Origin of the sequence: Phyllobacterium bourgognense, assembly GCF_003337575.1 — a bacterium.
GTDB classification, from domain to species: Bacteria; Pseudomonadota; Alphaproteobacteria; order Rhizobiales; family Rhizobiaceae; genus Phyllobacterium; species Phyllobacterium bourgognense.
In genome coordinates, this window is the sequence record NZ_QPJM01000007.1 from 1 (window position 1) to 115,343 (window position 115,343).

Annotated in this window: 106 protein-coding genes and 1 pseudogene (1 of these 107 running past the window's edge); 42 read left to right on the forward strand and 65 right to left on the reverse strand. The window is 57.1% G+C overall.

Features of this window, described 5'->3' with window-relative positions; all coding sequences use genetic code 11:
- From C7476_RS13695 to C7476_RS13710, 4 genes are all read right to left on the reverse strand, one after another.
- Positions 1-308: DUF3300 domain-containing protein (locus tag C7476_RS13695; RefSeq protein WP_245426330.1), on the reverse strand; the 308-nt coding region annotated here is incomplete at its 3' end.
- A 77-nt stretch (positions 309-385) separates the two neighbouring features.
- On the reverse strand, positions 386-745 hold the full coding sequence (locus tag C7476_RS13700; protein WP_245426332.1) for a hypothetical protein: 360 nt from the start codon (positions 743-745) through the stop codon (positions 386-388).
- The gene (locus tag C7476_RS13705; RefSeq protein WP_114430656.1) at positions 742-1,431 is read right to left on the reverse strand and encodes a L,D-transpeptidase; all 690 of its coding nucleotides are present in this window, start codon (positions 1,429-1,431) and stop codon (positions 742-744) included. Before C7476_RS13705 ends, C7476_RS13700 begins: the two co-directional genes overlap by 4 nt.
- Positions 1,428-2,399, reverse strand: a complete 972-nt coding sequence (locus C7476_RS13710; protein ID WP_245426334.1) for an ABC transporter substrate-binding protein — start codon at positions 2,397-2,399, stop codon at positions 1,428-1,430. Before C7476_RS13710 ends, C7476_RS13705 begins: the two co-directional genes overlap by 4 nt.
- A gap of 135 nt (positions 2,400-2,534) precedes the next feature.
- Here C7476_RS13710 and C7476_RS13715 point away from each other — a divergent pair, with 135 nt between their 5' ends.
- The 3 genes from C7476_RS13715 (at position 2,535) to C7476_RS13725 (ending at position 5,121) form a co-directional block, all read left to right on the forward strand.
- The gene (locus C7476_RS13715; RefSeq protein WP_114430479.1) at positions 2,535-3,167 is read left to right on the forward strand and encodes a response regulator; all 633 of its coding nucleotides are present in this window, start codon (positions 2,535-2,537) and stop codon (positions 3,165-3,167) included.
- Positions 3,168-3,169: 2 nt separating this feature from the next.
- A complete protein-coding gene (locus C7476_RS13720) occupies positions 3,170-4,528 on the forward strand; it encodes an alpha/beta hydrolase (protein WP_245426336.1) in 1,359 nt (452 codons plus the stop codon).
- 308 nt (positions 4,529-4,836) lie between these two features.
- The gene (locus C7476_RS13725) at positions 4,837-5,121 is read left to right on the forward strand and encodes a hypothetical protein (RefSeq protein WP_147274651.1); all 285 of its coding nucleotides are present in this window, start codon (positions 4,837-4,839) and stop codon (positions 5,119-5,121) included.
- Between the two features lie 34 nt (positions 5,122-5,155).
- Here the strand turns inward: C7476_RS13725 and C7476_RS13730 are convergent, their stop codons facing one another.
- Complete coding sequence (locus C7476_RS13730; protein WP_114430481.1) at positions 5,156-6,901, reverse strand: tetratricopeptide repeat protein; 1,746 nt, start codon at positions 6,899-6,901, stop codon at positions 5,156-5,158.
- 151 nt (positions 6,902-7,052) lie between these two features.
- Positions 7,053-7,283 carry a hypothetical protein gene (locus C7476_RS13735; RefSeq protein ID WP_425373986.1) on the reverse strand — a complete coding sequence of 77 codons (231 nt, stop codon included), beginning with the start codon at positions 7,281-7,283 and terminating at the stop codon, positions 7,053-7,055.
- Between the two features lie 436 nt (positions 7,284-7,719).
- Between C7476_RS13735 and C7476_RS13740 the strand changes: the two genes are divergently transcribed.
- The 5 genes from C7476_RS13740 to C7476_RS29395 all read left to right on the forward strand — a co-directional run bounded on the left by C7476_RS13740 (position 7,720) and on the right by C7476_RS29395 (position 11,701).
- Complete coding sequence (locus C7476_RS13740; protein ID WP_245426337.1) at positions 7,720-8,103, forward strand: YidH family protein; 384 nt, start codon at positions 7,720-7,722, stop codon at positions 8,101-8,103.
- Between the two features lie 28 nt (positions 8,104-8,131).
- On the forward strand, positions 8,132-9,715 hold the full coding sequence (locus tag C7476_RS13745; RefSeq protein ID WP_114430483.1) for an arylsulfatase: 1,584 nt from the start codon (positions 8,132-8,134) through the stop codon (positions 9,713-9,715).
- Positions 9,716-9,781: 66 nt separating this feature from the next.
- Entirely contained in the window at positions 9,782-10,651 is an 870-nt protein-coding gene (locus tag C7476_RS13750; RefSeq protein ID WP_114430484.1) for a bile acid:sodium symporter family protein, read from the forward strand.
- Positions 10,648-11,613 (forward strand): formylglycine-generating enzyme family protein, encoded by a 966-nt coding sequence (locus C7476_RS13755; RefSeq protein ID WP_245426341.1) that lies wholly within the window; start codon positions 10,648-10,650, stop codon positions 11,611-11,613. Before C7476_RS13750 ends, C7476_RS13755 begins: the two co-directional genes overlap by 4 nt.
- Positions 11,576-11,701: a DUF1622 domain-containing protein gene (locus C7476_RS29395; RefSeq protein ID WP_425373988.1), complete on the forward strand. Its 126-nt coding sequence runs from the start codon at positions 11,576-11,578 to the stop codon at positions 11,699-11,701. The genes C7476_RS13755 and C7476_RS29395 overlap by 38 nt, the downstream gene beginning before the upstream one ends.
- A 43-nt stretch (positions 11,702-11,744) precedes the next feature.
- On the opposite strand, the gene C7476_RS13765 is transcribed toward C7476_RS29395, so the two are convergent.
- From C7476_RS13765 to C7476_RS13775, 3 genes are all read right to left on the reverse strand, one after another.
- Positions 11,745-13,457: a cache domain-containing sensor histidine kinase gene (locus C7476_RS13765; protein WP_181872438.1), complete on the reverse strand. Its 1,713-nt coding sequence runs from the start codon at positions 13,455-13,457 to the stop codon at positions 11,745-11,747.
- A gap of 251 nt (positions 13,458-13,708) precedes the next feature.
- Entirely contained in the window at positions 13,709-16,861 is a 3,153-nt protein-coding gene (locus C7476_RS13770) for an efflux RND transporter permease subunit (protein WP_114430486.1), read from the reverse strand.
- Complete coding sequence (locus tag C7476_RS13775; protein ID WP_114430487.1) at positions 16,858-18,060, reverse strand: efflux RND transporter periplasmic adaptor subunit; 1,203 nt, start codon at positions 18,058-18,060, stop codon at positions 16,858-16,860. The genes C7476_RS13770 and C7476_RS13775 overlap by 4 nt, the downstream gene beginning before the upstream one ends.
- A gap of 182 nt (positions 18,061-18,242) precedes the next feature.
- Here C7476_RS13775 and C7476_RS28685 point away from each other — a divergent pair, with 182 nt between their 5' ends.
- Positions 18,243-18,374, forward strand: coding sequence for a cysteine rich repeat-containing protein (locus C7476_RS28685; RefSeq protein ID WP_281032702.1), 132 nt, complete (start codon positions 18,243-18,245; stop codon positions 18,372-18,374).
- A gap of 16 nt (positions 18,375-18,390) precedes the next feature.
- Here C7476_RS28685 and C7476_RS13785 read toward each other — a convergent pair whose 3' ends face one another.
- The 8 genes from C7476_RS13785 to C7476_RS13820 all read right to left on the reverse strand — a co-directional run bounded on the left by C7476_RS13785 (position 18,391) and on the right by C7476_RS13820 (position 26,457).
- Entirely contained in the window at positions 18,391-19,320 is a 930-nt protein-coding gene (locus C7476_RS13785) for a dihydrodipicolinate synthase family protein (protein WP_114430489.1), read from the reverse strand.
- A gap of 9 nt (positions 19,321-19,329) precedes the next feature.
- Positions 19,330-20,286: an ABC transporter ATP-binding protein gene (locus C7476_RS13790; protein WP_114430490.1), complete on the reverse strand. Its 957-nt coding sequence runs from the start codon at positions 20,284-20,286 to the stop codon at positions 19,330-19,332.
- The gene (locus C7476_RS13795; protein WP_114430491.1) at positions 20,283-21,305 is read right to left on the reverse strand and encodes an ABC transporter ATP-binding protein; all 1,023 of its coding nucleotides are present in this window, start codon (positions 21,303-21,305) and stop codon (positions 20,283-20,285) included. The genes C7476_RS13790 and C7476_RS13795 overlap by 4 nt, the downstream gene beginning before the upstream one ends.
- 8 nt (positions 21,306-21,313) lie before the next feature.
- Positions 21,314-22,231 carry a dihydrodipicolinate synthase family protein gene (locus tag C7476_RS13800; protein ID WP_114430492.1) on the reverse strand — a complete coding sequence of 306 codons (918 nt, stop codon included), beginning with the start codon at positions 22,229-22,231 and terminating at the stop codon, positions 21,314-21,316.
- An 18-nt stretch (positions 22,232-22,249) separates the two neighbouring features.
- Positions 22,250-23,125, reverse strand: coding sequence for an ABC transporter permease (locus C7476_RS13805; RefSeq protein ID WP_114430493.1), 876 nt, complete (start codon positions 23,123-23,125; stop codon positions 22,250-22,252).
- Position 23,126: 1 nt separating this feature from the next.
- The gene (locus C7476_RS13810) at positions 23,127-24,086 is read right to left on the reverse strand and encodes an ABC transporter permease (protein ID WP_114430494.1); all 960 of its coding nucleotides are present in this window, start codon (positions 24,084-24,086) and stop codon (positions 23,127-23,129) included.
- Between the two features lie 62 nt (positions 24,087-24,148).
- Entirely contained in the window at positions 24,149-25,729 is a 1,581-nt protein-coding gene (locus tag C7476_RS13815) for an ABC transporter substrate-binding protein (protein ID WP_114430495.1), read from the reverse strand.
- Positions 25,726-26,457, reverse strand: a complete 732-nt coding sequence (locus C7476_RS13820; protein ID WP_114430496.1) for a FadR/GntR family transcriptional regulator — start codon at positions 26,455-26,457, stop codon at positions 25,726-25,728. The genes C7476_RS13815 and C7476_RS13820 overlap by 4 nt, the downstream gene beginning before the upstream one ends.
- Positions 26,458-26,685: 228 nt before the next feature.
- Here C7476_RS13820 and C7476_RS13825 point away from each other — a divergent pair, with 228 nt between their 5' ends.
- The 7 genes from C7476_RS13825 to C7476_RS13855 all read left to right on the forward strand — a co-directional run bounded on the left by C7476_RS13825 (position 26,686) and on the right by C7476_RS13855 (position 35,150).
- Positions 26,686-27,753: an ABC transporter ATP-binding protein gene (locus C7476_RS13825; protein ID WP_114430497.1), complete on the forward strand. Its 1,068-nt coding sequence runs from the start codon at positions 26,686-26,688 to the stop codon at positions 27,751-27,753.
- 14 nt (positions 27,754-27,767) lie between these two features.
- Entirely contained in the window at positions 27,768-28,814 is a 1,047-nt protein-coding gene (locus tag C7476_RS13830; RefSeq protein ID WP_112528943.1) for an extracellular solute-binding protein, read from the forward strand.
- A 6-nt stretch (positions 28,815-28,820) separates the two neighbouring features.
- Positions 28,821-30,554: an ABC transporter permease gene (locus tag C7476_RS13835; RefSeq protein WP_114430661.1), complete on the forward strand. Its 1,734-nt coding sequence runs from the start codon at positions 28,821-28,823 to the stop codon at positions 30,552-30,554.
- Positions 30,555-30,670: 116 nt separating this feature from the next.
- Positions 30,671-31,426 carry an FCD domain-containing protein gene (locus C7476_RS13840; protein WP_114430498.1) on the forward strand — a complete coding sequence of 252 codons (756 nt, stop codon included), beginning with the start codon at positions 30,671-30,673 and terminating at the stop codon, positions 31,424-31,426.
- Positions 31,427-31,545: 119 nt separating this feature from the next.
- Positions 31,546-32,961, forward strand: a complete 1,416-nt coding sequence (locus C7476_RS13845; protein WP_114430499.1) for an MmgE/PrpD family protein — start codon at positions 31,546-31,548, stop codon at positions 32,959-32,961.
- 11 nt (positions 32,962-32,972) lie between these two features.
- Positions 32,973-34,067 carry an AbrB family transcriptional regulator gene (locus tag C7476_RS13850; RefSeq protein WP_114430500.1) on the forward strand — a complete coding sequence of 365 codons (1,095 nt, stop codon included), beginning with the start codon at positions 32,973-32,975 and terminating at the stop codon, positions 34,065-34,067.
- 12 nt (positions 34,068-34,079) lie between these two features.
- The gene (locus C7476_RS13855; protein ID WP_114430501.1) at positions 34,080-35,150 is read left to right on the forward strand and encodes an isocitrate/isopropylmalate dehydrogenase family protein; all 1,071 of its coding nucleotides are present in this window, start codon (positions 34,080-34,082) and stop codon (positions 35,148-35,150) included.
- A 50-nt stretch (positions 35,151-35,200) separates the two neighbouring features.
- Here the strand turns inward: C7476_RS13855 and C7476_RS13860 are convergent, their stop codons facing one another.
- The gene (locus C7476_RS13860) at positions 35,201-36,151 is read right to left on the reverse strand and encodes an alpha/beta fold hydrolase (protein ID WP_114430502.1); all 951 of its coding nucleotides are present in this window, start codon (positions 36,149-36,151) and stop codon (positions 35,201-35,203) included.
- Between the two features lie 166 nt (positions 36,152-36,317).
- Between C7476_RS13860 and C7476_RS13865 the strand changes: the two genes are divergently transcribed.
- Genes C7476_RS13865 through C7476_RS13875 form a run of 3 tightly spaced genes read left to right on the forward strand, consistent with a single transcriptional unit; the run spans position 36,318 to position 39,529 of the window.
- The gene (locus tag C7476_RS13865; RefSeq protein ID WP_114430503.1) at positions 36,318-37,394 is read left to right on the forward strand and encodes a tartrate dehydrogenase; all 1,077 of its coding nucleotides are present in this window, start codon (positions 36,318-36,320) and stop codon (positions 37,392-37,394) included.
- Between the two features lie 12 nt (positions 37,395-37,406).
- Positions 37,407-38,510 (forward strand): tartrate dehydrogenase, encoded by a 1,104-nt coding sequence (locus tag C7476_RS13870; protein ID WP_114430504.1) that lies wholly within the window; start codon positions 37,407-37,409, stop codon positions 38,508-38,510.
- Complete coding sequence (locus tag C7476_RS13875; protein ID WP_114430505.1) at positions 38,507-39,529, forward strand: PdxA family dehydrogenase; 1,023 nt, start codon at positions 38,507-38,509, stop codon at positions 39,527-39,529. The genes C7476_RS13870 and C7476_RS13875 overlap by 4 nt, the downstream gene beginning before the upstream one ends.
- Here the strand turns inward: C7476_RS13875 and C7476_RS13880 are convergent.
- The 16 genes from C7476_RS13880 to C7476_RS13955 all read right to left on the reverse strand — a co-directional run bounded on the left by C7476_RS13880 (position 39,518) and on the right by C7476_RS13955 (position 56,936).
- Positions 39,518-40,072, reverse strand: a complete 555-nt coding sequence (locus C7476_RS13880) for a chromate transporter (RefSeq protein ID WP_114430506.1) — start codon at positions 40,070-40,072, stop codon at positions 39,518-39,520. The two genes, C7476_RS13875 and C7476_RS13880, sit on opposite strands and share 12 nt — an antisense overlap.
- A 1-nt stretch (position 40,073) precedes the next feature.
- Positions 40,074-40,634 carry a chromate transporter gene (locus tag C7476_RS13885; protein ID WP_114430507.1) on the reverse strand — a complete coding sequence of 187 codons (561 nt, stop codon included), beginning with the start codon at positions 40,632-40,634 and terminating at the stop codon, positions 40,074-40,076.
- 135 nt (positions 40,635-40,769) lie between these two features.
- Positions 40,770-41,534, reverse strand: coding sequence for an SDR family NAD(P)-dependent oxidoreductase (locus tag C7476_RS13890; protein ID WP_114430508.1), 765 nt, complete (start codon positions 41,532-41,534; stop codon positions 40,770-40,772).
- Complete coding sequence (locus C7476_RS13895) at positions 41,531-42,901, reverse strand: MmgE/PrpD family protein (protein WP_114430509.1); 1,371 nt, start codon at positions 42,899-42,901, stop codon at positions 41,531-41,533. Before C7476_RS13895 ends, C7476_RS13890 begins: the two co-directional genes overlap by 4 nt.
- Positions 42,898-44,394 (reverse strand): tripartite tricarboxylate transporter permease, encoded by a 1,497-nt coding sequence (locus C7476_RS13900; protein WP_114430510.1) that lies wholly within the window; start codon positions 44,392-44,394, stop codon positions 42,898-42,900. The genes C7476_RS13895 and C7476_RS13900 overlap by 4 nt, the downstream gene beginning before the upstream one ends.
- Positions 44,394-44,870, reverse strand: a complete 477-nt coding sequence (locus C7476_RS13905; RefSeq protein ID WP_114430511.1) for a tripartite tricarboxylate transporter TctB family protein — start codon at positions 44,868-44,870, stop codon at positions 44,394-44,396. Before C7476_RS13905 ends, C7476_RS13900 begins: the two co-directional genes overlap by 1 nt.
- A gap of 54 nt (positions 44,871-44,924) precedes the next feature.
- Positions 44,925-45,893, reverse strand: a complete 969-nt coding sequence (locus C7476_RS13910; RefSeq protein ID WP_114430512.1) for a Bug family tripartite tricarboxylate transporter substrate binding protein — start codon at positions 45,891-45,893, stop codon at positions 44,925-44,927.
- 54 nt (positions 45,894-45,947) lie between these two features.
- Positions 45,948-47,369 (reverse strand): MmgE/PrpD family protein, encoded by a 1,422-nt coding sequence (locus tag C7476_RS13915; protein ID WP_114430513.1) that lies wholly within the window; start codon positions 47,367-47,369, stop codon positions 45,948-45,950.
- A 137-nt stretch (positions 47,370-47,506) separates the two neighbouring features.
- On the reverse strand, positions 47,507-48,829 hold the full coding sequence (locus C7476_RS13920) for an NAD(P)/FAD-dependent oxidoreductase (RefSeq protein WP_114430514.1): 1,323 nt from the start codon (positions 48,827-48,829) through the stop codon (positions 47,507-47,509).
- Between the two features lie 13 nt (positions 48,830-48,842).
- Positions 48,843-49,730, reverse strand: coding sequence for an ABC transporter permease (locus C7476_RS13925; protein ID WP_114430515.1), 888 nt, complete (start codon positions 49,728-49,730; stop codon positions 48,843-48,845).
- Between the two features lie 10 nt (positions 49,731-49,740).
- Complete coding sequence (locus C7476_RS13930) at positions 49,741-50,691, reverse strand: ABC transporter permease (protein WP_114430516.1); 951 nt, start codon at positions 50,689-50,691, stop codon at positions 49,741-49,743.
- A 69-nt stretch (positions 50,692-50,760) separates the two neighbouring features.
- Positions 50,761-52,437, reverse strand: a complete 1,677-nt coding sequence (locus tag C7476_RS13935) for a peptide ABC transporter substrate-binding protein (protein ID WP_114430517.1) — start codon at positions 52,435-52,437, stop codon at positions 50,761-50,763.
- 107 nt (positions 52,438-52,544) lie between these two features.
- On the reverse strand, positions 52,545-53,876 hold the full coding sequence (locus tag C7476_RS13940) for an NAD(P)/FAD-dependent oxidoreductase (RefSeq protein ID WP_114430518.1): 1,332 nt from the start codon (positions 53,874-53,876) through the stop codon (positions 52,545-52,547).
- Positions 53,877-54,575, reverse strand: a complete 699-nt coding sequence (locus C7476_RS13945; RefSeq protein WP_114430519.1) for an SDR family NAD(P)-dependent oxidoreductase — start codon at positions 54,573-54,575, stop codon at positions 53,877-53,879.
- Between the two features lies 1 nt (position 54,576).
- Complete coding sequence (locus C7476_RS13950) at positions 54,577-55,071, reverse strand: MarR family winged helix-turn-helix transcriptional regulator (RefSeq protein ID WP_114430520.1); 495 nt, start codon at positions 55,069-55,071, stop codon at positions 54,577-54,579.
- A gap of 215 nt (positions 55,072-55,286) precedes the next feature.
- Positions 55,287-56,936, reverse strand: a complete 1,650-nt coding sequence (locus C7476_RS13955; protein WP_245426343.1) for an ABC transporter ATP-binding protein — start codon at positions 56,934-56,936, stop codon at positions 55,287-55,289.
- 273 nt (positions 56,937-57,209) lie between these two features.
- On the opposite strand from C7476_RS13955, the gene C7476_RS13960 reads away from it, so the two are divergent.
- The 3 genes from C7476_RS13960 to C7476_RS13970 all read left to right on the forward strand — a co-directional run bounded on the left by C7476_RS13960 (position 57,210) and on the right by C7476_RS13970 (position 62,596).
- Complete coding sequence (locus C7476_RS13960; RefSeq protein WP_181872440.1) at positions 57,210-59,738, forward strand: EAL domain-containing protein; 2,529 nt, start codon at positions 57,210-57,212, stop codon at positions 59,736-59,738.
- 192 nt (positions 59,739-59,930) lie between these two features.
- A complete protein-coding gene (locus tag C7476_RS13965) occupies positions 59,931-61,580 on the forward strand; it encodes an FAD-binding dehydrogenase (protein ID WP_114430522.1) in 1,650 nt (549 codons plus the stop codon).
- Positions 61,581-61,675: 95 nt separating this feature from the next.
- Complete coding sequence (locus C7476_RS13970) at positions 61,676-62,596, forward strand: bifunctional helix-turn-helix transcriptional regulator/GNAT family N-acetyltransferase (RefSeq protein WP_114430523.1); 921 nt, start codon at positions 61,676-61,678, stop codon at positions 62,594-62,596.
- Positions 62,597-62,612: 16 nt separating this feature from the next.
- Here the strand turns inward: C7476_RS13970 and C7476_RS13975 are convergent, their stop codons facing one another.
- Both C7476_RS13975 and C7476_RS13980 read right to left on the reverse strand, forming a co-directional pair.
- Positions 62,613-62,888, reverse strand: a complete 276-nt coding sequence (locus C7476_RS13975; protein WP_114430524.1) for a helix-turn-helix transcriptional regulator — start codon at positions 62,886-62,888, stop codon at positions 62,613-62,615.
- A gap of 119 nt (positions 62,889-63,007) precedes the next feature.
- Complete coding sequence (locus tag C7476_RS13980) at positions 63,008-63,505, reverse strand: arsenate reductase ArsC (RefSeq protein WP_114430525.1); 498 nt, start codon at positions 63,503-63,505, stop codon at positions 63,008-63,010.
- Between the two features lie 282 nt (positions 63,506-63,787).
- Here C7476_RS13980 and C7476_RS13985 point away from each other — a divergent pair, with 282 nt between their 5' ends.
- The gene (locus tag C7476_RS13985; RefSeq protein ID WP_114430526.1) at positions 63,788-64,141 is read left to right on the forward strand and encodes a hypothetical protein; all 354 of its coding nucleotides are present in this window, start codon (positions 63,788-63,790) and stop codon (positions 64,139-64,141) included.
- Positions 64,142-64,224: 83 nt separating this feature from the next.
- On the opposite strand, the gene C7476_RS13990 is transcribed toward C7476_RS13985, so the two are convergent.
- The 4 genes and pseudogenes from C7476_RS13990 to C7476_RS14005 form a co-directional block, all read right to left on the reverse strand.
- The gene (locus tag C7476_RS13990; RefSeq protein ID WP_114430527.1) at positions 64,225-66,138 is read right to left on the reverse strand and encodes an ABC transporter ATP-binding protein; all 1,914 of its coding nucleotides are present in this window, start codon (positions 66,136-66,138) and stop codon (positions 64,225-64,227) included.
- Positions 66,139-66,232: 94 nt separating this feature from the next.
- Positions 66,233-66,595: a DUF6481 family protein gene (locus C7476_RS13995; protein ID WP_114430528.1), complete on the reverse strand. Its 363-nt coding sequence runs from the start codon at positions 66,593-66,595 to the stop codon at positions 66,233-66,235.
- 149 nt (positions 66,596-66,744) lie between these two features.
- Positions 66,745-66,954, reverse strand: a complete 210-nt coding sequence (locus tag C7476_RS14000; protein ID WP_112528883.1) for a cold-shock protein — start codon at positions 66,952-66,954, stop codon at positions 66,745-66,747.
- A gap of 217 nt (positions 66,955-67,171) precedes the next feature.
- Positions 67,172-68,442: pseudogene (locus tag C7476_RS14005) on the reverse strand (DUF763 domain-containing protein).
- Positions 68,443-68,556: 114 nt separating this feature from the next.
- Here C7476_RS14005 and C7476_RS14010 point away from each other — a divergent pair.
- The 6 genes from C7476_RS14010 (at position 68,557) to C7476_RS14035 (ending at position 73,366) form a co-directional block, all read left to right on the forward strand.
- The gene (locus C7476_RS14010; RefSeq protein ID WP_114430663.1) at positions 68,557-69,723 is read left to right on the forward strand and encodes a diphosphate--fructose-6-phosphate 1-phosphotransferase; all 1,167 of its coding nucleotides are present in this window, start codon (positions 68,557-68,559) and stop codon (positions 69,721-69,723) included.
- Between the two features lie 97 nt (positions 69,724-69,820).
- Positions 69,821-70,327 carry an Lrp/AsnC family transcriptional regulator gene (locus tag C7476_RS14015; RefSeq protein ID WP_114430529.1) on the forward strand — a complete coding sequence of 169 codons (507 nt, stop codon included), beginning with the start codon at positions 69,821-69,823 and terminating at the stop codon, positions 70,325-70,327.
- 42 nt (positions 70,328-70,369) lie between these two features.
- On the forward strand, positions 70,370-71,161 hold the full coding sequence (locus C7476_RS14020) for an ABC transporter substrate-binding protein (protein WP_114430530.1): 792 nt from the start codon (positions 70,370-70,372) through the stop codon (positions 71,159-71,161).
- A 99-nt stretch (positions 71,162-71,260) separates the two neighbouring features.
- Entirely contained in the window at positions 71,261-71,938 is a 678-nt protein-coding gene (locus C7476_RS14025; RefSeq protein WP_114430531.1) for an amino acid ABC transporter permease, read from the forward strand.
- Positions 71,935-72,609, forward strand: coding sequence for an amino acid ABC transporter permease (locus tag C7476_RS14030; RefSeq protein ID WP_114430532.1), 675 nt, complete (start codon positions 71,935-71,937; stop codon positions 72,607-72,609). The genes C7476_RS14025 and C7476_RS14030 overlap by 4 nt, the downstream gene beginning before the upstream one ends.
- 28 nt (positions 72,610-72,637) lie before the next feature.
- Positions 72,638-73,366 (forward strand): amino acid ABC transporter ATP-binding protein, encoded by a 729-nt coding sequence (locus C7476_RS14035; protein ID WP_114430533.1) that lies wholly within the window; start codon positions 72,638-72,640, stop codon positions 73,364-73,366.
- A gap of 55 nt (positions 73,367-73,421) precedes the next feature.
- Here the strand turns inward: C7476_RS14035 and C7476_RS14040 are convergent, their stop codons facing one another.
- Positions 73,422-74,162 carry an SDR family oxidoreductase gene (locus C7476_RS14040; protein WP_114430534.1) on the reverse strand — a complete coding sequence of 247 codons (741 nt, stop codon included), beginning with the start codon at positions 74,160-74,162 and terminating at the stop codon, positions 73,422-73,424.
- Between the two features lie 170 nt (positions 74,163-74,332).
- Here C7476_RS14040 and C7476_RS14045 point away from each other — a divergent pair, with 170 nt between their 5' ends.
- Together C7476_RS14045 and C7476_RS14050 are read left to right on the forward strand one after the other, a co-directional pair.
- Entirely contained in the window at positions 74,333-75,232 is a 900-nt protein-coding gene (locus C7476_RS14045) for a LysR family transcriptional regulator (protein WP_114430535.1), read from the forward strand.
- Between the two features lie 120 nt (positions 75,233-75,352).
- Entirely contained in the window at positions 75,353-75,853 is a 501-nt protein-coding gene (locus C7476_RS14050) for a DedA family protein (RefSeq protein WP_114430664.1), read from the forward strand.
- Between the two features lie 2 nt (positions 75,854-75,855).
- Here C7476_RS14050 and C7476_RS14055 read toward each other — a convergent pair whose 3' ends face one another.
- Genes C7476_RS14055 through C7476_RS14065 form a run of 3 tightly spaced genes read right to left on the reverse strand, consistent with a single transcriptional unit; the run spans position 75,856 to position 78,560 of the window.
- Positions 75,856-76,752: an NAD-dependent epimerase/dehydratase family protein gene (locus tag C7476_RS14055; RefSeq protein WP_114430536.1), complete on the reverse strand. Its 897-nt coding sequence runs from the start codon at positions 76,750-76,752 to the stop codon at positions 75,856-75,858.
- Positions 76,753-76,776: 24 nt separating this feature from the next.
- The gene (locus tag C7476_RS14060; RefSeq protein WP_114430537.1) at positions 76,777-77,775 is read right to left on the reverse strand and encodes an ABC transporter permease; all 999 of its coding nucleotides are present in this window, start codon (positions 77,773-77,775) and stop codon (positions 76,777-76,779) included.
- A 41-nt stretch (positions 77,776-77,816) separates the two neighbouring features.
- Positions 77,817-78,560: an ATP-binding cassette domain-containing protein gene (locus tag C7476_RS14065; protein WP_114430538.1), complete on the reverse strand. Its 744-nt coding sequence runs from the start codon at positions 78,558-78,560 to the stop codon at positions 77,817-77,819.
- A gap of 381 nt (positions 78,561-78,941) precedes the next feature.
- Between C7476_RS14065 and C7476_RS14070 the strand changes: the two genes are divergently transcribed.
- Positions 78,942-79,931: a substrate-binding domain-containing protein gene (locus tag C7476_RS14070; RefSeq protein WP_114430539.1), complete on the forward strand. Its 990-nt coding sequence runs from the start codon at positions 78,942-78,944 to the stop codon at positions 79,929-79,931.
- Positions 79,932-79,974: 43 nt separating this feature from the next.
- Here the strand turns inward: C7476_RS14070 and C7476_RS14075 are convergent, their stop codons facing one another.
- Both C7476_RS14075 and C7476_RS14080 read right to left on the reverse strand, forming a co-directional pair.
- Positions 79,975-80,739 (reverse strand): dienelactone hydrolase family protein, encoded by a 765-nt coding sequence (locus C7476_RS14075; RefSeq protein WP_114430665.1) that lies wholly within the window; start codon positions 80,737-80,739, stop codon positions 79,975-79,977.
- Positions 80,740-80,872: 133 nt separating this feature from the next.
- Positions 80,873-81,490 (reverse strand): TetR/AcrR family transcriptional regulator, encoded by a 618-nt coding sequence (locus tag C7476_RS14080; protein ID WP_114430540.1) that lies wholly within the window; start codon positions 81,488-81,490, stop codon positions 80,873-80,875.
- Between the two features lie 154 nt (positions 81,491-81,644).
- Here C7476_RS14080 and C7476_RS14085 point away from each other — a divergent pair, with 154 nt between their 5' ends.
- Positions 81,645-81,893, forward strand: coding sequence for a hypothetical protein (locus tag C7476_RS14085; protein ID WP_114430541.1), 249 nt, complete (start codon positions 81,645-81,647; stop codon positions 81,891-81,893).
- Positions 81,894-82,269: 376 nt separating this feature from the next.
- Positions 82,270-83,712, forward strand: a complete 1,443-nt coding sequence (gene eglC / locus C7476_RS14090) for an endo-1,3-1,4-beta-glycanase EglC (protein ID WP_114430542.1) — start codon at positions 82,270-82,272, stop codon at positions 83,710-83,712.
- A gap of 25 nt (positions 83,713-83,737) precedes the next feature.
- Here eglC and C7476_RS14095 read toward each other — a convergent pair whose 3' ends face one another.
- From C7476_RS14095 to C7476_RS28155, 5 genes are all read right to left on the reverse strand, one after another.
- Positions 83,738-84,007: a hypothetical protein gene (locus tag C7476_RS14095; protein ID WP_114430543.1), complete on the reverse strand. Its 270-nt coding sequence runs from the start codon at positions 84,005-84,007 to the stop codon at positions 83,738-83,740.
- A gap of 2 nt (positions 84,008-84,009) precedes the next feature.
- On the reverse strand, positions 84,010-86,301 hold the full coding sequence (locus tag C7476_RS14100; RefSeq protein WP_114430544.1) for a xanthine dehydrogenase family protein molybdopterin-binding subunit: 2,292 nt from the start codon (positions 86,299-86,301) through the stop codon (positions 84,010-84,012).
- 8 nt (positions 86,302-86,309) lie between these two features.
- Complete coding sequence (locus tag C7476_RS14105; RefSeq protein ID WP_114430545.1) at positions 86,310-87,296, reverse strand: FAD binding domain-containing protein; 987 nt, start codon at positions 87,294-87,296, stop codon at positions 86,310-86,312.
- Between the two features lie 3 nt (positions 87,297-87,299).
- A complete protein-coding gene (locus tag C7476_RS14110; RefSeq protein ID WP_114430546.1) occupies positions 87,300-87,968 on the reverse strand; it encodes a 2Fe-2S iron-sulfur cluster-binding protein in 669 nt (222 codons plus the stop codon).
- Between the two features lie 91 nt (positions 87,969-88,059).
- Positions 88,060-88,215: a hypothetical protein gene (locus C7476_RS28155; RefSeq protein WP_181872441.1), complete on the reverse strand. Its 156-nt coding sequence runs from the start codon at positions 88,213-88,215 to the stop codon at positions 88,060-88,062.
- 278 nt (positions 88,216-88,493) lie between these two features.
- On the opposite strand from C7476_RS28155, the gene C7476_RS14115 reads away from it, so the two are divergent.
- The 3 genes from C7476_RS14115 to C7476_RS14125 all read left to right on the forward strand — a co-directional run bounded on the left by C7476_RS14115 (position 88,494) and on the right by C7476_RS14125 (position 91,442).
- Positions 88,494-89,213, forward strand: a complete 720-nt coding sequence (locus C7476_RS14115) for a response regulator (protein ID WP_114430547.1) — start codon at positions 88,494-88,496, stop codon at positions 89,211-89,213.
- A complete protein-coding gene (locus C7476_RS14120) occupies positions 89,210-90,652 on the forward strand; it encodes a sensor histidine kinase (RefSeq protein ID WP_114430548.1) in 1,443 nt (480 codons plus the stop codon). Before C7476_RS14115 ends, C7476_RS14120 begins: the two co-directional genes overlap by 4 nt.
- Positions 90,653-90,797: 145 nt before the next feature.
- Positions 90,798-91,442: an adenylate/guanylate cyclase domain-containing protein gene (locus tag C7476_RS14125; protein ID WP_181872442.1), complete on the forward strand. Its 645-nt coding sequence runs from the start codon at positions 90,798-90,800 to the stop codon at positions 91,440-91,442.
- Between the two features lie 33 nt (positions 91,443-91,475).
- Here C7476_RS14125 and C7476_RS14130 read toward each other — a convergent pair whose 3' ends face one another.
- Together C7476_RS14130 and C7476_RS14135 are read right to left on the reverse strand one after the other, a co-directional pair.
- Positions 91,476-92,420: a DUF930 domain-containing protein gene (locus C7476_RS14130; protein ID WP_114430550.1), complete on the reverse strand. Its 945-nt coding sequence runs from the start codon at positions 92,418-92,420 to the stop codon at positions 91,476-91,478.
- Positions 92,421-92,809: 389 nt separating this feature from the next.
- On the reverse strand, positions 92,810-93,463 hold the full coding sequence (locus tag C7476_RS14135) for a TerC family protein (RefSeq protein ID WP_114430551.1): 654 nt from the start codon (positions 93,461-93,463) through the stop codon (positions 92,810-92,812).
- A 372-nt stretch (positions 93,464-93,835) separates the two neighbouring features.
- On the opposite strand from C7476_RS14135, the gene fae reads away from it, so the two are divergent.
- Entirely contained in the window at positions 93,836-94,375 is a 540-nt protein-coding gene (gene fae, locus C7476_RS14140) for a formaldehyde-activating enzyme (RefSeq protein WP_114430552.1), read from the forward strand.
- Positions 94,376-94,407: 32 nt separating this feature from the next.
- Here the strand turns inward: fae and C7476_RS14145 are convergent, their stop codons facing one another.
- The 5 genes from C7476_RS14145 to C7476_RS14165 form a co-directional block, all read right to left on the reverse strand.
- Complete coding sequence (locus tag C7476_RS14145) at positions 94,408-95,358, reverse strand: Csu type fimbrial protein (protein ID WP_147274653.1); 951 nt, start codon at positions 95,356-95,358, stop codon at positions 94,408-94,410.
- Positions 95,355-97,607, reverse strand: coding sequence for a fimbria/pilus outer membrane usher protein (locus tag C7476_RS14150; RefSeq protein ID WP_342633341.1), 2,253 nt, complete (start codon positions 97,605-97,607; stop codon positions 95,355-95,357). Before C7476_RS14150 ends, C7476_RS14145 begins: the two co-directional genes overlap by 4 nt.
- A 151-nt stretch (positions 97,608-97,758) precedes the next feature.
- Entirely contained in the window at positions 97,759-98,478 is a 720-nt protein-coding gene (locus C7476_RS14155) for a fimbrial biogenesis chaperone (protein WP_114430555.1), read from the reverse strand.
- A 22-nt stretch (positions 98,479-98,500) separates the two neighbouring features.
- A complete protein-coding gene (locus tag C7476_RS14160) occupies positions 98,501-99,007 on the reverse strand; it encodes a Csu type fimbrial protein (protein WP_114430556.1) in 507 nt (168 codons plus the stop codon).
- A gap of 386 nt (positions 99,008-99,393) precedes the next feature.
- Positions 99,394-99,957, reverse strand: a complete 564-nt coding sequence (locus C7476_RS14165) for a methylated-DNA--[protein]-cysteine S-methyltransferase (protein WP_114430557.1) — start codon at positions 99,955-99,957, stop codon at positions 99,394-99,396.
- A 269-nt stretch (positions 99,958-100,226) separates the two neighbouring features.
- Between C7476_RS14165 and C7476_RS14170 the strand changes: the two genes are divergently transcribed.
- Entirely contained in the window at positions 100,227-100,745 is a 519-nt protein-coding gene (locus tag C7476_RS14170) for a sigma-70 family RNA polymerase sigma factor (RefSeq protein ID WP_181872443.1), read from the forward strand.
- On the opposite strand, the gene fhuB is transcribed toward C7476_RS14170, so the two are convergent.
- The 7 genes from fhuB to C7476_RS14205 form a co-directional block, all read right to left on the reverse strand.
- Positions 100,732-102,726: a Fe(3+)-hydroxamate ABC transporter permease FhuB gene (gene fhuB, locus C7476_RS14175; protein ID WP_114430559.1), complete on the reverse strand. Its 1,995-nt coding sequence runs from the start codon at positions 102,724-102,726 to the stop codon at positions 100,732-100,734. The two genes, C7476_RS14170 and fhuB, sit on opposite strands and share 14 nt — an antisense overlap.
- Positions 102,723-103,481: an ABC transporter substrate-binding protein gene (locus tag C7476_RS14180; protein WP_181872444.1), complete on the reverse strand. Its 759-nt coding sequence runs from the start codon at positions 103,479-103,481 to the stop codon at positions 102,723-102,725. Before C7476_RS14180 ends, fhuB begins: the two co-directional genes overlap by 4 nt.
- A gap of 109 nt (positions 103,482-103,590) precedes the next feature.
- Positions 103,591-104,373 carry an ATP-binding cassette domain-containing protein gene (locus C7476_RS14185; protein ID WP_114430561.1) on the reverse strand — a complete coding sequence of 261 codons (783 nt, stop codon included), beginning with the start codon at positions 104,371-104,373 and terminating at the stop codon, positions 103,591-103,593.
- A 7-nt stretch (positions 104,374-104,380) separates the two neighbouring features.
- Positions 104,381-106,534 carry a TonB-dependent siderophore receptor gene (locus C7476_RS14190; RefSeq protein ID WP_181872445.1) on the reverse strand — a complete coding sequence of 718 codons (2,154 nt, stop codon included), beginning with the start codon at positions 106,532-106,534 and terminating at the stop codon, positions 104,381-104,383.
- Between the two features lie 186 nt (positions 106,535-106,720).
- A complete protein-coding gene (locus tag C7476_RS14195; RefSeq protein WP_114430563.1) occupies positions 106,721-107,905 on the reverse strand; it encodes a PLP-dependent transferase in 1,185 nt (394 codons plus the stop codon).
- Positions 107,902-109,314, reverse strand: coding sequence for an MATE family efflux transporter (locus C7476_RS14200; protein WP_114430564.1), 1,413 nt, complete (start codon positions 109,312-109,314; stop codon positions 107,902-107,904). The genes C7476_RS14195 and C7476_RS14200 overlap by 4 nt, the downstream gene beginning before the upstream one ends.
- The gene (locus tag C7476_RS14205) at positions 109,311-110,333 is read right to left on the reverse strand and encodes a GNAT family N-acetyltransferase (RefSeq protein WP_114430565.1); all 1,023 of its coding nucleotides are present in this window, start codon (positions 110,331-110,333) and stop codon (positions 109,311-109,313) included. Before C7476_RS14205 ends, C7476_RS14200 begins: the two co-directional genes overlap by 4 nt.
- 172 nt (positions 110,334-110,505) lie before the next feature.
- On the opposite strand from C7476_RS14205, the gene C7476_RS14210 reads away from it, so the two are divergent.
- The 3 genes in view from C7476_RS14210 to C7476_RS14220 are tightly spaced (at most 39 nt apart) and all read left to right on the forward strand, a layout consistent with a single transcriptional unit that may run on beyond the window.
- Positions 110,506-110,709 carry an MbtH family NRPS accessory protein gene (locus C7476_RS14210; RefSeq protein ID WP_114430566.1) on the forward strand — a complete coding sequence of 68 codons (204 nt, stop codon included), beginning with the start codon at positions 110,506-110,508 and terminating at the stop codon, positions 110,707-110,709.
- A gap of 39 nt (positions 110,710-110,748) precedes the next feature.
- Positions 110,749-114,744 (forward strand): non-ribosomal peptide synthetase, encoded by a 3,996-nt coding sequence (locus C7476_RS14215; RefSeq protein WP_181872446.1) that lies wholly within the window; start codon positions 110,749-110,751, stop codon positions 114,742-114,744.
- 26 nt (positions 114,745-114,770) lie between these two features.
- Positions 114,771-115,343, forward strand: partial view of a lysine N(6)-hydroxylase/L-ornithine N(5)-oxygenase family protein gene (locus C7476_RS14220; protein WP_425373987.1) — the start only. It continues 774 nt past the right edge of the window; 573 of the gene's 1,347 nt are visible here — the first part of the coding sequence; it begins with the start codon at positions 114,771-114,773; its stop codon lies beyond the right edge, outside the window.

A 115,343-nucleotide genomic window follows, 5' to 3' on the forward strand; every position in this document is an offset into this window, starting at 1 on the left:
GACGGATCGGGTTTCGCATCCGGCTTTGCTTTCGCCTGATCCTGAAACCGCGCCGCCTGGACGATCTGTAGAGGGTTGAGCGCGGCCGAAAGCACAAGGGCCACAAGGTCGTCGGGATAGAGCGCGATGCGCGCGGTCAGCGTTTGAAGCTCCGCCGCAGTCAGTAGTGCCGGCGCCGGTGCCACCGGTGCGGCCGGCGCCGTTGCGGCAGGCGCAGGCTGCGTTTGCGTCCAAGCCTGTATGCCCGGCCCGCACATCAGTAGCGCTGCCGAAGCGACCACGGCAATCGTTTTTTGGTGCAATGACATAGCGGCTCTCCTCAAATCCCACGTTCTGACGACGTGCAGCACCCGGCTAATTTCTTGCAGCCGGTTCGTTCAGGACATCAAACCTTTTCCACAGACAGGACGGCTCCGGCGGAGTCGATCAGGCAAGTCGAACGTTGCCCCTTGGAGTCGAGGATGATCTGATATTTGCCACCATCCACCGCGGCCGAACTCACGGGAAGAACCGTCGCGCTGTCGCCGCCAAACTTTGTCGCCGAAGCGCTGGCGCAGGCCAGTTGCAAATCGGCTGGTGCCGTCTGCGCCGTGTTTCTCGCCATGTTTTCGGGTGTGGGGCTGTTATCCGACACACATCCTGCCAGCGCCAAAATACCACTCGCAACAATAATGAAGTTGATATTTTTCAAATGTCCTCGACCTGATTTGCAAAGCATCGTTTTCCCCCTGACTTTGCTGCTCAAACACCTTTGTAGAGTGATGCGCCCTGCATCAGCACGATCACTTTCGCTCCGACCTGGATCTGCGAAGCGAGATCGACAATGTCTTCATTGTTCATTCTGATGCAGCCCGACGACACATTGAGCCCGATAGACCAGGGCTCGGGCGTGCCATGGATGCGGTAGATGGTGTCCTGATCTCCCTCGTAGAGATAAAGCGCGCGTGCCCCGAGCGGATTGTCGGGACCGCCTGGCATTCCCCCTGCAAATTTTACAGCTTTGGGATCGCGTGCCACCATCTCGGCTGGCGGCGTCCAGGTTGGCCATTCGGCTACGCGGCCGACGCGCACTATACCCGCCCATCCGAAGCCATCACGGCCAACGCCAATTCCATATCGAACGGCCTGACCGCCGCCTTTGACGAGATAAAGGAAATGCTGGTTGCCATCAATGATGATGGTCCCCGGTTTTTCCGCGGTCCGGAACGGAACCACCTGCTTGCGGAATGCCTCGGGCACCTGGCCATTCGCCGCGTAATATTTGCGGGCCTTCTTGCTGTCATAGGCGATCCAGGTCCGGGTCTTCGTATCGTAGATCTGGGTCTTTGGAACCTGGGCCAATCCCGCCGCGATACCGCCAATGATTAATCCTGCTACAGCCAGAAAAGTCGCTGAATACATACCGAGAAACGATGCGGAACTTCTTTTCATTTCGCCGTCCCCTTCAACCATTTTTCTACCCGGTCGGCGTTCTTTCCGACCCATGCCTTGGCGTAGTCTGCTGGCGGTTGCCGGTCGACTTCGACCGCATAGCTCATCTCGGTGATTTCGTCGGGCGTGAAATCGATGTTCTCCAGAAACCTGGTGACTTCCGGTTTGCCCGTGGCCAATGTCTTCGAGTAGGCGATATGAAAGCGCGCGGTATCCCAGGCGACGGGTGCATTCGATTTGGCCAGCCAATCGGGGTCATCCGCTGGCAGGATTACATGCCACTTGGACGCGTCGTATGCGGGCTCATCAAGTTTGACGATGTCATGCAGCTTGAAGACGACATGGGGGCTGTAGCAGGCAAAAATAATCGGTGTATCTGTCGCCTCGGCCGCATCGACCGCCGCCATGCCCATTTCCTCCGGCATTTCGAGAAGCCGCATTGTCTTGGCATAACCATAACTGTTGGCCCGAATACGTTCGATGACTGTGGATGACCAGGCCTCGGCGCCAATCCACATCTCTCCCTGTCCATCCCCGTCCGTGTCAAAGGCTGCAGTCTTTTTTGGATCGAGGAGATCGGCGACCGCATGGATGCCCGTTTTATCGACTGTCTGCCTGGTCGTGCAAATGCCCTGCCATGCGGGGACGCCGAAATCCGCGAGCTGGACTTTATTGCCGTATTTCTCCACGAGCGAATTGAGATTCGGCAGCCAGACCTCCGGATGGACATCGACCTCCCCGGAAGCGAGCCCGGCGAAAGCGGTCATCGTCCCCATCTCCTCGACATCGACGCTCATATGCATATTCGCTTCGAGGGTTGTCTTGATGATGTTTGCGGTAACCTGGCCCGACGGCCAATTCGGCATGGCGACAACCAGATCGGCTGCAATTGAAGTCGCGGGAAACGTCATCCAGATTGACAGGACCAATCCCGCAAATTGACCGAGCCTCGTTAATCGTTGCCTCATCTGCCACGCTCCCACATGATATGATCGGCATTAGCAAGCATCGATTGCATTATCGTAAGTACGTAACTGTTAATTTTTGCCGGAAAAGCGTTTCCGGTGTAGAACTTAAGAGTCCATTCGGACGCGTGGGGTGGTATGACAAGGATTCTGATCGCGGATGACCATGAGATCGTCCGGCAAGGCGTGAAAGCGATCCTGTCAAAGCGGGATCGCTGGGAAATCGTCGGTGAAGCAGCCGACGGCCGGGACGCTGTCGGGCAGGCGCGACTGACCGAACCGGAAATCGCCATTCTCGACTACGCCCTGCCCTTCATCAATGGTGTGGAAGCGGCACGGCAAATCCGCCTGCACAGTCCAAAGACCGAGGTCCTGATATTTACCCAGCACGACAATGAAGCTCTGCTGCGCAATATTCTTGAAGCCGGCGTGCGCGGCTACCTGCTGAAATCCGATGCCACGCAATACCTCATCCAGGCGGTGGAAGCATTGGAGCACCGCCAGCCGTTCTTTACGAAGACGGTGTCCGACATGCTCGTGTCATCCTATCTCGCTAAATCCGATGCTGCGTCGAGCATTCTCACCTCGCGCGAAACGGCAGTGGTCAAACTGATCGCCGAGGGGCACAGCAACAAGGAGACGGCAGCAGTGCTTGGCCTCAGCGAGAAGACCATCGAAAGCCACCGGGCAGCTGCAATGCGGAAACTGGATGCCAAGTCCACCGCCGCGCTTGTTCGATATGCGATACGAAACCGGTTGATCGAGGCTTGACGATGGTTTCGCGCGCAATACTCAAGCACTACAATTGGTCACCCGCCGCAATTTCCTCGAGCGAAAGCATCGATATGCATGACACCTCCGGAGCGATTGAGCTTCTGCCGCCACCCAGGTGCAATCGCGTGGCCGCGTTGCCAGTCCTCGGGCTTTTGCTCACGCTCGCATTGGCCGGTTGCGCCGGGCATGCCAAAGGCGTAATGACGCCAGTGGCTGTGACGGGTGCAACCGGTGGTTCAACAGTCGACATGCTCGTCGTGACCAGCCGCGTACCCTCGCACGATCCGGCGACGTTGTTTACAGGGGAGCGCAGCCCGACGCCCTATTTAACGGATATCACTGTATCCATCCCTTCCGATGCCAAGCGCAAAGCGGGAACAGTCCAGTGGCCGAAAAAGGTACCGCCGAATCCGGAAACGGACTTTGCCGTGACAAAAGTGCAGCAACTCAATTCCCCCGAAGAGGGACGCGCCTGGTTCCGCCAGCATGTCGTTAACGGGCATGCGATGGTTTTTGTCCATGGTTTCAACAACCGCTACGAAGATTCGGTATTCCGCTTCGCCCAAATTGTCCACGATTCCAAGGCGAAGGTAACGCCGATCCTGTTTACCTGGCCCTCGAGGGCACGCGTCTTCGATTATAATTACGACAAGGAGAGTACCAACTTCTCGCGCACTGCGTTGGAACAGGGACTGCAGACGCTTTCCAAGGACAAGGACGTCAAGGAAATCACGGTCATGGCCCACTCGATGGGAACATGGCTTGCCATGGAATCGCTGCGGCAGATGGCGATACGCGACGGCCGGGTGCAGCCCAAGATAAAGAACGTGATCCTCGCCTCGCCCGATATCGATGTCGATGTCTTCGCAAGGCAATGGAACGAACTCGGCAAGGACAAGCCGAAAATCACCATCTTCGTGTCGCAGGATGACAGGGCCTTGAAGGTGTCGCGCTTGATCTCGGGTGATGTCGATCGTCTTGGTGCGATCAATCCGGCGGCAGAACCTTACAAGACCAAGCTGGAAGCGGCCGGAATAACCGTCGTTGACCTGACCCAGGTCAAAACCGACGACGGGCTGCGCCACGGCAAATTCGCCGAAAGCCCGGAAATCGTTCAGCTTATTGGACAGCGGCTCGTGACGGGCCAAACCCTTACCGATTCAGACGTTTCCTTCGCTGACGGCGTGACGGCGGTCGTGGCCGGAAGCGTCGGTACCGTGGGCAAAGTCGCCGCCACGACCGTGACCGCGCCGCTCACCGTGCTCGAGGGCAACAGGATCGAATATAGACGCCCTAAATCCGACAGGGTGCACGAGACCCTGAACAGCAAGTCTCCAACGCCCGAGCTGAGCTATTGAATTGGGCGAGGCTGTTTGCTCAAGGAAATGACTCCCCTCGCCAAGGCGGTGGAGGGGGCCCGAGCGTGTCCGTAACTGTCCGACTTCGCGGTGGGTGCAAGGCGAATTCGCCAATCGCCGGCCCCGCCCGGGCGGGCCAACGGGAAGGGAGGCACCCTGTTTGCCCGTAACGATGCTGGTCCAAAATAATGCACGGAGCAACGATGTTACTGTAACATCGTTGCAAGAAATCCGGCCTCAACGCATCTTTGTTGCCTGAAGGCATTTCTCGCGCCGATTCCGGCAAAAATACTGAAACAGGCTACCGCATGAAACGCATACTGCCAGCTCTTCTAATCCTGCTCTGCGCCTCGGAGATCGCCGCGCCCGAGCCGCTGCAATCGCGTATGCTCCAGCGGCAAACGGCTCGCGCCATCCGCAATGCGGGGTTCTGGTGCGACAGGATCACCGACGCCAGGATCGACAAGGCACGATCTGCTGGCGGCGCCACGATCGTGCAGGTGACCTGCGATGACAAAACGACGTTCGCGCAATACAGCCTGACCATGAACGCCGACAACAGCAAGGTAACGAAAATCGAACCTTGGAAGTGAACGCTCCCGGTTTCGTAGCCAAGAGACGTTACTTTTAGTTGGATGCGTCAGCCACCGGAGCAGGCAGGACAAAACCCGCCTTCGTCAGTCCCGCACCAAGCTGATCGACGATCTCCGGCGAATAGTGGCGGGCCGCCATGTCGGAGCGGAACGATGCGGGGAAGTGCTTGCGCTTGGCGTTCAGACGTTTCGCTGCTTCGTCTATCTCTGCGGCGTTGTTCATCTGGCCAGCTGCCGCAAGTTCAAGAACATTGGCGATATAGTTTTCCGATCTTCCCATCTGTTGAACGCGAAGCAGAGCTTCCGCAAATTCTCCCCGCCGGTAAGCGTCGAGCGCAAGCGTAAGTTCGGCATCGCCAGGCGGGACACCATCGATCATCTCCGCTTTGATCGCCATGCCCGCACCCTCCGCCCATCGCCCTGCGGCGAACAGCATCGCTCCGAGCTCGGCCGGAATAAGACTATTGCCGGGATTGAGTCCCATTGCACGATAACCGGACACGAAAGCCGCTTCCCTCAGGTCATTGCGGAATTGTGCCAGCATTTGGGCATATCCGGCACGGTCGGACATAGGGGCGAGCGAAACGGCTTTGTCTGCCAGCGTCAGTGCCTGCGCAGTCAATTCGGTCGGCGCTTCAGGCGCGTCCAGCTCAAGATTGACGATTGCGAGTTCGGCGTTGATGTCCGGATCGTTCGGCGCGTTCAGCAGCGATGCAACGAGACAGGTTTGCACCTCTTGTAGCAGGCTTGTATCGACCTGCTCGAGAGCGACGGCGGACCGCAGGACGCAACCATTGCCAAACGTCGGCGACGCCAGTTCACGTGTCAACTCGAGGCTGTTGATCACGCCGCGTGTGCCGGCAAACCGGTTTGCCAAGTCCGTTATGAGTTCGCGGCGAACATCGATCCCCGGCCTTCTGTCGACGTCGACACGCTCGACTCCGGAGCGCAGGGCTTCTCCCGTCGCGGGATTGACAACCTGCCACCAGACCGCGCGGTCGTGGTCGCCAGGGTGATATTTGAGGATGACCTGATACCGGCTATCCACTCGACTTTCGTAACCAAACAGGGACCCTGCTGCCGATCGGATTCCGCCCGCTTCCGACGGCTTGTCTCCTGCAGCAAGCTTGAGCGTCTGATACTGCGACAGGGCCGTCATCAGGTAGTCGCGGATAAGCCCGGCCTCTATATCCGTCTTGTCACCGGCCAATTTCATTTCGATGGCAACATTTGGCTTGTCCGAAAAAACAGGACCTGTTCCAGAAAGATACCACAAGAAACCGCAAGCGGCGGCTGCAAGTCCTGCAAGAATGAGCCGCCGATTAAAGGTCATGCTCGTCCAGCCGGAATCTGCACTCCCTGTTTCGGACGTATCAAGAAGTTCAGCCTCGTCGAGAGTTTCAGTCTGGGGTGGGGCCTTGGTAAAAACAGGAATATAGCGTCCGCGCGGCAGCTCGATGCGGACGCTACCTTCTTCGGCGTGGGCCTCATAATATTGGGCAAGAGAGGCGCGAAGCCGTGTCGCTTCTATGCGGACAATTGGATCCGTGGTGGGATCAAAGCTGCAGGGGCGACCAAACACATCGACCGCGATGGTATAGGCCTTCACCGCAGCAGCACGGCCCTCGAACATTTCGCTGGCTACAAATCGCAGGAAATTCCTGTTGCGATCGGTCGAGTGAAACTGGGGATCGGACAAGAGCCTGTCCAGTTCCTGCTTCGCCTCCTGTTCGGTGACCTCTTCGGCTTCCGTTGCGTCGACCTTTACGTCAACTTCCATGGCACACCCCCGTGCTTCAGCCTGGACAGAATTGAACGGAACAGGCGAAGAAGCCATAGGGTGAATACCCCAGGTTGCAGTGGAATTATACTGAGACACTGAGATTAGACAGGATTGATCAGGAAACGACGAGCTACGCCAGATTGATTGGTCAAGGTGTTTTGCTGCGCGCAGCAATGCAAATATCAATAACTTCGTTTTCGATATCCGAACACAAGGTCTCATATTCCGCTAATAGTCTATCGTCCGAGGAACCGTTTCGCCGCAAGCGGTCGAGCGTTGCACTCGCTTCGTCGAACGCGTCGCAGAGGCTTACCAAAGTAGAATTCCGGGTACTGAGCATCTGCAGCTGCCCGCGCATCGCGGGCAGTTTGAGCATCAATTTCCAGAGCCCCCTTTGGGATGAAGCCGTTGACATTGCCGATGCTGAACCTCCGCTTCCGTCATAATCCATTCGAGCTATATACCGGCTAGAAAACAGACGAACCGGTGGTTGTACCAAACCCGCGGTTTCTGCCTGACGATAGTGCACAATTGATGCTCGCCGCGGGAGTACGTTACGGTAAAAACCGCGGCGACAGCTCCTAAGGGGCGGAAAATATTCTGATCATCTTCAACGTGGCGGTATGGACTCGTCTCTTCTGGCCCCGCCTTTGTTACCGTTACGTACTTACAAACGGGCACTCCGGTGGCGAACGTGTCCGCGAGGAACAAGGCCCAACGCACTTATGGAACATGCGAACTCAAAATCCCCGTCCGATGCGATTTCGGTGGACCTGTCCGCACGGCGTACCGGAATGTCGTTCCAGCGGACCCGCATGAGCGCCGACCGCACCTTGATGTCGGTGATCCGCACATCCCTTTCACTGATCGGCTTTGGATTTACAATATTCCAGTTCTTCGAGAAGCTGCGCGATGCCGGCACACTCACCCATGCCGGGGCACCGCGCAGTTTCGGACTGGCGCTAGTCCTTCTCGGCATATGCATGCTTGTGATCGGCATCATCTATCACACGCAGTTCATGCTCGAACTTCGACGTACCCGGGAGGAAATGGTGGTGGATGGCATCATTCACGGGGAAAGCCGCTATCCGGTTTCGTACACGCTTGTGACGGCAGTAATCCTGCTTCTTATCGGTCTCTTCGCTGTCGCAAGCATGGTCTTTGATATCGGCCCATTTCAGGATGGAACGGGCAGCTGATTCCTGGCGTAGTCATTCAAGAGGAGTTATGAAGTTGGCTAAGGATAAAAAGAGTGGCAAACCAAAGAAGGGTGGAGGTCAACCCAATATTCTCGTTATTTGGGGTGACGATATCGGCATCTCCAATCTGAGCTGCTACAGCCGCGGCTTGATGGGATATCAGACGCCCAATATCGATCGCCTCGCCAAGGAAGGCATGATGTTTACCGACAGCTATGGTGAGCAGTCGTGCACGGCCGGAAGGTCTTCCTTCATCACTGGCCAGAGCGCTTACAGGACAGGCTTGTCCAAGGTCGGCATTCCAGGCGCATCGGCCGGGCTTCAGCCTGAGATCGTGACAATCGCGGACCTGTTGAAAAACCAGGGTTATGCGACAGGTCAATTCGGCAAGAATCACCTTGGCGACCTCAACAAGTTTTTGCCCACCGTACACGGTTTCGATGAATTCTTTGGCAATCTGTACCACCTCAATGCCGAGGAAGAGCCTGAAATGTATGACTATTTCCCGGAAAAAGACTTTCCGGGCTTTCGGGAAAACATCGGGCCTCGCGGCGTAATTCATTCCTGGGCCCAGGACAAGGACGACCCGACGGAGCAAAAGCGCTGGGGCAAGGTAGGCAAGCAGAAGATCAAGGACACCGGACCGCTGACCACCAAGCGCATGGAAACCTGCGATGAAGAATTCGTCGATGCCGCCAAGGATTTCATCAAGCGGCAGAACAGCGCCGGCAAGCCATTCTTTGTCTGGCTCAACACGACGCACATGCATCTGTTTACGCACACGAAAAAATCGAGCCTCGGACAGGCAGGGCGTTGGCAGTCTCCGTATCATGATACGATGATCGATCACGACAAGAACGTCGGCGATATGCTCGACTATCTCGACGAGCTTGGTATCGCCGGAGACACGTTCGTCATGTATTCCACCGATAACGGTCCCCACATGAATTCATGGCCGGATGGAGGCATGACACCATTTCGCAGCGAGAAGAACTCCAATTGGGAAGGTGCCTTCCGTGTTCCGATGCTTGTGCGTTGGCCAGGGAAGATCAAGGCGGGATCGGTATCGAACGAAATCGTCCAGCACCATGATTGGTTGCCAACCTTCCTCGCCATGGCAGGCGATCCCAACGTGATGGACAAGCTCAAAAAGGGCTATACCGCCAATGGCAAGCCATTCAAGAACCATATCGACGGATATAATCTGCTGCCCTACCTCATCGGTGAAGAAGGTAGCAGCCCGCGCAAGCTCTTCGTCTATTTCAGCGACGACGGCGATGTTCTCGGCATCCGCTATGACAATTGGAAAGTCGTGTTCATGGAACAGCGCTGTCAGGGTACGATGCGGATTTGGGCGGAGCCATTTACGCCGCTGCGGCTGCCGAAGCTGTTCAACCTTAGGACCGATCCCTACGAGCGGGCGGATGTGACATCGAACAGCTACTATGAGTGGCAGTTGTATCACACTTATATTTTGTTTGGCGCCTACACGATTGCGGACGGGTTCGCAGCAACCTTCAAGGATTTCCCGCCCAGTCAGAAGGCGGCGAGCTTCACCATAGACGACGCGCTCGCGAAGATGGCCGAAGCAAGCAGCGGCAAATTCAACTAAAGATCGTCAAGGGCGGCTTTCGCAAGACGGCCGCCCGCCACCCGTCAATCGGCGAGGGAAAGAGACATGACGTTGGCGCAGATCATTGGTTTCGCGATCAATGCGAGTATGTTTCTCATTGTCTTCGCACTTGGATTGCGTGCGACTTTCGATGACATGACGTATCTGTTCCGCAGACCAAGTCTTTTCGTCCGTTCAATTCTCTCCATGAATATTTTCATGCTCGCGGTTGCGGTGCTGTTGTCGTTGCTGTTCAATCTCCACCCGGCCATCAAGATCGCGCTTGTTACGCTTGCCATTTCTCCGGTTCCGCCGGTGCTGCCGGGAAAGCAGGAAAAGGCTGGTGGCTCGGCCTCCTATACAATCGGCCTGCTGGTAGCGACGGCACTGGTTTCGATTGTGCTCGTTCCCCTCGCCATCAGTCTCCTCGGGAGTTCGTTCAACATCGAAATGCACGAACCCGAAAGCGCTATCGCTTCCGTCGTGCTGATCTCCATCATTATTCCCTTGGTAGCGGGCGTCATCGTCCGCCACTTTGCGCCTGACCTTGCAAACCGCACCGAACGCCTGATCTCCCGGTTTGCAACGCTGCTTTTGATCGTCGCAGTCGTACCGGTCCTGTTCATCGCCTGGCACGCCATCTGGGCGTTGATCGGAAACGGAATTGTCATCATGCTCGTGCTGTTCACGCTTATCGGCGTTGCCCTCGGTCACTTCCTCGGTGGTCCCGATCCGGATGACCGCACGGTCCTCGCACTCGCCACAGGAACACGGCATCCTGGTGTTGCAATCGCCATAGCAAGCCTGAATTTTCCCGACGAGAAGGCTGTTATGGCGGTCGTGCTTTACCATCTTGCCATCGGTGCTATCGTCTCGATACCTTATGTCAGGTGGCGCACTCGCATTCATGCAACGCTCCATCCGGAGATGAAATGATGCTCGACCAACCGGAACGAACGCAAACCAACACCGCTCCTTTCGACAACATGGTGTGGATTCCAGGCGGCGAATTTCGCATGGGTTCGGACAACCACTACCCCGAGGAAGCCCCTGCGCACAGGGTCCGGGTCAATGGTTTCTGGATGGACAAGTTTACGGTAACCAACCGCGACTTTGTCCGTTTTGTCGAGGCGACCGGTTATATGACGCTGGCTGAAAGACCGGCCAATCCAGAAGACTATCCGGGGGCTTTGCCGGAAATGCTGGCGCCATCCTCGACGATGTTCAAGAAACCCTCGTCTCCGGTCGACATGAGCAATCATTTCAATTGGTGGGTCTATGTACGCGGCACCAATTGGCGCAACCCGCGGGGTCCCGCCAGCACAATCAAGAAGCTTGGCGATCATCCCGTCGTTCACGTCGCCTATGAGGATGTCGAAGCCTATTGCCGCTGGGCCGGCAAGGAATTGCCGACTGAAGCGGAATGGGAATTCGCCGCCTGCGGCGGGCTGGACGGGGCCGAATATGTCTGGGGAGATGAGTTTACCCCGGGCGGAAAGCACATGGCCAATACCTGGCAGGGCAACTTTCCTTATCGGAACACGCTCGACGATGGATACGAGTATACCTCTCCGGTGGGGTCATTTCCGGCCAACGGCTATGGTCTTTACGATATGGCCGGCAATGTATGGGAATGGACCACCGACTGGTATCGTGAGCACGGCAAGATGACGAGCCCCTGTTGCACGGCGGACAATCCGCGTGGCGGGACGCTTGAGGAAAGCTTCGATCCGCGTCAACCCTCTATAAAGGTCGCGCGAAGGGTGACCAAGGGCGGCTCGCACCTTTGCGCACCAAACTATTGCCGGCGTTACAGACCGGCGGCGCGCATGTCGCAGCCCGTCGATACCTCGATCTCGCATCTCGGCTTCCGCTGCATCGTCCGGCCCAAGCGATAAGACACGCGATGCGGTCACTCCGGCCTGGGACGATATCGGCCGCATTGCGGCGATCGCAGTAGTCCGTACCTTTCTCAACTTTTTTTAGAGCGCGATCAACGCGACATCGGCGAACTTCAGCGCATTCCCGGCTAACCGCGCACTTTCACCGAAATCGTGGTGCCCTTCTTTCCAGTCGAAATATCAAACGTCCCGTCGAGCGGGCGAAGCCGTGCCTCCATGCCGGAAAGACCAACGCCGACATTCCGGCGCTTTCGCCTTTCAATCCCGACACCATCATCCTTGACGGTGAGCGACAGGATCGTATCGGGCTCGCTCCCCTGCCGGATCAGCCTGATCGTTGCCTTGGCGGCGTGGGAATGACGATAGATATTGGTCAGCGCTTCTTGGACAATACGGAAAATGGTGAGTTCGACACCCGGTGGGGGACGTTTTGCCGCCAATACGGGATCGACCCTTAGCTCGATTTCCAATCCGCTTCGTTCCTCAAAACCCACGACGAGCAACTCAAGAGCATTCGGAAGGCCGGATTCGTCAAGCATCGGGGGATGCAGCAGATAGGATAGTGTCCGAAGCTCCTCATTGCTTTGCGAAATGAGTTTCGATGTGCGCGCCAGCGCCCGCGAGGTTTCGCCGTCATTATCGGGCAGGAGGGATTTTACGTTCGCCAATTCCATCGCCGCGCCGATCAGGTGTTGGCCCGTGGAATCGTGAAGATCCCTGGCAATGGAACGGCGCTCCTCATCCTGTGAAACCAGGAGGCGTTCGCTGACGTCGCGCAGCGACTCGTTCGAATACATCAGCGCAATCGAACGGCGTCGTGCGAGCCAGGCTGTGGCGAGAAACGCTGCAAGGGCGATGGCCAGAACGGTACCGTAGACACGTATCGACTGCCGCCAGCCGGCAAGCAGCGCATTCTCGTCAATGCCGTAGGTTACATAGAACGGGAAGCCTTCGACCTTCCGATAGGCTACCAGACGGTTAACGCCTTCCGAGGATGAAACGTGGTGAAGCTCACCGGACACTGGATTCCCGGCTGTCGCCTGCTGAAACCATTCAGGTACTATTGCGCCGCCCTCCCAGAACGGGACATTCACCACGACTTCCCCGTTCCCGCGCAGGAATTGAGCGGCATCCGAGGGAGAAGCCGCTCCATCGAATAGTCTGGTGAAATATTCGATCGGCATCGTGATCAGTATCAACCCGTCGAACTTCCCGTCTGGCTGGCGTAGGGCCTTGCTCATAGTCAAGGAAGGTTGCCCGTACACGCGGCCAATCAACGGGTCGCCTATAAATGTGACGTCCGACGGATGATCCCGATGATGGCGGAAATAATCCCGGTCGTTCACATCGAGCGACCTGTTGCGATAGCCTTCGCTGGTAGAAACGAGTTTGCCGTCGCGGTCGACAAGGGCAATAACGCCCGAGTGCTTCAGAAACTGCTTCTGGGTAGCCAGAAATCTGATCAACCGCTCCGAGGAAGCAATTTCCGGCCATGACATCGGTTCAACCTCCGACGAAATACCCTGAAGTACCATGTCGTTCGCCTCGAGTATCTTGCTGACATAGGCTTCGAGCAGGGCGGTCTTCTGGCGCAACTGGATTTTCGATTGCGAGACCATCCGGTCCCGGCTCTCGACAACACCGACGACGAACACCGTTATGATGACGCCAACACTCATGAGCAACAAGAGGCCATAAGGCAAAAGCGGAAGTGCAGGGGCGTTCATCGGCACGCTGGGCGACAAGGCTTTTCCGTCCGGAAGCATAAGGCCAAGACGCCGCAGAAATGCCGGGACGGCAGCGATGCCCCAGCGATCATTGGACCGACGCAGGATTTTCACCGCCTGCTCCCGATGAGGCGCTTCAATATGCGCGGTATGGTTTTGATTTCCTGTCCGATCATCGTCCCCGAGTGAAAGTTGCTTTTGCCTCACCATGCTACGCTGTTGTTTTCAAACATCCTATCACAGGTCAGTGCTGGCAGCTGCGGCAAAAACTGATCCCCATGGTGCTTTGCTTGCAGAGTGAGCTTGGATCTTAATTCTTCTCCCACGCTGTGCCGGCGCAGTCCGCAAAGGAATCATCGGTTCACTCAAATGTCCAAGGCCTTTACTTCGGCTTCGGCTGGCCGCTTGCGCGTGGCACGCCACTCTTCAAAGCGCTGCATGACGACGAAGAAAGAAGGAACGAAGAGGACAGCAAGACAGGTCGAGGCGATCATGCCACTGAAGACCGTGATGCCGATAGACTTGCGGGCACTTGCGCCAGCTCCGGTCGCGAAGACCAGTGGTGCCACGCCGAGGATGAAGGCAAACGAGGTCATCAGGATCGGCCGGAAACGAGCCCGTGCCGCGCCCGTTGCAGACTCGATGATCGATTTTCCCGAAGCACGCAACTCACGCGCCATTTCGACGATGAGAATGGCATTCTTGGCCGAAAGCGCGAGGAGCAGAATGAGTCCGATCTGCACGTAGAGATTGATCGCGACGTGCAGCCCGAGGAAAATGGAAACAGGACCGATCAAAGACAACGGCGCAGCGAGCAGCACCGATACCGGAGCGATCCAGCTTTCATATTGCCCGGCGAGCACCAGATAGACCAGCAACAGCGCAAGAGCGAAGACCAGGATCATCTGGTTGCCGACCAGCTTCTCCTGATACGACAGCGCCGTCCATTCGTAGCTCGTGCCATTCGGCAGAGTGGCGGCCGCGATCTCCTCCATAAGGTTCATCGCCTCGCCCGACGAAAATGTCGCCGCTGGTACGCCGACGATCGAAGCCGAAGGATAGAGGTTGTATAAGCTGATCAAAGAGGGACCGACGCTCGGTATGATGGTCAACACCGTTCCGAGCGAGATCATGTCGCCATTCTTGTTACGCACAGTCAGGTTGTTGATGCTGTCCGGCGTCAGGCGGAATTGTGCATCCCCCTGGACATAGATCTGGAACACCCGGCCGAACTTGTTGAACTGAGCGACATAGCTTGAGCCGAGATAACTTGCGAGGGTATCGAAAACCAGATCGGTCGTCAGCTGGAGTGATTCAACCTTCTCCCGATCGATCTCCACGGTGTATTGCGGCGCATTGGCCTGAAAAGGTGCATTGACGCTTTGAATGCCGGACTGGGATTCAGCCGCTTTCACAATCGTATTGGTCAGGCTCTGCAGTTTGGCGAGATCGAAACTGCCGTCGCGCAGTTCCGTCTGCATGGTGAACCCGCCGGCATTGCCGATACCCTGGATCGGCGGCGGTGGAAGAACAAGTACCCTGCCCTCGCCTACACCTTTGAGTTTCGCGTTCAGCGTTTTGTAGAGCGAAGCCAGGTCCTCGCCAGGACCGCGCTTGCTCCAGTCATCGAGCATGATGTAGGCAAGGCCCGCATTGGCGAGCGCCGAATTATTGTCGAGGGCAGAGATGCCGGCAATGGTGATGACCTGAGAAACGCCCGGCGTTTCCTTCGCAGCCTTCCCCAGCTCCTCCAATGACTTTTCCGTGCGCCCAAGGGCAGCGCCATCCGGCAGTTGCACAGCTGCCAGAAGATAACCTTGATCCTCGATAGGCAGAAAGCCGGTTGGCGCACGCGACATACCATAACCGGCGGCTGCGATGATGGCGAGGGCGATCACCGCCATGAGGCCGCTGCGCGCTACCATCGAACCGATCACACGGACATAGCCGTTTTCCAGGCGCTGGTAGACCGCATTGAAGCCGCGGAAAAAGAAATTTCGTTGTTCCGGCGGCACCGGGGGCCGCAACCACATGGCACACTGGGTCGGCTTCAATGTGGCAGCATTGATGGCGCTTATGAATGCCGTGGCGGCAATCACCAAGGCAAACTGTGAAAATATCTGACCTGTAATGCCGGGCAGAAACGCCGCGGGCAGAAACACAGCCATGAGAACGAGCGTGATGCCGACGATCGGCCCGAATAGCATATCCATCGCGCTGATGGCCGCGTCATGGCCGGACATGCCGCGCTCCATATTGTGTGAGGCGCTTTCGACCACGACGATTGCGTCGTCGACGACGATGCCGATTGCCAGCACGATGGCGAACAGGGTCGAGAGGTTGACGGAAAATCCCATGGCAGCCATCGCTGCGAAAGCGCCGATGATGGTCACAGGAACAGTCGTCGCGGGCACCAGCATGGCGCGCCAGTCCTGCAAGAAGACGAGAATGACGATCAGCACCAGAAGCGCCGCCTCGAACAAGGTCTTGTAAACCTCCCCGATTGCCTGACTGACGAAGGTCGTCGTGTCGAATGGAATGGAATAAGCAACGCCCTGCGGAAATCCGGCAGCAAGGGTCTTCATTTTGGCGCTTACGCTCTTGGCCACGTCAAGTGCATTGGCACCAGGAGACAGGAAAATCGCGAGGCCTGCGGAATCCGACCCATCGAGCCTGAACACCTGACTATAGGTTTGCGCACCGAGCTCAACGCGGCCGATATCCCGCACTCTTGTCATGCCGCCATTGGCGTCGGTCTTGACGATGACCGCACCAAACGCGTCTGGATCATTGAGGCGGCTCTCGACGTTGATCGTATATTGGAAGGATTGGTTTTCCGGCGCAGGCGGCATGCCCACCTGACCGGCAGTCACCTGCTCGCTCTGCTGCTGCAGCGACTGGATGACGTCCTGCGCCGTCAGTCCGCGTGCCTGCATCTTGTCAGGATCGAGCCAGATACGCATCGAATATTGGCCCGCGCCAAATACCGTAACATTGCCAACGCCGGGGATTCGAGCGATTTCATCTTTCAAAGCGATCGTTGCGTAATTGCTGAGGTAGAGACTGTCGTGGCTGTTGTCCGGCGAGGTCAGCGTGACGATTTCGAGGATCGACGTCGACTTCTTCTGGACATTGACCCCCTGGACCTGCACCGATTGCGGCAATGAGGCGAGCGCAGCTGAAACGCGGTTCTGGACCAGCACCTGTGCTGCGTCGAGATCGGTGCCGATGGCGAATGTGACCGTAAGCGCATAGCTGCCGTCAGAGGCCGCGTAAGACTGCATGTAGAGCATGTCCTCGACGCCGTTCACCTGCTGCTCGATCGGCAATGCTACCGTATCGATCAGCGTGCGGGCGCTGGCTCCGGGATAGCGGGTCGTGACCTGTACGGTTGGCGGCACGACATTCGGATATTGCGCGACCGGCAGCGAATACAGGGAAACAAAGCCGATGACGACCATGAGGATGGCGATCACATTGGCCAGGACGGGCCGTTCTATGAAGAACTTCGAGATCATTGCGCTGCGCCGTTCGCCGCAACGGCGCTAAGATCCTTCAACTGCGGCTCTATCTTCTGGCCGGGTATGGCCGACAGCAGGCCAGTGACGACAATCCGATCTTCCGGTTTGATCCCGGTTGTAACGACACGCAATTCACCAACCAATTGGCCGATCTCGACCTTCCGCTGTTCAACAACATCATCCTTGCCGGCAACGAGGACATAGCGCCCGCTCTGATCACTGCCAATGGCGCGATCCGGCACCAGCAGCATCCCTGGCTCTTCGAACAAGGGAACACGGACCCGGACGAAATAGCCGGGCAGCAATTGCCGATCGGCATTGGGAAGGACGGCACGGACGGCAAGCATGCCGGTCGACGCCGTGATGGTGGGCGCCACATAGTCGAGCGTCCCCACATGGGGGAAACCGGTTTCGCTTTGCGTACCGACTTCGGCACGCACTTTTTTCAAATCCTGCGCGGTCATCCCGCGTTTCACCATATCAGCACGGATGCGCAGCACGTCCTTCTCGCTGACGTTGAAATTGACGTAGATGGGATTGAGCTGGACAATCGTCGCAAGCGCCGTGGTGGACGCGATGACGAGTTCGCCTATCGACACCAGCCGCGCAGTAGCGACACCGTCGAACGGCGCTTTCACCTGCGTGTAGCTCAAATTGAGCTGGGCCTGCTGGACATTGGATGCCGCCTGTTGCTGAATGGCCAGGTCGGCTTCACGTTGCGCCTCCGCCTTCTGCAGATCCTGCTGTGTAGCGAAGGTTTTGGCCACTAGCGCTGCCTGACGTTCGTATTCCGCCTGCGATAACTTTACAGACGCGTCGGCCGATGCCTTTGCGGCATTCGCCTGGTTTAATGCTAGCTGGTAGGATTCGGGCTCGATGACGAAAAGTACCGTACCGGCTTTTACCGCATCCCCGTCATTGTACTCGATTTCCTCGATGAAGCCTTGTACCCGTGCAACCAGCGCAGTCTGGTTAACTGCTGCGGTAGTACCAGTCACCTCAAGATAGGGCGTGACGTTCTGTTTTACCGGGAGCGCCACATCGACCTTAGGCGGCGGTGGCGGAACGTAAGTGTTCTCTTGATTACAGCCAGCTAATGTCAGCCCGAATAATGTGATGCAGGCAAAGCCTAACCTCCGGCGAGCGCCGAAAGAGCGTTCAAATTGCCGTGTGTGCAATCCACTTATTCCGGCCATTATGTCCCCCAATTGGCCTTTGCAGAAAACGCATGATCGATGCTACGTTATTCCGTATCTGAGAGATAGCTCTCCATAAAAAATTGTCGGGGGTTGCGATGCGGATGATTTTGACTGTCATTGGAATTGGGATGTTTTGCAGCTCGGCCATTGCGCAGACTGCTGCCGAACGTGAGGCATGCATGGCGGACTTTCAGAAATACTGCTCCGGCGTTATGCCAGGTGGCGGGCGGGTTATCGAGTGTCTGGCCAAGCAATTGGACAAGCTCACACCCGAATGTAAAAAAGTCGTCCAGTCACACGCTCCGAAATAGCCCGGGCGTTCATTCATCAAATCATGATGTCGCCCAGTTCCTGTTTCGCTGTAACACGCAGGCGCTGAGCTTCGTCTTCGCCAATCCAGCGATACGGAAAGCGTAAGCGTGTACTTACCGGGCCCCAGTTGCCGATCGCGCAAAGCAATTTATCCAGCGCAGCATTTGAGTAGCCGGACTTTTGCCGGAATGGAACGATGTGCTCGTCCATGAATTTGCAGATGCGCTGTTCGATTTCGACGGCAGCGTCAATATCGGTTTGCATGAGGTCGGTCCAACGCTGCGCGCCGCGTGGACTAAGACAGGCGACGTTGGAAAACGCACCTGCCGCCACCCCTTCCCTGATGCCCGTCGCGAGGTGATGCCCCGGCACAAAAAGCGAGATGCCAGGCAGATGGTCACGAGCCTCGGCGTACCAGTTTGCATCACCATCTGCCAATTTCACGCCGGTCACGCCCGGCGTTTCAGCCAATATCGTACCGAGTTCCTTTGGCGAAAGGACGCGTTTTGCATGGGGTGGGTTGTAGAGGATAAGTGGAATTCCGTTGGCAATCCCGGATGCCCTGTTGAGGTAGTCGATTGCCTCTTCGTCCGTCAGCGGCCACCAATCGGGCAAGATGACCTGAATGGCCGCGGGACCCAGTGTAGCTGCGCGCCGGACACGATTCAGCATGATCGTTGGATCGGGCTGACAGGCACCGACGATGAAGGGCATGCCCGCTTTTCGACAACGCTCGGCCAGCATCAGCTGAATGCGATCGAACTCTTCCTCAGTCTGGTTGTGGAATTCGCTAGCGGTTCCGTTGGAATAGATACCATCTACCTTTGCGTCGATCAGGATATCGATTTCAGTACCGAGCTTGCTGAACTCGATGCTGTCGTCCGCTTCGATAGGCAGGAGCAGACTGGCCCAATTGCCGCTGATCGTGTGTTCGCCTGATTTCACATTGCGCTCCTAGTTCAAATCATCACGGATACAGGCCTTGAATTGGCCAGGCGAAACTTCGCGCAATTCCGGTATCGTATGGGCGCAGGCCTCCAGCGCCACCGGGCAACGTGTCCGGAAGACACAGCCGCTCGGCGGATTGGCCGGGCTTGGAATATCACCCTTCAGGATTTGCCGGTTGCGCGGCGCATCCGGATCCGGCGATGGGATCGCGGAAAGCAAAGCACGCGTATAGGGGTGTTGCGGCCGCGCATAAAGATCGGCGCTTGAGGCAATCTCCATGATCCGGCCAAGATAGAGTACGATGACCCGGTCGCAGATATATTCGACCACCGCCAGATCGTGTGAGATGAAAAGCATGGTCAAGCCGAGCCGTTGCTGCAGATCGCGCAGGAGATTGATGACCTGCGCCTGGATCGACACATCCAGCGCAGAAACAGGCTCGTCCGCGACAATGAATTCCGGTGCGAGCGTCAGCGCGCGGGCGATACCAATGCGCTGGCGCTGCCCGCCGGAAAACTCATGTGCATAGCGGTTGACGGCTTCGGCGGGAAGATCGACCTGCACGAGGGCGTTTCGTGCGCGGTCCATGCGCTCCTTGCGGGTGCCAATACCCTGGATCTTCAGGCCTTCTGTCAAAATCTCGCCAATGGTCATGCGCGGCGACAGGCTGGCAAAGGGATCCTGAAATATATACTGCATGCGGGGTCGCGTCCGCCGCATCTGAGCGGCCGAAAGTGTGGTCAGTTCTGTGCCATCGAATTCTACGCTACCCGAAGAAGGTTCGACCAGACGCAGGACCGAACGGCCGATCGTTGTCTTGCCGCTACCGGATTCACCGACCAGTCCAACCACTTCCCCCTTGGCGATATCGAAGGAAATGCCTTCCAGAATATTGAGTTTCGTGCCGCGGGAAACGTAGTGTTTGGCCAGATCGCGGACGGTGAGGAATGGCGCAGCGCTCATCGGCCCACCTCCTGCCACCGTATGCAGCGACTGCGATGCATCGCATTGACCGCGGCGAGCGCGGGCACCGCTGCCCGGCAGGCATCGATTGCATAGCTGCAGCGCGGCGAAAATGCGCATCCGTCCGGCATGTCAGCAAGACTGGGGACAATGCCCGGAATAGCCGCCAATTTCTGCCCGGCCTGCTTCATGCGTGTTGCTTCACCAAGCCGGGGCATCGACGCCAGAAGTCCGAGCGTATAGGGATGGCGCGGGTTGCGAAACACCTCACCGACAGGCCCCTCCTCCACGATACGCCCGGCATACATGACCGCGACGCGATGGGCGATCTCTGCCACCACACCGAGGTTGTGGGTGACGAAAAGCATGCCCATGCCGCGTTCGCGCTGCAGCTTGATCAAAAGATCGAGTATTTGCGCTTGGATGGTCACGTCGAGCGCCGTCGTTGGTTCGTCGGCAATCAGCAGCGTCGGATCGCAGGCAAGCGCCATGGCGATCGTCGCGCGCTGTCGCATGCCGCCCGAAAGCTCGTGCGGATACTGTCCCGCCCGGCGCTTGGCATCGGGGATGCCCACTTGATCGAGAAGTCCGACCGCCGAATTCATTGCTGATTTCCGGTCGGCGTCGCGATGAATGCGGATCGGCTCAGCGATCTGATCACCAACCGTAAACACCGGGTTGAGACTGGACATTGGCTCCTGGAACACCATGCCGATGTCGTCGCCGCGGATTCTCCGCATCTGTTTTTCATCCAGCGTGACGAGATCGCGGATAGCGCCATCCTTGCTTTTGAAGTGGATACTTCCGGCGGCAATCGCACCGACATTGCGGGTCAACAGGCCCATGACCGACAGGCTGGTCACGGATTTGCCGGAACCGGATTCGCCGACAAGCGCAACGGTTTCGCCGGCAGCGACCGATAGGTCGATACCATCGACTGCAGTGATCTCGCCGCCGCGGGTGCGGAAGATTGTCCGCAGCCCGCGAATGTCGAGAATGGGATCGACGCGCTCGTCCATATCCGGTCTCAGCCGAGCAGTCCGGTAGAGAGCAGAATCGCGTCAATCCGAGCGGATTCTGCAGCATCGAGTGCTTGCCTCGGTCTCGGCATGACGTTCGTATCGATGATGCCAAGGCTGCGCATGGCGGTCTTAAAACCGCCCACGCCGGACGCTCCACCGCTGACGCGGCTTTGCGCGATCCAGACGATTTCGAACAGGCGGCAGAGCCGTTCCTGCTCCTTGCGCGCTGCCGCCCAATCGCCGCGCTGCGCAGCATCCCACAGACGGACGTAGCCGTGCGGATCCACATTGGCGAGTCCCGGGACCACACCATGCGCGCCCATCGACAGTGCATTGTCGACGACGATTTCGGAACCGGTCATCAGGAAGATATCCCTGTGCTCGGCGAGATCCAGCAAGGCGTACCGGAAATTGCCATCATCGCCACTTGAATCCTTGAGGCCGATAATGGTGCCTTCCTTGGCCAGCGTCGTCACTGTCGATCGAGCCAGCTTGGCGTGAACGCAGACAGGGATGTCATAAGCGACAAGCGGAATGTCGACGGCATCCTTGATATAGCGAAAATGGTCAATGATTTCGGGCTGGCTGGTGACGGTGTAGTATGGTGCTGTCACGACGACGGCGGCTGCACCTGCCGCCTTGGCAACCTTCGCATGGCCAATGACATTGTCGGTCGTTGCATCGAGAACGCCGGCAATGACCGGCACGCGGCCATTGACGACTTTGACCGAGTGTTCGAGAATTTCCCGCCTGGTCTTTTCATTGTGGAACACGACTTCACTGGTCGATCCGAGCACGAACACGCCGTGGCAGCCTGCGCCGAGCAGATGTTCGAGCACGCGCGTGTATGATGGGTAGTCTACAGTGAAATCCGGATTGAGAGGTGTTACGACGGGAGGAACAACCCCATGAAATTTGGTCATTTTCGCTTTCTTTCTTTGTCAGTTCAGTTCGGCGCGAGGATCGAAGGCATCCCTTAGACCGTCGCCAATAAAGTTGATTGCAAGGACGGCAAGAACCAGCGCCCCACCAGGGAACAGCCATTGCCAGGGGAATTGTTCGAGAACGGCCGTCGAGCGCGCTGCGTTGAGCATGTTGCCCCAGCTTGCGGCGGGCGGCGCAATACCGAGTCCGAGGAAGGACAGCCCGGCCTCAAGAAGGATTGCATTGGCAATCTGCAGCGTCGCATAGACGACAAGGATATCGATGGAGTTCGGCAGGCCATGCCGGAACAGCAGATGCCCGAGCCCTGCTCCCATGCCGCGCGATGCCAGGACAAAGTCCCGCTCCCGTAGTTCAAGCAGCCTCGAGCGGATCATGCGCGACAGGAGTGGCCATGACAGCAGCGAGATGACGAGCACCGTCGGCCCGATGCCCGTACCGGCAATCGACGCCAGCACCAGCAGGAAGATGACGGGCGGCAGGGTCATCACCAGATCGACGAAACGCATGGTGACAGCATCAGCCCAGCGACCGGCAAGTGCCGATATCGCACCGACGAGAAAGCCGATGATCGCCGAGATGATGGTCGAGGCTACCGCGACCAGCAGGGAAATGCGGCCACCCTCCAGAACACGCACAAAAACATCGCGGCCAACACCATCGGTTCCGAACCAATGGGTAGCCGTCGGTCCGCTGTTCATGGCAAGCAGATCGATATCGTTCGGCTTGAATGTCCACCACAAAGGATAGGACAGGATCATCGCGAGCATCGGCAGAATGATGCAAACACCGAACAGCGCCGCCTTGTTGTGGCCGAAGCGGTGGAATGCACGCGCCATCGGACCGGGACTGTGTGATGGGGTACGTGCAAGCATCTCAACCCACCTTGATGCGCGGATCGATGACCGCATAGGTGATATCGGTCAAAAGGTTGACGACGATCACGCAGGCCCCGATGATCAGTGTTGCGCCCATGATGATCGGATAGTCGCGCGTCTCGACAGCATTCACCAGCAACAGGCCCATGCCTGGCCAATTGAACACGCTCTCGATGAAAATCGCGCCGCCGATCGCGAGACCGATGGTCGAGCCGATGACCGTCACCACGGGCAGCAAGGCGTTGCGCAGCGCGTGCTTGGCGATGACCCAGAATTCCTTGACGCCCTTCGCCCGCGCCGTACGCACATAATCCTGATTGAGTACTTCAAGCAGTGACGAGCGCATGTAGCGCATGATCAACGCGGCTTGGGCGATTGAAAGGAGCGCCGCGGGCAAGATCAGATGATGGAGCAGATCTCCTATGGAAAATTCCGCACCCGGCGTCAGCATGCCGCCTGACGGAGCCCATCCCAGGCGAACGGCGAATACATAGAGGCCGATCAGCGCGCTCAGAAATGCCGGGCTCGAAATGCCGACAAGTGCAAAGACCGAGAATGAGAGGTCCACCGGCGAGTTCCGCCGCGTCGCGCTGATAACACCAGTGGCGATCCCCGCGATAATCGCGATGACCAATGCCGATCCCATCAACAGGACTGTGGGACCGATGCGCGACAACACCAGATCCAGCACCGGCTGATCCTGGCGCTTGATCGAGAAGCCGAGATTCCCGGTGATGGCCTGTTGCAGCCATGCCAGATATTGAACCGGCAAGGGTCTGTCGAGCCCAAGCTGGCTGCGCAGTTCGGCAAGCTGCTCTGGTGACATCGGTATGTTCGGATCGATATATGCATCGATCGGATCGCCGGGGGTGAGACGCAACAGCAAGAAAATAAGCACGCTCAAAGCAAGGAGCATACCTACTCCTATCAGCAGACGTCGAAGGCTGTATTGAAGCATTTTCGTTCCGTTTTGCCGGGGTGGCCAGCGCCACCCCTCGAACCACGATCAGGCGCGAGCGATTATTCGCCGAGTGACCATTTTTCCGGATGAGCCTGATAGGGGCCACCACCCGGTGCCGGCGTCCAGATGAAATCCTTGACCTTTGACGACACGACGCCATAGCGGTTCGCCACCCACAGAGTTGCCCATGGCAGGTCGGAATTCATGACCTTGCAGACATCCTGATAGTGGCCGTCACGTTTGGCGGCATCGGGCTCTGCGAGAGCGGCATCCAGCGCCTTGTTGAGTTCCGGCATACGTGCACGCACCACATTGGGACCTGCTGGCGGGATCTGCTTTTCATTAAGACCAACATTGATGCTGCCCGCGTCAGGTCCGTTCTGCAGGCCCGCATAGACCAGCTGGAACTGCGCGACGTCCGGCTTCGGGTTCAGGACGATGCTGTTGTACGTCGGCGTATCGACGGCGCGCGGCACGACATTGATCCCTACCTGCGAAAGCATGGCTTGCACGGCGGCGAGCACGTTGGTCGCGAGAGGTGTAGTGTAGTAGGTCAGAAGGGTAATCGGCTTGTCGCCATTGATCTGCGACCATCCAGCTTCATCCAGAAGTTGCTTAGCCTTTTCCGGATCGTAGGCGTAAGGGTCAATACCCTGGGGGACCAGCTGGTCCGCGACATAGGCGCAATTTGCCGGCTTGGCAGCACCCGCATAGAGGCTCTTGATGATGGCGTCGCGGTTGATCGCATACATCACCGCCTTGCGGACCCGCGGATCTTTCCAGATCGGTGACTCATGATTGAAGCCGAGGTAGTTGACGACGAAGCTGTCACCTTCGATGACCTTGAAAGCTTCATCGCCCTTGAATGTCGACACATCATTGGAGTCGACATAGGTAAACTGGATCTCGCCGGCGCGAAGGGCAGCGATCGCGGCTGCCGGATTGGCGAAGTATCGGTTGATCACCCGCTCGAGTGCGGGTTTGCCGCCGCGATAGTCGGTATTGGCGGCAAGTTCCACATATTGATCGGTGACGTATTTGGTGAACTTGAAAGGTCCGGTGCCGATTGGCGAGGTAGACCACCAAGCGTTTTTGGCGAGTTGATCTGCCGGTATCGATGACAATGCATGTTCGGGCAGCATCATCACCTTGGTCATTGTGTCGAGAGTGCTTGCACTTGGGGCACCCAGCTTGACGATCAGGGTATGATTGTCCGGAGCTTCGACGGACGAGACTGCTTTCAATCTTGCGGCAAGCACCGATCCCGATTTAGCATCCATGGCCAGACCCATGGTAAACTTCGCGTCCTTGGAGGTGAAAGGCTTTCCGTCATGCCATTTGGCATCCGCAAGCTTGAAAGTATATGTCATTTGATCCGGACTGACTTCGTAGCTATCCGCCAGCACGCCGACAACTTTCTGGAGTTTCTCGTCATAGGTGACGAGCGGCTCAAAATAGACACTGAGCCACGTAAATCCGGCTGTGGCCGCAAGCGGGTTGAAATTTCCCTGAAATCCTCCCGGGCCGACATCGAATCCGCCAGACAGCGTTGCAGCCTGTGTGGCAGGTGGCACTAATGTTACGCCTCCGATCAGCGCGGCAGACAGTGCCAGTGCTGAAGCCATCATTCGTAGTTTCATGGTATCCTCCCATTGAATGTATTGGTCTTGTTATGTGCAATCACTCGAGCGATCCCCTCGTAGTGACTGTCGAGGCGGTTGCGGGCGTCTTCGAGATTTCTTGCCTCGACTGCGTCAACGATCGCCTCATGATCACGCCATGTCGCCATCGGATCCGTGTTTTCCAGGTTGACGAAATCGGACGCCTTGTAGAACGCGAGCCAGAAGACCTCGATGAGCCGCACCAGCGTCTCATTTTCCTGACAACGGAAAAGCAGCCGATGGAAAAGCCTGTCTTCGTCGACAAATGCTTCATTCCGCTCGGCATGAACGCGCATGCGGGCGACGACCTGCCGTAGCTCCTGGATATCTTCGTCGGTGATTTTCTGCAGCGTTTTGGCGATCAATCCGACTTCAAGAGTCCTGCGAATCTCCAGCACTTCCTCGATCTGGCGCAGCGCCCCACCCAAGCCATAGGCGAGGTTGTCAAGCAGCGGCTCGAAGGAGAATGCCTTGACGAAGACGCCGACGCCACGCCGCGACTCCAGAACACCAACCGACTCCAATGCCTTGATGCCTTCACGTAGCGAGTTCCGGCTGACGCCGAGCTGGCTGGCCAGTTCGCCTTCGGGGGGCATCGGCGCCCCTGCTTCCAGGCCATTTTCGTTGATGTAAGCCCGCAAGCTTTCTTGCACGGACACATGCAGCAAAGGCGCGCGGTGCAGAGGCTTGAGGGATTTGAACGCCATTATGCGGATTCCAATCTCAGTGGTGGTACGGTTTAGACTAGATAGCCACTTGTAGGATATCTGTCAACAGGACAAGATTTATGGACTACTTTCGAGATTTTCACAACTCAATGTGAAGATGTGAAAATAGTAATCTGTTGACAGTCTTCAATTTGCTCCGTACGTTTCGATGAAGCCAATATCAGCGAAAAACCGCCTGTCGGTTTGCGTGAACACTCGGGAGGTGGAATGGCATTCCTGGAATTAGACGGCCTGACCAAGAGTTATGGTACGCTTACGGTTGTCAAAGGCGTCAATCTATCCGTCGACAAAGGCAAACTCGTCTGCCTTCTTGGGCCCTCGGGCTGCGGCAAGACCACAACGCTAAGGCTTATCGCGGGCTTCGTTCCCGCCAATGCTGGTGAGATACGCGTCGGCGGAAAGACCATATCTTCAGCACACTCGACCGTTCCGCCCGAGGGGCGCAACATGTCGATGATCTTCCAGAGCTACGCGCTGTGGCCGCACATGACGGTCTTCGAGAATGTGGCTTACGGCCTGAAGCTGCGGCGTCTTCCACAATCGGAAGTGACCAAGAGCGTCCGAACGATCCTGTCGGCCACACAACTCCTTCCGCTGGAAAATCGCTATCCGGGCGAACTCTCTGGCGGTCAGCAGCAGCGGGTATCGCTGGCGCGGGCACTGGTCATCAAGCCCGAAATCCTTCTGCTGGACGAGCCGCTTTCAAACCTCGACGCCAATCTGCGCGAGGAGATGCGCTTTGAGATCCGCCGGCTTCACGACGAATTTCGCTACACGACGGTCTATGTGACGCATGATCAGGCGGAAGCCATGACCACCGCCGACATGATCGTCGTCATGAATGACGGCCGTATCGAGCAAGCGGGTTCGCCGGAAGATATCTACGAACGTCCGGAGACTGAATTTGTCGCCCGCTTCATTGGCGGCACAAATATTCTCAGCGGCACCCGCGGCGATAAAGATAGCGTTGTTGGCGAAGGCGGGCTTGTGCTCCGATGCGGCAGCGGCAGCACCGCGGCTTCCGGAAAAACGGCAGTTTCAGTTCGGCATCATGACATCGAACTGTCATCGGCCAAGCCCAAGAGTGCCGACACGAATGTAACGGTCGGCACAGTTACGCGGCAAATCTATCTCGGTTCGCACCGGGACTATCTCGTTTCAATCGCTGGTGGAGAAACGGTGCGTACAGTCGCGCCAGTCAACGTTGCGATCCCGGTTGGCCAAGAAGTATGGCTGCATTTCCCACCAGAGAAATGCCGGGCGCTCGCACAATAAGGGAGGAACTATGCATGTGGAAGAAAGCTCTATCTGCCGCACTCTTGGCTACGGGACTGGCAGCCTCACCCGCCGCCTGGGCTGAAGCACCGGCACCCTATCAGATTACCCCGGAACTCGTGGCAGCCGCCAAGGCTGAGGGCAAGGTGGTGTTCTATACCGCTACCGACGTCGCGGTCGCCGAAAAGCTCGCCGAACACTTCAAATCCAAGTACCCGGGCATAGCAGTACAGGTAGAGCGCGCCGGATCCGAACGCGTCTTCCAGCGCATCGGCCAGGAATACTCGACCGGCATCTATAATGCAGACGTGATCGAGACTTCCGATGCAGTGCATTTCGAATATTTCAAGCGGCAGGGCTGGCTTGAACCCATGGTGCCGCAGGAAGTGGCCGACAAATGGCCCGCCGACGAGCGTGACCCCGACGGTAACTTCGCCGCCTACCGCGCACATCTGTCCGTCATCGCCTACCGTACGGACCTGATGAAGGATGCCGATGCCCCGAAGACGTGGGAAGATCTGCTTGATCCCCGTTTCAAGGACAAGATGGTCAAAGCGCACCCGGGTTATAGCGGCACGGTGATGACTTCGACATTCGTGCTGAGCCAGCTTCTTGGCTGGGACTATTTCGAAAAGCTCGGCAAGCAAAACATCATGCAGGTGCAATCTTCGACCGAGCCTCCGAAGAAGCTCGCTCAAGGCGAACGCGCGCTCGAAGTTGATGGCAATGAATACAACGTCTTTCGTCTCATCGACGAGGGAAAACCCATCAAGATCGTCTACCCGGACGAAGGTACACCGCTTGCCGTCGGTAATGCAGCGGTCCTGAAACAGGCCCCCAACCCGAATGCCGCCAAGTTGTTTTACGCATTCCTCTTTTCGCTCGATGCGCAGCAGCTCAACAGTGATTTCGGCGGGCTGAGATCATTCCACCCGGACGTCAAGGAAAAGGCGGATCGCACGCCTTTGTCGAAGATCAAGATCCTGCATTCGGATCCTGAGAAGCTCGAGCCCGAGATTCCCACGATCAAAGCCAACTATGAAAAGTATTTCGGGACGTAATTGATCATGACCAGTGACATTCAGGTTCAAGCTTTGCCGGTTCAGGGTCGGCGCCGCAGCATCGATATTTCATGGCCGACCTTCGCTCTGTTGACGCTTGTCCTGAGTGTCCTGGTTCTCCTGCCATTATTCTGGCTCGTCTACTATAGCTTTCGCAGCGATACCGGCGCGGGCGCCACCTTCGCCAATTACATTGCCCTCGTCGCCGACCCGACCCTTCTTCGCGCTTATGGCCTTGCGATCGGAATGGCCCTGGCCGTCGGCGTCCTTGCCTGCCTTATCGCAACGCCGATGGCATGGCTCGTTGCGCGCACGGACTTACCCGGCAGACGGACAATCCGCATGCTGGTAACAGCGTCGTTCGTCACGCCACCTTTCCTTGGTGCCATCGCCTACGAGATATTGGCTGCGCCAAACAGCGGCATTGTCAATATCATGTACAGGAGTGTCTTCGGGCTCGAAGCATCCGAATATCTGGTGAACATCTATACGTTCAGCGGCTTGGTCTTTGCCATCGCATGCTTCACCTTCCCCTATGTTTTTACGCTTGTGGCGAACGCACTCGACAAGGTTCCATCCGATCTTGAGGATGCTTCTTCAATTCTCGGCGGCAAGTCGATGACCACGTTGCGGAAGGTGACGATTCCGCTGGTACTTCCGGCAATGCTGGCGGGAACGTTGATTGCCATTCTGCAAGCCCTGACAATGTTTGGCTCTCCGGCGATCCTCGCATTGCCTGCAGGCTTTCATGTGATCACCACGAAAATCTGGAGCCTTTTTCAGTTTCCGCCACGTCTCGGCCTCGCGGCTGCCGCTGCGCTGCCTTTGCTGATTATCACCGTCATTCTACTGCGCGCGCAGAAATCCATCCTCGGACGCAAGGGCTACACGGTTCTCGGCGGCAAGAGCGGCACGCCAAGGATCACCGAACTCGGCCCATGGAAATGGCCGGCCATCGCCTTCGTTTTCTGTGTGCTCAGCCTGACGATCATCTTGCCGTATCTGGCTATTATCAAGACGGCATTCACCGGCACTGTCGGCGACCCGATCAATCTCAGCACGCTGACTTTGAGCCATTGGCGGTTCGTGCTTTTTGAATTCTCGGCGACACAGCTTGCCCTTCGCAATACGTTCCTCCTTGGATTTCTGACAGCGACCGCCGTCACAGCCATCGCGCTGATCGTATCTTATCTAGTGATCCGCCGCTCGGTTCCGGGTTCTGGTTTTCTCGGCGTTCTTGCCACGGCTCCAGTTGCGATCCCGGGCATCGTCCTCGGCGTTGGCCTGTTCCTCAGCTATGCCAATCCGACATTCCAACTTTATGGAACGATCTGGATCCTCCTCATCGCTTTCATGACAATTGAGCTCCCGGCGGGTTATCAACAGATGTCCTCGGCCTTCTCCGGCGTCCATCCGGAACTGGAGGAAGCCGGCCGCATCGTGGGCGCTTCACGCTTGAGAACGCTCTGGGACATCACAGCGCCATTGCTGCGGACAAGTGTCGTCGCGGCCTGGTGCTTCGTTTTCGTCGGCACGATCCGCGAACTCTCCGCAACAATCCTGCTGACGACCGCAAACACCAAGCTTGTCTCGGTCATCATCTACGATCTTAACGAGAGCGGCGATCTCGGGGCGATCTGTGTTCTCGGCATCATTCTCCTTGCCGCGTCCTTTGCCGTGGTGTTTATCGCCAACCGGGTTCCGGTCCTTGGTGGTTCGCAAATGAATACGCGAGGCTAGCGCCCTGCCAGTAGGCAGGGTCGCCAATCGCGGGAATTGCTGCTAAACGAGGGCTGGAGGAGTAATCCACAAGGTTCTTGCTCCGCTCATACTGGAACCTTCACAATGGCTTGCGCATGTCAGAGATAACGAACGCCCCGCAGAATTTATCCGCGATCGATTTCCTTCGCACCCGTTCGCTCGCCAATGTTGTACAGGCCGAGATCGAGCGGATGATCATCGATGGCGAGCTCAAGCCCAATGAGCGGGTGAACGAAAACGGCCTTTCCCAGCGCCTCGGCGTGAGCCGCGGACCAATCCGCGAGGCCTGCAGCGCGTTGGCGGCCATGGGACTTATCGAGATCATCCCCAACCGCGGCTTCTTTATCCGGGCGCTTACCAATGACGAAGCCCAGGATCTTTCGGAAGCCCGGGCCGGCGTCTTCGGATGCATGGCGATGATGCTGGCCGAGCGGATCACGGATGCCGAGATCGCAATTCTTCGAGCGCTGTTGCAGCGCATGGATGAAATCGTCGAGCTAGGTGACGTGCACATCTACTACCCCGTCAATCTCGAGTTTCATAAGCAGATCACGCATATGGCAGGGAACAACCGCCTCGAACTCATCTATCAGAGCTTTGTGCGCGAGTTGCATATCCAGCGGTACCGCGCCCTTTCCAGCCACGATGTGCTCCACATCTCCAACGAAGAACATCGTGCCATTGTCGATGCGCTCGAAGCGCGCGACCCTGTCCGTAGTCTCATCGCTGCGCGCACCCATATCCTCAATGGCATCGTACGTACGCGTCAGGCTGGCCAGCCAGGACCGGTTGATCAGCTCGAAAAACAATCGCGCAAATCCGTCGACGAGAAATCCAGCGACGAAGCCTGAAGCCTGAGTACGATCCTTCGACGTTTTTGCAAACACAAAACTGTTGACAATTAACAATCCTCCCAGCACAGTCAATTTGAGAAGTTACTCAAGACAGACGTGACATAAGAGGATTTGGGATGAATCAGAACAAGGCAGTCGATATCGAGTTGACGAAATATGTGGCCGAATTCGTGGTCGAAACAACATTTGCTGATCTTTCAGCGGAAGTTATCGAACTAGGCAAGAAATCAATACTCGACGGCTTCGGTCTTGCACTATCCGGTTCGGTTGCCAAAAGCGGCGAACTGGTTCGCCAGCATCTTGGCGATCTGGGTCTTGCCGATGGTGCCGCGACCGTCATCGGCGGCGGCCGCAAGGTAGCGCCTCGGTTTGCCGCATTTGCCAACGGCGTCGGCATCCACGCGGATGACTATGATGACACGCAATTGGCCGTTGCCAAGGACCGCGTCTATGGCCTGCTCACACATCCGACGGCACCTGCCTTGCCAGCTGCCTTTGCGATCGGCGAACTTGTCAGGTCTTCCGGCAAGGACTTCATGCTGGCATATCACCTCGGCGTCGAGGTAGAGTGCAAGATCGCCGAAGCAATCGCGCCACGTCATTACCAGACAGGCTTTCACGCGACTGCTACGTGTGGAACTTTCGCCGCCGCCGCAGCAAGCGCCAGACTGATGGGCTTCGACGTCGCGACCACACAGCGTGCCCTATCGATTGCGGGCAGCCAGTCTGCAGGCTTGCGCGAGAATTTCGGCACGATGACAAAGCCATTTCACGCAGGGCGATCGTCGGAAAGCGGCGTTGCGGCGGCACAGTTTGCTTCCTATGGCTGGACCGCCACGCCTCGGATACTCGAGGCACCGCGCGGGTTCTTTGCCGCAGCGGGCGGCGGCTACGACCAGAGTGCCATCTTCGACAAGCTGGGCGCGCCTTGGACTTTCGCCAATCCTGGCATCTCCATCAAACCGCATCCGTCGGGCTCCCTCACCCATCCCGGAATGACCGAAATGTTGCGATTGATCAAAGAGCATGGCATTCGCGCCGAGGACGTGAAGCATGTGCGCGTCGGCACCAACTCCAATATGCCGAATGCGTTGATCCATCATCGTCCCAAGGATGAATTGCAAGCCAAATTCTCCATGGAATTCTGCATGGCGATCCTGCTGCTCGAAGGCCGTGCGGGCCTCAATGAGTTCACAGACGCCGCAGTCGAACGCGAGGACGTCAAGGCGATGATCGAGAAGGTGGATTTCGTTATAGACGACGAGGCCGAAGCAGCGGGCTATCATCTCATGACAACGCTGATCGATATCGAACTCAAGGATGGCCGCAAGATTTCCGGACGCGCCGATTTTGGCAAGGGCAGCCCGGCATTCCCCATGAGCTATGACGAGGTAGCAGGCAAGTTCCGTGAAAACGCCGAGTTCGCAGGGATGTCCCGCAGCAAGGCGGATGAGATCGTCGAATTGGTGCGCGGGCTGGAAAACCTTGGCACTCTGGACGATTTGTCAGCACGTCTTATCTCCATCGCCTGACGAAAATCACCATGCCAGACTCGGGAACATGGGGTGGCGGTCCGCGTGTCTTCAACCGCCCCCTCGCGAGGATGGGTCTGGCATTGCTGATCGGCATTGCGGGGGCGGTGGCTGCTAGAAGCATCTCGATGCCACTCCCCTATCTGCTGGGCCCGCTTCTGGCGTGCGGCAGCGCCTCCATCATGGGCGCACCACTTGCTGCATTGCCTTATGGCCGGGAGCTCGGGCAGGTGGCAGTCGGCCTGGCTATCGGCTTGCGCTTTGTTCCGGTCGTGGTGATTGCAATCGTAAAACTGTTGCCGCTCATGCTGCTAGCAACGGTTTTGACGATTATCGCCACAATGGTTGCCGCGTTGTTATTGCAAAAGCTTGCGGGAACGGATCGCAAGACCGCCTTTTTTGCAACGGCCGCTGCGGGTCTTGCGGAAATGGCCGTCGTCGCCCACCAGAAAAAAGCGGACAGTGATACGGTTGCTGTGGTCCATCTGATCCGCGTTACTTCGATCGTGACGATCGTTCCATTCCTGGTAACGATATTTGGCGAGGATGGCGGTATTCATCTCACGCCGGTACCGTTTCGCGGCGAAGCAATTCCGCTTGTCGCCCTGTTCGTCGTGGGAGCTGCCGCTGCATTTCTGGTGCGACGGTTCAAGCTGCCCAATAGCTGGCTGCTGGTTCCCGCGGCTATTGGCGCGATCGTCTCAGGCTTTGGCTTTGGCCCTTTTGCGGTTCCGTCGATTGTCCTGACGATAGCGCAGGTCGTCATCGGTGTCTGGCTCGGCTGCCGCTTCAGGCGATCGCTGCTCGGCAGGCTATGGCGGGTAACGTCTTCGGCTCTCGTGACCACAGCGTTCCTGCTCGCTGTTGCCATGGGAATAGCTTTGGCGCTCTCGGCGGCGACGGGCCTTTCGTTTGTCACAAGCTTGCTAGCGGTAGCGCCAGCGGGGGTCACCGAAATGGCTCTCACCGCTGCGGGGATGCATCTCGACGCCACGACCGTGACCGCCTTCCAGATCACACGGATTGCTGTGGTGATGACGACGATCCTCTTCACGTTTCGGATATTTGAAACCTTTTCGCGTCGCCTCGACGCATCCTCTGATTGAAAGGATTGTTCCATGACAAGCCATCTCGTGATCGGCATTCTAAACGGCGATGACATCGGCCATGAAATCGTGCCGGCAGCCGTCGAGGTAACGCGCGCAGCGGCCGCCAAGACGGGTCTGCAAATCGATTGGCGGCCAATGCCGATCGGTCGGTCGGCGCTTGACACGCACGGCTCGACTTTTCCTGAAGGCACGATGGAAACGCTTTCGAAGATGGATGGCTTCATTCTCGGTCCAATCGGACATCAGGCCTATCCAAAGGTTCCCGGTGCGATCAATCCGCATCCGATCATGCGCAAGGGCTTCAACCTATTCGCCAATGTCCGTCCCACAAAGTCCTTTCCTGGGCTTGGCGCAGTTCACGAGGGCATCGATCTCGTCATCGTGCGCGAGAACAATGAGGGGTTCCAGCCCGACCGCAACGTCGTGGCCGGCTCTGGTGAATTCCGGCCGACGGAAGATGTGACGATCTCGGTTCGCGTCATTACGCGCGTCGGCTCATCGCGTGTGGCACGGGCGGCATTCGAAATCGCGCAGCAACGCAAAAAACGCCTGACGCTTGTCCACAAGAATACCGTGTTCAAGCTGGGATGCGGCATGTTCGTCGAAGAGTGCCACCGGGTCGCCAAGGAATTTCCCGAGGTGACCGTCGACGAGGTGATCGTTGACACCATGGCCATGCGTCTCATCCGGGATCCGCAGAGTTTTGACGTTATCGTTACCACCAACATGTTCGGCGATATATTGACAGACGAAGCAGCGGGGCTCGTCGGTGGTCTCGGTATGGCGCCTGGCCTGTGCATCGGCGAGGGCAACCTGGCGATGGCGCAGGCCACGCACGGCTCGGCTCCCGATATCGCCGGCAAGGGCATAGCCAACCCATTCGCGATGATCGAGTCCGCACGGATGATGATCGAGTGGCTCGGCCATAACCGCAAGATAGCTCAAGCCGTGGAGGCAGCGTCCATCATGGAGAAAGCAATCGCAACGGCACTCGGCAACCCCGCCACGCGTACCCGCGATATCAAGGGGACCGCCGACACTGCCGGAATGACAAGGGGAATTATTGCGGCGATTGGTTAGTCCGTGGATTTTGCCCTCGGTCGTTTATGTGTCCGAGGGCAATCATTTTATCAGGTTTGCGCCGTCGGCTCCTGGCCGTTAAAGAATTTCCAGAACGCGTCATAGACAAGATCGGGACGTTGTTCAGCCGGATAGTGGCCGGTTGGCATTGCCCAGCCCCGCATATCGGGCGCCCAAGGCCGCCATGCTTCGAGTGGAGCGAAATGACGTCCACAGTGGCTATTGGAACCCCACAGAACCAGCACCGGACAGTCGATCTTGCGATTGCCGAAGTCTGCCGTATCCATGGCGAGATCAACGCTGACGGTTGCCCGGTAGTCTTCGCACACCGCATGGATCTGCTCAGGTGTGGTACAGCGCTTGTATTCAGCCATCGCTTCCGGGCTGAATATTTCAAGGCCGACGCCTTTCTTATTGAGTTTGTAGTCGATGTAGTAGTCAAGGTCAGCTGTCAGCAGCTTTTCAGGGAATGGCGCCTTCTGCGCCATGAAAAACCAATGATAGGCTTCGAGCCCCCAGCCGAGAGTGACATTGGTAAGTGCGTGATATGTCGGCACGATATCGAGAGAAGCCAGCCGCTCAACGCGATCGGGAAAATCAAGTGCCATACGGAATGCAGCACGAGCACCGCGATCATGTCCGGCAACTTGAAACCTCTCGAAGCCAAAGTGCGACATGACTTCTGCGTTGTCCTGCGCCATGGCACGGAATGAATAGGCCGAATGATCGTCCTTTCCATCAGGCTTCGAACTGTCGCCATAGCCGCGCAGGTCGGGGGCAACAACAGTAAAACTTTTGGCGAGCGCGGGCGCGATCCTATGCCAGCTGACATGGGTCAGCGGATTGCCGTGCAACAGCAGAAGCGGCGGCCCCTCACCGCCGATCGCTACATTGATCTCGGCGCCCGCAGTTCGTATCCGCTCATAGCGGAAACCGTGCATCAGCTTTCCCTTTTCTTCAAAGAACGGGGGCGTCTTGGACATCGACTCTGTCAGCGACATCGCATTTCTCCTTCTCGCTTGCTATTAATCCTGCAGGATAACCTGGAGATCACGTCATGCCCATTTCTGTAAATTGTCAACAATTTATAATTGACAATCACGAAAAAAATCGTCATCCGAGTATATGGAAACGGAATTGCCAAATGCGCCGCCAAGGAGTCAATCAATGAAGACACACAAGATTGCAGCCATTCCGGGCGACGGTATTGGCAAGGAGGTTGTTGCTGCCGGGCTCCGTGTTCTCGATGCCTGCGCAACCCGCGATGGCACTTTTACTGTCGATGTCGCGAATTTCCCTTGGGGATCGGATTTCTACAAGGCTAATGGCGTCCTGATGCCCGAGGGCGGCATCGATGAATTGAAAGCCTTCGACGCCATCTATTTCGGTGCGGTGGGTGCGCCAGACGTTCCTGATCACTTGACGCTATGGGGCCTGCGCCTCGCCATCTGCCAGCCTTTCGACCAATACGCCAATGTTCGTCCGACCCGTATTCTGCCGGGAATCGAAAGCCCCTTGCGCGGTGTTACTGCCGAGGATCTCGATTGGGTAATCGTCCGCGAGAATTCCGAGGGGGAATATGCCGGCCAGGGTGGCCGCTCGCACCGGGGCCTGCCGGAAGAGGTGGCGACGGAAGTCTCGATCTTCACGCGCGCCGGCGTAACCCGCATCATGCGCTTTGCTTTTCAATTGGCGCAATCGCGACCGCGCAAGCTCCTGACCGTCGTCACCAAATCGAACGCCCAGCGCCATGGCATGGTATTGTGGGATGAGATCGCCCGCGAGGTTGCGATCGATTTTCCCGATGTTACCTGGGATAAGATGCTGGTCGACGCAATGACCGTGCGCATGACGCTCAATCCGCGATCGCTCGATACGATCGTCGCCACCAATCTTCATGCCGATATCCTTTCTGATCTGGCGGCAGCACTTGCCGGATCTATCGGTATTGCACCAACCGCAAACCTCAATCCCGAGGGGCGCTTTCCTTCGATGTTCGAACCCATCCACGGCTCGGCTTTCGACATCACGGGCAAGGGCATCGCCAACCCGGTTGGGACATTCTGGTCGGCGGTAATGATGCTGGAACACCTCGGGGAACCTGCTGCCGCGGCGCGGCTCATGCGCGCCATCGAACGGGTCACTGCTGACCCGGCACTGCACACACCGGACCTTCGCGGCAATGCAACGACGGACATGGTTACCGACGCGGTCTGTGCGGCAATTCTCGGCGACAATGAATAGGAAGGAAACAAGATGCCAGCCAACAGTCTCAAGATTGCGGTGATTGCCGGCGACGGCATCGGAAAAGAGGTAGTCCCGGAAGGATTGCGCGTCCTCAAAACGGCCGCGGAAAAATTTGACCTCGATTTGACGTTCGACACGTTCGACTTTGCTTCGTGCGACTATTACGCGAAGCACGGCCGCATGATGCCCGAAGATTGGAAAGCGCAGATTGGCGGCCATGACGCTATCTTCTTCGGCGCCGTTGGCTGGCCTGAAACCGTTCCGGATCATATCTCGCTATGGGGTTCGCTCCTGCAGTTTCGGCGCGAGTTCGATCAATATGTGAACCTGCGTCCCGTACGCCTTATGCCAGGTGTGCCGTCACCTTTGGCAGATCGCAAGCCGGGCGATATCGATTTCTTTGTCGTTCGGGAAAACACCGAGGGCGAATATTCTTCGATCGGCGGCAAGATGTACCCCGGGACCGAGCGGGAGATCGTCGTTCAGGAGACGGTGATGAGCCGCATCGGCGTCGATCGGATTCTCCGTTTCGCCTTCGATCTTGCCCAAAGCCGCGGCAAGAAACACCTGACGTCGGCGACCAAATCCAACGGCATTTCGATCACCATGCCCTATTGGGACGAGCGGGTGGAAGAGATGGCAAAGTCCTACGCCGACGTGCGCTGGGACAAATATCACATCGATATTCTTTGCGCGCACTTCGTGCTCAACCCTGACCGCTTCGATGTCGTCGTGGCATCCAACCTTTTCGGCGATATCCTCTCGGACCTTGGCCCTGCCTGCACGGGAACTATCGGCATCGCGCCTTCCGGCAACATTAACCCTGAGCGCAATTTTCCATCGCTGTTCGAGCCGGTTCATGGTTCGGCACCCGATATTGCCGGCAAGGGCATCGCCAACCCGATCGGCCAGATCTGGGCGGGCGCCATGATGCTGGAGCATCTCGGCCACCCGCAGGCGGCGGCAGCTATCTTGGACGCAATCGAAGCGGTGCTCGCCGATCCCTCTTCGCGGACCGGCGATCTCGGCGGCACCGCCAACACGATCACGTGTGGCAGGGCGGTGGCGGAGGCGCTTTCCTCATCCAATTCCAACGCGTCGAGGGCGTCATGAGTACAGAACTGCCGATCATTGCCCTGACACCCGGCGACTGCACCGGAATTGGTCCGGAGCAAACCGCGCGAATTCTACACGACCGGCGGATGTTGAGCACCGCCCGCGTCGTCGTTGTTGGCGATGCACGGGTCATCGATCTCGGGATGCGCCAGGCAGGCGTATCGTTTTCCTATAAGCGTTATACGTCGCCTGCCGCGGTTGACTGGTCCAATGATGCTGTGCCGGTCATCGACCTCGCCAATACGGATCCCGCACTTTATGCACCCGGGGTGGGCAGCGCGGAATCCGGTCGCGTAACTGGTGAGACATTGTCACGGGCAATCGATTTCGCCAAGGCCGGTGAAGTCGACGCGGTTTCCTTCGCACCGCTCAACAAGCGCGCCATGTATGATGGCGGATGGAAATTTCCCGACGAGCACAAGATGTTCGCGCATCTGCTCGGCCACAAGGGCTATTTCAGCGAGATGAACGTGCTCGACAATCAGTGGATGTCGCGCGTCACATCGCATGTTTCACTCAGACAGGCAGTCGAGCAGATCAACCGACCGGCGATCGAAGACGCAATCGTGTTGGCGACGACGATGATGAAGAAAGCAGGGATTGAGTCTCCACGGCTTGCCGTTGCCGCGCTCAATCCGCACGGCGGCGAAGGCGGTTTGTTCGGAACCGAGGAAATCGAAATCATTCGCCCGGCTGTTCAAGCGATGGCCGCTAATGGCATCAACTGCGAGGGTCCCTTTCCGTCCGATACAGTCTATCTCAAGGCTTTTGCCGGAGACTATGACGGCGTTCTTTCCATGTATCATGACCAGGGCCAGATCGCGACGAAGATGCGCGGATTCAATCGGGGTGTGACGGTGACCGCGGGTCTCGATACCGTCTTCACAACCCCGGCACACGGGACGGCATTTGATATCGTCGGCAAAGGCGTGGCTGATACCGGCGCGTTTGAAAACGCCATCAACCTGGCAAGCAGGCTGGTCCAGTTCAAACGGCTCAACGCGCTACAGGCTTGAAATCCAGGTACCCAATGTCGATGCCAACATAGCGGCAAGGCCGCCAAGTGCCAGTACGCCCAAGACCGGGAACCTTGGCGCAAAGTATAGGATCACGCCTGAAAGGCCAGCTATTACAAAGGCTGTGACCCCTCCATCGGCGAGCCGGAACAATGACAACACGCCGGCAATGATCAAGCCAATACCGACCGGCGCCAAACCCTCCCGCATGGCGCGATGCCATTTCTTGTCGCGATGATGGTTTGTCAACTTGAAGACGGAATAGCATAGCAGCGATGATGGAACGAAGAGGGCGAGCGTCGCCACGAAAGCGCCGAGCCAGCCAGCGACCTTCCAGCCAATCACGGTAGCAAGCATCATTCCAGGCCCGGGAGCGGCGCGCGAAACTGCGAACAGGTCGAGAAACTCGCGAGAATTCACCCAGGCATGAACAGTGACTGTTTCATGTTGAATACCCGCCACAATCGCTGCGCCGCCCCCGATCGAGGTGAGCGAAAAAGGGATGAAGACCAGGGCGATTGCAACGAGGGTATCGAAACGCACCTTAGATTCTCCGCCAGGCCAGAGCGACGCTGATCGGGGCGATGACGCAAGCAACCGGAATGAGGGGAAAGCGGAAAATCCCGACAAGTATCGCCGTCACCGCAATGGTAATGATGGATGGAGGGAATCGCATCGCCCTGCGAACGCCATGAACACACATGATGATCAGGAGGCCCATTGCAGCAAAGGCCACACCGTCCGAAATCACGGGCAACAAGGGATAGCCGGCAAGCGCATCGAACAACTGGCAAAGACCGACGACCGCAAAGAACGGGCCGACAAGAAAGCCAAGAACGCAGGCCAATGCGCCTACAGGCCCGCGCAATTGTTCACCCATGCAGATGACCAGATTGACCACATTCGCACCAGGCAGCATTTGCGAAATCGCCAGACTGCTCGAGAAATCCTCTTCGTCGATCCAGCGCTTGCTTAGGACGAACTCCCTGTAGAGCCAGCCGCTGAGGCCTCCACCGAAACTCAAGACTCCGATCTTGAAGCAAAGGAAGAAGAGAGAACGAAGGCGTGGTGTTTCTGGCGGAGAGGCAGGGACTGGAGAAATCAAGGGCTGTGTCCGTTGCTTGGCTGAACGACTCTAACTTGATACGCGCTGATCTCGTCTTGGGTCGCCTGATGGCGTTAGTCAACCGGCAATTTCACGTGTTCAGCACATATTGTCGTGACCACTCCGCACCGCGCTTCAGGGCAGGAAAGCCCCACCGTTCACATGCATCGTTTGTCCCGTTATGAAGCGCCCTGCCGGGCCGGCAAGATAGAGCACCGCATCCGCAACTTCGTCCGGCGTTCCGCGCCGGCCGACCAGTGTACGCGTCGTATTATGGTGCGCCGGCTCGCCTCCGGATGAGGTATGGGCGCGATTGGTATCGATCATTCCGGGCGAGACCAGATTCACAGTGACACCCCGCGGCCCAAGCTCATGCGCCAAGGCCTTGGTGAACCCATCAAGCCCAGCCTTGGCCGAAATGACATGGGCGCGGTTCATCGCCCCGGTATAGGCGGTAAGACCACCGATATTGACGATTGCTCCCCCCTCACCTGCGATCAGATGGGGGATTGCAGCGCGGCTCATCAGAAACGCTCCATCCAGCGTCACACCCATGACTTCGCGCCAATCGGCGAAGGACAGTTTTTCAACCGGGGCCTCCCGCCGGATGGCTGCATTGTTGACGAGAAGGTCAAGACGACCGAGAACGTCGACAGTCTGAGCGACAAGCCGCGCCGCGTCGGCCTCTTGCGCGACGTCGCCGAGAAGCACCGTGGCCCGGCTGCCGTGTGCTTCTACTTCGCGCGCCACGGATTCAGCCGCCGCCTGATCCGACCTTGCGATGATGGCGATCGAAGCACCGGCCTCGGCCAGCGCAAGCGCGATAGCGCGGCCGATATTGCGCGATGCACCCGTTACCAGCGCGACGCGTCCTTTGAGTTCACGATTGTCCTCGCTCATGCCCGTGCCGCCCTCAAATTGACTTTTCTGCCCTCTGCTATCTCATTGAGTGAACTGCGCAATGCTGCGATCCTGCCGCTGTCAAAGCCGCCGAAACGCAGATTGGCCTCGAACTTGGCAGCCAGTTCAGCATCCGGCAATGGTTCATGTGCGCCGCCGCGCATGTAGGGCTGTTTGAATTCGTGCACGGTTCCGTCCTTCAGGGTTGCCTTGAGGTGGCCGGTGAAGTTTTTGGGATAAGGATCGTTCGGATCGATCTCATAGGAGATCTTCGCTGCGAGCGCTCGCACTTCGGGGTCCTTGACGCGTTCATTGGTAAACTGCCCGAGACCCGCCTCACCGTCGAGGAAACCGACTGCCATACAGAAAGGAGTGGAGAATTTTCCGGCATAGCCATTGGGTGGCCGATGCTTTTCAGCGAGTGGTTCCCACAGGCGATGAACGGTGCCCTCGCCTACCTTGCAAGTGATGGAAACGATGTCCGCCGGTAGCACGCCTGTGGCTGCCAGCTTCCTCACGCAGTCGATAAAGGGTTGGGTCATGGTCCCGCACGCGTAAGGCTTGAACGCCAGTGTCTCGAGGATCCACTTTTTGCCTAGTCCATCAAGCAGGGGTACGAAATCTGGCGTCTTCGACGGAGCAAAGGCCTTGTAGAACCCATGCGAACCATCGAAGACCGTGATAGGTCCGGTGAACCCTCCTTCTGCAAGAAGGGCAGCGCGCAACCCGGCTTGTGCCGCAGCTCCGGCATGCAGGCGCTTGGTCGAACTGCCATCGGCGAGATATTCGATGATGCCGGAGGCGAGACTGCCGGAAATGCCGAGTGCTCTGCCGATCGTCGCGGCGTCGAGACCAAGCGCCGCACCAACGGCGGCTGCAGCTGCTGGAGCCCCGAATATTGCAGTCGGGTGGAAGCCGGCCTTGTGGGTCGCCTGTGGTGCAACAAGGCTCATCCGGCACATCAATTCGGAACCAACCGCAATGCCGCGCATCACTGCCTTGCCATCGAGGCCGCGTTTTTCGGCGATCGCCAAGACAGCCGAGACGATCACCGCCCCGGCGTGGATGGGTCCGCCCTCAAAAGTGTCGTCATAGTCCTCCCCGTGGGCGGCTGTGCCATTGACGAGCGCGGCATCGTAGAGCCCGAGGCCGCGATCATGACCATAGGGCGTGCACGACCCTTCATCCACTGCACTGGCGAGCGCGGCCTGCACATAGTCCGTGTGTCTTGCAGCAATGGAAAGGCCGATAATATCGAATATCAGGCGGCGGCAGACATCGGCGACCGCAGATGGCGGCGCCGCCTCCTCGGCAAAGGCGGCTAGTTTGACCGCCACTGGTGTCGATGTCGGAACGGAATGGTTCATGAATGCGCTTCCTCGATTTTGGTCTTGCGGGCGTCGCGGAATTCGCGGCTAAGCGAAAAGACGACGAAGATGAGAGCGATCGACAGCAGGCAAACGGCAATCGGATCCTGAAGGAATATCATGTGTTCGCCGCCTGACAGGACGAGCGAACGGCGATAGCTCGATTCCACCATGTGGCCGAGCACGACACCAAGGATCATCGGCAGCACGGGGAAACCGGCGATCCTCATGAGATAGCCAACCAGGCCGAGTGCAAGTGCAATGCCGAGATCGAACAGACTGTTATTCAGGGTGAAGATGCCTGACAGGATCAACGCAAAGATAAATCCGGCGCGGTAAGCCCGTGGTCTGTTAACAAGCCAGATGCAGGCGGGCAGGATGATCATACCAACACCGATCTGTGCAATGATAGCGATGAACGAGCCGACGTAGATACTGTCGATGACCTGCGCGCTCTGCTCGAAGAGGCGGGGGCCAGGGATGAGCCCGTGCATCAGCAAGCCGCCAAGCAGCACGGCTGTAGAATTGGAGCTTGGGATGCCGAAGCTGAGCAGCGGGATCAGCGCGGTACTTGCAACCGTGTTGTTGGCCGCCTCTGGCGCTGCGACTCCTTCCTCGGATCCTTTGCCAAAGGATTGCGGCGTCTTCGACCAGCGCTTGGCTTCGTTGTAAGACATGAAAGCTGCGATGGACCCGCCGCCACCTGGTGTCAGGCCCTCGAACAGACCAAGAATACAGCCGATAGTTTGCGAGCGCTTGAGCTTGTTCATCATTGACCAGCTCGGTAGCTTGATCCTGATCGTCTCATTCAGTTGCAGGACGGTCGACGAGCCGGATTGGCTCATGAGCTCGGTAAGCGCGAACAGGCCAACCATGACAAGTACGGGTTCAATACCACCAAGAAGATCGGGAATATCGAAGGTGAAGCGTGTAACGCCGGAGATCGGATCCGTGCCCACAGTCGCGATCATCAATCCGACAGTCGCGGCCGCAAGGCCCTTGATCAATGACCCTCCGCTCATGGAGGCGATCACGCTAAGGCCGAGGATGCCGAGACCGAAATAGGATGGCGGCGTGAAAGCCAGCGCCAGCCAGGATAGGGGCTCGGTCAGCAAAATCAGCATCGCTAGTCCAAAGAGACTTCCAACGACGCCCGACATCAGCGAGATGCCTAGTGCCTCGCCTGCACGCCCCTGCCGGTTCATCTCATAGCCATCGATAACGGTGGCAGCGGAAGAGTTGGTTCCAGGCGTTCTTATGAGAATCGCCGGGATCGAGCCACCATACTCAGCCCCGATATAGACGCATGCCAACAGCGCAATCGCTTGAGCGGGGTCCATCGTGTAGGTGAAAGGAAGAACGAGCGCCATGGTGATGGACGCGGATATGCCCGGCAAAGCGCCACCAAGGATGCCCCAGGTAAGCCCGCCAATGGCAACGAAGAAGAGTGGCGTCTCAGTCAGGAGGTGGATGATGTCCCAGAGTGTGGTCATCAGAACATTCCCTGGAAAAGCGTGCCTACCGGCTGATGGACGCCGAGCAGTTTGACAAAAATCGCCCAGTAGAACACCGCACCGCCAACCGCCGCTGCCACCACCACCCAGTGGCGGGGAGCGCCCTCATACAACGCAACGGCACCAATCAGGAGAGCGGTACCGGCGACATAGCCGATAAACGGAAGGACAAAAACGTAAACCGCACCCAGAAGGAGAAAGCCGATCGCGCGCGGCAAGCCGGCGTCACCCTCGTCGGCGTCTGCTGCCGCGGTCGCTGTTCGAGCTCGTCTGAGGAGCATCGCACGTCCGATTAAAAGTACAGCAAGAATGGCAAGGATGACGGACAGCACACGCGGCAACCCCGTGGCACCCACTTCATCGGACAAGGTGCTGTCGGCGATTTGACTGGACCAGGCATAATACGTTCCGGAGACGGCAAGAAGGACAACGCCGCTGATAAGATCTTTGTACATAGGGTGGCCCTCATACGACATAGGGGACGGCTGAAGGCCGATCCCCTCGCGTTATTATTTGATGGCGCCTGTCGACTTCAGAAAAGCTCCCGTTGTCGATCCGAAATTATCGATGAAAGCCGGATAGTCCTTGTGCCCGATGAACTGAGGCACGAGCACTTCAGCAGTATACGCCTTCTTGTAGTCCGGATCCTCGAGCAGCTTCTTCACCGCTTCATCCCAAATTGCGGTTGTGGATTCCGGAATACCCTTGGGCCCCGCGAGGCCACGGAACTTGACCAGACTGACGTCAAAACCCGATTCTTTCACAGTTGGCACATCCGGCTTCTCGGTAATGCGTTCAGGATTGAATGTGGCAAGCAAAGTGATCTTGCCGGCATCGAGCTGCGAGCGCAATTCCTGGATTTCGCCAATGCCGATATCGAGCGTGCCATTGAGAACATTTAGCATCATATCGCCACCGCCCTCGTGGGTGACAATTGCAGGCGTGACGCCTGCTGCCTTCTTCAGTTGCTCGGCTGCCTGACGTTCCAGCGATGCGGGATTGGCCGCGCCCCAACGCCCGCGTTCCTTCTTTGCATGGTCGATGACGTCTTTCAGTGACTTGAAAGGCCCATCAGTCCGCGTATAGATCACCTCGCTATCGGCGAAAATGTTCACCAGTGGATCCATGTCCTTATATGTATTTTGCGGTTTGCTCATCAGCGACGTGTAGATGTAGGTCGGTGTGGTCGCATAAAAGACACTTCCGTCGGCTGGCGCTGTCGCAACGCGTGCCATGGCCTTTGCGCCACTGCCGCCCTGGACATTTTCCACGATAAACGTAGCGCCAATATACTTGCCCAGGTACTTCGTCATTTCGCGCAGGAAGACGTCACTACCGCCGCCAGGGCTGGAATGGGTCACCAGCGTCACAACTTTATTGGGATAAGGCAGCGGATCGGCCTTAGCCGCTGCGCTGGATAAGATAGCGGCAGTGGCAAGGCCGAGCGCCGTCCTCCCGATCAATTTCATGAAATGCATTGTCTCTCTCCCTTCAAGTACCGCTTCTTCAGAACGGTTTTCTACTTTCTCAGATCATTTTGCCGCGAGTTCCCGTTCACCGCTGATCAGTCCAACAAGTCGTTTAACATCCGCGCCTTTATCAATGCTGCGCACAAGCGCCAAAAGCTCACTCTGGCTGCCACTATCAATGACGCCCTGCGCGCACATGCGAAACTTGTCCTGAAGTCCAGCGTCGCTGATCGGATTGGAAGGCCCGCCGCGGTAGCGCTCATCGGCCCATTGTATCAACGTACGCCCGTCCTTGGTGATCACCTCGATACGCGAACGGATCTTGTCATAACCGAGCGCATCGATCTCAAGATCGTTGATGACATCCGTACGAGCTTGCAGGTCCTGCATGGCGTCTCCGGCTACAAACGCGTCTTCGAATTCATGGTGACTGGCGCGGCGGCACAGTACAATCATGGCTAGCAGGGCGGGCATCGAAAATTTAGCCTGGAGATGATTTTGCGCTATCGGATAGCGAATAGGCTCGATGATATTTTTGCCTGCAAAGAAGCGGATGCGTTCGACCTCTTGTGGTTTCAGATCGTGATCCAGGACCAGCTTCAGCATCGCGTCCATTGATTGATGGGTGAGAATACCCGACGGGTATGGCTTGATGCTGACGCCGGGCTCGATAATGGTCAAAGGAGCACCGAAACCGGCCACGGTTTTGTCCTCATCAAAGCCCTCGCCCATGACGGAAAAGAAGCCCCAGGGGCCGTCGAGTGCAGCCGGATCCGCTTCGAAACCAGCGGCAGCGAGACGTGCTGCAGTGACACCGTTTTCGCACGCACGTCCGACATGAAGCGGCTTGGTCATGGTGCCAAAATTGACACGGATACCGGCGGCAAAACTTGCCGCCAATCCGAGTGCGTGGGCGAGCTTGTCTCCGGTCAATCCTAGAAGCTTGGCAGCGGCAACTGCCGCGCCAAAGGTGCCAACCGTACCGCTCGTATGATGTCCGCGGCGATAGTGACGCGGCTTCATCCATTCGGCAATCTTGCACTCGACTTCGAATCCGAGCTGGAAGGCGAGCATGAGGTCCCGACCATCCAAATTGCGTTTTTCGCTGGCAATGATCAGCGCAGCAGTAAGGGGTGGAACGGAGGGGTGGGTCAGCAGACCATAGATATGAGCCGGATCATGGGAGACCTGTGTATCGTCCCAATCGTGAGCATGCCCGGCAGTCCCCCAAACGCGAGCGGCCAGTGATGCGGGCACCCTCGCCGATCCGTTGCCCGGCAAAGGCGCATCTTCTCGACCTCCCTGAGCAAGGGCGTCTTCGATAAGAATGCGCACCGACGCTTCGCGACTGCCGGCGAGATAGAGGCCAACGGTGTCAACCATGCAGCGGCGGCCGACGACAAGCGCTTCTTCCGGCAGGTCCTCATAGGTCGTGCGTTCGATAAAACGTATGGCCTGTGCCGTGATGTCGGAAGATAAATTCACGCGTCTTGTCTCCTGATGAATATGCAAAGTTCGGCCGGATATTGGGCCGTCAGAAAACTAGGATGTAGAATGTAAATTGTCAACAATCATTGTAAATTGTCGACAATTAAGAGGTTTCGGCATTGGTCTGGCTAGGGTCAGGGGTGGGGTGGGAGTGCGGCGTGGTCCCGCTTCGCGGTGAGCCAATCCCTGACGCGGTAATACCGTAGCGTCAGTTGCGGTCCAAAATTCATGTAGAACGGCGCAGCCGTCAGCGGCTCAAGCCTGAGCGCCAAATCCCTGTCAGGCACGCCAAGGGCCCACTCCGACAAAATGCCGCCTAGCATGCTCCCCGTCGGCACGCCGCGCCCGGACAGTCCGGTCAGCGCGACGACACCCGGAGCCAGATCGTAGAGGCGCGGAACCGTACGGTATTGCATGTCAAGTTCGCCAAACCAGAAATAGTCCCAGCGGATGTCTTGGTCGATTTGCGGATGAAGCCATTTGAGCCGGTCAGCCATCACCTTTTTGGTGTATGCCAAATCCCGGCCCCGTCGGCCCATCGGGAACATCGACGCAACGATGCGGCCTTCGGCATTGTATTTATAGACAAAGATGTCGCCGCGCCCGTCGTGGATGGTAGTGTTCTGCGGTAATACGGCGTGGCGTGTGTCTTCCCTCAGTGGCTCTGTCGCCGCCACGAACACCCGCTGAATCTTGAATGTCTTGTCCAGGCCGGGCCAGCCACCGACCGTATAGGCGCCGGTACCAAAGATGACCTTGTCTGCGATGACGCGGCCTTCGGACGTTTTAACCGCCCATCCCCCACCCTCGCGCTCAACCTTTGCCACAGCCGAATGTGTATAAATCGCACCGCCCTCAGAGATCACGGCGCGTGCCAATCCGCGCGCATATCCAAGCGCATTGAGGTGTCCGGCTTCGGAATGAAACCAACCGCCATGGAATCGCGGGCTGCCGGTGACGGCCTCGACCTCACGTTTGTCGAGCACGCGGGTCTTCGCACCCACTGCGTTATAGTCCCGCGCCTTTTCTTCGATGGTTTTCATGGCACTCGGCGTATGCGCCGCCATGACATATCCGTTCTGCTGCCATTCACAGTCAATCTCATAACGCGAGATCATCTCCGCGACACGATCGTTCGCGCGGGTCTGACGCTGTATGAGCCGCTCCGCCCAAGGCTCGCCCAGCATCTTGCGAAGTTCCGGCAAACTATAATGCGTGAACGTCGGGGTACAGTGTCCCGCATTCCGGCCAGAGCCGCCAAATCCGATCTCCTGTGCCTCAAGGAGCACGACCTTCACGCCCGAACGCGCGAGTTCCAACGCGGTCGTCAAGCCAGTGTATCCCCCGCCAACGATGCAGACATCAGCCTTGGCCGTGCCTTCCAACGTTGATGTTTCAGGCGCAGGTGCCGCCGTTGCATACCAAAGCGTCGCTTCAAAGGGAGAGAATTCCGGCACTATCCGCCCTCCCCTAACTCAAGTCGCTACGGGCGTCGAGCGCGTCGCGCAGGCCATCGCCGATGAAATTGAAACTGGTGACCGCCAGCGTGATCGCCACTCCCGGGATGATGGCCAGCCAGGGAGCGGACTGCAGATATTGCTGCGCTCCATTAAGCATATTGCCCCAGCTCGGAAGCGGCGGCTGAATGCCATAGCCGAGGAAACTCACATATGCTTCCAGGAGTATGGCTCTGGCCACGGTCAGCGTAGCGGCGACGATGATCGGTCCCATCGCGTTCGGCAGCAACTCGCGAAACATGATCCACCGGTTGCTGAGGCCAAGCATCCGTGCGGCCATGATGAAGTCGCGCTCACGCAGCGAGCGCACTTCCGCCTCGACGATGCGTGCGACTTCCATCCAGCTGGTGATCGCGATGATCACGGTGATCATGATCGGACTGGGCTTGATGAAGGCAGCCAGCGCCAGAAGCAGGAAGATGCTGGGAAAGGACAGGACTGCATCAACGAACCGCATCAGGACGGTGCCGATCCGCCCACCGTAGTATCCTGCGACGACACCGATCGTTGCGCCAATCATCGTGCTCAGGATCATTGCGGCAAAACCGACAAGCATCGAGATCCTGCCCGCCATCAGAAGGCGCGCGGCAATGTCACGACCCAGCGGGTCTGTGCCGAAAAAATGATAGCCGGTAAACGGCGGAGAAAAACGCGCGCGAAGATCGATATAAAGATCATTGTATGGAAGAAGATATGGTCCGATGACACAGGCCAACGTCAGCAGGATCACCATCACGACACCAAGTGCCGCAAGCCGGTGTCGAACAAACCGCCGGAAGGTCCGGCTGTTCCACCAGCCGGATTTTATGGGGCGATTGATGGGCGTGGAGGAAACAGACATCGCGATCTCCCTATGTCAGCCGAATGCGCGGATCGACGAATGCTGTGAGCAAATCTGCCGCGAGGTTGCTCAGAAGAACGAGGATCGCCGAGAACATCAGCAGCCCCATCACCACCGGGTAATCCTGGTAGCCGAGGCTATCGAGGAAAAGGCGTCCCATCCCCGGCCAGGTAAACACCGTCTCGGTGACGAGCGCCCCACCAAGAAGCGTTGGCACCTGTAGTCCCGCGAGGGTTATCATCGGCAATAGAGCATTGCCGACGACGTGCTTCATCAATACGCGCCGCGGCGTCATGCCTTTGGCGCGTGCCGTACGGACGAAATCCTGATTGATCACATCGAGCGTCGCGGTACGCATGTAGCGGCTCCAGACTGCGACATCGACCAACGCCAGGACCATGGCTGGCATAATGAGATGGATGGCATAGTCCAGGAACGTACCATTGCCGATCGTGTACATGTTGCCCGCCGGCAGCCAGCCGAGCTTCAATGAGAAAATGTAGATCGCGACGAGACCGAACCAGAACGTCGGGATGGACAACGCCACCATCGCGCCAACTGTCGCCGCGTAATCAAAAATGGAGTAGCGCTTCGTCGCTCCCTTGATGCCGACCCAGGTCCCGATGGTGACCGAAATCACCGTTGCGGTGCCCATCAGCAATAGAGTGGCACCGAAATGCCCGCTAATAACATCGAGTACTGGGCGGCTGTCTCTGAACGACCTGCCCCAGTCGCCGCGTAACAGGCGCCAGAACCAGTCCGCATACTGCACGATCAGTGGCCGATCGAGGCCCATTTGAGCGGAAATACGGTCAAGGGCTGCCTGGGTCATGCCGGGCGTCAGCGCAAATTGCGACAAGGGACCGCCCGGTGCGAGATTCAGTACCGCGAAGCCGATCATGGATACCAGTACGAGCAGCACAAGGCTTTGCCCGAGCCTGTTCAATATGTAGCGCGTCATTGTATCGATCTCCGATAACGGTTCGAAGGCAGGTCAGGGCCAGGGATCGCCGCCCTGGCCCTGCGGATCTTATGCCTGCTCCCAGTACCAGGACCCGACGTTCCAGGAGTCGATGCGATTGTTGACGTTTGGCGTGAAACCGGTCATCCCTTTCTTGCGGCCTCGGACTGTGGCGTACTGGAAGATCGGCAAAAGAGGCAGATCATTGCGAATGATCTCCTGGATCTTGAGGTAGGCCTTCTTGCGTTCTTCTGGAACGAAGACGCGCCCACCTTCACCAAGCAGCTTGTCGACTTCCGGACTGGAATATTGCGAGGTGTTCTGGCCTGCTCCACCCTTGGCGTTGATGGATGTCGAAAGGAAATAATCCGACGAATCTGGATCTGCTCCGGTAAGGAAATTAATACCGACGACCACGGAATCGAATTTCGACTGCATCCAGTATTCACCCCACATGACCGCAGGCGGCAGATTTGAGATTGTCATCTCGACCCCGATATCCTTGAAGGACTGCTGCATGAACTGCTGGACTTGTTCGCGGATATGGTTGCCAGCCGTCGTCGAATTGGTGAACGAGAGACGCACGCCATCCTTGGCACGAATACCGTCTTCCCCCGGCTTCCAGCCAGCATCGTCAAGTATCTTCTTGGCTTTCTCAATATCAAATTCATGCTTGGGCAGGTCCGGGTTGAAGTAGACGGACTGCTGCGGCATGTAGGTCTCGGTTGGAGCCGGCAAGCCATAATAAAGCGCATCGATGATGGTGGTCTTGTCCAGCGCGTAATAAAGCGCCTGACGCACGGCAGGATCCTTGAACTGCGGCTTCTCCATATTGAACGTGACTGACTCCACCGTGGCGCCTGGAACGACCTGAACCTCCTTGCCTTCCAGCGCAATCGCCTCGTCGTAGTGATCCGGCGTGATCCATTGCAGGCCGGTCACATCGATATCGCCCGTCTTGAACTGAGTGTAGAGGACGGTGAGGTCCGGGATGTATTTGTATATGACCCGTTCGAGATAAGGACCGTCGCCATAATAATCGGTGTTGGCCGCAAGCTCGATGTGATCGCCTGCGACGCGTTCGACCCACTTGAATGGTCCTGTACCAACAGGTGCGTTGTTAAACGGTGCGGTGTTCCTGTCCTTTTCCGGCTCCAGGATGTGTTTCGGCACGATAAACGTCGCCGCTAGGATGGAAGCATAAGGCGCGTAAGGCTTTTCCATACGCCAAGTGATTTCCGTCGGCGATACAACCTTGATGTCACGCACCTGGTCGTGGCCGGCGCGCCGCGCGCTACGGAAATCCTTGTCGACGACGAGATCGAGCGTGAATTTTACGTCGTCGGCGGTGAAGGGCTTGCCGTCATGCCATTTCACGCCGTCGCGAAGTTTCACCTTCCAGTTGAGGCCATCGGCGGAGATACCGCCATTTTCGACTGTCGGGACTTCAACCGCCAGGGCGGGCGTAAACTTCCCTTCCGGGTCGACGTTGAATAGCGGATCGAAGACGCTGAAATGGATACCCTCATCGACCTCGATATGCAGCATATGCGGATTGAATACTGTAGGTTCCTGCGAGAAGCCGATAATCACCTGTCCCTTGGGCGCTGAGGGCGGAGCGGCATAGGCTCTATCTCTTCCAAGAATCCCCGGCATGACCAGGCCAGTTGCACCAACCATGCCCATCATGGCGAGTGCCTGACGCCGGTTGGGGTGGAGAATTGCATTTCGATGCTTATCAGACATTGTCGTTTCCCTTCTTTATTGGTTTGTGTTCAATGTTCCTGTTTGCATTCTATCTGCCAGTCGGCAGAGCATTCTCATTACGGCGTGGCTCCTCAACCACGCCGATCTCAGAAACCGCTGAGTGGCCGCACCTTCGATCCATCGCTGAAGCGGGAAAAACGAAAATCTGTGGGATCGACGACCGGCGTGCGGCCGGTCACGATATCGGCCATCAGTCGACCTGCCGCCGGACCAATGCCAAAACCATGGCCGGAAAACCCGGTGGCGATGTGAAAGCCCGGCATCTCATCCACTGCGGAAATCACAGGAATTGCATCCGGCGTAACGTCGATATAGCCCGCCCAGCGTTGCGCGATCTCCGCCTTGTTGAAGACTGGAAAGGCCGCCTTCAGATTGTTGAACGCCTTGTTGGACATATCCAATGAAGGCTTCGGATCCAGCACGCGATTGTATTCAAAAGGGCTGGCCTCATCCATCTTCCAGCGCGTCGGGAGCCGGGCTTCGTCGAAGAAACGCCCACCGAAGCGAAACGACAGCGATCCCCATTCCATCTTCAGCGCCGGAAGGAATTTGAATGCATACCGAAAAGATTTCGGCACGATATCGACGATGTTTTCGTGTCCGGAGGCAATCGTATAACCGCCATCCTGGCGTTTCCGTATGGCAAAATCCTTGGACCAAAGCGCGGATTCCGGCCCGCCTTCGAGCGGTTTCGTGCGCATGACGGTATTCATCACCTTCAGTTGCGGCAGGTCGATCCCGTAAAGCCCGCAGAAGAGATTGGACCAGGCGCCGCCGGCCAGTACGACAGCGTCGCAGGCGATGCGTCCACGCTCGGTGACAACCCCCGAAACCCTGCCGCCGGACGTCTCGATGCCTCGCACGGCACACTCTGTAAGGATTGCCGCGCCTTTTTCGCGCGCGGCTTCAGCGACTGCGGGTGCGGCCTTTTGCGGTTCGGCACGGCCATCGGCGGGCGTATAAAGAGCGCCCTTGAGTTTCATGCTACCGCCCGGCAAAAGATCTTCGAGTTCCTTGCCGCTCACCATTCGGCTCGGCAGCTGATAGCCCTCGATATTGTGGCCCCAACGTTCATGCTCGTCATAGGACTTGTCATCGGGGCAGGCGAATATGATGCCGGCGCGTTTGTAGCCTGTATCACGGCCCAGCCTTTTGTCGAGGCCTGACCAGATGCGCAGCGCCTCCGCCATCAGTGGTACTTCGCGCGGGTCACGGCGGGAGATGCGCACCCAGCCCCAGTTGCGGCTAGACTGTTCCTGACCGATGCCTCCTTTTTCGCACAGAGCAACCTTGTGTCCGCGCTCGGCAAGTTCCAGCGCCGTGGACGTTCCGATAATGCCGCCGCCGATAACAACCACATCGACTTTTTCAGGCAGATTTTCATCGCCGTGCACACGCACGACATAGGGACCGGGCATTTAATAGGATTCCTCTAACTGGCAGTTGATGGTGAATTCGGCGACGCTCGCCTCATTTGGAAGATCGAGAAGCATTGCCGTGATCCGGGCGATGTCGCCGGGATCGGTCAGCAGATTGTCAGCACGGTTGGTCAGAGCGCGCGCCATGTCCGTTGCGACAAATCCGGGACAAAGAGCGGTTGCACGTATACCGAGGTCCCAACCCGTATGGCGAATGCCATGAGCCAGGGCCACCGCGGCAAACTTGGAGATTGAATAGAGGCTGGCGGTCGAAGATTTCACACGCTTGCCGGATAGCGAGCCAAGGATGATAACGCGGCCTCGTCCGCTTTTTCCAAGCGCGTCCCAAGCCGCGACCGCGAGCCGGCGCGGCGCCTTGACATTGATCGCCAGCATGGCATCGAGATCAGCATCATCGGCCTCAATCACGTTTTTCGGGATCATGATGCCGGCATTGGCGATGATCGCGTCGATACGGCCGAACCTCGCTAATGCTTGCTCGGTCCATGCGGCTTCTGCCGATGGATCGCTTGCATCGTAGGCTACAACCTGGACACGATGCGGATCGGCCCATTCGGGCAATTGCGGGCTGCGCATGCCGAGCGACAACCGCCATCCTGCAGCACCAAGAAAGCGCGCAATCGCCTCACCTATTCCTCTGTTTGCCCCCGATATCAGGACGACACGTTCTTCTGTCATATCAATCCCGTTCTCCAGTCATGCCGACCATCTTCCGGTATGCCCGGCGCAAGATATCCATTACCTGCGCCTGCTCTTCTTCCGCAATGAACGAGAAGAAATCCTTCGACTGCTTCGTGACAATTGGCCGGATCATGGCCGCAAGCTCCGCACCTTTTGGAGTGACGTAGAGCTCCTGTGCACGCCGTTCACTGGCAGAGGTTTGCCGCCTGAGAAGATCATGTTCAATCATCTGCTCTATGAGGCGACCCATCGCCGAGCGATCTTTCATGATGATCTGCGCGATAACCGACGGGCGGATTCCAGGGTGACTGTCCACAAGAAGCAGCGTTGTAATCTTGCCGGTCCCACGCGCCACCTCGCATCCATCGAGACGAGCATCAAGATCGCGGGAAACCGCAATGTTCATGGTGCGGATGTAGAAGCTCAACGTGTCTTCGAGCACGTCGAGATCGACATGTTCAATCGTGGTCGGCTTCGACGTCACCTTCGGCATTCGGGCAAATTCCTTCCGCTCCCGACACGATGCATTGCATCCGGGATTTCCAAGGCTTTGAATTTGTTATGCAGCTTTCTATTTTGCATGCTTCGGCAAATAGTGGACAAATGCAACTATTTTTTTATATTCGGTTGCAGGAATACCGAACAAACAAAGAAATTGCCCGTTTGACGAGCCAAACGGGCATCAAAAAAGCACTCCAAGCCCAAAAATCAGGCAGCGGGTTCCCACTGGCTGCCTGGAATTGCCGAGACCAGCCGTTGAGTATACGCGTGCGCCGGACTGCGGAAGATTTGCGAGGGCGGTCCGAATTCTACGATCTCGCCGCGATACATGACTGCGATGTCATCGCAGATCTGGCTGGCTACACGCAAATCATGGGTGATGAAGATCATCGCCACGTGGAGGAGTTTTTGAATTTTCGTCAGCAGTTCCAGAATTTGCGCCTGAATGGAAACATCGAGAGCCGATACTGCCTCATCTGCGACCAGAAGCACTGGATCGAACATCAGGGCGCGGGCGATGCCGATGCGTTGTCTCTGCCCGCCTGAAAACTCATGCGGGTAGCGATCGTAAGCGCCTTCATCCAGGCCAACCAGGTCAAGGAGCCGCACCGCCTTCGCTCTTGCATCTGCGGCGCCAACACCGTGCGCCATTGGTCCGACGACCAGTATTTGTCCGATGGTGTGGCGGGGATTGAGCGACGCAAAAGGATCCTGGAATATCATCTGGATATAGGGGCGCATCGACCGGAATTCCTTGGCGTCGAGCGGTGCGATGTCCAGACCGTTGAACAGTATCTTGCCGCCATCGGCATCCATCAGCTTGAGCAGCACCCGCCCAAGAGAGGACTTTCCAGAACCGGACTCTCCGACGACGCCGAGCGTGCGGCCCTTGCGGATCGAAAAACTTACGTCATTAACCGCATGCACCGTGCGGCCCTTCGTAAAGAAGCTCCCGCCGCTCGTATAGATTTTGTTGAGCTTTTGCACGTCGAGCACGACCGGGGTTTCTGTATTGCTCGCTCTGTCCTTGTCGCGCATTCGCGGCACAGCTGCTGTAAGGCGCTGCGTATAGGGATGCGATGGTTGGTTGAGCACGTCGTCGGCTTTGCCCTGCTCGACTATCTTGCCCTTTTCCATGACGACGACGCGATCGGCAATCTCTGCCACGACACCGAAGTCGTGCGTGATGAACATGACGCTCATGTGCTTGTCGCGCTGAATCTTGCGGATCAATTCCAGAATCTGCGCCTGCGTTGTTACATCAAGTGCCGTCGTCGGTTCATCGGCAATCAATACATCAGGACCAAGAGCCAGGGCCATCGCGATCATCACACGCTGTCGCTGTCCGCCGGACAGCCGAAAAGGATATTGGTGCTGCATCAGCAACGGATCTGGCAGACCTACCTCATCGAGCAGATCCAGAACCGCTTTTGCCCGCGTTTCGGGAGTGCCGACATTGTGTACTTCCATGACCTCGGCGATCTGCGCGCCGACCGTCATCAAGGGATTGAGCGCAGAGAGAGGATCCTGGAAGATGATCGAAACAGCACGCCCGCGCAGTCCGCGCACATATTCGTCCTTGGCCTCGAGGATATTGACGCCTTTGAAGCGGATCGCGCCCTTGCTGGCTCGAATGGACGATGGCAGCAGGCCCATGATTGCGTTTGCGGTGACGGACTTTCCCGATCCAGACTCGCCGATGATGCAGAGAATTTCGCCAGGTCGCAGTTCAAAAGAAATATCTTCCACTGCGTAGCGCCGCTCCATGCCCAGCGGCAGATCCACCGTCAGATTTTCAACGGAGAGAATTGCATCTCCATTGACGACTGTGCTTCCTTTTTCAACTGCGCTTGTCATAACACCAGCGATCCTTCCGGCTTTGAGACATCAATTCAGTCATCTTTCCATTCGATGTCTGCAATGACAAGCAAGCAATTTTAATGCCAGCTCAACATGAGACGCTTGCCTGAAGCGACAAATCGCGAAGATCCTATTATTGGTGGATACATCTTTTTACTGGCTATAACATTGAAGCTAGAGCCTATAATTGTCTCCAATGATGAACACTTCGAGCCGTATTCCTGCGAAGACATTAACTGTATTTTTCTGCTTTTCATGTTAGCTTCGGGCATGACAGACGTTCGGAATATGCGCCTGCACTCAAGACCTTCCCTGACGCCCGCCGATGCCGAGGCCAACCGGTGGAGCTTCGCGCTCGAATCCGCCGGGCTCGGCGTTTGGGATTCCAATCTTACCACCGGACAGTGCTATTATTCAGCTACATGGAAGAAAATGCTGGGCTATCGTGAAGACGAGCTCGGCGATAGCAGCGATCTTTGGCTGACACTCATACATCCTGATGACAAACAGCGTGCCATCGAAAGCGGTGAACGGCATATTTCCGGCGAAACATCGCAGATTGAGACCGAGTTCAGACTGCGCCACAAGGATGGTCACTGGGTGTGGGTTCTCGACCGGGGACGTGTTGTCGAATGGGACAAAAATGGCCGCCCATCGAGGATGATCGGCGTCCAGACGGACATTACCGATCAGAAGAATGCCGAACTGGAACTGACCCTGCTGAACGAGCGCATTCAACTCGCACTCGACGCCGGCCAGGTTGGATTATGGCATTTCAACAGCGAGACCGAGATCGTATTGTGGGATCGCCGCATGCGCGAGATTTTCGGTATAGGCCCAGGGCCCGATGAAGTACCCCGCGCCACGTGGCACAATCTTTTGCATCCGGACGACGCAGCCAGGGCTGAGCGTGAGATAGAATCCACGTTTGAGACCGGCGAGCCCATGAAGACGAGCTACCGGATCATCAAGCCTGATGGGGAAGTCCGCCATGTGTTCGCCCTGGCGCGACGCGTCCGTTACGAAACGATGCCCGACATGTTGATGGGTAGCATCTGGGACATAACGGAAGAGGTCCTGAACGCGGAGGCGCTCGCCCGGGAAAAGGACCTCTATCGCATTACACTTCAGTCCATTGGTGATGCGGTTCTTACTACTGATGTTGACAACAATATTACGTTTGCCAATCCAGCGGCGGAACGATTGCTGCTGCTTGATGCCCAGGACCTCATCGGTTCACGACTGGAGGATGTGCTCAATCTCATCGATGAAGGAACCGGCACGACCCTTGTCTCTACGACCAGCCGTGCGATGCAGATCGGCCAGACCGTAGAGAGCGCTGAAAACGTTCTCTTTGTCCGCGCGGATGGAGGGCGGCGTTCTCTGAGGGACATCGCCTCCCCGCTTTTCGATCTGACAGGCGCGATAACCGGATCTGTGTTGGTGATCCAGGATGTCACGAGCGCTCGAAACCTTCAAAAAGAGCTTTCCCACGCGGCAACCCATGATGCCTTGACGGGGCTTTTGAACAGGACGGCATTCGAATCGGCGGTGTCGTCGTTGATCGAGAAAAGCGGCGATGAGGCTCCATATGCACTGCTTTACATAGACCTCGACCGCTTCAAGATGGTCAATGACACGCTTGGTCATGCGGCCGGCGATGCTTTGCTTAAAATGGCAACCTCGAGCATGAACAATTCCTTACCCGACTCCGCCATCATTGGGCGGCTCGGAGGCGATGAATTTGCAGTTCTCCTTCCGACCAGCAAATTTGAGGAGGCAGAAGAAGCCGCCGAGCGCTTGATAGGCGAGATCAGAACAATTCGGCTGCCTTGGGACGGGAAAATCCAGAACATTGGCGCCAGCATTGGCATAGCCGCACTCGATGAACCGGGCGTCACCCTCGCCGAGGCGATAGCCCGTGCTGATGCTGCTTGCTACGCGGCCAAGGCCGAAGGCCGCAATCGCAGTGCCATCTACAATATCAATACTGGCGCGGCCCGACAGAATCTTGCAAGTATTCAGGCCGCCTCTGGAATTCTGGAAGCGTTATCGGAAGGACGACTCCAAGTCTACGGCCAGGAGATCAGAGCAATCTCAAATACAGACGATCACAGCATCTGTATCGAGATACTGTCGAGGATGACCGGAGCAAACGGGGAAATTATCGCGCCCGCCGAGTTTATCCCCGCCGCGGAACGCTTCGGCCTCATGGGAATAGTTGATCGCTGGATTATCCAGCACACGCTCGAGACCTATGGGCCAAAATTGATGCAGATGAAGAACGTGTCGCTCGCAATTAATCTGTCTGCAAATACAATAAGCGATCCCACACTCTGGCCATTTCTACAGTCAACGATTGAAAAAACCAAAGTTTCTCCGTCTCGCCTGATATTCGAGATTACAGAAACGACTGCGGTGAATAATTACGAGGCAGCAGAACACTTCGTTACAGAAGCTCGCGCAGCCGGTTGCCGTATAAGTCTCGACGATTTTGGCACCGGCCTCAGTTCATTCGGATACCTACACCGTTTCAAGGTGGATAGCATCAAGATAGACGGGGCATTTATCGAGAAATTGTCGAAAAGTCGGCTTGATCAAGCCGTCGTTGCTTCCATTGGCGGTATCGCGCGCGAACTTGGTGTCGATGTTATTGCTGAACATATCGAGGATCTGCAGGCGGTCGACATCCTTAAATCGCTTGGCATCGGCTATGGTCAAGGCTTTCTGTTTCATCGACCACAACCGCTTCAAGCCCTGTTACAGAGTTTGGAAAAAGTGGAAGCTCGCCAGTCCTAGCGCCGAAAGACAACCAGCCACACATAATTTGCAATCTGCAGTAGATAAAACCCTGCCTGAATCGACGATTCTTGCATAGGAATCCAAGGTTCTTGTACCAGATCGGTCGCTTTTCATCCAAAACCCTCCGGCAATGACAATTTAGCTTTCCTGTTTTTTCTGCTACGCGGATACACGGAGAGGAAATCGGCAATGGGTTACGATGCGGATGCGATCATCATTGGCGCGGGTCTCGCCGGGCTCGTCGCGGCAACCGAACTCACCGATGCCGGCAAGAAGGTGATTGTCCTCGATCAGGAACCGGAGCAGACACTCGGGGGCCAGGCGTGGCGATCCTTCGGCGGATTGTTCTTCGTCAACTCCCCCGAGCAGCGCCGTCTGCGCATCAAGGATTCGCGTGAACTCGCATTGCAGGACTGGATGGGCTCGGCGGGTTTCGACCGGCCCGAAGATCATTGGCCGCGCAAGTGGGCGGAAGCCTATATCGATTTTGCGTCAGGCGAGAAACGCGCATGGCTGCACGCTCAGGGCATGCGCTGGTTTCCTGTCGTCGGCTGGGCCGAACGCGGCGGATCGCTCGCCACGGGACATGGCAATTCCGTTCCGCGTTTTCATATCACGTGGGGCACAGGTCTCGGCGTGGTCGAGCCGTTTATACGCCGGGCTCGCGAAGCCGAGCAAAAAGGTCTCCTCACTTTTCGCTTCCGGCACCGCGTAACGGCGCTGGTCAAAAGCGCCGGAATCATCGACGGGGTCGATGGCGAAATCCTCCAGCCAAGCAAGGTCAGGCGCAGTGAACCGAGTTCCCGTATTGCCACCGGATCGTTCTCCCTGAAGGCGCAGGCGATCATTGTCTGCAGCGGCGGCATCGGCGGCAATCACGATCTGGTGCGCAAGAACTGGCCGGCGCGGCTCGGAACGCCGAAACATCTCATCAGCGGCGTGCCGGACCATGTCGACGGGCTGATGCTGGGCGTCGCGGAGAAAGCCGGAGCCCGTCTCATCAACGAAGACCGCATGTGGCACTATGTCGAGGGCGTCAACAATTGGGATCCGATCTGGTCCAAGCATGCCATCCGCATTCTGCCCGGCCCGTCGCCGCTATGGTTTGACGCTCGCGGCGACCGCCTCCCCGCGCCATGCCTGCCCGGTTTCGATACGCTGTCCACGCTCAGCCATATCATGAAGAGCGGCTATGATTATTCCTGGTTCGTGCTGAACCAGACGATCGCCAAGAAAGAGATAACGCTTTCCGGCTCGGAACAGAATCCGGACTTCACTTCGAAGAGCTGGAGGCAGGTGCTGAAGCGCGCGCTAGGCGGTGTCCCCGCTCCGGTGCAGGCTTTCCTCGACAATGGCGAGGATTTCATCGTCGAAAAGGACCTCTCCGGACTCGTCCGCCGCATGAACGCGCTGACTGGCGACAATCTGATCCATGAAGACAAGTTGCAGGCGCAGATCATGGCCCGTGACCGCGAAGTCGACAATCCATATACCAAAGATGCGCAAATCACGGCGATCCGCGGCACCCGCAACTATATCGGTGATCGCCTCGTTCGTGTGGTGCCGCCGCACAGGATACTCGATCCGAGACATGGGCCGCTGATCGCAGTGCGCCTGAGCATCCTCACACGCAAATCGCTCGGCGGCATCGAGACGGATTTAAGCGCGCGTGTTTTGAAGGCTGGCGGCGAACCGCTGGCCGGGGTCTATGCAGCCGGCGAGGCAGCCGGCTTCGGTGGCGGCGGCATGCATGGCTATAATTCGCTCGAGGGAACCTTCCTCGGCGGCTCTATTTTCTCAGGCCGGACAGCTGGCAGGGCAGCGGCGAAGGCCACATAATCCTCTTTCCCATTCGTCGTCGTCATCGCATTTCCATCTTGCGATCCCAAGTGAAATGCATATGATGTTGTCACTGACAACATAGAGCGGATAACATGAACGCAGTTGACGAATTTCGCAGTTTCAATCGCTTTTTTACAAGGGAAATCGGACTGCTCGACAAGCACCTGCTTGCCAGCGACTACACTTTGGCAGAGGGCCGCGTATTATATGAACTTGCCAACAATGGCGAACAGACGGCCGCCGATATCGGTCGCAGTCTGCACATGGACAAGGCCCATCTCAGCCGCATCGTCTCACGCTTCGAAAAGCGCAAGCTCGTGCGCGTTCGTGCCAGCTCAACACATGGACGGCAGCGTCTCATAACGCTGACTCCGGCGGGCCAAGAGGTCTTTTCCGGCCTTAACCGGCGCTCGCAGCTTCAGATGGAGCAAATCCTTGCACCGTTGGATGACGGTGCCCGCAGGCAACTGGTATCGTCCATGCGTCAGATCAGAAACCTTATCGATGCCGAAAACCATGTGCCGGACGAGGTGACATATCGCGGCCCCCAGCCCGGCGATCTTGGCTGGGTCATCCACCGGCAGGCGGTGCTTTATTATCAGGAATATGGCCTGGATTGGACCTATGAAGCGCTGGTCGCTGAAATCCTGTCGAAATTCGTCACCAATTTCAATCCGGAACGCGAAGCCGCGTGGATTGCCGAATATGCCGGTTCGATCGCCGGGTCCATATTCCTCGTCCGATCCGAGGATCCTGAAGTCGCGAAGCTGCGCCTTCTCTATGTCGAACCGAGCGCGCGTGGCCTTGGCATCGGTCGAACGCTCGTTGCAACCTGTGTCGAGCGCGCGAGGGAACTTGGCTACCGGCAGATCAAACTATGGACAAACGACGTCCTCGTCTCGGCGCGCCGCATATACGAGGCAGCCGGATTTCGCCTGGTCGATGAGGAAAAGCATCATTCCTTCGGCCAGGATCTGGTGGGGCAGACATGGGTGCTCGATCTTCAGGCATAGCCCCCCTTGGGGAGGTTTACGCAGAGGCCTGAAATGTCTCCTGATAGCGCAGCCATCTGGACTGCAGCACAAACCAGAGCTCAGGCATGATACCAAGCGTTCTGTCGATGCGTGTCGCAATGTCGAGTGTAATCGGATGCTGGCCGGCAATGATGGCGTCGATGATTGCCACGGGCATCTCGACGCGCCGCGCAAAATCTTCGGTCGAAAGACCGTTACATTCGATGCACTGACGCAAATGCTCGCCAGGATGGATCGCCCAGTGCGGCGTCCAGCGATTTGCTGTGTTCATGTGCTTTACCGATCAGGTTGATTCGCGTACCCGAAAGATAATCGGCGGCCATGTCAGACGGATGAAAAATTCATGGCGCAAAAGCGGCGGCAGCTTTCAGCAAGTCACATTGTGGTTAGTTATGTTGACTTGCCGATTTCATCGACGTGATGCTGGATGCTCATGCGATCGAGCGATTTGAGCGGAAGGTTGATGAAAATTTTCAACCGGCGATCCAGTTCCAGCATCGTACGGGAAAACGCCTGCTTGCGCTCCCATGGTTCACCTGTTGCAAAGACAGGATCGGACGACTCCCAATGGGCCGTGACCGGGACGCCCGGCCATTCGGGCATGGGCTCTCCTGCGGCGTCATCATTCAATGTAAAAACGAAATCGAGGTCACGCGCACCTTCAAGACCGAACTCGCGATAGTGCTTGGGATGCAGGTCATCCACCGGAAAGCCGGTCTGCTCAAGCAATTCCTTTGTTTCCGGATCGATCGCCTTCGCAGGCTCCGTGCCGGCGCTATAGGCGACGAAGTGGGACTTGCCGATACGATTGAGGATCGCCTCGGCCATCATGCTCCTTGCAGAGTTGCGACGCGAGAGAAACAGGACGTGGAAGACTTTATCGTTCACGGCGGGATCTCCTTGTTCTGACCAGAGGCAGAGATATTCCAATACAATATGATTCAAAAATGTGACACCAGCTCGACGAAAGGCGTTAAACATTGTGCCAAAGCTTGGCCTGAGCTGGTTAAATGGCCGGATTCGTGTATGATTCGCCAAGTTGTCAAAGCGTACCTGCGTCATGGTGAATCATGGGGGAACAGGATGCCCGACAGACATGAATTTCATAGAGTGGAAATTTGCGGCCGTATCTTCACAGGATCCATTTCTGCTGAGGGTCCGTGTCTGAAAATGCTTGAGAACCGCACCTATGGTCGCGGTGTTCCCCTGGGCGCTGCACTCTCGATCTCCAAGGGTACCGGCAGATCCTATTATGCGATCTGCAAATACAATGAACCGCATATTCTCCTGCCGCTTTTTTCCGATGAAGACGTCGAAATTGTCGCCCGGGAATTCGGTATCCCGATTTCGGGAAGGATCCGCCCGCGGTCATTCACGGAAAGTCCCGCCTGGATCGCTTTGAGAAAATGGGCGAAAGAACATCCAGGGATTGCCCGGGCGTGCTCCCATACGGACAGCTATATTCCAGGGTGGTACCGGATGGTTGCCAAGGAAAACAGCGCAGGCTTGCTGCAGCGCGTTTAGAGGCTAGAGCAAAACTTGCTCCAGCTCTTTGTTTTTACGCAATTCCGGACGGAAAACCGGAGCCTACTTTTCCTGGAATTGCTCTAGCGGTAACCAGCGGCCTGCAACTCGAAAAGCTCGGCATAGCGGCCAGCCTGCGCGACAAGTTCCTCATGTGTGCCGGCAGCTTCGACCTTGCCATCGGCGAGAACTAGAATGCGGTCGGCCATGCGCACGCTGGAAAAGCGGTGCGAGATGAGAATCGCCGTCTTGCCTTCACTGAGTTCCTTGAAACGGCGGAACACCTCGAACTCGGAACGCGCGTCGAGCGCGGCTGTCGGCTCGTCGAGTATCAGGACCTCGGCCTCGCGCATATAGGCTCTGGCGATGGCGATTTTCTGCCATTCGCCGCCGGATAACTCAACGCCGTTCTTGAAACGCTTGCCGATCATTTGCTCATACTGACCGGGAAGCTTGGCAATGACGCCATCTGCCTGGCTGCGCGACGCCGCTTGCGCGATGCGGCCACGATCGTCCCTGTATGCGATCCTGCCAACCGCAATATTATCGGAAGCACTGAGATTGTAGCGCACGAAATCCTGGAAGATCACGCCCATATTGCCCCGTAGAGCCTCAAGATCATATTCGCGCAGATCATGGCCATCGAGCAGGATACGGCCTTCATCCGGATCATAAAGGCGGGTGAGAAGCTTCACCAGGGTCGTCTTGCCGGCGCCATTTTCACCAACAAGCGCCACCACTTCGCCGGCATGCAAGGTGAAGCTGAGATGGCGGACCGCCCAACTCTCGGCACCGGGATAGATGAACCCGACATCGTCGAACACGAAGCCCTGACGGATTGGATGCGGGAAAGGACGTGGATTTTCCGGCGAGAGGATTTCCGGCTTGACCTCGAAGAAGGCAAACAGATCATCGAGATAAAGCGCTTGTCCTGCCGTACTTGAAAAGCTTGTCAGCAGCCCTTCGAGCAGGGTGCGCAGGCGCCGGAAAGAGCCGGCGAGGAAGGTCAGATCGCCAATGGAAAACTCGCCGCCCAGCGTACGCAGGACGATATAGGCGTAGGCAAGATAATAGCCGACGGTACCCATCGCGGTGAACAGCCCGCCCCAGCTCGCACGCCGCAGCGCGAGTATGCGATTGGCCGCATAGAAGTCGGTGGCGAGACGCATGTAGCGATCGATCAGGAAGTTGTGCAGCCCGAATATCTTGACTTCCTTGGCGGTCTCGACGCTGGCTGCGGTCTGCCTGACATAGTCGAGTTCGCGCCGCTCCGGCGTGCGGACAAAATCGAGTGAATAGCTTTGGGCATTGAAATGCGCCTCGCCCAGAAAGGCTGGGACCAGGGCAAGAAACAACAGGACGATGAGCCAGGGCGCATAGACGATCAGGCCGGCGGCAAAGCTCGCAACCGTCACCATGTCCTGTGCCTGGCTGAGCAATTGCCCCATCAGGGTCATGCGCCCGCTCGACTGGCGACGGGCCCGCTCGAGCTGATCCTGAAACTCTGCGTCCTCGAAATCCTCCAGATCAAGCGTTGCCGCGTGCTGCATCAGACGAACGCTCGAGGTGTTGGATACGCGTTCCGACAGCAGGCTGTCGATCAGGGACACGACGCGCCCAAGAATATCCGACAGAACCGCAAGCGCGAATTCGGCAAGAAGCAGCAGCCCCAGCCAGTTCAGGAGGCCGCTGTTCAGCCACTGCGACAGCGTTTGCGGCTTGTTCGGCGTTTGCACCAGCAAGACCACATCATCGATGATAAGCTTGCCGACGAACAGCGTTATCACGGGCAGGAGCGCCCGGCCCAGACGCAGGACGAGCGATGCCGCGGTCAGATACGGACTTGTCCGCCAAACCATCAACAGGAATGGCCAAAGGTTCTTCAGAGCCCCGAAACGTTCCCGGAGGGTATGGACCTCTGGCAAGGGCGGCCCGCCCAGGGCTCGTCCGGGTGCCCCTCGCGGAACCCGTCCGCCACTGCTGTAAGTCCTCGGCATACGAGATAATCCTGTTTTCCGGCGGCTGTTGTCAATCGCGCGAAATTGGGGAGCAAACGGCCAGGGAACCTAGAGATCTGAAAATTATTGCGGCTTAACGCTGCTTGGCCTTGCGGGCTGCATAACGCCGGTCGCGTTCCGCCTTGCGCTCAGCTTCATCGGCGAGGACACGTGCGACATGTCTGTTTGCTTCGACCTTGGCGGCTTCCGCTTCGGCCAGGGCGGCCTCGGCCAACGCATCGGCTTCTGCCTGCTTGCGCGCCAGTTCTTCTTGCGCCAACCGCTCTTTTTCCGCACGCCGCGCTTCACGCGCCGCTGCGATTGCCTCCCGCTCGGCACGTTTCGCCTGCATCTCGGGGTCAGTCGGCTTGGGTGCACTATCGAACTTCTTGAGAAGCAGTTTCTTCGCCTCGGCTGCAGCAGTGCGGCGCTCAGCCAATTCCTTGAGATTTTTCAACCGGTGGTCATCCTTGTTTGTATATTGAGCGAGCTGCTTGCGCTCGCAACGTCAATTCCATTGAAAAGGCCAGGCATCGGCCTGGCCTCCGTCATATATTTCAGTTTACGCCATGGTCACCTTCTTGGCGACCACAAACTGAACGCTGATCAGGCAGCGCTCAATTGATCGGCTGACATCTTGCCCGACTTCTTGTCGCGCACCAGCTCGTAATTGATCTTCTGGCCATCATTGAGGCTGCGCAATCCAGCGCGCTCAACGGCAGAGATATGCACGAACACATCTGCGCCGCCGTCCTCAGGTTGAATAAAACCAAAACCTTTTGTGGAATTGAACCATTTAACTGTGCCTGTGGCCATATTAAGCCCTCCCTGCCAACTTCAACCTGGATATCGTACACATGCACGATATCCGTTTCTATCGAGTTTTGAAGGAGAAGGTAGAAGCGCTTGCACGCGAAAAACTTCGACAATCAAAAATTCAACGCAGCTTTTATAGAATTGAATTGAGATTGTTTCAACTCGCTTCGCGCAAAACAATGACAACAAGGGATAATTTGCGACCGGCTAGGTAATACTACCTAGTTTTCACCTCCCGATCAGAAGATTCGTCCTCCGTCGCCGGCTCCCGGCCGAAGACGCTGCGGCCCCCGAACGAGGCAGATTGATCAAACTCGCCGGCAATTATCTCCTTGAGATCAGGCCCGGTTACATAGCGTTCCAATTGCCGGGATTGATTGTCGAGACGATGGAGCGCCTGCAATTCTTCCTCGCGCCCGAGCTTGCCTTTCCGGACTGCCGATTTCAATACATTGATCGTCTCGTCATAGACCTTCAAGGGAACAGGAAACGGATGCCGGTCCTTGCCGCCATGCGCCAGCGAAAAGCGGGCGGGATCGGAGAAACGGCAGGGGGCGCCATGCACGACCTCTGCAACCATGGCGAGTGCTTTGACCGTTCGCGCGCCGACGCCCGGTACCAAAAGCAGATCCTCGAAGTCGGCCGGGCCGCGCTCGGCCGCCGCGGCCAGATTTCCGTGCAGTCGCCGCATGATGACATCGCTTTCGCGAACGTCGTGGTGGGCCGGCATGATCAAATGGGGCAGCATGGGCTGCGCGGGCTCTTCGACCGGCTTGGGTGGCGCATGATTCAATTCAAGCGCCGCAACCTCACGCACGATCCTGTCCGGCCCTAAACTACTGAGCGTCCACGCCGCGAGGCCATGGCACGCTTGTCCGCGAGGTTGATGATTTCGCCCTGCCCCCGCCCCTCGATGGCGGCATGCGGCGAATCGACAAAGCTCGTCAGTCCTTCCGAGAGCCAGTGATAACGCCGCGCCTGGCGGCTGTCGCCGTTCATGCCCTGCTGAACGACGACCCAGTTGCCGTCATCCGTGACAATAAAACCGTGGAGATAAAGATCGAACCCGTCCTGCACCGCGGCACTGTCAACTTTGGCGACCAGCCGGCTCACCTTGGCAAGCGCCAACCCGTCGATTCCAACGCGGTTGCCGATGGCTGCAAGCTCATCGGGTGTCTTGCGCGAGTGTGTTCCACGCCCGCCGCATACATGCACGCCGAGTTCCCCCGACAAAGGAGTCAATCCTCGTTTCAAGGCGCCAATCACGCTGGTCGTGATACCGGACGAATGCCAGTCCATGCCCATGACCGCGCCAAAGGATTGAAACCAGAAGGGGTGCGACAGACGCCGGAGCAGTTCGTCTCGGCCGTAATGGTGGATGATGGCTTCGCACATGACCGCACCGAGCCGGGTCATGCGGTCGCCGAGCCATTTCGGCACGCGGCCATTGTGCAAGGGAAGATCAGCGCTACCTGCGCGTTGTGCCATAGAATCCGTTCAACTCCTTCAAGGCTCTGTATATAGTGCATGCGGCCAAATATTGTTATCATCCGCCTAACCGGCCAACTGGCTTCCGGAAACACGCAAACCGAAAGAATTGATATGACCGAGACGTTCGTAATTGCGCAGGGCGGCGGGCCGACTGCAGTTATAAACCAGACCCTGGCGGGTGCCGCGATCGAGATTCGCAAGCGTCACAAAGGTGCGCGCGTTCTTGGCGCACTACATGGTGTGCGCGGCATACGTGACGGGAATTTTGTCGATCTTTCCGGTTTGAGCGAGCAGGAATTGCGCCGCATCGCCGCAACACCAAGCGCCGCCCTCGGAAGTACGCGCGACAAACCTGATGCAGCCTACTGCGAGGTTATCCTCAAAGGTCTTCACAAGGCCGGCGCCACCGCGTTCATTTATATCGGCGGTAACGACACGGCCGGGACGCAGCAAATACTCGCCGAAGCTGCCGGCAAGGACATCGCTTTTGTCCACGCCCCGAAGACGATAGACAATGACCTTGTCGAAAACGACCATACGCCCGGGTTCATCTCAGCAGCCGAGTTGGTTGCAGGGGCCTTTTTGAGCGTCGATCTCGATTTTCGCGCCTTGCCGGGAATTTATGTCGGCATCGTCATGGGCAGACATGCGGGCTTTCTCACCACGGCCGCCGCCGCATGGCAGCTTGACGAAGAGAGTGGACCGCACCTTCTCTACGTTCCGGAGCGGGCGTTCTCGCCGGAACGATTCATCGACGACGTAGGCGAAGCCACCTCGCGCCATGGACGCTGCATCGTGGCCATGTCGGAGGGTGTCACGGCAGAAGACGGACGATCAGTCGTGGAAAACCTGGTGCCACCCGACCGGCTCGAGCGCGATGCGCATGGGAATGTGCGCCTTTCGGGCGGCGATCTCGGCATGACCATCGAGGAGTTGATCCGCACCGGGCTGCCCGGTGCACGTGCACGCGTCGATACATTCGGCTACTTGCCGCGCGGCAACATCGCGACGATCAACGAGACGGACGCACGCGAAGCTTTTGAAGCCGGCGTTTTTGCGGTGGAAGCTGCGGCCCGCGGTGGCGGATCAGTTGCCTTGCAATACGAAAATGGAAAAACCAGCCCGCAACTGGTGCCGCTGGCCAATGTCGCTGGAAAGACCAAGCATCTGCCGGATGATTTCATGTTGCCCGATACAAACCAGATTTCATCGCAAGGCCGGGCTTATCTGGAAAGACTGCTTCCTCGCAAGTTCGACCCGGCCAAGCCATTTGTTTGAATTTCAAAACCCTTGTGTTCTGCAAAAGTACCGCATAGGATATTCCATATCGGTAAAAATTATCGCTGTATTTTCTCTTTTGTGAAAGTCTAGCCGCTTGCGGGAACATCTGGACCAGACGGACAGGCGGCTTGTCAAACAACTTTCGCAGGATGCGCAGCCTGGGTTGACGCGTCTTGCTGAAACGATGGCGATGTCCGTGCCAACGGTACGCACGCGCCTTCGCAACTTGCTGGACCGAAACCTCCTGAAGATCGTCGGACTGCTCAACCTGACGGAACGTCCCGAGCTGATCTCGGCCATCGTCGGCGTCAACACACAGGGGCGCGGCCGCGTACGCGAGATCGCGGAACGGATTGCAGCGCTCCCCTTCGTCACATCGGCATGTGTGGTAACCGGACGGTTTGACATCATCGTCGATGTGGTCATCGCAGGCGACATTGCCGATCTTTACCGGGTCACCAGCGAGTTGATACCCGGGGTCGGCGACCTCGGAGAGATCGTACGAAGCGAGACCTTTGTGGTCATGGCATCGTGCAACAAATGGGTGAGCTTGCCGGAGGGATGCTGGACTGATCCGGCAACGGCACCAAAAACAAATTAAGAGCCCAATAAAGGGCGGGGAATACCAACGGAGGACATAAGAATGAAAATTACTCGACTATTCGTCGCAGGGATTGCCCTGCTCGGCATGACTGTTGCAGCAAATGCCGGAACACTAGACGACATCACCAAGCGCGGCGAACTGCGCGTCGCGGTTCAGACGCAGGGCCCACCCTTTTCCATGGTCGATGCGGCTGGCAAGCGCACGGGAAGCTCGGTCGAGCTTGCGGAACTGATGGCGAAGGAAATGGGCGTAAAAATCACGTTCCAGGATTATGATTGGGACGGTCTGATCCCGGCGCTGCTTTCCGGCAAGGCCGATCTGCTAGTTGCGGATATGACGCCGACGCTGGCACGGGCGATGAAAGTCGCCTTCACCAAGCCTTTCATGCACACGGGCAGCGCTGTCTTTGCCAAGTCTGACAGCAAATTCGGTACCATGGAGGCTTGCAAGGCCAAGGGCACGAAGATCGCCGTGCTTCTCGGAGCGACGGGCGAAAAAGTGGCAAAGGAGACTTTCCCCGATGCCGAAATCAAGAGCTACAAGGGCGGCGGCCCGCTCCTGCTCGATGCTGTCAATAACGGCCAGGCCGATTGCGGCGTAAACGATGTCTCGGCCGTCAAGGGTCAGCAGGCCGCTTATCCAGCCGGCAGCTTCACCATCATGCCGGAAGTCCTGTCGAAAGAGCCACTGGCTTTCGCCACACGCTATGACGAGCCGGACCTTCTCATCTGGATGAACCTCTTCCTCGATCAGGTCGCTCTCGATGGCCGTCTGCAGAAGAACCTGGATTACTGGGTCAATTCGGAAGACTGGAAGAAAGACCATCAATAGCAGGTTCCGGACGGTCTTGCGTGGAGCCAATTCGCTTCACGCATGCCGTCCGGTGCTTTTTGATCGCGCCTGTTCCGCCGCCTGAGGGATCTTCCCGGCATGCTTGAAAACTTCAGCTTTCGCACCATCGTCGAATATCTGCCCCTTTTCGGGCAGGGATTTGCTGCGACGCTGTGGCTATCGATCGTTTCATTCGCCGGCGCCCTCGCTGTTGGCATTATCCTGTGTGCGATGAACCTGCAGCGTTCGCGGCTTTTGCAGCTTCCGGCAAAGATATACATCGATGCGATCCGCGCGACACCTCTGCTGGCGCAGCTTTACTTTCTCTATTTCGGCCTGCCGCGGCTTGGGGTCGTTCTGCCAGAGCTCTTCGTCGGCATTCTCGCTTTGGCTTTGAACAGTGGCGCCTACATCGCCGAGATCATCCGCGCCGGCATCCTGTCCATTTCGCGTGGACAAGTGGAGGCCGGTATTGCATCCGGGATGACCTATTCCCAGCGCATGCGCCTGGTGATTCTGCCGCAGGCTATCCGGGTAACCATTCCACCGCTGCTTGGCCAAGCCATTGTTTTGGTGAAAGACTCGGCATTGCTGTCGTTGATTTCGGTTGCCGAACTGACGCGGGCGGGCCAATTGCTGGCGTCGGACAGATTCATGCCCGCTGAAGGCTTCGTCACAACTGCCGCGTGCTATCTCGTCCTCTATTATGGATTGAAGTCACTGGCAGCATTCTCGGCGCGCTGGCTCGGCGTGCGTCCGATCGGGAGCCGCACATGATCTGGTTTCAGCTCCAAAGCCTGATGGGCAGCTATCCACTGGCGTTGCGCGGGCTCGGCATGACCATTGCCCTGTCTGGAATAAGCCTGGTGCTCGGTACCATCCTTGGCTTTGCGTTCGGTGTCCTACGGACAAGCGGTAGCCGCTTGCTGGATTCTGCGATCGGATTGTGGGTCGATTTGATCCGTGGGACGCCGTTTCTCGTCCAGATATTCCTGATCTTCTTCATCCTGCCGGAACTTGGTGTTGAGCTCGATGCCTTCACCGCGGGCATCATAGCGCTGACCAACCTCGCAGCCTGCTTCATTTGCGAGATCGTCGCAGCCGGTATCCGTTCGGTGCCGACCGGGCAGGTCGAGGCGGCGCTCGCGTCCGGCTTGTCGCAATGGCAGCGGATGCGTCAGGTGGTGCTGCCGCAAGCGATGCGTGTCTCCCTGCCGCCGCTCGTGGGCCAGTACGTGCTTCTCATCAAGGATTCGTCCGTCGTTTCCGCCATCGGCCTGACCGATCTTACCCGGGTCGGCTGGCTGGTGGTTCAGCGGGTACCCAACGGGTTGCTCGTGTTCGCCATTGTCGGCATCGGCTATTTTGCGGTGTGCTATCCGCTCATCCTGCTCGCCCGCCGCCTCGAGCGACGCATGAGCGCCGCCCATGGCGAGGTGCAATTGTGACGCGCTCAATCAACAAAGGCAGCAAGATATGATCGAGTTTCGCGGCGTCAACAAATGGTTCGGTGCGCTCCATGTTCTCAAGGATATCACGCTCAGTGTCGAGCCGCGCGAAGTCGTCGTCGTGTGCGGACCCAGCGGCTCGGGCAAAAGCACGCTGATCCGCTGCATCAATGGCCTTGAGACGATCAAGGACGGCGACCTTGTCGTCGATGGACAGCGTCTCGGCGACCGCGCCACCAACATGACCGAACTGCGTACCGAGATCGGCTTCGTCTTCCAGGCTTTCAATCTCTATCCGCACAAGACGGCGCTCGAAAACGTCACGCTCGCACCTATCCATGTGAGGAAAATCGCTCGCGCCGAGGCCGAGGCGTCGGGCCGCGAGATGCTGGCGAAAGTCGGGCTCGCCGATAAGTTCAATGCTTATCCTTCCGAGCTGTCCGGTGGTCAGCAGCAGCGCGTTGCTATTGCGCGTTGCCTGTGCATGCGCCCGAAAATCATGCTTTTCGATGAGCCCACTTCAGCCCTCGATCCCGAGATGATCAGTGAGGTACTTGACGTGATGGTCGGTGTTGCCGAAGAACGCATGACCATGATGGTGGTGACGCATGAGATGGGTTTTGCCCGCAAAGTGGCGCAGCGGGTTGTATTCATGGATGCGGGAGCCGTCGTTGAGACCGGCACGCCCGAAGAGTTTTTCTCCGATCCAAAGACCGATCGAAGCCGCGCGTTTCTGAGCAAGATCCTGCGGCATTGACTGTGCCTGTCTGTGAAAGAGCCGAGGGATCAACCCCCGGCTCTTATCGCCGAAATCAGGCGACACCGCCATTGGCGCGCAGGACCTGGCCATTGACCCAGCCGCCGTCAGGGCCAACGAGGAACGAGACCACGCCGACGATATCACTGGGCTGACCAAGACGTTCGAGTGGCGGCGCCTTGGCAGCCATCGCGACCACTTCCTCGCTTTTGCCCTTGAGGTAGAGGTCGGTGGCGATCGGTCCGGGAGCCACCGCGTTAACGGTGATGTTCCTGCCACGCAGCTCTTTGGAAAACACATGCGTGAAAGCTTCGACCGCTGCTTTGGTGGCATTGTACAAAGCATAGCCTGGCATCTTGAGACCAAGGCTCGTCGACGAAAAGTTGACGATCCGTCCCCCATCCCTCAAACGCTTGCCAGCTTCACGTAACGTGTTGAAAGTACCCTTGGTGTTGATGGCGAAGTGGCGATCAAATTCTTCATCGCTCGTGTCAGCCAGCGGGATCGTCTTCAGGACGCCGGCATTGTTGATGAGGACGTCTACACCCCCGAAAGCTGCCTCAGCGGAATCGAACATACGCCGCACTGCGGCTGCATCAGCGACATTCGCCTGTGCAGTCACCGCCTTGCCACCGCTGGCCTCGATCTTGTCAACCAGATCCTGGGCTTCCTTTGCGCTACCGGCATAGTTGACGACGACGGTAAAGCCATCACTGGCCAGCCGTTCTGCGATTGCTGCGCCAATACCGCGCGATGCGCCGGTGACGATTGCAACCTTGTTTGTCTGTTGAGTCATGGTCTTGATCCTCTGTGGACTGTTCAATGACGAAACAATGCATCATTGCAAAGCGCGGATAATCACCCGTTTCTCGGCATCACTATTCGGAAAAATCGAACAATAACTTGCAAAGCGAACACTGGCATTTGATGATGCGATCAACCCTTGATCCAATCGGAACTTGCCAAATGGACAGATTTGAAGCGATGCGCGTCTTCGTCCGGGTGGTCGAACGGCGCAGTTTCACGCTCGCCGCCAACGATCTTGGCCTGCCGCGCTCGACCGTGACCGACGCGGTGAAACAGCTGGAAGCGCGGCTCGGTGTGCGGCTGCTGGAACGGACCACACGGCAGGTCAGTCCGACCCTTGACGGCGAGGCTCACCACCGGCGATGCGTCTCGATCGTCGCCGATCTCGAGGATGCGGAAGGGGCGTTCGGCGCGGCAAGGCCCAAGGGTTTGCTGCGCGTCGAGGTTCAGGGCACGCTGGCGCGGCACTTCCTGTTACCGGGTCTGCCGACCTTTTTCGAGAAATATCCCGATATTGAAATCAGCATGAGCGAGGGCGAACGGTGGATCGACCTGATCCGCGAGGGCGTCGATTGCGTGCTGCGGTTCGGTATCCTGCCGGACAGCGACATGATCGCGCGGCGCGTCGCGACGCTGGAGCGATTGACATGTGCGGCACCCGCCTACCTCGACCGTTTCGGCACGCCGGCAAGCTGGGATGCGCTGGATGGCCATCGCATGATCGGGCTCCGGTCGCTGACGACGGGTGTCGTGCGGCCACTGGATTTCATGATCGGCGAGCGACTGGAAAATGTGACGCTACCGACAACGATCTCTGTGACTGGCACAGAGAGCTACCTTGCAACTGCACGACTGGGGCTCGGTCTCGTTCAGGTGCCGCGCTTCCACGCCGCTGATGATCTTGCACGAGGCACACTTGTACAGCTTCTGCCCGATTGTCCGCCACGCCCGATGCCGGTCTCCCTGCTCTATCCCCGCAATCGTCAACTTTCACCACGCGTTCGGGTGTTTCTGGATTGGGTGGCGCAGGAGGTGGCATCGAAAAATGCCAGGACTTGAACGTTCGGCACGACCAAATATCCTGCATACGTTGAGAATCATAATAATTTCGTGCCAATAGGTATGGCGTCCAGCAACGCGTCAACAGAAAGCAAAGCCGTGGAATTCCTGCACACCGGCATTACATTCCTGGAACCGTACATCCAGCAATATGGGCTCTATGCGATCTTCGTCATCATATACCTGGAATCCTTCGGCGCTCCGCTTCCCGGCGAAAGTGCGCTTGTCGCATCGTCGCTTCTCGCGGTGCGCGGCGATCTCTCCGTAACCGACCTGTTTTTCACCGTCTGGATTGCCGCCGTGCTCGGCGACGGTACCGGCTATGCTATCGGGCATTTCGGCGGACGGCCCCTGCTGAAGCGATATGGCTGGCTCGTCAAACTCACCCCAGAACGGCTGGAAAAGCTGGAAGACCTATTCCGGCGCCGCGGACCGATCATCGTTGTCGGCGCACGCTTTGTCGTTGTGCTGCGGCAATTGAATGGATTGGTTGCCGGCTCGGTCGGGATGCCGTGGCACAGTTTCTTCCTCGCCAACCTCCTTGGAGCTGCACTCTGGGCGGCCGTCTGGAGCTTTGGTCCCTACTATTTCGGCGGATTATTCCACGAGTACTGGCGCTAAAATCACTTCTGCGGCACATACTTGCGCCAGTCGTGCTCCTCGCGGAAACCCAGCACCTCGCGCGTCTTGCGATTGGAGAGCGGTGCTTCGAATTCGCCGAGCTCGCGCCGGATCGGTGTGCCGGGACAATATTTCTCGAGAAATTCCCGCGTTGGAAGCTTCGCGGTGATCGTGTCATTGACGGCATTGAATACCTGGAAGCCAAGGCCGTCCTTGCGGATTGCAAGATCGACGATCTGCCCAAGGTCGCGCGCATCGATGTAACTCCACGCGTTGCGTTTGCGCGACATCGGGTCGGCGAGGAATGCGGGAAACCGGTCGTACTCGTGCGGTTCGATGACATTGCCGATGCGCAGAGCGTAGATATCGGCGCCATAACGCATGGCAAAGGCGCGCGCGGTCTTCTCGTTCAGCACCTTGGAAAGCCCGTAGCTGTCCATCGGGTCGGTATCGTAATCTTCCTCAAGCGGGAAATGATGGAAATCCTTGTCGCCTTCGGCAAAGCAGACGCCATAGGTCGTCTCGCTCGACGCGACGATGACCTTCTTGATCCCAAGCTTCACCGCGGCCTCGATGACATTATAGGTCCCGATCGTATTGATGCGGAACGTCTCGTTGTCCGGTTTGATCAACACACGAGGCACCGCTGCAAAATGCACGACTGCATCGATCGGAGCCGGACCCTTGCCGGTCTCGTAGCCCTCGAAACCAAAGTGGCTGGATAGTACGTCGAACATCTGGCCGCTGTCGGCAATATCGGCATTGATGGTGTTGACGCCGGGATAATCCAGCGGGGCGAGATCGACATTCAGGACCTCGTAACCCTTGTCGACGAGATAAGGAACCACGTGACGGCCGGCTTTACCGGTACCGCCTGTGAATACGATCCGCTTCTTCATTTTTGCATTCTCCTTAGGACTCAATCATTCACTCTGGCGGAATTTGCGAATCCGGTCGAACAGCACCGCGAACAGGATGGCGCCGCCAATGAAACAGCCTTGCCAGAAGGCATTGATGCCAAGCAATCCAAGACTGTTGCGGATCACCTCGATCAATGCCGCACCAACGATTGCCCCGAGGGCCGTGCCGACACCGCCTGCGAGAGCCGCACCGCCGATGACGGCTGCGGCAATAACCTGCAATTCGAGGCCGGTGCCGATATTGGTGGTGATCGCACCAAGCCAGCCGGTCTGGATAATCCCGGCAATACCTGCGGAAAGCGACGAGATCATATAGACCGCCACCTTGATCTGGCGAACCGGCACGCCGGTAAGGATCGCCGCATGCTCATTGCCGCCAATGGCATAAATGTACCGTCCGAACCTCGTCCAACGCAAGATAAAGCCGGTAAGCAAGGCCAGCACGACCATGTAAACCACGGGGTTTGCGATACCGAAGAACCATGCACCGCCGCCAAGCGCCAGGAGCTTGTCATGGTCTGGCCCGAACTGGAAAACCACCGTATTGCCCGACGCGACCATGGCCAGACTGCGTGCGATCGACAGCGTCGCGAGCGTTACAACGAATGACGGCATGCCTATATAGGCAATAAGCACACCATGACATGCGCCGATGACCAGAGCTGTAGCGATGGAAGCTGCTATACCGACCTCGATACTGTAACCGGCATGCATGACGACGCCGAGTATCATGCTGCAAAGACAAAGAACCGAGCCAACGGACAGATCGATGCCGCCTGTGATGATGACCAGCGTCATGCCAAGCGCGATGATCGCGACGAAGGTGACGTTTCGAGTGATGTTGTAGAGGTTTTTGGAGGTCGCGAAGGAATCAGTCGCGAACGACAAAAAGATGCACGCAAGAATGACGGCGACCAAAACCCAGAAAGTCTGGCTGCTCAGTTTTTCCGCAAGCCAGCTCTGCTGCTTGTGCGCAATGGTCTGGTCAAGTGTAATTGCCATATCGACCTTCTATCTATCTCTTAGCTTTGCCGACATGTCGGCTACGCAACCTGTTCGATGGCGCCGGTGATGAGGCCGGTGACTTCTTCGGGCGAACTCGCCGCAATCCGCTTGTCGGCAACCTTGCGCCCCCGCCGCATGACGATGACCCGGTCGGCGACATCGAAAACATCCGGCATGCGGTGGCTGATGAGCACAACGGCAATACCCTGATCACGCAGGTGGCGTATCAAATTCAGAACCTCGGCAACCTGACGCACGGAGATCGCCGCCGTCGGTTCGTCCATGAGCACGATCTTCGCCTCGGAAAGCCTCGTCCTTGCAATCGCCACCGCCTGCCGCTGCCCGCCGGACATCTGCTTGACGAGGTCGCGAGGGCGGGTCTCGGATTTCAGCTCGGCGAAAATCTGTCCGGCGCGTTTATACATCGACGCGTAGTCGAGGATGCGGAAAGGCCCGACGCCGCGGCGAATCTCGCGACCAAGGAAGACATTTGCCGCGGCGGTCAGGTTATCGCAGAGCGCCAGATCCTGGTGAACGATCTCGATGCCGTGACGGCGCGCTTCTACCGGCTTGTTGAGGACCAACTCGGCGCCATCCATGCGCATGGTGCCATGGCTCGGGCTGAAATTGCCTGCAATCATTTTGACGAGCGTCGATTTACCCGCGCCATTGTCGCCCATGAGGCCAACGACTTCGCCGGCCTCGATGGAAAATGAAACATCGTTGACAGCCTGAATGGCGCCGAAATGTTTTGAAATGTTGGTGAGTTCCAGAACTGCCACCAGCTGTATGCCTCCCGTGCATTTTGGTCGCACCGCCAAATGTTCCCTTGGAACACGAGGCTTTTTGCGATCCCGCCCTCCCCTCCCAGGAAGAGCCGTGAGGGGCATTTACGCAAACGCGGCGTGGGGCGTCAATCGGCTTTCGGCCGATTCCGGTCACCATCTACACCAAAAGTCGTTTTATATGATAAATACCCATTGACGGACGAACTTTGCCAATATTAGCTGGTGTCTGGAGGAATACCTTTGTCTGTAACGCAACGGATAAAGTTGGAGGGGGTTCGGGATAAAGCAGGTTTAGCACCCGCGGTCGCTCATCCGATCAGCGGTTGAGACTGAATGGCGGGCATTTCATGTCCGTTTGTTTCCAGGGAGGAATAAATGAGAAAGTCACTATTGTTAGTCGCCGCGGCTGCCCTCGCACTTGGTGCGGGACCTGCTCTGGCAAAAAAACAGCTCGTCATCGTCGTAAAAGGTCTCGACAATCCGTTTTTCGAGGCAATCAATCAAGGTTGCCAGAAGTGGAACAGCGAGAATGCGAGTTCGGAGTATGAATGCTTCTACACCGGTCCCGCATCGACATCGGATGAAGCCGGCGAAGCTCAGATCGTCCAGGACATGCTCGGCAAGGCCGATACGGCCGCGATCGCGATCTCGCCTTCGAACGCCAAGCTGATTGCCCAGACGATCAAGACGGCCAATCCATCGGTCCCCGTGATGACGCTAGACGCTGATCTTGCCGCTGAAGATGCCGCGTTGCGCAAGACCTATCTTGGAACAGACAACTATCTGATGGGCTTCAAGATTGGCGAATATATCAAGAAGGGCAAGCCGAATGGCGGCACGATCTGCACGATCGAGGGCAATACCGGCGCCGACAACATTCTTCGCCGGGCGCAAGGCATGCGCGATGCGCTGACTGGTCAGAAGGGCTTGGCCGCACTCAAGGGCGAAGGCGGCTGGACGGAGGTTCCGGGCTGCCCTGTCTTCACCAATGACGACGGCGCCAAGGGCGTTCAGGCGATGACCGACATCCTTGCGGCCAATCCGAAGCTCGACGCCTTCGGGATCATGGGCGGCTGGCCGCTGTTCGGCGCCCCACAGCCTTACCGTGACCTGTTTGGTCCCTACAAGGAAAAGATCGCCAGCAATGAATTCGTCATCGGCGCTGCCGATACGATCGGCGATGAAGTGGCCATTGCCGGCGAAGGCCTTGTTACCGCACTCGTCGGTCAGCGGCCCTTCGAGATGGGCTATAAGGCACCTTCCGTCATGATCGACCTGATCGAAGGCAAGCCCGTTGAAGATCCGGTCTTTACCGGTCTCGACGAATGCACCAAGGATACGGTTGCGACCTGCATCCAGAAGTAAGTCTAACAATTGGGAGCGCCCGGCAAAAGGGCGCTTCCAAACACTAGAGCGAAGTGCCTTGGCTCAAGGCTTCATCGAAGAATGTTTCCAGCCGCTTCCAGTGCCTGTCGCCACCCACGGCATTGTAAACGCCGTGATCCGGTACCGCCCAGCCATGGGCCATGCCGACATAGTTTTCGATAATATGATCGACTTCGGCGGTCCTTAAGGCTTCGGCGAGACGTGCCGATTGCTCCGGCGGAAAGCTGCCGTCAACTCCTGCCACTCCCACATAGACGCGGCCCTTGATGGCGCCGGCCAAACGATGCGGGCTGTCATCAGCGTCGCTGGCGAGATTACCGCCATGAAAGCTCGCCGCTGCCGCAACCCTATCCGGAAAAGCGCCTGCAGCGGTAACGGCTCGCCCACCGCCCATGCAATAACCGACGGTACCAATGGGTCCGGTCACACCGGCCGCCACCAGCGTATCGAGGAACGAAGTCGTATCGCGTCTGGTCATTTCCTGGCTTGTGCCGCGGACCATGGTCATGATCTGTGCTTTGGCGGTTTCGTCGGAAAACGCCGTTCCGGTAAAGGGGCCATAGGCTCCGAACCGATAGAAGAGATCTGGCAGAAGAACCACATAGCCGAGATTTGCAAGACGCTGGGCCATGCCGTCCAGTGCAGGCCTCGGCCCCATCGCATCCATGTAGAACACCGCACCGCGCTCGCCACTGCTTATCTTTGGTGCCGTCGCCGAGGGATCAGCGCGAAAGATGGCGGCTTTGGCCGTGCCGTCGGCCGTCTTGATTTCAATGCTCTGTTTCATGGATCCGTCCTGTCGTTGCGGTTCGGACGCCTGCAATGATACGAGGCGCCGGCTTCTCAATACCGAGCATCGACAGCCGGGCACAAACACAATCACTTGAATGGCTGACATTCAGGAATTGTTTTCAATATTATCAGTGTTTGGAAAATGCATCTATCAAGGCGTCGCAGGTCTGCTTCAGCCTCTGTTGCGGGCCCTCGATACCGATGCTCTGACCACAGACACGCGCGCCCTCGACCAGAAGTACGAGGGCCTGGGCGAGCTGTTCGTATTGCTGAACGCCCGCCATTCGGCAAAGTTCAACCAAATGCTGCACATGCGCTTTTTTAGCGTCCATGATGACTTTTTGGGCGGGGTGACCGGCCTCTTTTATTTCAACCGCCGCATTGACGAGATCGCAGCCGCGCAAATCATTGAAGATGCGTTGGGCAGCTTCATCGACCCAACCCCGCAACTGCTTTGCCGGGTCACCGGGATAGGTGTTCTCCAGATCGGTCCAGATACGTTCCTTTTCGCTCGACACCTGTTTCAGGCACTCGCAAACCAGATCGTCCTTGCAGCCAAAGTGACGATAGAGCGTCATCTTGTTGGAGCCCGCAGCCTCGGCAATGGCATCGACACCGACGCCTTTGATCCCGTGTTGGCGAAACAGCTCTATGGCGCTCTTCACGATCCGCTCACGAGGACGTTCCAGCGTGGTCACGAGCTTGTCAGAATTATCTGCTATTGCTTGCAAAGGGGTACTTGACATTGATGTTACCGCTTAGTAACTATTGGGACGTTACTGACCGGTAACACACATTGAATGCCGAAGTCAATTCACTCGTTAGCCACCCTACCCGTAACCCCCAACGCCGTAATTTTGATCCAATACAGTTTTACTGGTCATCGAGAAGGAGACCAATATGTCCCAGTTTTATTCCGACCTCACGCAGTCACAAGTCCTTTCGGACCCGCTGATCAACGCTGTCATGCGTGCCGATCGCGTCAGCCGAAAAGAGCTCGAGCTCCTTATGACGACCGTGGCGACCAAAAATTTTAGCGATGAGAAAGTCAGCGAATGGCGCCGTCCGTTACCGGCTTTCGTCTCGGCGCAGCCGCTGAAAGGCAGCACGGACCTTTCGAGCAAATTGTGCCAGGGGTCCGCCTGCTAACGAGTGACAAGACGCGATAAAAACTGCGGTTCTTCCCCGGAAGAGCCGCAGTTTTTCGTTTAAACTCCACCTGAAAATCCTCGGTTGTTTTCTCGTCGATCAGTTGCAGGCGTTCCGCCATTCGAGTGGCATGCGGACGGTGATGTCAGAGATTGCAAGCGGCGGTGTGTCCGTAGCTTATCGGCTGGCCCATGTCACAGCATCTGGCGACCAATACTGACACGGGTTTGAACTCACATTACCACAGGAACGGTGTTTTAGGATAATATTCCCTTGCAAAGCGGTAGACCGTTAGAAATCTGGATGTTACGTTTCGTTGTGGGAGGATAGTCCGCATCCGATGAGGAGGCCGGATACGCAAGTTGGAGAGAATTCGATGAGCAGAACTATCCTGAACGCCGTGGGTGTACCGTTGTATTACAGCGGAAGCTCGACGGCATGGTTTTCCGCAACTGGATCCGGTCGCGAACTTCACGGCACGAATGGTAATGATTCCTTGTGGGGAGACGCCGCCGTCAACGTCACCATGATGGGCGGGATGGGCGACGACATTTACTATCGCTATTCAAGCATCAATCGCGTCTATGAGGCAGCGGATCAAGGCATTGATACCGTAAATACGTGGATGAGTTCCACTCTGCGGGAAAATTTTGAGAACCTGACCGTCACAGGCGATGGACGTTACGCCTTTGGCAACAATGCCGATAACATAATTACAGGTGGTTCCGGCAGCCAGACCATCGATGGCCGCGAAGGGAACGACGTTCTTACCGGCGCGGGTGGTGCCGATACCTTCATCGTGACGAAGGGCAACGGGAGCGATCTCCTCACCGATTTCGGTTCCAACGATGTGGTGCGCCTCGATGGTTACGGGCTGACCTCTTTCGAGCAGGTTCGCAACAATCTCACCCAGGAAGGGGACGATCTCAGGCTGTCTCTCGGAACAGGCGAAACTCTGGTTTTTAACGACACGACTGCAGACGAACTCCGGGCGGACCAGTTTGAACTGAGTCTTGATCGTTCCACTTTGACCCGTACCTTTTCCGACGATTTCAATTCGCTCCAGCTTCATGACGGGGATACCGGTACATGGGAGGCGAAATATTGGTGGGCGCCCGAAAAGGGAGGAACGCTGCCAGGCAACGGCGAGCTTCAATGGTATGTCAACCCTGCCTACCAGCCCACAGCCGCAGTCAATCCATTTTCCGTAAACGATGGTGTCTTGACTATTACCGCGGAACAGACGCCGGACGCGATCAAATCCGAAGTCGAAGATTACGACTATACATCTGGCATGCTGACGACTCATCCGTCCTTCGCCCAGACCTATGGCTACTTCGAAATCCGCGCCGACATGCCGGACGATCAGGGTACATGGCCTGCCTTCTGGCTGCTTCCAGAAGACGGTTCCTGGCCCCCTGAACTCGACGTCGTGGAAATGACCGGACAGGATCCGAACACCATCCACGCCACCGTCCACTCGAACGAGACCGGCGAACAGACTTCAGAAACAACTGCTGTGAAGGTCGGCGATACCGACGGATTTCACAGCTACGGCGTGCTATGGCAGGAAGATGAGATTGTCTGGTATTTCGATGATGTTGCCGTCGCGCATGCGGATACCCCATCGGACATGCACGACCCGATGTACATGCTCGTCAACCTCGCCGTCGGAGGCATAGCGGGCACGCCAACGGACGGTTTGGCGGATGGTTCTGAAATGAAAATCGACTACATCAGGGCCTATTCCCTCGACGATCTGGGTGTTGACACGGGCACCGATGCGCTGTCCTCACAAACTTCCGACTGGCATGTTTAAGACGCGTGTTGGTCCGCGCTACACTTTATGCATCAATTTCGCGCTTCAGCGGATGCCATTTGTGGTTCTCAGTGCCGCACATCGTGGCGTCCGTTAGTTGCAATGGTGTTTCGCTCGCGGCATGACGTGAAGCTGACACGGATTCTGCAAACAAACCGGAATTGCCGTAACCTCCTTGTATCGTTGCAATCAGGACGGCACAAAGTGCGACACTGACGATATATTTGTGACCGAGATCGTTCGTCTTCTCGATTCGGTCGCGGACATATTCAGGAACACGATCAGTCTCTTGCATGGTCAACTCCTGTTTGCTCCGGATGATGTCTGAACCGGCAGCCCGGGCAATACCTTGTCCAGGGTGACCGGAAACTCGCGAACGCGCACTCCGGTGGCATTGAAGATCGCGTTGGCAACGGCAGCGCCTGCACCGCAAACGCCCAATTCTCCTATTCCCTTGCTTCCGAAGACATTTGCATTGCCATCGGACTCCTCCAGAAAAACGACATCAAGATCAGGGACATCCGCATTTACCGGAACATGGTATTCGGCGAGATCGTGATTGACGAAGTGACCGTATCTCGGGTCAAGAACACTCTCTTCCATGAGCGCAGCACCGATCCCCCAAACCATGCCTCCGATAATTTGCGAGCGTGCTGTTTTGGGATTGAGGATGCGACCTGCACCAATGACACTGAGCATGCGGCTGACCCGCATCTCGGCTGTATCCAGATCGACTTCTATCTCGACGAAATGTGCACCATAGGCATGCTGGGAATAGTTTCGGTAGTTCTCACCGGCTGCCTCTACGGCCCCTTGAGCATCCAGTCCCTGCGGCGCTACACGATTGATGAGGTTGGCAAGGTTTTCCGAACGATCCCCTATTCTGATTTCTCCGTTCGTGAATTCGGTTCGATCAGGATTCGAACCATAAAAAGGCGATCCTCGCACCTCTTGTGAAACCTTCGCTATTTTTTGCTTCAACGCTTCGCAGGCATTGTGGACGGCGGAGCCGGCGCTTGCCGCACCCCACGACCCGCCGGATCCCGCGGTGCGCGGAAAATGGCTGTCACCGAGTTGGACATCAATTGCAGAAGGGGGAAGACCGAGGCTTGTGGCAGCGATCTGTGCCAGGATGGTGTAGGTTCCCGTGCCGATATCGGTCATATCGAGCTGAACTTTCACCTGACCGTTCCCGTCGATGCTTATCCGGGCTGCCGACGCGCCAAGGTAGTTGGGCCGGATCGCAGCCGCCATACCAAGGCCGATCAGCTTGCGTCCCTGTCGCACCGTACCCGGCTTCGCCTGTCTTTGCTCCCATCCAAAGCGACGTGCGCCCTCTTGCATACAGGCGACGAGGTTGCGTGTGGAAAACGGAACGTTGCGCTCCGGATCTACCTCGGGCTCATTGCGGATACGCAATTGGATTGGATCAATACCGATCTGGTCAGCCAACTCGTCCATGGCACATTCAAATGCGAGCATGCCTGGCGCTTCGCCCGGCGACCGCATCCACTCACCGCGGTTTGTGTCAACACTGACCAAACGATGCCTCGTAATCCGATTTGGAGCCGCATAGAGGGATCGCGCAAACACGGCAGTCTGTTCGCAGAATTCTTCGAACCGGGAGGTCGCCGAACAGACATCATGGGCGATACCGGTGAGCTTGCCTTCACGGTTGGCGCTCAGCCTGACCGACTGGATCATTTTTGCGCGGTGACCCGCATTTGCAAACATCTGTTGTCGCGTCAGCGCAATCTTGACCGGACGCTGGAGATCCCTGGCGGCGAGCGCGGCGAGAATAGTATCGGCATGCACGATCAATTTCGAGCCAAATCCGCCGCCGATAAAGCGACTGACGAGATGCACCTTGTCAGGCGGGATTTGCAACGTATTGGCGATACCGGCCCGGAAATTCGCAAGCGTCTGGGCACTCGTGTAAATTGTCACTTCATCGCCGGACCAAGCTGCGAGTGTGGCATGCGGTTCCATCGGATTGTGATGTTCGTAGGGTGTCGTATAGATTGTATCGACCTTGACGGCGCTATCAGCAAACGCTGCCTCGAAGTCGCCGACAAGCGAGTCCGTTTGAAACCCGGCATTGGTGCGCTGCGGCGCATAGGCATCCGCAAGGTGCCTACTTAAATCATACGCACCGCGCTCGTCTTCGTAGTCGATCGCAATAACTCGTGCAGCACCTCGTGCCGCCTCGAACGTTTCTGCCACGACCAAGGCAACAGGCTCGTCATAGTAGCGAACGCGGTCAGTCGAGAGGACGGGTCGCGGACGGGTAAAGACTTCACGCACCGCTGGCGTGACAGCCGGACCAAATGCAGGTTGTGTCGGTGCATTCTTATACGTCATCACACGGAGGACACCCGGCATTGCCTCGGCCTGTGCAGTATCGATCGCAGAGACGCGGCCGCGCGCGATGCCGGCCCCAAGAATATAACCATAGGCAACCGGACCATCTGTCCTATGCTCATAAGCGTAGACCGCTTGCCCCGTTACCTTCAGCGCGCCGTCGACACGATCGACCGGCTGGCCGATCCAGTTTTTTCCGGTGTCCGCTATGGGTGTTGAATTGGACATGATCTTCCTCATCCGCGTTGTGAAGCAGCAGCAAGCGCCTGTTGTATCGTCCGCTTTGCCAAGGGGATTTTGAAGTCGTTGCCGCCGCGACCAACGGCATTTGCCAAGGCGATGTCTGCGGCCCGTTCGAACATTTCGGTCGAAACCTTCTCGCCGAGCAGGATTGCTTCGGCTTCGGGAACGCGCCATGGTTTGGCCGCGACGCCGCCAAGCGCGAACCGCGCCCCTGCAATCGTATCGCCTGCCACATGGACGATTGCTGCAACCGATACGAGTGCAAATGCGTAGGATGCCCGATCACGAACCTTGCGGTAGAGCTGCCGCCCGGGCTGACCAGGCGGCAAAATAACCGCGGTGATCATTTCCCCGAGCTTTAGCTGCGTTTCAACATCGGGCGTGGACCCAGGCAGCCGGTGCAGATCGCCAACAGGGATTTGTCTTGTCACGCCTTCGGTGTCCATCGTCTCCACGGATGCGTCGAGAACCAGCATGGCAACCGCCATGTCCGACGGATGTACGGCAATACAGGCGTCGCTTGATCCAAGCACAGCATGCATGCGGTTGAAGCCATGGAGCGCTGCACACCCGGAACCAGGCTTGCGCTTGTTGCAAGGCATATTGCGATCATAGAAGTAATAACAACGCGTCCTCTGCAGCAGGTTGCCACCCGTCGACGCTTTGTTGCGGATTTGCGCAGAAGCGCCCGCAAGCAGTGCCTGTGCCAGGACCGGATAGTTAGATCTTATGCGTGAATCAGCGGCGAGCGTGCTGTTGCGCACTTGTGCACCGATGCGCAGGCCGCCTTCTGCTGTTTCTTCAATTCCATTGAAGGGAAGATGGTTGATGTCGATCAGATGGGCCGGCCGTTCGATTTCCAGCTTCATGAGGTCGAGCAAATTCGTGCCGCCACTGATGAATTTGGCGTTCGGTGTACCGGCGACACCTGCCATTGCATCGCGGAGTTCGCCTGCCCTTTGATAGGTGAAAGGTTTCATGTTTCAAACCTCTCCGGCGACGTCGCGGATCGCAGCGACAATATTGGGGTATGCGGAGCAGCGACAGATATTTCCGCTCATGCGCTCGCGTATCTCCGCATCAGTCAAGGAGACGCTAGGGCTAGAAAGCGTTTCGCTAACATGGCTTGGCCAGCCGGCTGCCGCTTCTTGCAGCATGCCGACGGCCGAGCAAATCTGGCCGGGTGTGCAGTAACCGCACTGAAATCCGTCATGGGCAATGAATGCAGCCTGCATGGGATGGAGCGCAGCACCCTTCGCAAGGCCCTCAATGGTCGTGATGGCGTCGCCGTCATGCATTGCGGCCAGCGTGAGGCAGGAATTGATCCGTTGGCCATTGACCAGCACGGTGCACGCTCCACACTGTCCATGATCGCAACCTTTCTTGGAGCCGGTCAGATCAAGATGATTGCGCAACGCATCGAGTAATGTCGTACGGGGATCGACGCCAACAGAATAGTTGCGCAAGTTGACGTTCAGGGTGAGTTCCACCGGGTCAACGATCCTTGTGCCGGCATCGTCATCGTGGTCCCTGGCGGTCGGCATTTGTTGGCCCGCCGCTGGTAATCCCGTTGCGAGGAAAAACCCGGCTGCTGCACCGGATTCCAGAACGGCCCGGCGTGTCGGACCCGTTTTTTGAGAGTCTTCATTCATTGCTTGCACTCCTGGAGATGACAACGATCAAGGGAACCGTGCCGGCGGAACCGGCACGGACTTCTCGACATCGGAGTTCAGGACCAAATCATTAGCCTGGCTGCTGGTTCGTATCGGAGCTTGATGGCGTTTGCGGTGCCTGCTCTGTCTGCGTATTTGCGGAGTTGAGCTTCTGGCACGCAAGCGCAGTTCCGGCTGAGAACGCAATACCCACTGTTGCGATGGCGGCGATCAGATATTTGTTCATGACGATCTCGCTTTCTGATTAGTCGATGGACTGTTTCATTGACATCAGACAGCGTATTTGCGGTTTGTCGCAGAGTTGTGCCGTACCAAGGGCAGAGTTGTCGCAAAGTATCGCAGGATTGCGTGACGGGACATTTCGCTACAAATTAGCAGCATCAACACGACGGGCAGGTAGCCAACCCGATATGGCTTGACAAACTTTGATACAATTTTCCGGATACCGGAAAACTCCTTCGAGTGATATTTCACGCGTGTGCATTAAAGTCAGGGATGTGCCCGATGGAATCCGTACCCCATATCGCAGTAGTCGACGATCACCGGGATATCCGCGACCTTGTTGGCAAATATCTCTCTCAGCAAGGATATCGCATCAGCGTGGCTGAAAGCGGGTCCGCACTGAGACGGCTGCTCGAACGCAACGCCCCGGACCTTATCATTCTTGATATAATGATGCCCGGGGAAGACGGCTTGTCCGTTTGCCGGCAGTTGCGGCGTTCGACGGAGCTGCCGATTATTTTCCTGACTGCCATGGCCGACGACACCGACCGCATTATCGGTCTGGAGCTTGGAGCCGACGACTATCTCATCAAGCCCTTTAATCCACGTGAGCTGCTCGCACGGATCAGGGCAGTCTTGCGGCGGGTCAATAGCCTGCCGCCACAGCGCGAAATGCCCAAGGCAAAGACGATCAGTTTCGAGCGCTGGAGTCTGGATGTCGGTCGCCGGGAACTGCTTGGGGGGGACGGCGTCGGCGTCCCGCTCAGTACGGCGGAATTTCGGCTACTAAAGGCCTTTCTCGAACATCCCGGAATGGTGCTCAGCCGCGATCAGCTCATGGACCTGACCGTCGGTCGCAGCGCCGATTCATTCGACCGGAGCATAGACAACCAGGTCAGCCGGTTGCGCAAGAAAGTCGAGGTCGATCCTAAGAACCCTTCAATTATCAAGACACACTGGGGCGGTGGCTATAGTCTTTGCGCAGAGGTGGAGCGGGCATGAAACGGTGGTGGAAGCGCAGTCTTGCCGCACAATTCATAGGCTTGATGCTGCTCGCGCTCGCGCTTTCCCAGGCACTCAGTTTCTTCGTTTCGTGGGACGAGCGGGGTAAAGCACTGCAGGCGGCCGCGAAGGCAGAGTTTTTCAGCCGAACGGCTTCCCTTGCGACGTTGCTCGAAACCATACCAACGACGTTTCGCAACGATGTCCTGGATGCGAGCGGCACAGGCTACAGCCGGTTCTGGCTATCCTCTCAAGCGCCGGTGGACGCAAACGCGTGGCGTCGCGAGGCATGGGCGCAACTGTCAAAACCCATGCCAAATCTAAAAGCCTTGAAGTTCAAAATGCCCGGAGCAGCGACATCAACCGCCGCAGAAACCGCGCGGCCCGAACCCTCGCCCTTCCAGGCGCTGGCTGCGCAATCCGATTCATGGACCACGCTTGGTCCGCATGTCTGGACGATACCGCAGCCAGCAAAATTCATCTATCTCGGCCATTCAAACGGAATGGGGCTAACCGTTGAATTGAGCGATGGCACCTGGCTGAACACGGCCTACGCCAAATCGGTTCCAAATTCCATCTGGAACGTCCAGACCCTGTCGTCCCTTGCTATAACAGCTGCAATTCTTTCGCTGATCGGTGTCATCGTGGCCAGGCAGATCGCAAGTCCGATGCGCCGACTTGCCATGGCAGCCGAAGCTCTGGGGCGAGGCGAAAGCATACAACCGCTTCCCGAAGCAGGACCCGACGATATCCGCCAGACGGCTGAAGCATTCAATCGTATGCAGGGCCGCTTGCATCGCTTTGTCGAGGACCGAACCCGGATGCTGGCCGCCATTGGTCACGATCTGCGAACGCCGCTGACATCGCTCCGCCTGAGGGCGGAGTTTGTCACGGAACCGGACGTGCAACAGAAGATGCTTGCGACCATAGACGAGATACAAACGATGACGGAAGCGGCCCTGGCGTTTGCACGGGAGGAAGGCACGGTTGAGAACACACGTGCCATGAATATCTCCGCCCTGGTCGAGAGCATTTGCGACGACATGGCGGAGCTCGGTCAGGACGTCAAGTTTCTTGAAGGCGAGAATATCGTTTACCGATGCCGGCCCGACGCTCTGCGGCGTGCCTTCCGCAACTTAATCGAAAATGCTGTCCGCTATGGCGAAAGGGCGCGCGTCAGCGTCGAAAAGCGGCACGAGGGCATCGACATCACTATCGAGGACGATGGTCCAGGCATACCTGAAACCGCATTCGAAGACGTATTCGCTCCGTTTTTCCGCCTGGAGCAATCCCGCAACCGGGAAACCGGCGGGGTCGGTCTAGGCTTGTCGATTGCCCGGGCAATCATTCACCACCACGGGGGGGAAATCGCGCTTAACAATAGCGGTAGCGGATTCAGAGTGGTTGTCGCACTTCCCGCTGCTCCACGAATTTCCTGAAATATATGTATCGAAATGTAGCAAGGTACCCAATCGTTACGGGTAGGGTCAAAAACGGGTGTCTTCCGGCAAACCTCTGCGACATCTCGCGCGCAATATAGATCTTATGAAAGTCTCTTGCGCGTTCACAAACGAGGATGTCAAAATGTTACGCGTCGAAAATCTCGCTAGCCGCAGCAATTATCCGATCGCTTTCGAAATGGATGACAACCGCGATGCGAAACTGGTTTTCGCTTCTGTGGTTTTTGCAGATATCAAAGGCTTCACACGTTTTTGCCAGGCCGTCGATTTACCCACGGCATTCCACACTCTTTCAGCATTTCATCGGCGAATGACACAGGTCGTCTCAGCGTTTTCTGCGACTGTGATAACGAACACCGGTGACGAAGTCATGGCGGCGTGGTGCGGCACGCCCTCCTTTGTATCCTCGAAGGCGCTCCGATGCGGATTTGCAATGCTTGAGTCAGTGGAGGCCTGGAACCGCGAGGATAGTTCCGTTGGACCGGATTTGAATATTGGTGTGGGCATTCATGCCGGGCCGGTTGTTCTGGGTCAAATCCCGGGTTTGTCTGAAAGTCGAATGAGCGTGTTCGGCGATACGGTAAATACTGCCAGCCGCCTCGAGCAAATGACGAGAGCCTATTCAACTGATCTGATTGCTTCCGACGAACTGGTGCGGCTGGCATCCGCAATCACACCAGCAGAAAATGGAGCCAATCGCCTTCATTCAGCGATAACCGCAAAGGTTCGCGATCGGGCCGGATTGCTTTCAATCCGCATCTCCAGGTGAAGTCCTACGTCGCCTCACCCAAGTCGCCGGCAACTAGTCTACGGGCAGCTTGCGCGCGTGCCAATCGCTTCGCGGTACCGGGTTGCCAATCCCGAAACTGAAGGAAACAACTTCCATCGCTGCCGCATCGACCTGGCATTTGAAGTCCAGATTGTACCAGTTGGACCTGTTGCGAAATGCCCCCTCCCGGGAACTCAATGTACCGCTCGCGATGGTTCGGCCGGAGGGGCTATATGCCAGCAAGTCGGCCTCAGGCCTTTGGTTGCGCACCTGTTGCATTGCCTCACTGCCGCATAATTGCAATATCCGCTGATTTCGGGGCAGATTCCCTATAGCCTGTCTCACCCTCGGGTCCGACAAGGCATCAGGTGAAAACAGTTTCTTCGCTTGGGTAAGTCTAAGCGGCTTTTGCTTGCTGCTTTTCGGCTCCGCCGGCTTCTTCTCTGCAGGTGCCTTCTCACTTTGCGCTGCCGCTTTTGCATCCGCTACCTGTTGCGCCGTAGGAGCTTCGTCCTTCCGCGGTACATCGCCCCTATCCGTCACGGGAACATCAAGTTTTGGCAGGTCCGGCTTGCTGACGGAGGCTGCCTTCTCTGCAGGCGGCTCCGTCACCGGCTTTGCCGGAGATGCGTCTGGCAGTGTTGAATCGGCGCTTTTAGGCGCCTCTTGCTCTTGGGGAGTCGGCTGGGGCTCAGTCACCTTCTCGTCGGTTTTGGCCATAGCGGATTCGAATGCCTGGGCCGCCGCGGGCGGAGATGGCGGCGGCGCCGGTTGCGGCTTGCTCTCGGCTGGCTTGTTTTGTTTCTTCTCCGGCGGCTTGGGCGGCACCGGAGGCACGACCTCTACCTTGATAGCTTCTTCCGGTGGCTTCGGCAGCGCCTCGGACAGCCGGAACAGCAACAGAAATGCCACCGACAGATGCAGGGCAACAGACGCCAGTGCGCCCCATCCGCTCCACGGCTTCTTATAGTGTTGCATTGCTCAGACGATACCGGACCCGCATCTTTGAAACTTAGAGCCTTTCATACCTAAATAGAAGCGTTCTGCCGGAGGGAATTCGCGGACAAGGTCGAGGGGTTTGGCGAGGCCGATGCCTTTCCATCGGACGATGCCGTAGCCCGAAGGATTTGGCCCGAATTCACCCGGCCCCTTCGGGTTTCCGACTGGCGGCCAACCACTTTGTCAGGCGGCGTCGGACGATGGAAAAACATCGGCCTCGCCACCTTCCGCGTGGCTTGTCTCGCCATCCGAGAAACAGAACTGTTTCTATTTAAGTATGAAAGGCTCTAGCTTTAGCAGGGTCGGCAACAAGGGCCGTAATCCAATAGTCGAATTGCCGGCGGCGCATTGCGCCGCCGGCAATTCAATCAGACGCTCGCGTATGCGAAGACCTCATTGGCTCCGCGATAGATCATCTCCAGTGACACGTAGAGAATGATCAGAAGACCGACATAGGCGATCCAGCGGTGACGCTGGAGCAGGCGCGCAATGAAGCTTGCGGCAATACCCATGAGCGCGATCGACAGGATCAAGCCAAAAACAAGGATTTCAATGTGATCGCGCGCCGCGCCGGCCACAGCCAGCACATTGTCGAGCGACATCGAAACGTCTGCGATGACGATCTGCCATGCAGCTTGCGCGAAAGTCTTGCGCGGAGCACCCGCAGCTATTTGCCCGTCACCATCGATATCCCCCCGTAGCAGTGCCTCATTGGCTTCGGTCTCTTCAGCATGGCTGGTGCGAAGCTCTCGCCACATTTTCCAGCAAACCCAAAGCAGGAGGATACCGCCCGCAAGCAAGAGACCGATGATCTGCAGCAGCTGGGTGGTGGCGATGGCAAAGACGATGCGAAGCACCGTGGCTGCGATAATACCGAGGAGAATGGCTTTGGCACGCTGATCCTTGGGCAGACCAGCCGCGGCCAAGCCGATAACGATTGCGTTGTCGCCAGCCAGGACCAGATCCATCATGATGACCTGGAGAAGGGCTGAAAGTGCGCTGGCACTGAGAAGTTCGCTCATGTGGTACCCGTTTTCAATAATTGGGGGCGCCCAAATTCCATGAAATATCCGAAATCACAAAGCAACGGCAATCTGCACTTTCGTTTGGAATGCGGACTGAACTGTGAAAAATTACGGTCGATTGTATTCCAGGAAACCAGGCCATCCAGTTGAACACTCAGTCCGACATCGCAGTTCCATGAACTGCCAGAGGGGCCCGGCCTGATGCGTCATTCCTATTCGAATCGCGCCTCGAACTCAAGGGGGCAATATCCGGATTCGATCCGAAGTCCCCAAACACAGCATGCGCTTGGCCGCAATGAGCGACTTTTCGTCCGCTGGACCAGTACCGGCGATGCCGTTAGGTTCTGCCTGCAATCGAGAGGGAAGCACATGACTGATATTTGGTTTCGTACGGGTGAAGCAACGGTTTTGGCTGCAGAGGGTCAGGTGACCGACGCCATGCCAGAGGTTGTCATCGGCTCGGTCAGGGGTCCGGTCGGGCAGGCATTTGCGTCGATGATGGGGCAGGTCAAGGGTCACACCCGCATGTTCGTGGTGCGGGATCTCAACCAGGCGGTACGGCCGGCCACGATGATGACCACCAAGGTCACCATCAAGAACATGGCATATGCGGAACTGCTTGGCGGGGTCGTACAGGCGGCGATGGGCGATGCCATCGTCGACTGTCTCATCGAAGATATTCTCCCCCGCGATCAGGCCGATGAAATCTGCATGATCATCACCGTCTGGCTTGATCCCCGCTGCGTCGACGACGAAAATCTCGACCACAAGGACCTTTACCGTACCAACTACGAAGCGACGAAGCTCGCAATTTCCCGGGCGATGACGGGGAGCCCCACGGTCGAAGAACTGATCGCCAACCGCAGGACCGTCAAACATTACGCGCTGGAAGGCATCATCGATTATTGATCACCTGTTCGAATGCGGTAAATCCCGAACGGTCAATAGGTCACCGTCACGATGATTGTATCGCTGTAGAGTCCAGGCGTCGGTGTAGTCTGAGGCGGAATGCGTGCATAGACAGGCAAGTTTTGCGTCACACCACTCCCGGTACCGCCAAGCGTATTGGTGCCCGAAGTGTCTCCCCAAGGCAAGGCGCGTGCCACATCCCGGTAAAGACCATAGGTGATGAATTCGGCGCCCTTGGTCATGCGTCTTGCTGTCGGTCCGGCATTCGCACCGCCCGGACCAAGCGCCACGACATATGGTGTGTTGGGTGAACAGTTGACCGCCACCTGACCATTCTGGTCGATATTGGCGCTCAATACACCGCGATTGCCGAAATCGATATTCTGTGCCGACACCAGGCAATCCTTTACGGTCTGCAGGCTGACGGTGAAGTTGGTGGTTCCTGATGCTCCCGAGAGATTGGCGCATCCTGCCCCGTCGTCAAAACGATAACGGAACGTCGTCTGGGCTCCGGAAAAGTTTGATGAATAACTCCCGACCGGGGCCGTCGCCTGATTGGGGAAGATTTGCCCATACATTGTGACGGTTGTCGACCCGGAGCCCAGCACCGCGGGTATGTCGACAAAAAACTGCGGGGGTCTGGCGGGAAACGCCCACATCCATGATCCCCAGACGGTTTGCCGGGCCGAATCCTGGTAGAGTTGATAGTTGAGCGCTATCGGGCCGGTCATCAATCGCGCTGCTGAGGTTGCGCCGCCGGTGCCTGCATTGAGGTTGGGACAGATCAGGACACGGCGGAACAGACCGAGTGCCGCCGAACAATTTGCCGTGAGGCTTGTTGTCCCGTTGATTGCGGCGCCGGACAATGGGCTTCCGGAAAATATCATATTGGAGGTACTGAATGTGCAGGACTGGGCGTGGATTTGTGTAGGCAACATCTGCAGGCCAATGAACAGCAGAAAACCGGTCAGCAAACGTTTCACGAGCAAACCACACTCTTGATTTTGACCTGCGTTCCCTGCTTTGCCTGATACGGAAAACGCGCCCGGCAACTCTTGCCATCCTGGAGGTCGACAACAATGTCGTTCTGTGCTCCAAGCGCGGAAATATAGGCTTCGCCGTCATATCCGATCACAAATTCTTTTCCTGTCCTTTCCACATGGCCACGCAGGCCGGCGTCCAAGGCCTTACCGCTCGCATCAAGAAGCGTAACAAGTGCAGAAGCGGTCGTTTGTTCCACGTCGAAATTGATAACCACGCCGCTGCGATCTGCGGGCACAACCACGTTGCGCGTCGAGCCGACGCTTGCGTCGACGGGCAGATTTTTCGGATCGATGGCCACGATATTCGGCTCATACGATCTGAGATTTGGCACCAGTATCCGTCCGCTTCGGTTTGTACGCCCAACCGGGCGGTTCTCGAATGAAACGTCGATATCCGGCGCGCCGACATCCACGACCGCGAAGGCATCGTCTATGCGGTTGGTGGCAAAGACGCCTCCCGAAGCCACGGCAATCGCACCATCAACCTGCGCATTGGCGCGAACCGTATCGTTGAACTGCTGCACGCTGCCTTCGATCCTCGCATAGCGCGCCCGGTAACTCGCGGACGCAGAACGATCCGGGTTGCTGCCTTCGCTGGTTCTCAGGCGCCATCCATAGCTGCCCTCCTCTTGCCTCTCCGATTTCGCCACATCGATAAATCCCGCTGGTCCATCAGCGGTCTGCTCGTAACCTGTCGAAACATTGATGTCATTGTCGAACGGGATGGTCAGCCCTGCAAAGACACCGAAACTCTTGCTGTCTTCCAAGTCTGTGAAGGCAGTGGCATAGAATGAACTGCTCTTGAACAATGACTGGCTGAAGGACGCCCCTATGATCTTGCTGTCATCGCCTTTGTCGAGGTCGAGCTGCGTATAGGAGAAGTTCAGGTTGCTGCGATCGAATGGCCCCGGCGTTGACAGGGTGACCTGCGCCAGCGACCGCGGCACGCGTGGGCTGAAGACGGTGACGCCACTCGGATCAAAAATCGGATCGAGTTCATCGTCTGCGGACACAGAGGCGATGTCATCGTAGCTACCAAAAGCCTGTTGCAAGCGCGCGAACAAGGTGTAGTTGCCGTGCGTAACCTCTACAGAGCCGTTGACGATCATGCCGGTGTCGCCATCATGACTACTTCCAGCGGCAGCGACAGAGGCTACTCCATAGGCGCCTAGTGGAAACGCCGCCCCAATACCGCCGTTGAGTAGATCCACCCCGCCTTCGAAATGCCCTTCCAGCGTCAGCCAATTGGTGAGACCATAGCGGAAGGTGGCGACGCCCATCGGAGCACCGTCATAGTCGTTGGACTCGGTACCGTAGTTTCGGCGCGGAAAGCCGAGATCCGCAGAAAAATCGATCAGCCCTTTTTGCAGCAACAGGCTCGACGAATAAAATGGCAGCGTCGTTCGCGTCTCGCGCCCCAACGTATCCCGCAGGACAATCTGCGCCTCGCCCTGTCCGGAGAAAACAGGAAAGTTTGTCACCTCGAATGGTCCGGAAGGCACTGCCCCGCTATACGTCCTGACATTCTGCGTATAGACCTCAAGTGTCGAGGGCACCGCCGCAGTGCCCGAAAGAATGGGCACGGGCAACGTTACGAGATCTGGACGCAGGGAAAAATTGCGCTGCACCTGCATGCCGCCGAGAAAGACCGGCCGTGTCCACGGCAGGCCTCCCGAGATGAAATCTCCGGCGCGGTAGGTGATCAGCCGTTCGGCATCGGAATAACTCCACGTGGTATTTAGCCTTTTCACTCCCTCGAGCTCGCCATCCGACATGTTTGCCGTAAAGGATTGATTCAGCGTTCCATAGGGGCTGAAGAACCGCGCATCGAACCCGCCGGAAATTCCCTGGAATGGTTTGACATTGCCATCCATGAGGTCATTGCTGCCCGCGAAAAGCGAATAATTCAGCACGGCGCCATAACTCGACTGGGGTTTTTGCGCCTTGTCGTCCGTTGTTCCCTTGGGACTTATGTCAATGACCTTCGCCGCACGAGCGCTGTCATCAATTGTGACGTAGAGCCGTTGCGTGGCTGCATCTATCCGATAGTCGAGACCAGGGACATCCTCGAGTCTTACGGAGCCGTTGGGCTCGCGAACCTTGGTGTCGGCCTTCAACCCGACTTCATGCAATTCCTGCGGTGTGGCCGACAGACCGCCATCGGCAAGTTGTCTGAAAGCTCCAATCATTTCAGTCGAGGTATCATTGATAAAAACCTCCAGATAAAAATCTCCCGCCTCAATGCTCTGAGATATGTTCTGATCAGGTATCGGTGGACCTTGGTTCTGGGCTCGACCAGATGAGAGCGTGCAGAGGCCCATGCAAAAAATCGCCAGCGCTCTACCGGCCGCTGATAGAAACATCGGCATTAAGCGGTCCGAAATCGCTTTGCGCTTTCAGGTCGGCCGACCCGGAGGAAACCGATTTGCCCGAAGCGATGGGCCACTCCATGCTCGATTCGCCAAGAACATAGCCGACCAGTCCCTTGCGATTGCCGAGTACGCGGCCACCTTGGGTTAGTTGCACGTCGGCAAGCCTCAACCTTGTATCGCCTGTGTTGCGCGCCCTCAGCATCAGGGCGCCCTTCGATTTCACGAGTCCCCAAGCCACCTTCGGCGGCGAAGCGTCCTCATCCTTGAAGAAGACGGGGATCGAATAGCGAACGACAAGCGCGACAGTGCCTGCCCGTTTGCGCGATGGATCTGGTAATTCGTCAACAATGATGCGGTAGCCTTCCTCGCCTGCAACCGGCTTTTTCGTAACCCGCACGACACGAACGGCATATTCCTTGGCGCTTGGCAGGGTCGTGGATGGAGGACTGACAATGACGTCGTTCGTCGGTTCCAGCTGTTCCACGCCATCTATCTGCGTCCAGCGGAACACACGGATCTGCACATTGATCGGCCGCTTGGCCTCGTTCGTCAATGTGAGAACGCCGGCACTGCCCGGTGCGATCATCTCGAGATTGGTTGGTGAAACACGTAAGGAAGCACTCTGGGCCACACCGGAAAAGAGCATGAAGAGGCTCATCGCGCCGATGCCATATAGCATGGTCCGCATTCGGTTCTCCTTGAAAGATGGTTCAGTAAGTAACGGTTACTGCAACTGTGTCGCTATAGGCACCCGCACCCGGCGTGGATTGGGGCGGAACGCGCCCAAACACCGTAATCGGCTGCACGGCACCATTTCCCGTACCTGATACCGTGTCCGTCAACACCGTAGTCCCCCAGACATTCGTATGGTTGACATCGCGGTAGAGATTGTAGCTGACGGTGGCGGCGCCTGGTCCGGTCATCAAGCGGGCGGTAAGCGAAGCTCCGCTTCCTGTACCCAGTCCGATACCCACATTATAGGGGGTACCGGTCGTGCACTGCACGCTGATGGTGCTGGTCGAGTCGAGATTGGCATCAATGACACCATGCGATCCAAAATCCAGATCGGAAGCAGATACCAGCTTGCACTCGGTCGTTATCGTGATCCTGACAGCAAAACTCCCCGTTGCTGTAGCTGCCAAGGCGGGGCTTGTGAGGCAGGTTAAAGCGGCAAAACCTCCGGCAACCAAACCTCGTACCAAAATGCCAAAATTCATTTATCCTCCTCCAGGTGTCGGTGCCGATAGCAACCGCCTCCAGTTCACTACAAACGAATCAGTATTATGGTCCCCTATTATGATTCTAAAGTCGTAAACTTTTCAAGTTACTTATGCAAGCGCCAGCTTGCCGTTGTCGCTAATATTGTTGTTTTTTCAATGACTTAGTCATGTTTCTATGCCAAAATGCAAAGCGACGCTCTATCCGATACTATTCTGTATAAAACTAATATACTAAAAAACCAGTGTAATGGGTCAACATTGCTGGCTCAATATTCTGCATAATTTTAATACTTTTGGTTGTACTTTGGAACGAATGTTCGCGCAGGTCAGATATTTGTCTATGGAAACCGCCTTGGCGGGCCCGGATGCCCGGCTCCGGTTCCTTAGAACCCAAACGATTTCTGCGCCGGTTGCGGTGATTCGAAATGAACACCCTCCAGCTCGAGCATGCGCGCCTTGGCGACGGAGCCTCCGGGCGCGGAGAAACCACCGACTTTGCCCCCGGCTGCCAATACGCGATGGCAGGGAATAATCAACGGCACCGGGTTCCTGGCCATGGCCTGGCCGACATCACGCGCGGCCTCCGGTCCTGCGCCAAGTTGCTTGGCCAATGCACCGTAGGTGGTCGTGCGGCCCCAACCCAACTGCCGTGCCGCAGCATATATCTGCTCGAAGAATTCGTCCTGCTCGCCCAAATCGAGCTTGAAGCCGAAAAAGTCGATCTCTTCACCCTCAAAATAGCGCTTTGCCGCAGCCACCGCTTGAAGCACTTGCTCGGAGGGTTGGCCGCGTTCAGCGTCAGGTAGCCTGCGAAGCAGCAACCGCTCTGTCGCGTCGGCACTTTTTGTCGGTAACTGAAAGCGTGTGATCCCGATATTGCTCCAGGCAATACCGCAGAAGCCACCGGCGGTTTCGAAAATAAGATAGTGATGCACTGTCTGGCCCATCGCACGGCCCTCGCGTTTCAACTGCGGTAAAAATCGTGCAATCGGCGCGCGAATTCAACCCGATTCCTGCGCCCGATTGCTGCAGGTCGTCGAAAGGTGGCGAGAACAGCATCTAACTATTTTGACTTAATAACTTGACTCGTTTTATCATATTATTTTATAGCTATTCTCGCAACGTCCCGGGCTATTTTACTCGAGCATTTTAAATAAAAATGCCCGAACAAAGCCTTATATCCATCATTGCAAACCATCTATCAGAAGATATCCAAATGCAAAAAGAAGTAAATCTTTACGATGGCAATGTTCTTGTCGATGCATTGATACGATATAAGCCAAAACTCATGAAAATTGCTGAAGGCGTACTGCATTCTCGCACGCAATCGGAGGATATATTTCATGATGCTGTCCTCAAGGCATGTACCATGCGTCCAAGCTGCATTCGCTGCCCGGTCGGCTATGCTTGCCGCATGGTCTACAATCTGGCCCTGGACGAGGCCCGCAAACGGTCCTATGAAAAGCTCAACATGACACCCGTCGACGGTATGGAATCCATTCCCGCTCCGAGCGTCAGCGCGCTCGACTGTCTGGTGACCACAGAGACCTTATGGGAAGTGCTGAACTCATTGAACAATCTGCCGAAACGCACCCAGGACGCATTTGTCCGCCATCGTGTAGACGGCATTCCGCAGAAGGATATTGCCGAAGAAATGGGGGTATCCAGAACTCTCGTCAATTTCATGATCAGAGATGGGCACCGCGCGTGTCAGCAAACCCTTAGTGCAGCTTAGACAAACGGCGGCCGCGGATAAGCAGCAGCGCAAACACTGGTCCGCCCAGCAGCGTAGCGACAAGTCCTGTCGGCAGTTGCCACGGGAAATGGGCGGTGCGGCCGATGAAATCGGCTGTTGCCATGAGCAACGCTCCGCATAGCGCCGAGCCCATCAGGTGCGGCAGGCCGCGTGTCAGCCCAAGCCGCTGAGCGAGATGCGGAGCCATCAAGCCGACGAAGCTCAACGGACCCACGATCAGCGTGGCCATGGCTGTCAGCAGCGCGGCTACGGCAAGAATAACGATCTGCAGCTTCTTCACATCAACGCCGTGCGAATGCGCCGACAGATCACCCAAAGCGAATTGCTGCAGCGGGCGAACGAGGAGCATAACCGTGATGATGCCGACGATCGCCAATGCCGATATAGTCAATGACATGGCACTGCTCACCCCGTAGGTCGAGCCGGCCATCCAGCTGATCAGCGACAGGGCTCGCGGGTCACCTGAGGCGAGGACGACGGAGATCAACGCAGTCAGAAACGCCCCCAATGATACGCCGAACATCAAAAACTGATTCCCGGAGTGCGCCGCGCGGCTCATCGCGAAGAGGATAGCGAGAACTGACCCGGCACCCAAAAAGCCGCCGATAAGTCGATGGCTAATGGTCGGTTCCGATACAACAAACAAGATGCAAAGCAATCCGAACGCTGTTCCGGCACTGACGCCCAGAACCTCCGGACTGGCCATGGCGTTGCCGGTCAGACGCTGCAACAGGCTGCCGGCAAGCGCCAGCATGATACCCGCGGAAGTTGCGGCTACGAGCCGGGGAAGCCGCCATGGCAGCAGCGATTTCAATGTCGCGCCGGTGCTGCTTATCCATGACCCGTCGACGCCCCTGCCGACAAATATAGCGACCATTGCAACGGCCAAGACAAGACCGGCAAGCGTCACTATCAGCATCAGGGGCCGGCTGCTTGCGACGGGGGACGATCCGCTTTGAACCGCCGTTTGCAGCGAACCGCCACGCTTCAGCATCACGAACAGAAGTACCGGCACTCCGATCAGCGCAGTCGCAGCACCGGTCGGAACATAACTTCCTGTTTTTGCGGTATAAATTTGCATGATCTGATCAACGATGATCAGCAATGCAGCGCCGACGAGCGGAGCAACAATGAGCCTTGTATTGATCCGCCGGGCACCAATAGCTCTCGCGATCACCGGCGCAGCAAGGCCCAGAAAGCCGATCACACCTACAGCGCTGACCGTGAACGTCGTCAGGGCCACGGCGACAAACAGCGCCGCGGCCCGGACAAATTGCAGTTTGACTCCAAGTCCTTGCGCTGCCTCACCAAGCGTCAGGACACTCAGCTGCCGGACCAGCAGCAGCGCAAGTACGGTACAGCCGACGACTTTCGGGAAAAGTCCCACAACCGAGCGCCAATCGTTCTGGTTCAACGATCCGCCACCCCAGACGAACAGACCTGACAGATAGTGGTCGTTCATCAGCGTCAGCAGCGTAACGATTGCCGTACAGTAGAGGCCCATAACCAGGCCTGTCAGGATGACGGCAATCGGCTGGAACTTGAACCGCCATGCGACGGCAAAGACGACGGCCATCGCGGCGAAGCCACCGAAAGCCGTTGCCGTGTCGCGGCTCCAGCCGAGAAGCGCTGGAAACCAAAGCATCGCGACACCGAGCGCGAGTTGGGCCCCTGCCTCCACGCCCAACGTTGAAGGTGAAGCGAGAGGATTGCGCAGCACATGCTGGAAAAGCACCCCGGATAGTCCTAGTGCGAAGCCGCAGACGCAAGACATCATCAGCCGTGGCAATACACTATAGTGCAGAAGGACTGCCTGGCTGTCACCGGCTGACGGCAGCGAAAAGACCGCACGTACTCCGGTGCTGCCGATCAACGGACCGAGGTTGAACGTAGCGATGGCGGCGGCCATGCACCACAACAAGCCGGTGGTGAGCCATGGACGGGCAGCAATATGTTTCATGTGCTGCCTTCGACGAGCAATCGGGCAAAACGGGTTGCCGCAGGCAATGTGCCGAACATCAGCACGCTCGCCATGCGCCGAACATGCCCTGATTGCGCGAACGGCATGCTTTGCCAAAGGGGACTACCCGGCAAGTTTGCGAGCACATCCGGTGGTACCGGATCCATGTAAAAGAGCCGCGCGTCGCCAATATCAAACAGATCGGCCATACCGATATCGCCAAATCCCCATTCGTTGGTTGGCCGCGTCCAGGCATTCTCCAGCCCAAGACGATCGAATACATCCTGAAAAATGCCGCCAGGTCCATATATCCGGATATTGCGTTCGTCGATGAAGGTAATCACTGCGACCTTGCCGAGATGGCTGGTCGCCGCCCGTGCTGCACGCAATTCCATCTCCGAACGATCGATCAGCGCTTTCGCTTCTGCCGTGCGACCAAGCACGCTGCCGAGTTCCCGCGTCGCGTCAAGGATATGGGGAAACGGTGATGACCCGAGTGCGTGTATCGGGAACGATTTGACCGGCGCGATCTGCTCCAGCTGGGGCCTGACCCATTCAAGATACGGCGTTGACACAATCAGATCGGGTATCAACAGCTGCAACAGCTCCATGTTGATCTCATGGGAGGAGCCGAGATTGGCGACGTTTGGCGGCAAAGGCGGTTCCACTGTCCAGTTCGCCCATCCCGTCGTGTCAATCAGCCCGATTGGTGGCACGCCAAGCTCAATCAATGTCTGCGCCAGACCATAGTCCAACGAAACAACTCTCGGAGTAGAACTTGCGCCCTGCGCCTTTGCCGGCAAACAACCAAGCGTTGCCGCCACACCAAACAGAAAGTCGCGTCTGCGTATTGAGGACATTGGCTTAGAGGACGTAACTGATGGGCGCTTGCGTTTCCGGATGCCGGAATATCCCCATGCGCACGCCATAGATCGCATCGAGCCTGTCCGCAGTAATCAGCGTTTCGGTCTCGTCGTGAGCCACGAGCTTGCCGCCGGAAAGTGCAATCAACCGGTCGCAATAGCGCGCTGCCATGTTGATGTCATGCAGAACGATAAGCACGGAGCGACCGTGATCGTGCGCCAGCTTCTGAATCAGGCGCATCACTTCGATCTGATGATTGATGTCGAGAGCCGAGATCGGCTCATCAAGAAGCAGACACTCGGTGTCCTGAGCAACCAGCATCGCCAGGAAGGCACGTTGGCGTTCACCGCCGGACAGAGTATCGACAATGCGATCAGCCATCGCCGTCATCGATGTCAGCTCCAGTGCTTCCCCAACCTTGGCCCTGTCGTTACTGGAGAAACGTCCGAGCGCCCCGTGCCAGGGGTAGCGGCCAAGAGCAACGACTTCCCTTACGGTCATGCCGTCGGTGTCGGGAGTCTGTTGCGGCAGATAGGCAACCTTCCTGGCATATTCCTTGGACCGGAACGATCCCAGCGCCTGCCCCAGACATTCGACGCGGCCGTGCGTTGGCGACTGAAAACGCGCCAATATCTTCAGCAGCGTGGATTTTCCGGACCCGTTGTGGCCAAGGATACCGACCACCTCGCCCTGTGGAATGTCCAGCGTCAATGGATGGAGCAGTGTCCGTCCATCAACGTCGTAGCCGATACCATTCAGCGAAAAGGCGGATCCGTTCATCATATGCTCGCTAGAACTTGGCCGAAAGTGTCGCTTTGATGGCCCGCCCTTCGCCATAGATGCAACTGGTATTGGTACTGTCACCAGCGCAGGTCGAGTAATACTCTTTGTCGAACACATTGTTCGCCTTCAGCGACCCCTTCCAGCCGTTCTTCTCATAGCTGATAGCTGCATCGACCAGAGTATAGGACCCGACCTCGATCTGATTGGCGTTGTCACCGAAGGAGCTACCGACATAGCGAACGCCGGAACCGATATTAAGACCTTCGAATGTCCCGCTCTCGAAGGTGTATTTGGCCCAGAGAGACGCCTGATGTTCCGGCACGAGCGCCGGCCGATTACCAAGTTCACCGTCGACGTTGCTCGATGTGATTTCCGCATCAAGATAAGTATAGCTGCCAGTGAGGCTGACACCGTGGAAGAGGTTCACGACGGTCTCGAGCTCGAAGCCGCGATGGCGCACCTCGCCCGTCTGAACGTCGAATCCTAGATTATCAGGGTCTGGCGTCAGCACGTTGGACTTGGTGATCTCGAAAACCGAGCCGGTGACCGTTCCCGGGAAATAGTCCGGCTCATACTTCACGCCTGCTTCGTACTGCTGACCCTCGGAAGGCGAGAATGACTGACCGGAGAAGCCTTGACCGATGGTTGGTGTGAAGGATTCGGAATAGCTGATGTAAGGCGTCAAGCCATTATCGAACAAGTATCCGAGACCTACCTTTCCAGAGAAGGCACTGTCCGATTGCTCGCTGGTTGAATTGCTCAAGCGGTCAAAGGTCTTGTCTTCCACCCAGGACTGGCGCCCCCCCAGAGTAAGCAACCAGCGATCGTCGAATTTGGTTTGGGTTTGAGCGTAAAGTCCGATCTGATCGACGGTCTGGCGGCGATCGACATAAATTGGAGGAGAAGGAACATCGATGCCATAGACGGGGTCATTGATATCGAGGCTCGGCCCGGTATCGAAGCCGTTCTGACCATCAACTGTCTGGCGGTCGTATGACAGGCCCATCAGCAAGGTGTTCTTGATGCGTTTTCCTTCATAATCATACTGAACACCATTGTCGATGCTGAACAGCGTTGCCGTTTCGTCAACCGTGAAGGCCGTGCGGCCCATCGTGGCATCGTCGACCATGCTCGAATAATAGAGGTGCCTGTAATCCGTATTTTGCCGCGAGTAGCGGACATTCTGCCAGACCTTCCACTCATCGTTGAAGCTGTGCTCGAACTCATAGCCGATGGAGCCGTGGTCTGCATCGAACCGGTCGAAATTCGGATCAGATGTGGTGAAGCTACGAGAGAATTTCGGAATATTCGGGAAGTCCGGACTTGCGATTGGCAGGAACGTATTCGGCGTCAGTTCATCCCACTGGTAGTTGGCGAGAATTGTCAGCGACGTGTCGGCGCTAGGTGACCAGGTGATCGCGGGTGCGATGAACACCCGGTTGTTCCTGGAAAAATCCGTTTGCGTCTGCCCATCGCGGAAAAGACCCGTCAGGCGATAGGTCCACACGCCTTCCTTGTCGAGCGGACCGCCTAAATCAATCCCCGTCTCATAGGTGTTGAAGGATCCGTAGCTCGCATATGCGCTGTAAAGCGGGTCCTGCGTCGGGCGTTTGGTCACGAGATTGACGATACCGCCAACCTCATTCGAGCCATAGAGGACTGATGCCGGCCCCTTGAGCACCTCCACCCGTTCCAGGCCGTACGGCTCGGCTTTGAAGCCAGAAAAGTCGATGGCCTTTTGTGGCAGGCCGTCGCGATAAACGGCGTATGGGCCAATGTCAAAGCCACGGATCAGGAATTGATCGAAGCGATCATCAACACCCCAGGGTGAGGCGGTCACACCGGAAGTGTAGGCTATCGTATCCTCGATTTGCTCCGAGAACCGGTCATCCATCTGCTCCCGGGTAACAACAGAAATGGATTGGGGGATTTCACGGATCGGCGTGTCAGTCTTGGCGCCTGTCATCGTATTCTTGGCGATATAGCCTTTGTCGGGGCCAACAGGGCTGGTATCGCCATCGATAACGATAGTGTTCAGCTGGATGGAGGGCGCTTCCTGGGCAACCGCGATATTTGCCATCATCAACCCGGCAATCGACGTCGTCACCAGCAATCGGGCACGACGCTGCCGCCTTGATGAACTGGCTTCGGTCCAAATCACTGCCCTGCATCCCCGCATGACACACCTCTTGTAAAAGCTTGACTCTGCTTGATAATTTACATGAGTTCAGCACTCATGTTTAAAGATGACTACATTTGTCATCTTATGCGAGTCAAGGCGCGATCGGTAAAATGCCGATTTTTTTGATGCGCCCTGCCCAATCAGCAAGAGGCTGTGGCCTCAATGCTACAGACGCGCACTATGCAGCGCTTGCTGGATATCGCTCCAGATCACTTCCGGCTCCTCGAGACCGACCGCAAAACGTATGGTTTGCGGATTGACGCCGAAACGAACGAAGGACGTCATGCGGTCAGGAATTTGCAGCGCAGCCTTTGCAGGAACGACAAGCGTTTCCGGTCCGCCCCAGCTGACACCAAGCCGGATATGGCGCAGCGCGTTGACGAAACGCGCCACATCAATATCGGGGCTTAAATCGAAGGCGAACAGACCGGAAAAACCCGTCAGCGTCTTCTTGCCGGGATGGTCGGAAAACGCCGGATGACGGACGAGCGCAATGTCCGGATGTTGCTGAAGATGCTTGGCGAGCACGAGCCCGTTGTGCATATGTTCCTTCAGCCGCACCTTCAATGTACGCATACCGCGCAGAAGCAGCCAGGCTTCGAAGGGTGAGAGCTTTGCGCCGATGTATGGGTAGGTCGAGCTGTTGATCTTGGCGATCAAATCACGCGGACCTACAACCACGCCGGCAACCGTATCACTGTGGCCACCAAGATATTTCGATGCAGCGTGAATGACGATATCGACGCCATGCTGGATCGGCTTTTGGAACAACGGGGTTGCCCAGGAATTGTCGATCACAGTCGTAACGCCATATTCCTTGGCCATCGTCGCCAACGCTTCGATGTCCTGCAATTCGAAAACCATCGATGTCGGGTTTTCCAGGTAGAGCAGCTTCGCGCCGGGCAAGGCAGCACGGACCTCATCATGGTTGGACGGATCGACAAAGTCCACCGTGACGCCGAATCGGGCAAGCAGTTTGACGAACAGCCGGTAGATATCATTGTAGAGGTGTTGGACAGCGACAACCCTGTCGCCAGCTTCGACAAGGCTCAAGATCGTTGCTGTTATCGCCGCGGTACCACTAGAGAAACCACGTCCGTCCTCGGCACCCTCTAGCCGGGCCGTCAACAATTCGAACTCCCGCACAGTAGGATTATCGCCGCGCGAATAGATATAGTTGCGGGACCGCCCGGCGAAGACATCCTCCATGGCCTCATAGGTGTCATAGGTGAACAGGGAGGTCTGAAATATCGGCGGCGAAACCGCGTTGAACGCGGCATTGTCGACTGGTGAAAACAGATCGTCCGGCATTTCGGCATTGAATTCTTGCGGTGGCATGGCTTTGTTCATGAGACCCTCTCGGACGCGATGCTGTTGAAACTGGTGATCGGATTGGACGACGAATTGTCACGGAGCTGGCGCAGGATCACGACAAGGATGCCCAATGACATGAGTGCAGTTAGAGCGGGCGCTAGAAAGAGGCTGGCCAGGACTCCCTCGAATTCAAACCAGTGTGGCAGGATGAACAGCAGCGGCAGCAGGAAATAGCCGTTCTGCGCAACACTGATGAACCCCGCCAGACGCGCCCGGCCCTGCGCCTGCAGCAGTACCAGCAGGATCTGCCTAGCACCGAAGAAAACGAACGGAATGTGCGTGAGGGCAAGCGTCTGCGCGGCAATATCCGCGATTTCGACGTCATTCGTGAAAATCGCGGCGACAGGATAGCGCAGCAAAATGGCAACAAGACCGTATATGACGGCAAACGCGGACGTGAGAACGAGCAGCGTTCCAGACGCCCCGAGCAAGCGCCGTGAGTTGTTGGCGCCCCAGGCGAAACTCAATACCGCCTGCCCTCCAAGGGAAAGACCGACAATCGGCAGCATGCCAAGGGTCAGGACGCGCATCGCAATGCCGACCCCGGCGATGCCGTCATCCCCGCGATAGAATCCGGCGAAAGTGAAGAGCACAGCGAAGCTGATACTGCTCAACATGCTTGTGAGCGTTACCGGCAATCCTATGAGCAGAACCGGCTTGAGAACATCAATGCGCAGTGCCATGAACCTCGCAGCCACGTGCAAGGTGCCGATCCGCCTGCGGAAGTAAATGAAATAGGCACCAAGCGCGGCAATCTGCGATATAATGGTTGCAACTGCCGCACCCGCCAGCCCGAAATCGAACCAGAAGATCATGATTGGATCGAGTACGATATTGAGGGCGAAACAGCCCATCAGCGTCCACATGCTGAAGCGCGTGTTGCCCTCTGAAATGGCGATGAAATCCGAAAGTATCTGCAGCATGGTCAGCGTCACCGAAAAGGCGACGATCGCAAGATAATGCTCGGCCAACGGCAGGATGGCTTCGCTGGCGCCAAAGAGGATGAGCAGCTCCCGCTTGAAGAGGAGAATTGCTACCGTCAGCACGAGCCCGAGCGGTATCGCCAGCATGACGAGCATTGACGCCGTTATGCTGGCCCGCTGCGGATCACCCGCACCTAGGGCCCGGCCGACGGCTGTAGCAACGCCAACGCCGAGCCCTTCGCCAATCGCTCCGACCATCATCAGGATTGGCAGGACAACGGTGATCGCGGCGATCTCATGACTGCCGATCATGCCGACGAAAACCATATTGATCGTGTGATGGACGGCATTGATCGACAGGCCTGCAACCGCAGGCATGCCAAGCCGGAAGATCAGACGGGTCAGTGCCGGATCATTCAGATCATCAGGTGCAAAATAAGCCCGCTTCGGCTTCACCATCATGGTGCCGGAACCCAGAAACGATCGTCAAAGAAACGCTCCCGCGTCAACATTACCAACAATGCCCGCTTGTGCGGGAAGTCAAAGTGCTTGACCTTGGCAAAGCCCGAGCGGTCAAGATTGCGGATCTGCTGCTCGTGGCTGGCGCGCGGCTCGCCGACAATGCGCTGTGTACGCGGATCATCGAGAAAGATGAAATGCATCAAAGACGGGAGCCAGGCAGTGATCCACTGCTTGCCGCGATAGGCTGGCTCGCCAATAGCGACATGCCAGCCGCGATCATAGTCCTGCGCATCATAATAGGGCCCGAGGCGGTTCTCCTTGGCCCAGTAGACCTCGAAATAACCGAATGGCACACCGTCGAAACAGCCGATCAGCGCCATCATGTGCGGATCGCTCAGGCGCTCCTCGAGAATAGCCGCGTGCTTCTGCCTGTCGCCGCCATCCTCCCAGATCACATTGACCTGTTCGTCGTTCATCCAGCGATGGAAATACTCAAGATCGGCCTCGGGGTCGGCGACCCGAAACGACAGACTCTGGTCGAGCCATGGAATATAACGGTCATAGACAACGCCTGCCGGCTTTCGCGGCCGTTTCGGATGATATTGTCCATTGCTCAGGACATGCACTTGCGGGTTCGGATAAGCCGGGTTTGCAATCCACGGTGCTGGCCATTGCCAAAAAGCTCGCGGATCGATCAACAGGCGATCGCCGTCAGATGAGCCAAGCGGGAAGTCGGATGCCGGCATATTGCCGACCTCGATCATCCGGGTGTCGCGTGACTGGGCGGTCATGAATTCAATGGCGGACGACAGAACCGGGATTGCGTCAGCCTCCTTGAGATCCGGCAAGCCAAGTTTCAACCCGTCCGGGGTCGTCTGTACCGAGATCGTATAAGCGCCGCTGGTTGTGGAAACCCGCAATGTCTCCGGCGTTGGCTGTGCCGCGGTTTTCAAGAAGCGGAATGAGACGGGGAACCGCTCAACGCGTGTTTCTTTGGCAAGCTTGGATATGAGGTTCATGGCACACTCCGCAGCATCACGCCGCAGCTGTTACGCGCGGCTTTCCTACAGAGACGCAATAAGCCGGCATTGATTTAGGCCAATCTTTGAAAAATTTTTCTCCGTTCTCGCTTAAATTGCAGGCGACCTCGTCCGTCTCTTGATCATGTTTATCTGTTTAGGAGTCTGCACGATGTCTGCAGGAGAGTTATTGCCCGAGACCTGGAGTGTCGTTCGCGACCGGGAAGATCGCTATTCCGTCTGGGCCGATGACAAGGCGCTGCCTGTCGGCTGGAGCAAGGAACCGGTCAGCGGCACGCGTGACGAGTGCCTGCAAAAGATCAAGGAAATCTGGATTGATCCAAGGCCGCTCGGCTTGCGTCAGGCCATGGCCTGAACCTTACACCCTCAAATCCAGACAATGGACCGGTGAAATATGAACAAGCTATTCGCGCCAAACCAGGCGAACGATACCGTCGCAATGGATGACGTTCCCCATAGTGTCTCTGACAGCTTTCCTTTAAGCCTTGCGCAAAAACGCATCTGGTCGCTCGAGCAGATCGGCAACAGCACTGTTTTCCCTTTGCAGGTTCTCAGATTAGGCTGGCATGCCTCCGTTACACTTGATCAGTTGCAGCAGGCGATGGCCACACTGGCCAAGCGTCATAGCGCTCTGCGCACGCGCTTTCGCCGTTTCGCCGGTGGGCGTATCGAACAATTTTCAGACGTGAGCGAGGTTCCTCCGGTAGAGACCCTCGGAAGCGATAGCAATCCTCTGACAGCAGTTGAAGCAGCAGAACACGAGGCCGAGTTTATCTCCCGTCCCTTCGATTTGCTCAGCGGCGTGTCATCCCGCTGCCAGCTGATCGTGACGGCCCAAGGCACGCTCAAATCGACCATCGTCCTGCATCCGATTGTCGGCGACGATGCCGCTCTCTCGATCCTGCAACGGGATCTGATTGCGCTCATCAATAACGAAGCACTGGCGCCAGTCATTGACGACAACCTGTTGCGCGGTGCCCGCGAAGAAGAGTGGCTTGAGACGAACGACTTCACTACAGCGCTCGCACATTGGCGCAATCTTATCGGCGAGGAATACACGGCAACGACTTTGCCGACACGTTTTAACGCAAGCGGCTATGCGGGTGCCAAACGCCGCCGCCTTTCGTTCCAACTCGATGCAACGCTGTGGACCAGCGTCAAGCTTCACGCGAAGCAGCACGAGTTGCGAGCCGACGTCGTACTGTCTGCGGCATTTGCAATTCTCCTCGCCCGCTACAGCGGCAACTATAGCTTGCAGCATGGCGTCCTTTTATCAAATCGTGACGCAGATGGACGCGGGCAAATCGTCGGCCGCGTTGAACAGATTTTGCCGCTCAAGCTCGAGCTTACCTCCAGGGCACGCGTGCTCGATGTTTGCCGTGCAGTGGACTCCGCAATTGTAACCGGAACGCGCAATCTGGTTCCGTTTGAGCGACTGGTGCAGGAAATCCAGACACACGAGGAGCGGGAGCAGGATGCGATAGTCAAATCGCTGTTCGAGTTCCGCGAACCCCGCTTCCGCTCCGATCTTGCGCCGGGCACATCGCCCACCCTCGCCCCCCGTTCCGATATCGAGCTTGCGCTCCTTGTTTCACCTAATGAATCGGGTGGGCTGGATGCGCTGTTCGACTATGCGGAGGATATCTACGAACCGGGCTTGATCGAGCGGGCCTCTATCCATTTTGGCCGGATCCTGGCCCAATCCATCGGTGGGACGGACATCCGCATCAAGGATATCCAGCTCATTGCCGAGGACGAACTCGACATCCTGTCCGCTCCCTACGAGGATGAGGGCGTCAATGACGACCGTCCCGTGCATGAACACATTGCCGCCCATGCGGCGCGCACGCCGGACAAGACAGCCATCATCTATGCCGACGAAGTCTGGAGCCATGCCAGGTTAGACCAGAGCGCCAATCGGCTTGCTCACCGGTTGATCAAGCTCGGCGTTGGGGCGGACATAAGCGTTGCCATCGCGGTGAAGCGTTCGCCGGAGGCCATTGTCGGCATCCTTGCAACGCTGAAAGCAGGCGGTGCGTATATTCCGGTGGAGCCCGATCATCCGACAACACGCAATCACCATATCCTGCATGATGGCGGGGTGAAGGTAATCCTGACGAACAGCTGGCTGCTCGATCGCATCCCCGATGGACTTGATGCCATCATTCTGGAGCTGGATAAACTTGACCTGAGCCAGGAACCTGACACAGCCCCTGATGTGCAGGTTCACAAGGATCAGCTCGCCTATATCATGTATACGTCCGGTTCGACCGGACTTCCCAAGGGAGTAGCCGTCGAACACGGTCCCCTGACCCACCACATGCAGAATACTTCCCGTGTCTATGGCATGAGCGAGGTATCACGCGAATTGCCATTTCTGCCCTTCAGTTCCGATGGGGGGCACGAACGCTGGATGAATCCGCTTATGGAAGGCGGTAGCATTATCCTTCCCGACCAGCCACTCTGGACCCCGGAAGAAACGTTGACAGCGATGCGCAAGCATGGTGCCAACAATGCCAGCATTCCAACAACCTACCTCCAGCAGCTGGCAGAATGGGCTGATGTCACCGACAGCGCGCCCCCGATGCGGCTCTACTCATTCGGCGGCGAGGGTCTCGCCCAGCAGACTTTCGATCTTTTGTCGAAAGCATTGAAGTCGGAATGGCTGATCAACGGCTATGGTCCCACCGAAACCATCATGACGCCGATGGTCTGGAAAGTGCGGGCTGGTCAGAAGTTCGAAGGGACTTACGCGCCGATCGGTCGCGCGGTTGGCAATCGCCGCGTCTATGTGCTCGACCCTGATTTGAACCCCTGCCCTATCGGAGTGACAGGGGAGCTTTACATCGCCGGCGAAGGCATGGCCCGTGGATATATCGGCAAGCCTGACATTACCGCCGACCGTTTCATTCCCGACCCGTTTTCAAAGGAAGGCGGGCGCCTTTATCGTTCCGGCGATCTCACTCGCTGGCGCGAGGACGGCACTGTGGAATTTGTCGGCCGCGTCGACCATCAGGTGAAACTGCGGGGCTATCGCATCGAACTTGGCGAGATCGAAGCCGCACTGCTGCAACAGGATGGCGTCGGCGAAGCGCTTGTCGTTCTGCGCGACGATGAAGCTACCAAACAGAAGATACTCGTCGCCTATGTGGTGCCAAAGCAGGGCCGGGCACTGGAAATCGCCGATATTCATTCGGCGCTCGAGCGTGCCTTGCCAGCCTATATGGTTCCCTCTGCGATCGTTCCGCTCACGAGCATGCCGATCAATCCGAACAGCAAGCTCGATCGCTTCGCACTTCCCGCGCCGACACCCCTCAAGCGAACGATCATCGAGCCTCAAAACGCAGTGGAAGCAGAAGTTCTCGATATTTGGCAACAGATCCTGAATATCAGCCCAATCAGCGTCGAGGACAATTTCTTTGCCATCGGCGGCAATTCACTGGGCGCGATCCGGATCCTTTCCGCGTTGCGCCAGCGCAAGCCGCAGAACCGCACGACAATTGCCGATCTCTTCAACAATCCGACAATCCGCTCTCTCGCCAAAATCATCGAGGCGGGCAATGACCAGGCGGGAAGCGAGGTGATTGTGCTGCGCGCTTCCGGTACGAAGCCCATGCTCTATTGCTTCCCCGGTCTGCTGGTCAGCACGCGCGAATATGTCAAGCTGGTCGACTATCTTGGAGCAGACCAGCCCGCGACTGGCTTCATCTGCTATTCGCTTTCCGAGCAGAAGCAGATCGGCGCTTCAGTCGATGAGATCATCGAGAGTTATGTCGACTACATCAGAAGCCACAGCAAGGGCCAGCCTTGCTATTTCCTCGGCTGGTCATGGGGCGGATTGCTGGCCTATGAGGCGGCGCGCAGGCTTGGCAACGAGATCGACCTGCGTCTGATCACCATGGTCGACGTCTGCGACCTTGGAACTGAATTCGCCATTGGCTCAACGCCCCGATTCAAGCCGGGAGAGCGCGACCATTTGCACCGGATGGTGCAGGAGTGGCTATCGCAGACGGCGATGCGCGCGGAATGGGACCGGCTGCTTGGTGTCATGGACGCCGATACCTACGACCAGTTTCTGCGTTTCGTCGGCGACGAGAAGGATGAACTCCCAACCGATGGTCCCGATATCAGCAGTCGCGAACACACGTTCTGGATCCTGATCGACAATGCCCTGATCTTCCGGTGTCATGAATTGCAGCCTCACAATGTACCTATCCACTCCTGGGCGGCCGACGACAGTCTGAACCGGGGCCTCAATCTCATCGACTGGCGCCGCTATTCCCTTCGAGCCAACCCTGCGGAAATCATCTCCGGCACCAACCATCTGCACGTGATCGGCTCCCAGGCGTTTCACAGCCGGCTGGCACACCGGCTGAATGAAGCTCTTTGACCAACGCGTCACCGAAAGGAATTCTGATGACTGCGATGTTTGCAAGCAATGATCGAGCCAGTTCCGCAAGCGATACCCTGGATCTGGCCGGTATCGGTATCGGACCTTCAAATCTCAGCCTCGCATCGCTCCTCGATGGCGTCGGGAATGTCAGGGCGCATTTCTACGAGAGCCGCGCAAGTTTCGATTGGCACCCGGGCATGATGCTGCCGGATGTCGAACTGCAATCTTCCTATCTGAAAGACCTCGTCACGCCGGTCATGCCGACCAGCCCATGGTCGTTCATTTCCTACCTCGTCGCGCATAAGAGGCTCTATGCCTTCCTCAACGCCCAATACGATGCAGTGCCGCGTCGCGAGTTTGCCCGGTATCTCGAGTGGGTCGCTAGCCAGCTAAAGAGCCTCAGTTTCAACTCTACGGTCCGTGAGGTTAAATTCGACAGGGACAAATTTCTTGTCCAATTTGATAGCGGTGCGGTAACCGCCAGAAATCTTGTACTCGGTACTGGTACTACACCATCGGTACCGTCCTGGGCGACACCCTTCCTCGGTGAAAGATGTTTCCACAATTCGGAGGCAAGGCATCGCCTGCCTGGCCTC

Coding starts and splice junctions, on each gene's coding strand:
- C7476_RS13705 (WP_114430656.1), bottom strand. CDS start 1,431: ATGAAAAGAAGTTCCGCATCGTTTCTCGGTATGTATTCAGCGACTTTT.
- C7476_RS13710 (WP_245426334.1), bottom strand. CDS start 2,399: ATGAGGCAACGATTAACGAGGCTCGGTCAATTTGCGGGATTGGTCCTG.
- C7476_RS13715 (WP_114430479.1), top strand. CDS start 2,535: ATGACAAGGATTCTGATCGCGGATGACCATGAGATCGTCCGGCAAGGC.
- C7476_RS13720 (WP_245426336.1), top strand. CDS start 3,170: ATGGTTTCGCGCGCAATACTCAAGCACTACAATTGGTCACCCGCCGCA.
- C7476_RS13725 (WP_147274651.1), top strand. CDS start 4,837: ATGAAACGCATACTGCCAGCTCTTCTAATCCTGCTCTGCGCCTCGGAG.
- C7476_RS13730 (WP_114430481.1), bottom strand. CDS start 6,901: ATGGAAGTTGACGTAAAGGTCGACGCAACGGAAGCCGAAGAGGTCACC.
- C7476_RS13740 (WP_245426337.1), top strand. CDS start 7,720: ATGAGCGCCGACCGCACCTTGATGTCGGTGATCCGCACATCCCTTTCA.
- C7476_RS13745 (WP_114430483.1), top strand. CDS start 8,132: ATGAAGTTGGCTAAGGATAAAAAGAGTGGCAAACCAAAGAAGGGTGGA.
- C7476_RS13750 (WP_114430484.1), top strand. CDS start 9,782: ATGACGTTGGCGCAGATCATTGGTTTCGCGATCAATGCGAGTATGTTT.
- C7476_RS13755 (WP_245426341.1), top strand. CDS start 10,648: ATGATGCTCGACCAACCGGAACGAACGCAAACCAACACCGCTCCTTTC.
- C7476_RS13770 (WP_114430486.1), bottom strand. CDS start 16,861: ATGATCTCGAAGTTCTTCATAGAACGGCCCGTCCTGGCCAATGTGATC.
- C7476_RS13775 (WP_114430487.1), bottom strand. CDS start 18,060: ATGGCCGGAATAAGTGGATTGCACACACGGCAATTTGAACGCTCTTTC.
- C7476_RS28685 (WP_281032702.1), top strand. CDS start 18,243: ATGGCGGACTTTCAGAAATACTGCTCCGGCGTTATGCCAGGTGGCGGG.
- C7476_RS13790 (WP_114430490.1), bottom strand. CDS start 20,286: ATGAGCGCTGCGCCATTCCTCACCGTCCGCGATCTGGCCAAACACTAC.
- C7476_RS13795 (WP_114430491.1), bottom strand. CDS start 21,305: ATGGACGAGCGCGTCGATCCCATTCTCGACATTCGCGGGCTGCGGACA.
- C7476_RS13800 (WP_114430492.1), bottom strand. CDS start 22,231: ATGACCAAATTTCATGGGGTTGTTCCTCCCGTCGTAACACCTCTCAAT.
- C7476_RS13805 (WP_114430493.1), bottom strand. CDS start 23,125: ATGCTTGCACGTACCCCATCACACAGTCCCGGTCCGATGGCGCGTGCA.
- C7476_RS13810 (WP_114430494.1), bottom strand. CDS start 24,086: ATGCTTCAATACAGCCTTCGACGTCTGCTGATAGGAGTAGGTATGCTC.
- C7476_RS13815 (WP_114430495.1), bottom strand. CDS start 25,729: ATGAAACTACGAATGATGGCTTCAGCACTGGCACTGTCTGCCGCGCTG.
- C7476_RS13820 (WP_114430496.1), bottom strand. CDS start 26,457: ATGGCGTTCAAATCCCTCAAGCCTCTGCACCGCGCGCCTTTGCTGCAT.
- C7476_RS13825 (WP_114430497.1), top strand. CDS start 26,686: ATGGCATTCCTGGAATTAGACGGCCTGACCAAGAGTTATGGTACGCTT.
- C7476_RS13830 (WP_112528943.1), top strand. CDS start 27,768: ATGTGGAAGAAAGCTCTATCTGCCGCACTCTTGGCTACGGGACTGGCA.
- C7476_RS13835 (WP_114430661.1), top strand. CDS start 28,821: ATGACCAGTGACATTCAGGTTCAAGCTTTGCCGGTTCAGGGTCGGCGC.
- C7476_RS13840 (WP_114430498.1), top strand. CDS start 30,671: ATGTCAGAGATAACGAACGCCCCGCAGAATTTATCCGCGATCGATTTC.
- C7476_RS13845 (WP_114430499.1), top strand. CDS start 31,546: ATGAATCAGAACAAGGCAGTCGATATCGAGTTGACGAAATATGTGGCC.
- C7476_RS13850 (WP_114430500.1), top strand. CDS start 32,973: ATGCCAGACTCGGGAACATGGGGTGGCGGTCCGCGTGTCTTCAACCGC.
- C7476_RS13855 (WP_114430501.1), top strand. CDS start 34,080: ATGACAAGCCATCTCGTGATCGGCATTCTAAACGGCGATGACATCGGC.
- C7476_RS13860 (WP_114430502.1), bottom strand. CDS start 36,151: ATGTCGCTGACAGAGTCGATGTCCAAGACGCCCCCGTTCTTTGAAGAA.
- C7476_RS13865 (WP_114430503.1), top strand. CDS start 36,318: ATGAAGACACACAAGATTGCAGCCATTCCGGGCGACGGTATTGGCAAG.
- C7476_RS13870 (WP_114430504.1), top strand. CDS start 37,407: ATGCCAGCCAACAGTCTCAAGATTGCGGTGATTGCCGGCGACGGCATC.
- C7476_RS13875 (WP_114430505.1), top strand. CDS start 38,507: ATGAGTACAGAACTGCCGATCATTGCCCTGACACCCGGCGACTGCACC.
- C7476_RS13890 (WP_114430508.1), bottom strand. CDS start 41,534: ATGAGCGAGGACAATCGTGAACTCAAAGGACGCGTCGCGCTGGTAACG.
- C7476_RS13895 (WP_114430509.1), bottom strand. CDS start 42,901: ATGAACCATTCCGTTCCGACATCGACACCAGTGGCGGTCAAACTAGCC.
- C7476_RS13900 (WP_114430510.1), bottom strand. CDS start 44,394: ATGACCACACTCTGGGACATCATCCACCTCCTGACTGAGACGCCACTC.
- C7476_RS13905 (WP_114430511.1), bottom strand. CDS start 44,870: ATGTACAAAGATCTTATCAGCGGCGTTGTCCTTCTTGCCGTCTCCGGA.
- C7476_RS13910 (WP_114430512.1), bottom strand. CDS start 45,893: ATGCATTTCATGAAATTGATCGGGAGGACGGCGCTCGGCCTTGCCACT.
- C7476_RS13925 (WP_114430515.1), bottom strand. CDS start 49,730: ATGTCTGTTTCCTCCACGCCCATCAATCGCCCCATAAAATCCGGCTGG.
- C7476_RS13930 (WP_114430516.1), bottom strand. CDS start 50,691: ATGACGCGCTACATATTGAACAGGCTCGGGCAAAGCCTTGTGCTGCTC.
- C7476_RS13935 (WP_114430517.1), bottom strand. CDS start 52,437: ATGTCTGATAAGCATCGAAATGCAATTCTCCACCCCAACCGGCGTCAG.
- C7476_RS13940 (WP_114430518.1), bottom strand. CDS start 53,876: ATGCCCGGTCCCTATGTCGTGCGTGTGCACGGCGATGAAAATCTGCCT.
- C7476_RS13945 (WP_114430519.1), bottom strand. CDS start 54,575: ATGACAGAAGAACGTGTCGTCCTGATATCGGGGGCAAACAGAGGAATA.
- C7476_RS13950 (WP_114430520.1), bottom strand. CDS start 55,071: ATGCCGAAGGTGACGTCGAAGCCGACCACGATTGAACATGTCGATCTC.
- C7476_RS13955 (WP_245426343.1), bottom strand. CDS start 56,936: ATGACAAGCGCAGTTGAAAAAGGAAGCACAGTCGTCAATGGAGATGCA.
- C7476_RS13960 (WP_181872440.1), top strand. CDS start 57,210: ATGACAGACGTTCGGAATATGCGCCTGCACTCAAGACCTTCCCTGACG.
- C7476_RS13965 (WP_114430522.1), top strand. CDS start 59,931: ATGGGTTACGATGCGGATGCGATCATCATTGGCGCGGGTCTCGCCGGG.
- C7476_RS13970 (WP_114430523.1), top strand. CDS start 61,676: ATGAACGCAGTTGACGAATTTCGCAGTTTCAATCGCTTTTTTACAAGG.
- C7476_RS13975 (WP_114430524.1), bottom strand. CDS start 62,888: ATGAACACAGCAAATCGCTGGACGCCGCACTGGGCGATCCATCCTGGC.
- C7476_RS13985 (WP_114430526.1), top strand. CDS start 63,788: ATGCTTGAGAACCGCACCTATGGTCGCGGTGTTCCCCTGGGCGCTGCA.
- C7476_RS13990 (WP_114430527.1), bottom strand. CDS start 66,138: ATGCCGAGGACTTACAGCAGTGGCGGACGGGTTCCGCGAGGGGCACCC.
- C7476_RS14000 (WP_112528883.1), bottom strand. CDS start 66,954: ATGGCCACAGGCACAGTTAAATGGTTCAATTCCACAAAAGGTTTTGGT.
- C7476_RS14010 (WP_114430663.1), top strand. CDS start 68,557: ATGACCGAGACGTTCGTAATTGCGCAGGGCGGCGGGCCGACTGCAGTT.
- C7476_RS14020 (WP_114430530.1), top strand. CDS start 70,370: ATGAAAATTACTCGACTATTCGTCGCAGGGATTGCCCTGCTCGGCATG.
- C7476_RS14025 (WP_114430531.1), top strand. CDS start 71,261: ATGCTTGAAAACTTCAGCTTTCGCACCATCGTCGAATATCTGCCCCTT.
- C7476_RS14030 (WP_114430532.1), top strand. CDS start 71,935: ATGATCTGGTTTCAGCTCCAAAGCCTGATGGGCAGCTATCCACTGGCG.
- C7476_RS14035 (WP_114430533.1), top strand. CDS start 72,638: ATGATCGAGTTTCGCGGCGTCAACAAATGGTTCGGTGCGCTCCATGTT.
- C7476_RS14040 (WP_114430534.1), bottom strand. CDS start 74,162: ATGACTCAACAGACAAACAAGGTTGCAATCGTCACCGGCGCATCGCGC.
- C7476_RS14045 (WP_114430535.1), top strand. CDS start 74,333: ATGGACAGATTTGAAGCGATGCGCGTCTTCGTCCGGGTGGTCGAACGG.
- C7476_RS14055 (WP_114430536.1), bottom strand. CDS start 76,752: ATGAAGAAGCGGATCGTATTCACAGGCGGTACCGGTAAAGCCGGCCGT.
- C7476_RS14060 (WP_114430537.1), bottom strand. CDS start 77,775: ATGGCAATTACACTTGACCAGACCATTGCGCACAAGCAGCAGAGCTGG.
- C7476_RS14070 (WP_114430539.1), top strand. CDS start 78,942: ATGAGAAAGTCACTATTGTTAGTCGCCGCGGCTGCCCTCGCACTTGGT.
- C7476_RS14075 (WP_114430665.1), bottom strand. CDS start 80,739: ATGAAACAGAGCATTGAAATCAAGACGGCCGACGGCACGGCCAAAGCC.
- C7476_RS14080 (WP_114430540.1), bottom strand. CDS start 81,490: ATGTCAAGTACCCCTTTGCAAGCAATAGCAGATAATTCTGACAAGCTC.
- C7476_RS14085 (WP_114430541.1), top strand. CDS start 81,645: ATGTCCCAGTTTTATTCCGACCTCACGCAGTCACAAGTCCTTTCGGAC.
- eglC (WP_114430542.1), top strand. CDS start 82,270: ATGAGCAGAACTATCCTGAACGCCGTGGGTGTACCGTTGTATTACAGC.
- C7476_RS14095 (WP_114430543.1), bottom strand. CDS start 84,007: ATGCAAGAGACTGATCGTGTTCCTGAATATGTCCGCGACCGAATCGAG.
- C7476_RS14100 (WP_114430544.1), bottom strand. CDS start 86,301: ATGTCCAATTCAACACCCATAGCGGACACCGGAAAAAACTGGATCGGC.
- C7476_RS14105 (WP_114430545.1), bottom strand. CDS start 87,296: ATGAAACCTTTCACCTATCAAAGGGCAGGCGAACTCCGCGATGCAATG.
- C7476_RS14110 (WP_114430546.1), bottom strand. CDS start 87,968: ATGAATGAAGACTCTCAAAAAACGGGTCCGACACGCCGGGCCGTTCTG.
- C7476_RS28155 (WP_181872441.1), bottom strand. CDS start 88,215: ATGAACAAATATCTGATCGCCGCCATCGCAACAGTGGGTATTGCGTTC.
- C7476_RS14115 (WP_114430547.1), top strand. CDS start 88,494: ATGGAATCCGTACCCCATATCGCAGTAGTCGACGATCACCGGGATATC.
- C7476_RS14120 (WP_114430548.1), top strand. CDS start 89,210: ATGAAACGGTGGTGGAAGCGCAGTCTTGCCGCACAATTCATAGGCTTG.
- C7476_RS14125 (WP_181872442.1), top strand. CDS start 90,798: ATGTTACGCGTCGAAAATCTCGCTAGCCGCAGCAATTATCCGATCGCT.
- C7476_RS14130 (WP_114430550.1), bottom strand. CDS start 92,420: ATGCAACACTATAAGAAGCCGTGGAGCGGATGGGGCGCACTGGCGTCT.
- C7476_RS14135 (WP_114430551.1), bottom strand. CDS start 93,463: ATGAGCGAACTTCTCAGTGCCAGCGCACTTTCAGCCCTTCTCCAGGTC.
- fae (WP_114430552.1), top strand. CDS start 93,836: ATGACTGATATTTGGTTTCGTACGGGTGAAGCAACGGTTTTGGCTGCA.
- C7476_RS14150 (WP_342633341.1), bottom strand. CDS start 97,607: ATGATTGGAGCTTTCAGACAACTTGCCGATGGCGGTCTGTCGGCCACA.
- C7476_RS14155 (WP_114430555.1), bottom strand. CDS start 98,478: ATGCGGACCATGCTATATGGCATCGGCGCGATGAGCCTCTTCATGCTC.
- C7476_RS14160 (WP_114430556.1), bottom strand. CDS start 99,007: ATGAATTTTGGCATTTTGGTACGAGGTTTGGTTGCCGGAGGTTTTGCC.
- C7476_RS14165 (WP_114430557.1), bottom strand. CDS start 99,957: ATGGGCCAGACAGTGCATCACTATCTTATTTTCGAAACCGCCGGTGGC.
- C7476_RS14170 (WP_181872443.1), top strand. CDS start 100,227: ATGCAAAAAGAAGTAAATCTTTACGATGGCAATGTTCTTGTCGATGCA.
- fhuB (WP_114430559.1), bottom strand. CDS start 102,726: ATGAAACATATTGCTGCCCGTCCATGGCTCACCACCGGCTTGTTGTGG.
- C7476_RS14185 (WP_114430561.1), bottom strand. CDS start 104,373: ATGATGAACGGATCCGCCTTTTCGCTGAATGGTATCGGCTACGACGTT.
- C7476_RS14195 (WP_114430563.1), bottom strand. CDS start 107,905: ATGAACAAAGCCATGCCACCGCAAGAATTCAATGCCGAAATGCCGGAC.
- C7476_RS14200 (WP_114430564.1), bottom strand. CDS start 109,314: ATGATGGTGAAGCCGAAGCGGGCTTATTTTGCACCTGATGATCTGAAT.
- C7476_RS14205 (WP_114430565.1), bottom strand. CDS start 110,333: ATGAACCTCATATCCAAGCTTGCCAAAGAAACACGCGTTGAGCGGTTC.
- C7476_RS14210 (WP_114430566.1), top strand. CDS start 110,506: ATGTCTGCAGGAGAGTTATTGCCCGAGACCTGGAGTGTCGTTCGCGAC.
- C7476_RS14215 (WP_181872446.1), top strand. CDS start 110,749: ATGAACAAGCTATTCGCGCCAAACCAGGCGAACGATACCGTCGCAATG.